This is a genomic window from Azospirillum fermentarium (genome assembly GCF_025961205.1).
Classification (GTDB): Bacteria; Pseudomonadota; Alphaproteobacteria; order Azospirillales; family Azospirillaceae; genus Azospirillum; species Azospirillum fermentarium.
Window position 1 is genome coordinate 520001 of the sequence record NZ_JAOQNH010000001.1, and the last position, 115343, is coordinate 635343.

97 protein-coding genes, 2 tRNA genes and 1 riboswitch (1 of these 100 cut by a window edge) are annotated in these 115343 nt (G+C 66.1%); of the genes, 49 read left to right on the forward strand and 50 right to left on the reverse strand.

All coding sequences use genetic code 11. The annotated features are described in order from the left end of the window. Positions 1 to 2: 2 nt before the first annotated feature. Together M2352_RS02565 and M2352_RS02570 are read right to left on the reverse strand one after the other, a co-directional pair. The gene (locus M2352_RS02565; protein ID WP_264662942.1) at positions 3 to 1676 is read right to left on the reverse strand and encodes a stimulus-sensing domain-containing protein; all 1674 of its coding nucleotides are present in this window, start codon (positions 1674 to 1676) and stop codon (positions 3 to 5) included. A gap of 25 nt (positions 1677 to 1701) precedes the next feature. Then, positions 1702 to 2454 carry a response regulator transcription factor gene (locus M2352_RS02570; protein WP_319802014.1) on the reverse strand — a complete coding sequence of 251 codons (753 nt, stop codon included), beginning with the start codon at positions 2452 to 2454 and terminating at the stop codon, positions 1702 to 1704. A 425-nt stretch (positions 2455 to 2879) separates the two neighbouring features. On the opposite strand from M2352_RS02570, the gene M2352_RS02575 reads away from it, so the two are divergent. The 6 genes from M2352_RS02575 (at position 2880) to M2352_RS02600 (ending at position 11363) form a co-directional block, all read left to right on the forward strand. Then, positions 2880 to 3581: a HugZ family pyridoxamine 5'-phosphate oxidase gene (locus M2352_RS02575; protein ID WP_264662943.1), complete on the forward strand. Its 702-nt coding sequence runs from the start codon at positions 2880 to 2882 to the stop codon at positions 3579 to 3581. A gap of 375 nt (positions 3582 to 3956) precedes the next feature. Then, positions 3957 to 5780 (forward strand): phosphoenolpyruvate carboxykinase (GTP), encoded by a 1824-nt coding sequence (locus M2352_RS02580; RefSeq protein ID WP_264662944.1) that lies wholly within the window; start codon positions 3957 to 3959, stop codon positions 5778 to 5780. 195 nt (positions 5781 to 5975) lie between these two features. Then, complete coding sequence (locus M2352_RS02585) at positions 5976 to 7952, forward strand: ABC transporter substrate-binding protein (protein ID WP_264662945.1); 1977 nt, start codon at positions 5976 to 5978, stop codon at positions 7950 to 7952. Positions 7953 to 8060: 108 nt separating this feature from the next. After that, positions 8061 to 8921, forward strand: a complete 861-nt coding sequence (gene motA / locus M2352_RS02590; protein WP_264662946.1) for a flagellar motor stator protein MotA — start codon at positions 8061 to 8063, stop codon at positions 8919 to 8921. Between the two features lie 7 nt (positions 8922 to 8928). Beyond that, positions 8929 to 9867 carry a lipid II:glycine glycyltransferase FemX gene (locus M2352_RS02595; protein WP_264662947.1) on the forward strand — a complete coding sequence of 313 codons (939 nt, stop codon included), beginning with the start codon at positions 8929 to 8931 and terminating at the stop codon, positions 9865 to 9867. 533 nt (positions 9868 to 10400) lie between these two features. Further along, positions 10401 to 11363: a GNAT family N-acetyltransferase gene (locus tag M2352_RS02600; protein WP_264662948.1), complete on the forward strand. Its 963-nt coding sequence runs from the start codon at positions 10401 to 10403 to the stop codon at positions 11361 to 11363. A 27-nt stretch (positions 11364 to 11390) separates the two neighbouring features. On the opposite strand, the gene M2352_RS02605 is transcribed toward M2352_RS02600, so the two are convergent. Beyond that, positions 11391 to 13397 (reverse strand): PAS domain-containing hybrid sensor histidine kinase/response regulator, encoded by a 2007-nt coding sequence (locus M2352_RS02605; RefSeq protein WP_264662949.1) that lies wholly within the window; start codon positions 13395 to 13397, stop codon positions 11391 to 11393. Positions 13398 to 13638: 241 nt separating this feature from the next. On the opposite strand from M2352_RS02605, the gene M2352_RS02610 reads away from it, so the two are divergent. Further along, on the forward strand, positions 13639 to 18483 hold the full coding sequence (locus M2352_RS02610) for an NAD-glutamate dehydrogenase (RefSeq protein ID WP_264662950.1): 4845 nt from the start codon (positions 13639 to 13641) through the stop codon (positions 18481 to 18483). 216 nt (positions 18484 to 18699) lie between these two features. Here M2352_RS02610 and M2352_RS02615 read toward each other — a convergent pair whose 3' ends face one another. Beyond that, on the reverse strand, positions 18700 to 18885 hold the full coding sequence (locus tag M2352_RS02615; RefSeq protein WP_264662951.1) for a hypothetical protein: 186 nt from the start codon (positions 18883 to 18885) through the stop codon (positions 18700 to 18702). A 143-nt stretch (positions 18886 to 19028) separates the two neighbouring features. Between M2352_RS02615 and M2352_RS02620 the strand changes: the two genes are divergently transcribed. From M2352_RS02620 to M2352_RS02650, 7 genes are all read left to right on the forward strand, one after another. Continuing rightward, a complete protein-coding gene (locus M2352_RS02620; protein WP_264662952.1) occupies positions 19029 to 20333 on the forward strand; it encodes an RsmB/NOP family class I SAM-dependent RNA methyltransferase in 1305 nt (434 codons plus the stop codon). Between the two features lie 470 nt (positions 20334 to 20803). Continuing rightward, positions 20804 to 21535 carry a hypothetical protein gene (locus M2352_RS02625; RefSeq protein WP_264662953.1) on the forward strand — a complete coding sequence of 244 codons (732 nt, stop codon included), beginning with the start codon at positions 20804 to 20806 and terminating at the stop codon, positions 21533 to 21535. A gap of 177 nt (positions 21536 to 21712) precedes the next feature. Then, complete coding sequence (locus tag M2352_RS02630) at positions 21713 to 23374, forward strand: heparinase II/III family protein (protein ID WP_264662954.1); 1662 nt, start codon at positions 21713 to 21715, stop codon at positions 23372 to 23374. A gap of 93 nt (positions 23375 to 23467) precedes the next feature. Next, positions 23468 to 25051: a bifunctional phosphoribosylaminoimidazolecarboxamide formyltransferase/IMP cyclohydrolase gene (gene purH, locus M2352_RS02635; protein ID WP_264662955.1), complete on the forward strand. Its 1584-nt coding sequence runs from the start codon at positions 23468 to 23470 to the stop codon at positions 25049 to 25051. 11 nt (positions 25052 to 25062) lie between these two features. After that, on the forward strand, positions 25063 to 25776 hold the full coding sequence (locus M2352_RS02640; RefSeq protein ID WP_264662956.1) for a helix-turn-helix transcriptional regulator: 714 nt from the start codon (positions 25063 to 25065) through the stop codon (positions 25774 to 25776). Positions 25777 to 25857: 81 nt separating this feature from the next. Further along, a complete protein-coding gene (locus M2352_RS02645) occupies positions 25858 to 26232 on the forward strand; it encodes a VOC family protein (protein ID WP_264662957.1) in 375 nt (124 codons plus the stop codon). A 127-nt stretch (positions 26233 to 26359) separates the two neighbouring features. After that, complete coding sequence (locus tag M2352_RS02650; protein ID WP_264662958.1) at positions 26360 to 27901, forward strand: S10 family peptidase; 1542 nt, start codon at positions 26360 to 26362, stop codon at positions 27899 to 27901. Positions 27902 to 28046: 145 nt separating this feature from the next. Here M2352_RS02650 and M2352_RS02655 read toward each other — a convergent pair whose 3' ends face one another. Beyond that, complete coding sequence (locus M2352_RS02655; protein ID WP_264662959.1) at positions 28047 to 29918, reverse strand: flagellin N-terminal helical domain-containing protein; 1872 nt, start codon at positions 29916 to 29918, stop codon at positions 28047 to 28049. 368 nt (positions 29919 to 30286) lie between these two features. Between M2352_RS02655 and M2352_RS02660 the strand changes: the two genes are divergently transcribed. The 3 genes from M2352_RS02660 to M2352_RS02670 all read left to right on the forward strand — a co-directional run bounded on the left by M2352_RS02660 (position 30287) and on the right by M2352_RS02670 (position 34228). Next, on the forward strand, positions 30287 to 30757 hold the full coding sequence (locus M2352_RS02660) for a RidA family protein (RefSeq protein WP_264662960.1): 471 nt from the start codon (positions 30287 to 30289) through the stop codon (positions 30755 to 30757). 76 nt (positions 30758 to 30833) lie between these two features. Next, positions 30834 to 32009: a GNAT family N-acetyltransferase gene (locus M2352_RS02665; RefSeq protein ID WP_264662961.1), complete on the forward strand. Its 1176-nt coding sequence runs from the start codon at positions 30834 to 30836 to the stop codon at positions 32007 to 32009. A 188-nt stretch (positions 32010 to 32197) separates the two neighbouring features. Further along, the gene (locus M2352_RS02670) at positions 32198 to 34228 is read left to right on the forward strand and encodes a methyl-accepting chemotaxis protein (RefSeq protein WP_264662962.1); all 2031 of its coding nucleotides are present in this window, start codon (positions 32198 to 32200) and stop codon (positions 34226 to 34228) included. 67 nt (positions 34229 to 34295) lie between these two features. On the opposite strand, the gene M2352_RS02675 is transcribed toward M2352_RS02670, so the two are convergent. From M2352_RS02675 to M2352_RS02685, 3 genes are all read right to left on the reverse strand, one after another. Further along, positions 34296 to 35252, reverse strand: a complete 957-nt coding sequence (locus tag M2352_RS02675) for an acetyl-CoA carboxylase carboxyltransferase subunit alpha (RefSeq protein WP_264662963.1) — start codon at positions 35250 to 35252, stop codon at positions 34296 to 34298. Positions 35253 to 35434: 182 nt separating this feature from the next. Beyond that, positions 35435 to 36751 (reverse strand): class I SAM-dependent RNA methyltransferase, encoded by a 1317-nt coding sequence (locus M2352_RS02680; RefSeq protein ID WP_264662964.1) that lies wholly within the window; start codon positions 36749 to 36751, stop codon positions 35435 to 35437. 16 nt (positions 36752 to 36767) lie between these two features. Next, positions 36768 to 37202 (reverse strand): acyl-CoA thioesterase, encoded by a 435-nt coding sequence (locus tag M2352_RS02685; RefSeq protein WP_264662965.1) that lies wholly within the window; start codon positions 37200 to 37202, stop codon positions 36768 to 36770. A gap of 161 nt (positions 37203 to 37363) precedes the next feature. On the opposite strand from M2352_RS02685, the gene M2352_RS02690 reads away from it, so the two are divergent. The 3 genes from M2352_RS02690 to M2352_RS02700 all read left to right on the forward strand — a co-directional run bounded on the left by M2352_RS02690 (position 37364) and on the right by M2352_RS02700 (position 39787). After that, positions 37364 to 37609, forward strand: a complete 246-nt coding sequence (locus M2352_RS02690; protein ID WP_264662966.1) for a hypothetical protein — start codon at positions 37364 to 37366, stop codon at positions 37607 to 37609. A 183-nt stretch (positions 37610 to 37792) separates the two neighbouring features. Further along, a riboswitch (SAM riboswitch) is annotated at positions 37793 to 37872 on the forward strand. Between the two features lie 74 nt (positions 37873 to 37946). Further along, positions 37947 to 39152: an O-succinylhomoserine sulfhydrylase gene (metZ, locus tag M2352_RS02695; protein ID WP_264662967.1), complete on the forward strand. Its 1206-nt coding sequence runs from the start codon at positions 37947 to 37949 to the stop codon at positions 39150 to 39152. Positions 39153 to 39253: 101 nt separating this feature from the next. Further along, complete coding sequence (locus tag M2352_RS02700; protein WP_264662968.1) at positions 39254 to 39787, forward strand: phasin family protein; 534 nt, start codon at positions 39254 to 39256, stop codon at positions 39785 to 39787. 134 nt (positions 39788 to 39921) lie between these two features. Here M2352_RS02700 and M2352_RS02705 read toward each other — a convergent pair whose 3' ends face one another. Next, positions 39922 to 41619, reverse strand: a complete 1698-nt coding sequence (locus M2352_RS02705; RefSeq protein WP_264662969.1) for a DHA2 family efflux MFS transporter permease subunit — start codon at positions 41617 to 41619, stop codon at positions 39922 to 39924. Positions 41620 to 41686: 67 nt separating this feature from the next. Beyond that, entirely contained in the window at positions 41687 to 42793 is a 1107-nt protein-coding gene (locus M2352_RS02710) for an HlyD family secretion protein (RefSeq protein WP_264662970.1), read from the reverse strand. A 142-nt stretch (positions 42794 to 42935) separates the two neighbouring features. Here M2352_RS02710 and M2352_RS02715 point away from each other — a divergent pair, with 142 nt between their 5' ends. Next, on the forward strand, positions 42936 to 43604 hold the full coding sequence (locus M2352_RS02715; protein ID WP_264662971.1) for a TetR/AcrR family transcriptional regulator: 669 nt from the start codon (positions 42936 to 42938) through the stop codon (positions 43602 to 43604). A gap of 146 nt (positions 43605 to 43750) precedes the next feature. Here the strand turns inward: M2352_RS02715 and M2352_RS02720 are convergent, their stop codons facing one another. The 7 genes from M2352_RS02720 to M2352_RS02750 all read right to left on the reverse strand — a co-directional run bounded on the left by M2352_RS02720 (position 43751) and on the right by M2352_RS02750 (position 50758). Then, positions 43751 to 46573: an eCIS core domain-containing protein gene (locus M2352_RS02720; protein ID WP_264662972.1), complete on the reverse strand. Its 2823-nt coding sequence runs from the start codon at positions 46571 to 46573 to the stop codon at positions 43751 to 43753. 269 nt (positions 46574 to 46842) lie between these two features. Then, positions 46843 to 47148 carry a hypothetical protein gene (locus M2352_RS02725; protein ID WP_264662973.1) on the reverse strand — a complete coding sequence of 102 codons (306 nt, stop codon included), beginning with the start codon at positions 47146 to 47148 and terminating at the stop codon, positions 46843 to 46845. Between the two features lie 225 nt (positions 47149 to 47373). After that, positions 47374 to 48201: a ModD protein gene (modD, locus tag M2352_RS02730; protein ID WP_264662974.1), complete on the reverse strand. Its 828-nt coding sequence runs from the start codon at positions 48199 to 48201 to the stop codon at positions 47374 to 47376. A 27-nt stretch (positions 48202 to 48228) separates the two neighbouring features. After that, positions 48229 to 49215: a magnesium transporter CorA family protein gene (locus tag M2352_RS02735; protein WP_264662975.1), complete on the reverse strand. Its 987-nt coding sequence runs from the start codon at positions 49213 to 49215 to the stop codon at positions 48229 to 48231. Continuing rightward, on the reverse strand, positions 49212 to 50114 hold the full coding sequence (folD, locus tag M2352_RS02740; protein WP_264662976.1) for a bifunctional methylenetetrahydrofolate dehydrogenase/methenyltetrahydrofolate cyclohydrolase FolD: 903 nt from the start codon (positions 50112 to 50114) through the stop codon (positions 49212 to 49214). Before folD ends, M2352_RS02735 begins: the two co-directional genes overlap by 4 nt. A 43-nt stretch (positions 50115 to 50157) precedes the next feature. Then, positions 50158 to 50466 (reverse strand): DUF167 domain-containing protein, encoded by a 309-nt coding sequence (locus M2352_RS02745; protein WP_264662977.1) that lies wholly within the window; start codon positions 50464 to 50466, stop codon positions 50158 to 50160. Between the two features lie 4 nt (positions 50467 to 50470). Next, positions 50471 to 50758 carry a YggT family protein gene (locus M2352_RS02750; RefSeq protein WP_264662978.1) on the reverse strand — a complete coding sequence of 96 codons (288 nt, stop codon included), beginning with the start codon at positions 50756 to 50758 and terminating at the stop codon, positions 50471 to 50473. A gap of 224 nt (positions 50759 to 50982) precedes the next feature. Between M2352_RS02750 and M2352_RS02755 the strand changes: the two genes are divergently transcribed. From M2352_RS02755 to M2352_RS02770, 4 genes are all read left to right on the forward strand, one after another. Further along, positions 50983 to 51058: transfer RNA gene (locus M2352_RS02755), tRNA-Ala, on the forward strand. A 393-nt stretch (positions 51059 to 51451) separates the two neighbouring features. Beyond that, complete coding sequence (locus M2352_RS02760; protein WP_264662979.1) at positions 51452 to 52441, forward strand: DctP family TRAP transporter solute-binding subunit; 990 nt, start codon at positions 51452 to 51454, stop codon at positions 52439 to 52441. A 103-nt stretch (positions 52442 to 52544) separates the two neighbouring features. After that, positions 52545 to 54578: a methyl-accepting chemotaxis protein gene (locus M2352_RS02765; protein WP_264662980.1), complete on the forward strand. Its 2034-nt coding sequence runs from the start codon at positions 52545 to 52547 to the stop codon at positions 54576 to 54578. A 101-nt stretch (positions 54579 to 54679) separates the two neighbouring features. Then, positions 54680 to 55021 carry a helix-turn-helix domain-containing protein gene (locus tag M2352_RS02770; protein WP_264662981.1) on the forward strand — a complete coding sequence of 114 codons (342 nt, stop codon included), beginning with the start codon at positions 54680 to 54682 and terminating at the stop codon, positions 55019 to 55021. A gap of 6 nt (positions 55022 to 55027) precedes the next feature. Here M2352_RS02770 and M2352_RS02775 read toward each other — a convergent pair whose 3' ends face one another. Further along, positions 55028 to 57871 carry a [protein-PII] uridylyltransferase gene (locus M2352_RS02775; protein WP_264662982.1) on the reverse strand — a complete coding sequence of 948 codons (2844 nt, stop codon included), beginning with the start codon at positions 57869 to 57871 and terminating at the stop codon, positions 55028 to 55030. Between the two features lie 145 nt (positions 57872 to 58016). Continuing rightward, complete coding sequence (gene ggt, locus M2352_RS02780) at positions 58017 to 59792, reverse strand: gamma-glutamyltransferase (RefSeq protein WP_264662983.1); 1776 nt, start codon at positions 59790 to 59792, stop codon at positions 58017 to 58019. Between the two features lie 121 nt (positions 59793 to 59913). Here ggt and M2352_RS02785 point away from each other — a divergent pair, with 121 nt between their 5' ends. From M2352_RS02785 to M2352_RS02795, 3 genes are all read left to right on the forward strand, one after another. Next, on the forward strand, positions 59914 to 60246 hold the full coding sequence (locus M2352_RS02785; protein ID WP_264662984.1) for a hypothetical protein: 333 nt from the start codon (positions 59914 to 59916) through the stop codon (positions 60244 to 60246). A 108-nt stretch (positions 60247 to 60354) separates the two neighbouring features. Further along, complete coding sequence (gene sugE, locus M2352_RS02790; RefSeq protein WP_264662985.1) at positions 60355 to 60669, forward strand: quaternary ammonium compound efflux SMR transporter SugE; 315 nt, start codon at positions 60355 to 60357, stop codon at positions 60667 to 60669. Positions 60670 to 60793: 124 nt separating this feature from the next. Beyond that, positions 60794 to 61540 carry a gamma-glutamyl-gamma-aminobutyrate hydrolase family protein gene (locus tag M2352_RS02795; RefSeq protein WP_264662986.1) on the forward strand — a complete coding sequence of 249 codons (747 nt, stop codon included), beginning with the start codon at positions 60794 to 60796 and terminating at the stop codon, positions 61538 to 61540. A 46-nt stretch (positions 61541 to 61586) separates the two neighbouring features. On the opposite strand, the gene M2352_RS02800 is transcribed toward M2352_RS02795, so the two are convergent. The 8 genes from M2352_RS02800 to M2352_RS02835 all read right to left on the reverse strand — a co-directional run bounded on the left by M2352_RS02800 (position 61587) and on the right by M2352_RS02835 (position 70073). Beyond that, entirely contained in the window at positions 61587 to 63038 is a 1452-nt protein-coding gene (locus tag M2352_RS02800; protein ID WP_264662987.1) for a methyl-accepting chemotaxis protein, read from the reverse strand. Further along, positions 63035 to 63367, reverse strand: a complete 333-nt coding sequence (locus M2352_RS02805) for a hypothetical protein (protein WP_264662988.1) — start codon at positions 63365 to 63367, stop codon at positions 63035 to 63037. The genes M2352_RS02800 and M2352_RS02805 overlap by 4 nt, the downstream gene beginning before the upstream one ends. 191 nt (positions 63368 to 63558) lie before the next feature. Next, positions 63559 to 64686, reverse strand: a complete 1128-nt coding sequence (locus M2352_RS02810; RefSeq protein WP_264662989.1) for a glycosyltransferase family protein — start codon at positions 64684 to 64686, stop codon at positions 63559 to 63561. Continuing rightward, positions 64683 to 65276, reverse strand: a complete 594-nt coding sequence (locus tag M2352_RS02815) for a histidine phosphatase family protein (protein ID WP_264662990.1) — start codon at positions 65274 to 65276, stop codon at positions 64683 to 64685. Before M2352_RS02815 ends, M2352_RS02810 begins: the two co-directional genes overlap by 4 nt. Continuing rightward, a complete protein-coding gene (locus M2352_RS02820; RefSeq protein WP_264662991.1) occupies positions 65273 to 66349 on the reverse strand; it encodes a glycosyltransferase family 4 protein in 1077 nt (358 codons plus the stop codon). The genes M2352_RS02815 and M2352_RS02820 overlap by 4 nt, the downstream gene beginning before the upstream one ends. A gap of 84 nt (positions 66350 to 66433) precedes the next feature. Further along, positions 66434 to 67423, reverse strand: coding sequence for a sensor domain-containing diguanylate cyclase (locus tag M2352_RS02825; RefSeq protein WP_264662992.1), 990 nt, complete (start codon positions 67421 to 67423; stop codon positions 66434 to 66436). 126 nt (positions 67424 to 67549) lie between these two features. Then, a complete protein-coding gene (locus tag M2352_RS02830; RefSeq protein WP_264662993.1) occupies positions 67550 to 68785 on the reverse strand; it encodes a glycosyltransferase family 4 protein in 1236 nt (411 codons plus the stop codon). 61 nt (positions 68786 to 68846) lie between these two features. Beyond that, complete coding sequence (locus M2352_RS02835; protein WP_264662994.1) at positions 68847 to 70073, reverse strand: glycosyltransferase family protein; 1227 nt, start codon at positions 70071 to 70073, stop codon at positions 68847 to 68849. A gap of 186 nt (positions 70074 to 70259) precedes the next feature. Here M2352_RS02835 and M2352_RS02840 point away from each other — a divergent pair, with 186 nt between their 5' ends. The 3 genes from M2352_RS02840 to M2352_RS02850 are packed head-to-tail and all read left to right on the forward strand — an operon-like array spanning position 70260 to position 74138. Further along, entirely contained in the window at positions 70260 to 72923 is a 2664-nt protein-coding gene (locus M2352_RS02840; RefSeq protein ID WP_264662995.1) for an ABC transporter transmembrane domain-containing protein, read from the forward strand. A 24-nt stretch (positions 72924 to 72947) separates the two neighbouring features. After that, positions 72948 to 73412, forward strand: a complete 465-nt coding sequence (locus M2352_RS02845) for a cyclic nucleotide-binding domain-containing protein (protein WP_264662996.1) — start codon at positions 72948 to 72950, stop codon at positions 73410 to 73412. Positions 73413 to 73448: 36 nt separating this feature from the next. Beyond that, entirely contained in the window at positions 73449 to 74138 is a 690-nt protein-coding gene (locus M2352_RS02850; protein ID WP_264662997.1) for a GNAT family N-acetyltransferase, read from the forward strand. A 57-nt stretch (positions 74139 to 74195) separates the two neighbouring features. Here M2352_RS02850 and trmB read toward each other — a convergent pair whose 3' ends face one another. The 4 genes from trmB to lnt all read right to left on the reverse strand — a co-directional run bounded on the left by trmB (position 74196) and on the right by lnt (position 78705). Further along, a complete protein-coding gene (trmB, locus tag M2352_RS02855; RefSeq protein WP_264662998.1) occupies positions 74196 to 74930 on the reverse strand; it encodes a tRNA (guanine(46)-N(7))-methyltransferase TrmB in 735 nt (244 codons plus the stop codon). Between the two features lie 91 nt (positions 74931 to 75021). Further along, positions 75022 to 76191 (reverse strand): methionine adenosyltransferase, encoded by a 1170-nt coding sequence (gene metK, locus M2352_RS02860; protein WP_264662999.1) that lies wholly within the window; start codon positions 76189 to 76191, stop codon positions 75022 to 75024. Between the two features lie 330 nt (positions 76192 to 76521). Further along, a complete protein-coding gene (locus tag M2352_RS02865; RefSeq protein ID WP_264663000.1) occupies positions 76522 to 77004 on the reverse strand; it encodes a helix-turn-helix domain-containing protein in 483 nt (160 codons plus the stop codon). Between the two features lie 114 nt (positions 77005 to 77118). Continuing rightward, positions 77119 to 78705, reverse strand: a complete 1587-nt coding sequence (gene lnt, locus M2352_RS02870) for an apolipoprotein N-acyltransferase (RefSeq protein ID WP_264663001.1) — start codon at positions 78703 to 78705, stop codon at positions 77119 to 77121. A gap of 153 nt (positions 78706 to 78858) precedes the next feature. Here lnt and M2352_RS02875 point away from each other — a divergent pair. Continuing rightward, positions 78859 to 78932 (forward strand) — tRNA-Gly (locus tag M2352_RS02875). A 98-nt stretch (positions 78933 to 79030) separates the two neighbouring features. Then, positions 79031 to 80020 carry an integrase gene (locus M2352_RS02880; RefSeq protein ID WP_264663002.1) on the forward strand — a complete coding sequence of 330 codons (990 nt, stop codon included), beginning with the start codon at positions 79031 to 79033 and terminating at the stop codon, positions 80018 to 80020. 40 nt (positions 80021 to 80060) lie between these two features. Here the strand turns inward: M2352_RS02880 and M2352_RS02885 are convergent, their stop codons facing one another. Together M2352_RS02885 and M2352_RS02890 are read right to left on the reverse strand one after the other, a co-directional pair. After that, a complete protein-coding gene (locus M2352_RS02885; RefSeq protein ID WP_264663003.1) occupies positions 80061 to 80327 on the reverse strand; it encodes a helix-turn-helix transcriptional regulator in 267 nt (88 codons plus the stop codon). A gap of 207 nt (positions 80328 to 80534) precedes the next feature. Continuing rightward, the gene (locus tag M2352_RS02890) at positions 80535 to 81575 is read right to left on the reverse strand and encodes a hypothetical protein (RefSeq protein WP_264663004.1); all 1041 of its coding nucleotides are present in this window, start codon (positions 81573 to 81575) and stop codon (positions 80535 to 80537) included. Between the two features lie 104 nt (positions 81576 to 81679). On the opposite strand from M2352_RS02890, the gene M2352_RS02895 reads away from it, so the two are divergent. Continuing rightward, positions 81680 to 82366 carry a hypothetical protein gene (locus M2352_RS02895; RefSeq protein ID WP_264663005.1) on the forward strand — a complete coding sequence of 229 codons (687 nt, stop codon included), beginning with the start codon at positions 81680 to 81682 and terminating at the stop codon, positions 82364 to 82366. A gap of 12 nt (positions 82367 to 82378) precedes the next feature. On the opposite strand, the gene M2352_RS02900 is transcribed toward M2352_RS02895, so the two are convergent. Beyond that, positions 82379 to 82738 (reverse strand): helix-turn-helix domain-containing protein, encoded by a 360-nt coding sequence (locus tag M2352_RS02900; protein WP_264663006.1) that lies wholly within the window; start codon positions 82736 to 82738, stop codon positions 82379 to 82381. Positions 82739 to 82956: 218 nt separating this feature from the next. Between M2352_RS02900 and M2352_RS02905 the strand changes: the two genes are divergently transcribed. Continuing rightward, positions 82957 to 83229 carry a hypothetical protein gene (locus M2352_RS02905; protein ID WP_264663007.1) on the forward strand — a complete coding sequence of 91 codons (273 nt, stop codon included), beginning with the start codon at positions 82957 to 82959 and terminating at the stop codon, positions 83227 to 83229. 18 nt (positions 83230 to 83247) lie between these two features. Continuing rightward, on the forward strand, positions 83248 to 84234 hold the full coding sequence (locus M2352_RS02910) for a hypothetical protein (RefSeq protein ID WP_264663008.1): 987 nt from the start codon (positions 83248 to 83250) through the stop codon (positions 84232 to 84234). Positions 84235 to 84344: 110 nt separating this feature from the next. On the opposite strand, the gene M2352_RS02915 is transcribed toward M2352_RS02910, so the two are convergent. The 4 genes from M2352_RS02915 to M2352_RS02930 form a co-directional block, all read right to left on the reverse strand. Continuing rightward, positions 84345 to 84677 carry a DUF3768 domain-containing protein gene (locus tag M2352_RS02915; protein ID WP_264663009.1) on the reverse strand — a complete coding sequence of 111 codons (333 nt, stop codon included), beginning with the start codon at positions 84675 to 84677 and terminating at the stop codon, positions 84345 to 84347. A 16-nt stretch (positions 84678 to 84693) separates the two neighbouring features. Next, entirely contained in the window at positions 84694 to 84933 is a 240-nt protein-coding gene (locus tag M2352_RS02920; protein ID WP_264663010.1) for a hypothetical protein, read from the reverse strand. 217 nt (positions 84934 to 85150) lie between these two features. Beyond that, complete coding sequence (locus tag M2352_RS02925; protein ID WP_264663011.1) at positions 85151 to 85879, reverse strand: serine/threonine-protein kinase; 729 nt, start codon at positions 85877 to 85879, stop codon at positions 85151 to 85153. A 768-nt stretch (positions 85880 to 86647) separates the two neighbouring features. Next, on the reverse strand, positions 86648 to 89671 hold the full coding sequence (locus M2352_RS02930) for an RNA-directed DNA polymerase (protein WP_264663012.1): 3024 nt from the start codon (positions 89669 to 89671) through the stop codon (positions 86648 to 86650). Positions 89672 to 90269: 598 nt separating this feature from the next. Here M2352_RS02930 and M2352_RS02935 point away from each other — a divergent pair. From M2352_RS02935 to M2352_RS02955, 5 genes are all read left to right on the forward strand, one after another. After that, on the forward strand, positions 90270 to 90857 hold the full coding sequence (locus M2352_RS02935; RefSeq protein ID WP_264663013.1) for a DUF6932 family protein: 588 nt from the start codon (positions 90270 to 90272) through the stop codon (positions 90855 to 90857). Then, the gene (locus M2352_RS02940) at positions 90854 to 91780 is read left to right on the forward strand and encodes a hypothetical protein (RefSeq protein ID WP_264663014.1); all 927 of its coding nucleotides are present in this window, start codon (positions 90854 to 90856) and stop codon (positions 91778 to 91780) included. The genes M2352_RS02935 and M2352_RS02940 overlap by 4 nt, the downstream gene beginning before the upstream one ends. Positions 91781 to 91858: 78 nt before the next feature. After that, positions 91859 to 92530: a recombinase family protein gene (locus tag M2352_RS02945; protein WP_264663015.1), complete on the forward strand. Its 672-nt coding sequence runs from the start codon at positions 91859 to 91861 to the stop codon at positions 92528 to 92530. 593 nt (positions 92531 to 93123) lie between these two features. Then, on the forward strand, positions 93124 to 94482 hold the full coding sequence (locus M2352_RS02950) for a hypothetical protein (RefSeq protein ID WP_264663016.1): 1359 nt from the start codon (positions 93124 to 93126) through the stop codon (positions 94480 to 94482). Between the two features lie 398 nt (positions 94483 to 94880). After that, positions 94881 to 95105 carry a hypothetical protein gene (locus tag M2352_RS02955; RefSeq protein ID WP_264663017.1) on the forward strand — a complete coding sequence of 75 codons (225 nt, stop codon included), beginning with the start codon at positions 94881 to 94883 and terminating at the stop codon, positions 95103 to 95105. 6 nt (positions 95106 to 95111) lie between these two features. On the opposite strand, the gene M2352_RS02960 is transcribed toward M2352_RS02955, so the two are convergent. Further along, complete coding sequence (locus tag M2352_RS02960; protein WP_264663018.1) at positions 95112 to 96266, reverse strand: ABC transporter permease; 1155 nt, start codon at positions 96264 to 96266, stop codon at positions 95112 to 95114. Beyond that, positions 96263 to 97261 carry an ABC transporter permease gene (locus tag M2352_RS02965; RefSeq protein WP_264663019.1) on the reverse strand — a complete coding sequence of 333 codons (999 nt, stop codon included), beginning with the start codon at positions 97259 to 97261 and terminating at the stop codon, positions 96263 to 96265. The genes M2352_RS02960 and M2352_RS02965 overlap by 4 nt, the downstream gene beginning before the upstream one ends. A 220-nt stretch (positions 97262 to 97481) precedes the next feature. Here M2352_RS02965 and M2352_RS02970 point away from each other — a divergent pair, with 220 nt between their 5' ends. Beyond that, complete coding sequence (locus M2352_RS02970) at positions 97482 to 98135, forward strand: LolA family protein (RefSeq protein ID WP_264663020.1); 654 nt, start codon at positions 97482 to 97484, stop codon at positions 98133 to 98135. Between the two features lie 155 nt (positions 98136 to 98290). On the opposite strand, the gene M2352_RS02975 is transcribed toward M2352_RS02970, so the two are convergent. The 3 genes from M2352_RS02975 to M2352_RS02985 all read right to left on the reverse strand — a co-directional run bounded on the left by M2352_RS02975 (position 98291) and on the right by M2352_RS02985 (position 100942). Further along, on the reverse strand, positions 98291 to 99076 hold the full coding sequence (locus tag M2352_RS02975; protein WP_264663021.1) for a YcbK family protein: 786 nt from the start codon (positions 99074 to 99076) through the stop codon (positions 98291 to 98293). 145 nt (positions 99077 to 99221) lie between these two features. Then, a complete protein-coding gene (locus M2352_RS02980; protein ID WP_264663022.1) occupies positions 99222 to 100079 on the reverse strand; it encodes a class I SAM-dependent methyltransferase in 858 nt (285 codons plus the stop codon). Then, the gene (locus M2352_RS02985) at positions 100076 to 100942 is read right to left on the reverse strand and encodes an MBL fold metallo-hydrolase (RefSeq protein WP_264663023.1); all 867 of its coding nucleotides are present in this window, start codon (positions 100940 to 100942) and stop codon (positions 100076 to 100078) included. Before M2352_RS02985 ends, M2352_RS02980 begins: the two co-directional genes overlap by 4 nt. A gap of 195 nt (positions 100943 to 101137) precedes the next feature. On the opposite strand from M2352_RS02985, the gene M2352_RS02990 reads away from it, so the two are divergent. Continuing rightward, entirely contained in the window at positions 101138 to 101881 is a 744-nt protein-coding gene (locus tag M2352_RS02990) for a hypothetical protein (RefSeq protein ID WP_264663024.1), read from the forward strand. Here M2352_RS02990 and M2352_RS02995 read toward each other — a convergent pair. After that, positions 101863 to 102597: a response regulator transcription factor gene (locus tag M2352_RS02995; protein ID WP_264663025.1), complete on the reverse strand. Its 735-nt coding sequence runs from the start codon at positions 102595 to 102597 to the stop codon at positions 101863 to 101865. The two genes, M2352_RS02990 and M2352_RS02995, sit on opposite strands and share 19 nt — an antisense overlap. Before the next feature lie 338 nt (positions 102598 to 102935). Between M2352_RS02995 and ribA the strand changes: the two genes are divergently transcribed. Continuing rightward, positions 102936 to 104081 (forward strand): GTP cyclohydrolase II, encoded by a 1146-nt coding sequence (gene ribA, locus M2352_RS03000; protein WP_264663026.1) that lies wholly within the window; start codon positions 102936 to 102938, stop codon positions 104079 to 104081. Between the two features lie 60 nt (positions 104082 to 104141). On the opposite strand, the gene M2352_RS03005 is transcribed toward ribA, so the two are convergent. Beyond that, a complete protein-coding gene (locus tag M2352_RS03005) occupies positions 104142 to 105626 on the reverse strand; it encodes a methyl-accepting chemotaxis protein (RefSeq protein ID WP_264663027.1) in 1485 nt (494 codons plus the stop codon). A 472-nt stretch (positions 105627 to 106098) separates the two neighbouring features. Between M2352_RS03005 and M2352_RS03010 the strand changes: the two genes are divergently transcribed. Next, positions 106099 to 106290 (forward strand): hypothetical protein, encoded by a 192-nt coding sequence (locus M2352_RS03010; protein ID WP_264663028.1) that lies wholly within the window; start codon positions 106099 to 106101, stop codon positions 106288 to 106290. A gap of 40 nt (positions 106291 to 106330) precedes the next feature. On the opposite strand, the gene M2352_RS03015 is transcribed toward M2352_RS03010, so the two are convergent. Both M2352_RS03015 and M2352_RS03020 read right to left on the reverse strand, forming a co-directional pair. After that, positions 106331 to 107815, reverse strand: coding sequence for a methyl-accepting chemotaxis protein (locus tag M2352_RS03015; RefSeq protein WP_264663029.1), 1485 nt, complete (start codon positions 107813 to 107815; stop codon positions 106331 to 106333). A 377-nt stretch (positions 107816 to 108192) separates the two neighbouring features. Next, entirely contained in the window at positions 108193 to 108384 is a 192-nt protein-coding gene (locus M2352_RS03020; RefSeq protein ID WP_264663030.1) for a YgaP family membrane protein, read from the reverse strand. A 196-nt stretch (positions 108385 to 108580) separates the two neighbouring features. Here M2352_RS03020 and M2352_RS03025 point away from each other — a divergent pair, with 196 nt between their 5' ends. Both M2352_RS03025 and M2352_RS03030 read left to right on the forward strand, forming a co-directional pair. After that, the gene (locus M2352_RS03025) at positions 108581 to 109129 is read left to right on the forward strand and encodes a hypothetical protein (protein WP_264663031.1); all 549 of its coding nucleotides are present in this window, start codon (positions 108581 to 108583) and stop codon (positions 109127 to 109129) included. Between the two features lie 133 nt (positions 109130 to 109262). Continuing rightward, positions 109263 to 110039 (forward strand): Hpt domain-containing protein, encoded by a 777-nt coding sequence (locus tag M2352_RS03030; RefSeq protein ID WP_264663032.1) that lies wholly within the window; start codon positions 109263 to 109265, stop codon positions 110037 to 110039. Between the two features lie 73 nt (positions 110040 to 110112). Here M2352_RS03030 and M2352_RS03035 read toward each other — a convergent pair whose 3' ends face one another. Further along, entirely contained in the window at positions 110113 to 110850 is a 738-nt protein-coding gene (locus tag M2352_RS03035; protein WP_264663033.1) for an SDR family NAD(P)-dependent oxidoreductase, read from the reverse strand. A 127-nt stretch (positions 110851 to 110977) separates the two neighbouring features. On the opposite strand from M2352_RS03035, the gene M2352_RS03040 reads away from it, so the two are divergent. Both M2352_RS03040 and M2352_RS03045 read left to right on the forward strand, forming a co-directional pair. Continuing rightward, positions 110978 to 111691, forward strand: coding sequence for a Crp/Fnr family transcriptional regulator (locus M2352_RS03040; RefSeq protein WP_264663034.1), 714 nt, complete (start codon positions 110978 to 110980; stop codon positions 111689 to 111691). A 108-nt stretch (positions 111692 to 111799) separates the two neighbouring features. Further along, on the forward strand, positions 111800 to 114823 hold the full coding sequence (locus tag M2352_RS03045) for a response regulator (protein ID WP_264663035.1): 3024 nt from the start codon (positions 111800 to 111802) through the stop codon (positions 114821 to 114823). Between the two features lie 59 nt (positions 114824 to 114882). Here M2352_RS03045 and M2352_RS03050 read toward each other — a convergent pair whose 3' ends face one another. Both M2352_RS03050 and M2352_RS03055 read right to left on the reverse strand, forming a co-directional pair. After that, a complete protein-coding gene (locus M2352_RS03050; protein ID WP_264663036.1) occupies positions 114883 to 115206 on the reverse strand; it encodes a branched-chain amino acid transporter permease in 324 nt (107 codons plus the stop codon). Position 115207: 1 nt separating this feature from the next. After that, positions 115208 to 115343 carry the 3' end of an AzlC family ABC transporter permease gene (locus M2352_RS03055; RefSeq protein WP_264663037.1) on the reverse strand. Its footprint extends 566 nt past the window's final position, so the window shows 136 of its 702 coding nt (coding positions 567–702); its start codon lies off the right edge, out of view — the gene reads right to left on this strand; its stop codon occupies positions 115208 to 115210.

Below are 115343 nucleotides of genomic sequence, written 5' to 3' on the forward strand. Positions count from 1 at the left end.
ATTTATGAAAAAGGCAACCGGACGGTGAACAAGGCTCCGGCAACGTTTTCATCGGCGCCGTGTCGGTTTGCCGCAGTGATGCGTCCGCCGTGGGCCTCCACGATCTGACGGGAAATGCTGAGGCCGAGGCCGGAGTGGGTGCCGAATTTCTCTCCCGCCGGACGTTCGGTGTAGAAGCGTTCGAAGATGGCCTCCTCCTTGCCCTGTGGGATGCCGGGGCCGTCGTCGGCAACGGTGATCTCCACCATGGCGCCGTCGCGCCGCGCCGTCACCCGCACCACCCCGCCGGGTGGGGAGAACGACAGGGCGTTGGCGATCAGGTTCTGGAACACCTGGGTCAGCCGCCCTTCCAGCCCCAGCACGGTCAGGGGGCCGCGGCCAGGGACCACCGACACCTCCACCCGCGGGGCGGCGCCGTCCCCGCCGTCATCGTCGCCGTGGGTGGTGGCGTAGAGATCCCCCAGCATCGCCAGCATGGCGGCGAGGTCCAGGTTTTCCCATTCCGCCCGGCTGAGTTCGGCGTCAAGCCGCGAGGCGTTGGAGATGTCGGTGATCAGCCGGTCCAGCCGCTGCACGTCGTCGGCGATCACCGCCATCAGCCGGGCGCGGCGGGTGGGATCGTCCACCCGTCCCACGGTTTCCACGGCACTGCGCAGGGAGGTCAGCGGGTTCTTGATCTCGTGCGCCACATCGGCGGCAAAGCGCTCGATGGCGTCCATGCGCGCCCACAGGGCGGCGGTCATGGCCCGCAGCGCCCCCGACAGCTCGCCGATCTCGTCACCGCGGGCGGTGAAGTCGGGAATGGCGTCGCCCCCTTCCCTCTGGCCCCGGTGCTTGCCGGGACGGTGGCCGGAGCGCACGCGCTCCGCCGCCACGGCCAGCTTGCGCACGGGCCGCGCGATGGTGCTGGCCAGATAGAAGGACAACAGCACCGTCACCGCCAGAGCCCCGGCGAACACCCGCAGGATGTCGAAACGGACGGAGCGCAGCGCCTCTTCGATCGGGCGCCCGTCGCGGGACAGCAGCACCGCCCCCAACACCTCCTTATAGCGCTGCACCGGCACGGCGACGGTCAGCATAAGGCCGGGGCGCGGCACGGTGCGTTCCACCCGCCAGACGGTGGCCGACACCTCCCCCGCCAGCGCCCGTTCCACATCGGGGTAATCGGCGCCGGTGGGATCGTCGGCCTCGCGGTAGAGGGGGAGTTCCTCGCGCTCCGGCATCACGTTGGTCAGCCAGGCGTACAGGCGTTCGGCCCAGCCGGGGGCGGCGCCGGGTTCGCGCGGCGGGGGCAGCACCTCGATCTGGATGGTGCCGGGGGAGCCGGTCAGCACGCGGCTGTCCGACAGCTCCTGCCCGTCGCCGGAAAACAGGCGGGTGCGGGTCTCGGTGGTTTCCACCAGGCGGCGGACCATCTGGCGCGCCAGTTCCGGCGACAGGACATAGGCTTCGCCCAGCGAGCCGTCCTCGGCCGGCTGCACCGCCCCCTCGCCCAGCGCAGAGGCGAAGATGCGCGCCTCGGTCCTGAGCGAGTCGAGTTCGGCCCCGATCAGCCGGTCCTGGTAACGGCCCAGATAGAGCAGCGCCCCCACCAGCAGCGCCAGCGCCAGCACGTTGACCGCCAGGATACGCAACGTCAGCGGCGACACCAGCCGCCGCGCCTTGTCCCCCGTCATGGGGACACGCTCACGGGGGCCGGGCTCATGATTCCCGGTAGCGGTATCCGACGCCGTAGAGGGTTTCGATCTGGGCGAAGCCGGGATCAACCGCCTTGAACTTCTTGCGCAGGCGCTTGATGTGGCTGTCGATGGTCCGGTCATCCACATAGACGTGCTCGCCATAGGCCGCGTCCATCAACTGGTCGCGGCTCTTCACATGCCCCGGACGCTGGGCCAGCGCCTTCACCAGCAGGAATTCGGTGACGGTCAGGTCGATGGGCTGGCCGTTCCAGGTGCAGGAATGGCGCGCCCCGTCCAGCACCAGCCCGCCGCGGGTCAGCACCTGCCCCGGATCGGCGGCGGCGGCGGTCTTGTCGCGGGCCAGCGCCTCCCGCCGCAGCAGGGCGCGGATGCGTTCGATCAGCAGGCGCTGGGAAAAGGGCTTCTTGATGTAGTCGTCGGCCCCCATGCGCAGGCCCATCAACTCGTCCACCTCGTCGTCCTTGCTGGTCAGGAAGATGGCCGGCATGGAGGTGGTCTGGCGCAGGCGGCCCAGAAGCTCCAGCCCGTCCATGCGCGGCATCTTGATGTCCAGCACGGCCAGATCGGCGGGCCGCTGGGTCAGGCCGCGCAGCGCCTCCGCCCCGTCGGAATAGGTTCGCACCTCGAACCCCTCGGCCTCCAGCGCCATGGCGACGGAGGTCAGGATGTTGCGGTCGTCGTCCACCAGCACGATGACCGGGATGCCGGACGATGGGGGAGCGGCGGATGAAGGGGCGGGCGGTGTCTGAGCCATGGGCACACATATGGGCAAAGAGGCCGGGACAGATCAAGCCGGGCCAAATCGAGGCTGTGCATTTGCAGCATGATTGAGGCGGAAAACGGGACACCCCCGCCGCGGCACAGCGCCGCGCCCGCCCGGTCATGCCTTTAGACGGTGCGACATCTTATGTCTTGTGGTCTTACCACTCATCCTTAAAGATGATTCCGCAGCGCCGATGTCAGTTTTTCCTTTCTTCGGGGCAGTCTCCGCGCCAATATGGCGGCCAAGCGGCACCCGAACGCGCACCAACCTCCGTTTGGACAGAGCGCAACGAATAAATGAGTTCGGACACATCGACTCGCGGCCCCGCAAGGGAAACCGTCATTGGGGGGGGAAAACCCTCCCCGCAAGCGGCTGAAACGCCCACCGATGGGAAACCGGAGAGCGGGCAGTCGGGTGTGGCCGCCCGCCGTGTCCTGCGCGCCGCCGGGCGCGCCACCCTGACCACCGTCCAGCGGCCCGCGGGCGGCGGCGGCGGGAACGCCGGCTTCCCCTATCCCTCGCTGGTGTTGTGCGCCTTCGACCACGACGGCACGCCGCTTCTGTGCCTGTCCACCCTGGCCGACCATACCCGCAATCTGGCCGCCGACGGCCGGGCGGGGCTGCTGTTCGACGGCACCGCGGGGCTGGACCAGCCGCTGTCCGGCCCGCACCTGTCGGTTCTGGGCCGCATCGCCCGCAGCGACGATCCGCGCCACCGGGCGCGCTTCCTGGCCCGTCACGCGGAAGCCGCCACGTACCTGGGCTTCGGCGATTTCGCCATCCACGCCATGACCGTGGAGCGGGCGCATCTGGTGGCCGGGTTCGGGCGGGTGCACTGGCTGGACGCCGCCGATCTTCTGGCCCCCGCCCCGCAACCCGCGTGGGAAACCGGCGAGGCCGCGGCCATCGCCGCCGCCGGCACGGCCGGCATCGCGGACGACGGCTGGACCGTCACCGGGGCCGACCCGGACGGTCTGGACCTCTGCCGCGGGGGGCAGCACCGGCGGCTCGATTTTCCCCACACCGCCGCCGGCCCCGGCGGCGTTCCGGCTTTCCTGCCCGTCCTTTCGACGAAAGGGGGCATCCTTCGGTCCGATGGTGATTCATCGGGCGGTTGACTACCTCCACCAAATCCGCAAGAAGCCGCGACAAAACAGCGGCCCGGCTCCGGCCCTCACGCTTCTGACACACCACCAGGAGATCGACGCAGTGGATCACATTGCCATCCAATCCCGCACCGGCCCTCTCAGACGGTCCGGCAGAGCGTGAGAGCAGGACGCCACACGGCGGCCCCCTTCCGCCGGCTGCACGGGGAATGGGCCGTTCCAAGGTGACGTAGGGGACAAACGGGGCCAACGGAACGCGCACGCCCGCCGGAATAATTCCCGGCGGCGGTGGTTCGTTTTCCCGGTACACACGGCTTTGCGGCCGCCATGGCTTTCCGGCAAACAATGCGAAAAGCGCCCAAAGAAAAGGCTGAGAGGTAAGGTAATATGACTGGACTGACGCGCACTCGGAACAAGAAGCTCCTGGACTGGGTCGAGGAGATCGCAGCGAAGTGCAAACCGGAGCGGGTTCACTGGTGCGACGGCTCGCAGGAGGAATACGACCGCCTGTGCGCCGAGATGGTGGCCGCCGGCACCTTCATCAAGCTGAACGAGGCCAAGCGCCCCAACTCGTACCTCTGCCGCTCCGACGCGGGCGACGTGGCGCGCGTCGAGGACCAGACCTTCATCTGCTCTCAGCGTAAGGAAGACGCCGGGCCCACCAACAACTGGATGGACCCGGCCGACATGAAGGCCAAGCTGGACGCCCTGTTCGACGGCTGCATGAAGGGCCGCACCATGTATGTGGTGCCGTTCAGCATGGGCCCGCTGGGCTCCCCCATCTCCCACATCGGCGTGCAGCTCTCCGACAGCCCCTATGTGGCCGTCAACATGCGCATCATGACCCGCATGGGCCAGGCGGTGCTGGACCAGCTGGGCGATGCCGATTTCGTGCCGTGCCTGCATTCGGTGGGCGCGCCGCTGGCCGAGGGCCAGGCCGACGTGGCGTGGCCGTGCAACGCCGACAACAAGTACATCGTCCATTTCCCCGAGGAGCATTCGATCGTCTCCTACGGCTCGGGCTACGGCGGCAACGCGCTGCTGGGCAAGAAGTGCTTCGCGCTGCGCATCGCCTCGGCCATGGGCCGCGAGCAGGGCTGGCTGGCCGAGCACATGCTGATCCTGGGCGTGGAAAGCCCCGAGGGCGAGAAGACCTACGTCTCCGCCGCGTTCCCGTCGGCCTGCGGCAAGACCAACTTCGCCATGCTGGTGCCCCCGGCGGAATTCGAAGGCTGGAAGGTCCGCACCATCGGTGACGACATCGCGTGGCTGAAGCCGCAGCCCGACGGCACGCTGCGCGCCATCAACCCGGAAGCGGGCTTCTTCGGCGTCGCCCCCGGCACCAACCTGAAGTCCAACCCCAACGCCATGCGGACGCTGGACGCCAACGTCATCTTCACCAACGTGGCGCTGACCGACGACGGCGACGTGTGGTGGGAAGGCATGACCGACGAGGAGCCGGCGCACCTCATCGACTGGCAGGGCAAGGACTGGACGCCGGGCTGCGGCCGCAAGGCGGCGCACCCGAACTCGCGCTTCACCGCGCCGGCCAGCCAGTGCCCGTCCATCGACCCGGCGTGGGAAGATCCCGCCGGCGTGCCGATCTCGGCGATGATCTTCGGCGGCCGCCTGTCGAAGACCTTCCCGCTGGTGTTCGAAGCCCGCGACTGGCGCCAGGGCGTGTACTGGGCCGCAACCATGGGGTCGGAAGCCACCGCCGCCGCGGTGGGCCAGGCCGCCATCCGCCGCGACCCGTTCGCCATGCTGCCGTTCTGCGGCTACCACATGGGCGATTACTGGAACCATTGGCTGACCATGGAAACCAAGGTGGAGGCGCTGCCGCGCATCTACCGCGTCAACTGGTTCCGCAAGGACGCCGACGGCAAGTTCGCGTGGCCGGGCTTCGGCGACAACATGCGGGTGCTGAAGTGGATCGTGGACCGCGTGCGCGACCGCGCTCCGGCCCCGCTGGAAGGTCCGTTCGGCTACATGCCGCACTACGAGGACATCAACTGGAAGGGGCTGAACTTCTCGGCCCAGCAGTACCACCAGATCATGGACATCTCGCGCGCGGAAGCGCTGGCGGAAGTGGCCGACCAGGGCGACTACTTCACCCGCTTCGGCAAGCACCTGCCCGCCGAAATCGAGCAGGAGCGTGAAAAGATGGCCCAGACGCTGGAAGCCATCCCCGAACTGTGGAAGGCGGCGTAAACGCCAACACTGTCCGGTGACGCAGACAGGGCCGCTCCCCCCGGGGAGCGGCCCTTTCGTTTGGAGTCTTCCTTTTTTCATACTTCCACCGATTGGCCCGCAGACACGGGTGTGATAAACCTGCGTGTACTCGAATATGACGATACAGCCCGAAGGACCGGGAACCACACGGCCACGGGGGGCGGGGAGACGGGGATGAAGGCTGCCTGGAAAGCGGCGTTGCCGCTGCTGGCCGCACTGGCGGGGTTCGCGGCGCCCACGCACGCCCAGCCACTCTACAAGGAAGCCCCCGTCCTGGCCGAGCGCGTGGCGCGTGGCGAGCTGCCGTCCGTGGCCCAGCGCCTGCCCCGCACGCCGCTGCTGCTCCAGCCGCTGGAGGAAATCGGGCGCTACGGCGGCACCTGGGGCATGGGCATGATCGGCAACGGCGACGGGCTGATGCTGTACCGCACCGTCGATTACGAACAGCTCGTGCGGTGGGATCCGCAATGGCGCCGGGTGGTGCCCAATCTGGCCCAGTCGTTCGAGGTCAGCGCCGATGCCCGTGAATTCACCTTCCGTCTGCGCCCGGGCCTGCGGTGGTCGGACGGGGAACCGTTCACCGCCGACGACATCATGTTCTGGTACGAGGACGTGCTGCTGAACCCCGACATCGCCCCGCGGCATACCCGCTGGATGATGACCGGCGGGCAGGTGGGCCGGGTGACCGCGCTGGGGCCGGAGGTGGTGAAATTCACCTTCGCCGCCCCCAACAGCCTGTTCCTCCAGCGTCTTGCGTCCGCCGCCGACACCAAGGGGCCGGCGGATTTCCCCAAGCACGTGCTGTCCCGCTACCACCCGCGCTACAACCCCGACGGCATCCAGCAGGAGATCGACAAGGCCGGGGTGAAGGACGCCGCCGAGCTGTTCCGGCTGAAATCACGCATCAACCACTACACCTCGTCCCCCGACACGCTGCTGCGCCGGCCCGCGGGCGCGCCCAAACCGGGCGAGGCCCCCGTCAAGGCCGAGGCGGTGCCCACCTTGTCGGCGTGGGTGCTCGACCGGATGGAACCGGGCGACCCGCCCCGTTACGTCTTCACCCGCAATCCCTATTACTGGAAGATCGACCCGGCGGGGCAGCAATTGCCCTACATCGACGCGCTGTCGGTCTACCGCGTGGAATCGGCCGACGAGCTGAAGCGGCTGGCGGAAGCGGGACAGGTGGACATGCAGGCCCGCCACGTGGGCACCACCCTGTCCCCCGACAGCATGGCGGCGCTGCAGGCCAAGGGGTTCCGCAGCTTCGGCACCCTGTCGTCGGAAAGCAACACGCTGGTGCTGGGCTTCAACCTGACCCACGCCGACCCGGCCAAGCGGGCGCTGTTCAACACCAAGGATTTCCGCATCGCCCTGTCGGAGGCCATCGACCGCAAGGCGCTGGTGGCCGAGATGTTCGGCCAGGGCGAGCCGTATCAGGCGGCACCCCGGCCCGAATCCCGCTATTTCCACGAACGGCTGGCGCGGCAGTACACCACCTATGACCCGGCGGCGGCCAACGCCCGGCTGGACGCGGCCGGTTTGGACAAGCGGGGGCCGGACGGCATCCGCCTGCGCCCCGACGGGCAGCCGGTGCGCTTCGACATCCTGGTGCGGCGCGACCGCGGCCATTACGTGCGCGCCATCACCCGCATCGCCGAATACTGGCGCGCCGTGGGCGTGGACGCGCAGGTGCAGGCGCTGGACCGCGGCATCATCAACGCCGTGCGCGACCGGGTGGATTTCGACATGACCACCGCCGCCCCCGACGGCGGCATCGACCCGGTGAACGAGCCGTTCCTGTTCATGGCGCTGACCGACGATTCCATCTTCGGCCTGGGCTGGGTCCATTGGATCGAGGAACGCGGCGACGCCATCGCCGAACGCCCGCCCCAGAGCGTGCTGGACCAGTTGCAACTGTACGACCGCATCCGCGAGACCAGCGACCCTGACGCCCAGGCCCGGCTGATGCGGGGGATCCTGGACATCGCCGCCGACCAGTTCTTCACCATCGGCGTGTCGCTGCCGCCGCCGGGGTTCGGCATCGTGCGGGCCGACATGCGCAACATCCCGCCGTTCATGGTGGACGCCTGGAGCTACCCCACCCCCGGCCCGACCAATCCGCCGCAGTATTTCTTCGTGACAGCGCGATAGCGTTTGCAAAACATTAATGCGTTGTGCCCCCAATGGTGACACCCGCGCGCCGGCCACCGGAACAGGTCACCGGGACCGGGGCGGGGCAGCCGTTGGGAGTTCGACCGCATGTTTGTGATCATCGGTTTCGCTGTGGTGCTGGGCTGCGTGATGGGCGGATACCTGCTCAACGGCGGACACCTGGGCGTGCTGTGGCAGCCGTACGAGTTCCTGATCATTCTGGGGGCCGCGGTCGGCGCATACTTCATCGGCAACCCAAAAAGCGTGGTGACACACACGGGCGGTGAGTTGGGCCACCTGTTCAAAGGGCCGAAATACAAGAAAGAGGATTTTCTCGAGCTTCTGACCCTGATGTATCAGGTGTTCAAGATCGCCAAGACCAAGGGTCTGCTGGCCCTGGAACAGCACATCGAAAAGCCCGAGGATTCGCCGCTTTTCCAGCAGTTCCCCAAGTTCTACAGCGACCATCACGCCATCGCGTTCCTGTGTACCTATCTGCGGCTCATGTCGCTGGGGGCGGACAACCCGCACGAGCTTGTGGATTTGATGGACGAGGACATCGAGACCATGCACCACGAGCACCAGCGGGTGTCCGACGCGATCCAGGGCATGGCCGACGGCGTGCCGGCGCTGGGCATCGTGGCGGCGGTGCTGGGCGTGATTCACACCATGGGCTCGATCACCGAACCGCCGGAGGTGCTGGGCAAGCTGATCGGCGCCGCCCTGGTGGGCACGTTCTCGGGCGTGCTGTTCGCGTATGGTTTCTTCGCCCCCATCGCGTCCGGCCTGAAGCACATCTACCACGCCGAGGGGAAGTATTATCAGGCGATGAAGACGGGGCTGGTGGCCCACCTGTGCGGTTACGCCCCCGCCATTTCCGTGGAATACGCCCGCAACGTGCTGGAACCGGAATACAAACCGACCTTCGCCCAGGTGGAAGAGGCGACGGCGGCCCTGCCGCCTGCCTGATCCCGTCATGACCGTCACCATCCAGTGGAACGAGGGCACGGTGGGCGATTGGGACGCCCTGTTCGCCCGCGTGCCGCAATCCACCCTGCCCCAGGCGTTCGGCTACGCCCAGGCCATGAGCAAGACCTATGGCTGGCTGCCGAAACTGGGCGTGATCCAGGTGGACGGCGCGCCCGCCGGCATGGTGCAGGTGCTGGAGCGCCGGCACCTGAAGCTGTTCACCCTGCGCCGCATCCACCGCGGGCCGCTGTGGTTCGGCGATCCACCGCCGGACGCGGTGGCCGGGGCGCTGCGGCTGCTGCGCGCCGCCTGCCCCGACAATCCCCTGGCGCGGCTGAGCTTCCTGCCCGAGCTTCCCGACACGCCGGACAACGCCGACCTGCTGGCCGGGGCCGGGTTCCGCCGTTTCGGCCCCGGATACCGCACGGTGTGGATCGACCTGTCCCAGCCCGACGCGGTGCTGCGCGCCGCCATGGCCCGCGACTGGCGCCAGCGGCTGAAGGGGGCGGAAAAGGCCGGCCTGACGATGGATCTGGACCCCGCCGCCCGGAACCTGCCGTGGCTGGCCAAGCAGGAGCACGAGCAGGCGCAGGTGAAGCATTACCGCGAGATGTCCGGCCCGCTCGCCGTGCGCCTGCGCAACGCGCTGCACGCCAAGGACGGGGTGCTGATGGCCGCCGCCCTGGACGGCACGGAGGCGGTGGCCGCCGGCCTGTTCCTCGGCCATGGCACGGCGGCGACCTATCAGCTCGGCTGGTCGAACGACAAGGGGCGCAAGACCAGCGCCATGCGTCTGGTGCTGTGGCAGGCCGTCGGCCACCTGCGCGAACGGGGGTTCCGCTGGCTGGATCTGGGCGGCATCAACCCCGACACCGCCCCCGGCGTCACCGAATTCAAGCTGGGCAGCGGCGGCACGGTGTTCGAGTCCGTGGGGCTGTATCACTAAACAATATTCTGATGACTCATGGATTCAACAGGGAAGATCCGCTCTCGGATAAGATCCCCCCTCTTGACACAAGTCTTACCCTATCCCACCTCCCTCTTGTACACACCCTATCAATTGGAGAGCGTTACGTGGCATAAGCCTTAATGCATTCAAATTTATGTGGATTCTCGCAACGCTCCCCATCCGGGGGAGGTTGCTGGTCTGTGCATTAATATATTGATTTTTTGTGCCTCACTCATTATTTATCGCTTCCCAGGGATTGAGCTTCAAATTGGCACATAACCTGAGGGACAAATGAATATCCTGCAATTTCGTGAGGCGCTTGCAAAGGACCAGAAGGCTCTTAACGACAAGCAGCCAACGCCGGGGGTGAAGGGATGCGGGACCTGTGGCGTGCCTTTGCAAGAAAGCATTACCGGTTGCCGTAAGTGCGGTGACAAGTATGTATGCAGCGATTGCTACTTTGAGGCTTTTGGAGAGGTTCTCGAAGCCCATCCCATCGGCGCGTTTCGAGTGCTGCGTGGAGCTTAATTGTGCATACGCATTTTTTAACCAAAGAGATTGTTAATGCCTATTTAATTGATTTGCGAGAGCGGCTTCTTAATTTAGGCCATAATTTTCCAAAAATCTGGGTGTCGCTTGGTTCATCAGGCGATAAAATTCTTGACGCTCTCGCAAGCGTTTTTGGAAATGAATTTTTGCTCGAAAACGACATAAAAATTGAGCGTCTTTCTGTGGAGCGTGGCAGCAATCAGGTCAGAAACCACACCCCGAAGTCCTGCTTTCCGTTACAAGAAAATCATGTAGTTTTTCTTGTTGACGGTCCGATTCATTCTGGATCGAGTATGCAACTTGCTACCGATTGGTTGATGAAAAATAATGCTACAAATCTTATAAGTTATGGTTTAGTTATCAAAAGAACGTCAGATTACATACCAACATATTTTGGTGTTATGATCGAAGAGCATGATAGAGCGTTCTTCCAGTTGGAGAAGATTGCAAACAATCGGATCATAAAAAAACATCCCCCCTTTGGCGTGTTGCGAGCTATTAAAAATTCTGACACAATACATGAGCAGCAAACTGTAGAAAGCGGTGTTGCCTCTATAGACAAAACAACCTTGGCTGATTTGTGGTATTATCACAAATCAAAGGGTGATCACGTTTTTCTTTATGAGATTGGCGAGGAAATAGCTGGATACATTCATTTTTTTAAGACTAAGAGGCAAGGCATATCCATCGACGTACTTGCGGTTGGCAAAAAATTTCATAAACAGGGCATTGCGAATATTCTCATGCGTTGGGCTGAGAATTGGGCGCGATGCCACAAGCTTATGGAAATTGAACTTCAAGCTATTGAAGGGAAAATACCTATGTACGAGGCATACGGCTACGAAGTGGAGCCTCGAGATGCTATAAATCTTGGAAATGGGGAAATTTATAAGTACATGCGAAAAAAGTTACTTTATAATATTAAGTGGGAATTTGAAAATTGAACAGTACCCATAGGTACTGTACATATTTCACGCACTCCCCATCGTCTCCGACAGGGCGTTCAGCAGCACGGGTGGGGTGATGGGTTTGTGCAGGACGCTGATGCCGCTGGCCTGGGCCTCGCGGATGCGTTCGGGGGCGGTGTCGCCGGTCAGGATGATGCTGGGAATCGCCCGGTGGTACATGCCGCACAGATCGCGGATGGCCTCGGTGCCCGTCCGCCCCTCCCGCAAACGGTAATCGGCCAGGATGATGGCGGGGGGCTGCGGCTGTTCCTGGAGCCGCTGCATCGCCTCTTCCGCCGAGGTGGCAGCCACCACGTCGAACCCCCAGCCCATCAGCAGGGCCTGAAGGCTGCTCAGCACCACCGGTTCGTCGTCGATCAGCACGATGGTGCCGCGCACCGCCGCCCCGATGGGGGTGTGCAGCGGACGGGCGATGGCGCGGCGGGCATGGGCGTCGGCGCGCTGGAACGGCACCTCCACCCGGAACACCGATCCGCAGCCGGGCTGGGAATCCACCGTCACCTTGTGGCCCAGCAGCCGGGCCAGCCGCCGCACGATGGCCAGACCCAGCCCAAGCCCCTGGTTGCGGTCCCGTTCGGCGTTGGCAAGCTGGGTGAATTCCTCGAAGATCTCGGTCAGGTGGGCGGCGGGGATGCCGATGCCGGTGTCCCACACCTCGATGGTCAGCGTCTCGCCGTGGTGGCGGCAACCCACCAGGATCTTGCCCCGCTCGGTGTAGCGCAGCGCGTTGTCCAGCAGGTTCTGCACCAGCCGGCCCAGCAGCGCCGGGTCGGAACGGACCAGCGCCGTTGACGGGATGATGGCAAGCTCGATGCCCTTGGCGTCGGCCAGCGGCTGGTAATTGGCGCGCATGGTCGCCAGCAGGGTGTCGAGCGGGAACAGCATGGGCTTGGCCGTCACCACGCCCGCGTCCAGCTTTGACACATCCAGCAGCGAATCCAGCAGCATCTTCAGCGCTTCCACCGCCATTTCCATGTCGCGGACCATAGCCTGCGCCGGGCCGGGGGGCACGCGGGCGGCCAGGGCGGCGGTGAAGAACACCAGCGACTGCACCGGCTGGCGCAAATCGTGGCTGGCCGCGGCCAGGAAGCGGGTCTTGCCCTGGTTGGCGCGCTCCGCCTCGTCCTTGGCTTCGCGCAGGGCGTTTTCCGCCGCCTTGCGTTCGGAGATGTCGCGCACGGTGCCGGCGAAGATGCGCCGCCCGTCCAGATACCCCTCGCCCACCGCCAGCTCCATGGGGAAGGTGGTGCCGTCCTTGCGCCGGCCCGTCACCTCCCGCCCGATGCCGATGATGCGGGCGTGCCCGGTGGTGATGTAGTTGCGCAGATAGCCGTCGTGCTTGCCGCGGTCGGGCTGGGGCATCAGCATGCTGACGTTGCGGCCCAGCACCTCCGCGGGCGTGTAGCCGAAGATGCGTTCGGCCGCGCGGTTGAAGCTTTCGATGATGCCGCGTTCGTTGATGGTGACGATGCCATCGACGGCGGCTTCCAGGATGGCGCGGTTCTTGGTCTCGCTGTAGCGCAGCCGCTCCTCGGTCTGTTTGCGGGCGGCGATGTCGCGCACGATGCCGGTGAACAGCCGTTCGCCGTCCACCACCGATTCCCCCACCGCCAGATCCATGGGGAAGGTGGTGCCGTCCTTGCGCAGGCCTTCGACCTCGCGGCCCATGCCGATGATGCGCGCCTCCCCGGTTTCCAGGTAATGGCGCAGATAGGCGTCATGGCGGCTGCGGTGGGGTTCGGGCATCAGCATGCTGACGTTGCGGCCGATCACCTCGGCGGCGGTGTAGCCGAAGATCTGTTCCGCCGACCGGCTGAAGGCGCGGATGTGCCCGTCGGCACCGATCATCACCATTCCGTCCACCGCGGCGTCCAGCACCGCCTGGACCATTCCGTCACGGGACAGGACCGGAGACGGGGCCGGGCTGGGGTGCCCCAGGCGCAGGCGCACAAACCACCCCGCCGCCCCGCCGCACAGAAGGGCCGCCGCCGTCACGAGCACCCACCCCATCTGTTCCATTCCACCATCTCCGGTAGCCGGAATTCCGCCAAACACAGGAATTCTTGGGCGGCACCCGAGCGTCGGCAAGCCACGCGATGGATATACGGCGTCTCCTCTGGGGTGGGAGGATCCCCAAACGAAAGGAGAAGATCCTACCGCCGATGGACAGAGGGAGGACGAAACCACATCTCTTAGCCAACAGCGCTCCAGCTTCATGAGAGCGGAACAAATGGCGGGGAAGGAAAGGATTATGGCGCTCAGGGCCGAACAGATGAAGGACGAGCTGACCGAAACCATCGTGCGTCAGGTGCACGGGCGGCTGGCTCAGGGCCGGGCGGAGGCGGCGGAACGGTTCGTGCGGCAGTTCTACGCCAACGTGCCCCCCGACGACATCGTGCAGACCCCGGCGGACCAGCTTTACGGGGCGGCCCTGTCCATCTGGCAATGGGGCCAGGACCGCGCGCCGGGACAGGCCAAGGTGCGCGTACTGTCGCCGCGGCTGGATTCCCACGGCTGGCAGTCGCCGCGCACGGTGGTGGAGATCGTCAACGACGACATGCCGTTCCTGGTCGATTCGGTGACGGCGGAACTGAACCGCCAGGGCCACACGGTGTCGCTGGTGATCCACCCGGTGGTGCGGGTGGTCCGCGACGGCGGTGCGCTGGCGGACATCGCCGCCCCCGACACCTGCCAGGACGGGGCGTGCGTCAAGGAATCGTGGATGCACATCCAGATCAGCGCCGTCAGCGACGCCGAGGCGCTGGCCCGCATGACCGCGGGCGTGGAGGCGGTGCTGCGCGACGTGCGCGCGGCGGTGACCGACTGGCCCGCCATGCGCGAGCGCGTGGCCGCCATGCTGGCCGAGGTGGCCGCACCGGCGCCCGTGGGCGAGCTGGCCGCCATCCCCGCCGACGAACGCGCCGAGGCGGAAGCCTTCCTGCGGTGGGTGGACGAGGACCATTTCACCTATCTGGGATACCGCGATTATCGTTTCGAAGCCGGAACCGATGGCGGAACCGGCCTGTATCTCGAAGAGGACAGCGGGCTCGGCATCCTGCGCGACAACGCGGTGACGGTGTTCGACGGGCTGCGCTACTACAGCACCCTGCCGCCCGACGTGCGCGATTTCCTGCGCCAGCCGCGGGTGCTGATGGTGACCAAGGCCAACCGGCAATCCACCGTTCACCGTGCCGCCCCCATGGACGCGCTGCTGGTCAAGCGCTTCGGCCCGGATGGGCAGGTGGTGGGGGAACGGCTGATCGTCGGGCTGTTCACCTCCTCGGCCTACAACCGCCGCCCCCGCGAGATCCCCTTCGTCCGACGCAAGGTGGCGGCGGTGCTGGAGCAGGCGGAATTCGACCCCGCCAGCCACGACGGCAAGGCGCTGCTGAACATCCTTGAGACCTACCCCCGCGACGAGCTGTTCCAGATCGGCGAGCGGGAGCTGTTCGACACGGCCCTGGGCATCCTGCACCTGCAGGATCGCCAGCGGCTGGCGCTGTTCGTGCGGCGTGACCCGTTCGAACGTTTCGTGTCGTGTCTGGTGTTCGTGCCGCGGGATCGTTACGATACCGATCTGAGACGGCGGATGCAGAGCATCCTGGAACAGGCGTTCAACGGCACCTGCTCCGCCTTCTACACCCAACTGGCCGAAAGCGTTCTGGCGCGCATCCACTTCATCATCCGCACCGACCCCGGCCACGTGCCGCCGGTGACGGTGGCCGACGTGGAAATCCGGCTGGCCCAGGCGGCGCGGGACTGGAACGACCATCTGCGCACCGCCCTGTCGGACGGATACGGCGACGAGCGGGGAACGGCCCTCTTCGCCCGCTACGCCGGGGCCTTTCCCGCCGGCTACCGCGAGGCGTTCACCGCCGACGCCGCCGTCCACGACATCGGGCGCATCGAATCGGCGGTGGGATCGGGCCGGCTGGGCATCAACCTCTACCGCCCGCTGGAGGCCGACCCGGCGGAGGTCAGCCTGAAGATCTATCACGAGGGGCGCCCGGTGCCGCTGTCCGACGTGCTGCCCATGCTGGAGCGCATGGACCTGCACGTCATCACCGAACAGCCCTATGAGATCACCCCGGCGGCCCGCGGCGACGCCCCGCCGTCGGTGGTGTGGATCCACGACTTCACCGCCCGCAGCCAGACCGGCGCCCCCATCGACTGCGTGCAGATCAAGGAGAAGTTCCAGGACACGCTGGCCGCCGTGTGGGACGGGCGGATGGAGAGCGACGGCTTCAACCGGCTGGTGCTGCGCGCCGGGCTGACGGCGGCGGAGGTGACCATCCTGCGGGCACTGGCCAAGTATCTGAAGCAGGCCCGCTTCGCCTATGGCCAGGACACCATCGAATCGACCCTGGCCGCCCACCCCCAGACGGCGCGGCTGATCGTGCGGCTGTTCCACGCCCGGTTCGACCCCGACCGCCGGGCCGACGAGGAACCGATCCTCGACGCCATCGCCCGCGCGCTGGACGACGTGACCAATCTGGACGAGGACCGCATCCTGCGCCGGCTGGTCAATCTGGTGCAGGCGGTGCTGCGCACCAACGCCTACCAGAACAAGGGCTACATTTCGTTCAAGCTGAACAGCGCGGCCGTGGAGGATCTGCCCCTGCCCCGCCCGTGGGTGGAGGTGTTCGTCTGTTCCCCGCGGATGGAGGGGGTGCACCTGCGCGGCGGCCCCGTTGCCCGCGGCGGCATCCGCTGGTCCGACCGGCGCGAGGATTTCCGCACCGAGATCCTGGGGCTGATGAAGGCGCAGATGGTGAAGAACACCGTCATCGTGCCGGTGGGATCCAAGGGCGGGTTCGTGGTCAAGCGCCCCCCGCCCCCGTCCGCCGGGCGCGACGCCCAGCAGGCCGAGGGGATCGAGTGCTACAAGACCCTGATGCGCGGCCTGCTGGACATCACCGACACTCTGGACGCCGCGGGGGGCGTGGTGCCGCCGGAGCGGGTGGTGCGCCGGGACGGCGACGATCCCTATCTGGTGGTGGCGGCGGACAAGGGTACGGCCACCTTCTCCGACATCGCCAACGGGGTGTCGCTGGAGTACGGCTTCTGGCTGGGCGATGCCTTCGCATCCGGCGGCTCGGCGGGCTATGACCACAAGAAGATGGGCATCACCGCGCGGGGCGCGTGGGAATCGGTGAAGCGCCATTTCCGCGAGATCGGCACCGACATCCAGGCCCAGGATTTCACCGTGGTCGGGGTGGGCGACATGTCGGGCGACGTGTTCGGCAACGGCATGCTGCTGTCGCGGCACATCCGGCTGGTGGGGGCGTTCGACCACCGGCACATCTTCTGCGACCCCAGCCCCGACGCCGGGGCAAGCTGGGCGGAGCGGCAGCGGCTGTTCACCCTGCCGCGCTCGTCGTGGGCCGATTACGACGCCGGGCTGCTGTCGCCGGGCGGGCGGATCTATGACCGCACGGCCAAGGCGGTGACCCTGACGCCGGAGATCCAGGCGTGCTTCGGCCTGACCCGCGCCAGCGTCACCCCGGCGGAACTGATGCAGGCCATGCTGACGGCGCCGGTGGACCTGCTGTGGTTCGGCGGCATCGGCACCTATGTGAAGGCGTCCACCGAAACCAGCGCCGACGCCGGCGACAAGGCCAACGACGCCCTGCGCATCGACGGGGCGCGCATCCGCGCCAAGGTGGTGGGCGAAGGGGCCAACCTGGGCATGACCCAGCGCGCCCGCATCGAAGCCGCCAACCACGGCGTGCGGCTCAACACCGACGCCATCGACAATTCGGCGGGCGTGGACACCTCCGACCACGAGGTGAACATCAAGATCCTGCTGAACGACGTGGTGGGCCGCGGCGACATGACCGTCAAGCAACGCGACCAGTTGCTGGCGGCCATGACCGACGAGGTGGCGGGGCTGGTGCTGGCCGACAACTACCGCCAGACCCAGGCGCTGACCGTGGCCCAGGCGCTGGGGGCCGAGCAACTGGATCCGCAGACCCGTTTCATCCGCGCGCTGGAAAAGGCCAAACGGCTTGACCGCCGGATCGAGTTCCTGCCCGACGACGAGGAACTGGCCGCCCGCATGGCCGACGGGCGCGGGCTGACCCGGCCCGAACTGGCGGTGCTGCTGGCCTATGGCAAGATCACGCTGTACGACGACCTGCTGGCCGGCGATCTGCCCGACGATCCGTTCATGGCCGAGGATCTGGTCCGCTATTTCCCCACACCTTTGCGCGAGCGCTTCGCCGACGCCATCGGGCGCCACCGGCTGCGGCGGGAAATCGTCGCCACCGCGGTGACCAATTCGCTGGTCAACCGGGTGGGGCCGGTGTTCGTCAAGGAGATGATGGAAAAGACCGGCATGGGGCCGTCGGACGTGACGCGGGCCTATGCCATCGTGCGCGACGCCTTCGGCCTGCGGCCCCTGTGGGCGGCGGTGGAGGATCTCGACAACCGCGTGCCCGCCGCGGTGCAGACGTCGATGGTGGTGGACACGGTGCGGCTGATGGAGCGGGCGGTGGCGTGGTTCCTGACCACCTGCCCGCAGCCGCTGGACATCGCCGCCCAGACCGACGCCTTCCGCCCCGGCATCGAGGAACTGACCGCCGGGCTGGACACTGTGCTGGACGCCGAGGAGGCCGACCGTCTGGCCCAGCGCACGGCAACCCTGACCGATCAGGGGGTGCCGGCGGATCTGGCGGCCCGCGTGGCGGCGTTGCCGGTGCTGGCGGCGGCCCCCGATCTGGTGCGGGTGGCCGGGCGCACGGGCCGCAGCGTGGCGGCGGTGGCGGCGGTCTATTTCCTGCTGGGCCGGCGGTTCGGGCTGGAATGGCTGCGCGACCGGGCGGTGACGGTGCGCACCGACACCCATTGGCAGAAACAGGCGGTGGCCGCCATCGTGGACGACCTGTTCGCCCACCAGATGAACCTGACCGTGCGGGTGCTGGAGGCGGCGGACGGGCTGCCGGCGGAAAACCCCGTGGAAGCCTGGTCCGAGCAGCGCCGCGCGGCGGTGGAGCGGGTGGAACAGCTTCTGGCCGAACTGCGCGCCCAGCCGGCGGCGGATCTGGCGATGCTGGCGGTGGCGAACCGTCAGTTGCGCGGGCTGACGGCAGGGTGACGGGCCGCTGGTCATATTCCCTCTCCCCACCGGGGAGAGGGGTAGGGTGAGGGCCGATTTTCACAGCACCAGCCCGAAAATCGAGCCGCAAGGCTCCCGAAACCTCGGGATTCGGGGTTGCTTCGCAACGGATGTCGGGCTGACGCGCGACATCCGCCCCTCACCCCCGCGCTTCGCGCGCCCCTCTCCCCGGTGGGGCGAGGGGGATCTTCATCATCACTCGTGCAGCATCCGGCGGATGGCGTTGACCATCAACTGCTGGCCTTGCTCATCAGACAGCATCTTCGCCAGCTTGTCGCGGAACAGGGCGACGGCGGGGGTCTTCTGGGCGGCCTTTTCGATGGCAAGCTGGGCCTGCTCGGGCGTCAGGTTGTCGTCGTCCTCGTCCTTCTTGGCGGCCATGATCGAAAACTCCTGGGGCGCGGCATCGCGTGTCCGTCATATAGTACGGAAAAGCCGCCGTTCCCAACAGTGCGGCATGGCAGCACCCATAAATCATCGACTCCCCCGCCCGTCCGCGCTACATCCCATCCATGACCCCATCCATGATCCCCTCCGCCGCCGACGCCACGCTCCAGGCCCGCGCCGCCGCCTTCGACATCGTGCGCGACGTGCTGCGGAAGTCCCTGCCCTTCGACGATTCCTTCGATGCCCATCCGGGCCTCGCCGGGCTGGAGCCGCGCGACCGCGGCTTCACCCGCATGCTGTGCGCCACCGTGCTGCGCCGGCTGGGGCAGATGGACGCCGTGATCCTGGCCGCCCTCGACAACCCCGGCCAGCCCAAGGCGCTGGTCCACGACCTGCTGCGGCTGGGGGCCGCCCAGCTTCTGTTCCTCGGCACGCCGGCCCATGCGGCGGTGGACACCACCGTGGCCCTGGCCGACCGGGTGGGCGCCGGCCCGTACAAGGGCCTCATCAACGCCGTGCTGCGCCGTCTGGCCCGCGAAGGGGCGGCCCAGGTGGAGCGGCAGGACGCCGGGCGGCTCAACACCCCCGACTGGCTGTGGCTGTCGTGGCGGCAGGCGTACGGCACCGCCCGCACCCGCGCCATCGTCAACGCCCATCTGGGCGAAGCGCCGCTGGACATCACCGTCAAGGGCGACCCCGCCCCCTGGGCCGAGCCGCTGGACGCCCGGCTGCTGCCCACCGGCACGCTGCGCCGCTGGACCGGCGGTGCGGTGACCGAGCTTCCCGGCTTCGCCGAGGGGGAATGGTGGGTGCAGGATCTGGCCGCGTCCCTGCCGGTCAAGGTGATGGGGGATCTGGCGGGCAGGCGGGTGTTCGACCTGTGCGCCGCGCCGGGCGGCAAGACCGCCCAACTGACCGCCCGCGGGGCGCAGGTGACGGCGCTGGACCGTTCGGCCAAGCGGCTGGAGCGGGTGACCGCCAACCTTACCCGCCTGTCCCTGACGGCGGAGGTGGTCACCGCCGACGCGGCATTGTGGACCCCGGACGCACCCGCCGACGCGGTGCTGCTGGACGCACCCTGCACCGCCACCGGCGCCATCCGCCGCCACCCCGACGTGGCCCGGCTGAAATCGCCCGAGGACGTGGCCAAGCTGTCCAAGGCCCAGGCCCGGCTGCTGGCCCACGCGGTGGATCTGGTGCGCCCCGGCGGGCTGCTGGTCTATTGCACCTGCTCCATCCAGCCGGAAGAGGGCGAGCAGCGCATCGACCATCTGCTGTCCCAGGACAGCCGGGTGGAACGGGCGCCCATCACCGCGGATGAGCTGGGCGGTCTGGCCGAGGTGGTCAACGAGCGCGGCGAGATCCGGGCGCTGCCCGGCATGCTGGCCGATCTGGGGGGAATCGACGGGTTCTTCGTGGCACGGCTGCGACGGGTGGGGTAATCCCTCTTAACCATCGCCGTGCTTTGTCCATTATAATGGTCAGCAAGACATTCCTATCGTAGGCTTACACTTTGGAATGTATTGCTGATCCTTCTTCTTTGGTATTTTCTTGACAAAAAGAAAATGAAATAGTAGAAAAAGCTTTCTCATTGATAGCAGCGGAGAGTGCCATGGCTGGAAAGCGCAAATTTCGCAGCCGCAAATTCGGTACCGATTCAAGACACCCTGAGGAAGCGCACGTAGCGCGAGTTGCCTCAGTGTTCCAACGCATAGGCCTAACAGGAACAGAACCCCCCAACCGCGGCGAAACCCCCGAACAAGCCTTTGAGCGCATATCTCGTTTAAGTGAAAGCAGAGTAAATTTAGTCGGTGTTTTTGACAACCGTTCGATTTACACAAGCAACGACAGTAAATAAAAAATATTTTTATTTATTAAAAATTTATTTTTAAATCGCCGACACCGAATTAAAATGAATGACGATCATTTAAAAGTTTATATCGCCCGTTGCGCCATTGATCTGCACAAACTCCTCAAAGATTTAACGAGGCAGCATTTCGAGACCCCCACCTATCGCATCATCTGTTTTCCGTCGATGCGTATTCTAGGGGACGTGGTTCAACAGTGGGATCTTGAACTCCGGCAGCTTGCCGTTTGGCAGAAGAATGGTATTCGCCCGACGAAATCCATGGCGAGTCTTTCGTTCTGGATCAAAAAGCTGAAGCCGGTTCGTGCTTTTACCGTTCTTCGGACCCAAGGGGGAAGCTCCCTGGGGGCATCCCATTGCCCCATTTGCGGAAATACCGCAGATAATGTCAGTTTGTCAAGTGAGGTGAGGGAAGAGCGAGAACGCATCGCTCGTGAGCACTTCGAAAATGAAATTGCCGATATCAACGAACGCCTCGCTCTTATATTGGCCATTCAACAACTTGTTGATTATTTGACCGGCAATGAATACTTGAGGCACCGCATTATTATAAATGAAGACACAAACCATTTCAACAAAGGTGATATTAGCAATTTTCTCGAAAGATATTTCAAGCAAAAACTCGGTAACGGCGAAAGCACAATTTACGATAATTTGCTATTCAATATGCGCTATCGCTCTTTTTCCACGCATCATCTTGTCCATATCTTGGACCAGTTGCTGTTTGCACTGACACATACCAACGGCGAAAAGAAGCAGGCCAGCCGAAAACGCTGACTCGGATTCCCCGGCCACTTCGCCTGCATCGCTCACAATCACCCGCCCGCTCCGGTGTCTCTCTTGCGGTGCGCCGTGGGAGTTGATACGAACCATTCATGCCGTTGTCTTCCGCCCCTGTGCCCATAGCGACCGTGTGCCATGGCGGCTCCCACCCCGACCGGCGGAGGAGTTGCCATGTCTGGATCGCGTGACAAACCCGGACGTTTCCGTCAGGGCATGGCGCAGCTCGCCTACGGCAATCCGCTCTATTCCATGATGCTGGGGGGCAAGGCGCCCACCACGCTGGCGGTCATCCCCTCCGACCCCTGGGCCGGCGATGCCGACGCGGGTCAGGCGATCCTGGCCGGCAGCTTCCGCTTCGGCGGCCAGACCGTCACCCTCGGCCCGTCGGGCGAGGTGGCGTGGAAGGCGCCGGGGGGCAACCCGGCCTGGGTTGCCGGCATGCACGGCTTCGACTGGCTGCGCGACCTGCGCGCCGTGGGGGGCGATGCCGCCCGGCGGCAGGCCCGCCGGCTGGTGATGGCGTGGATGCATGAGCATGCCGCCTGGAGCGCGCAGGCATGGAACCCGGCCATTCTGGGCACACGGGTGTCCAACTGGCTGGCGCTGCACGATTTCTTCTGCGCGTCCGCCGACGACGAGTTCCGCGCCCGCATCTTCGACAGCCTGGCCCGCCAGACCCGCCATCTGGCCCGGGTGCTGCCGGGCAAGCTGGACGGGGCCGCCCTGCTGTCGGCGCTGAAGGGGATGATCTACGGCGGCCTGTGCCTGCCCGGCGCAGAAAAGCTGGGGGCGGAGGGGCTGCGCCAGCTCGACCGCGAACTGGCCCGCCAGATCCTGCCCGACGGCGGCCATCTGGAACGCAACCCGTCGGTCCACCTGCGCATCCTGCGCGACCTGATCGACATCCGCACCCTGCTGCGCACCGCCCGGCTCGACCCGCCCGAAGGGCTGCAGCCGGCCATCGACCGCATGACGCCGGCGCTCCGCTTCTTCCGCCACGGCGACGGCGGGCTGGCGCTGTTCAACGGCAGCCACGAGGAAGACCCCGCCCTCATCGACTCCGTGCTGGCCCAGGCCGAGGCCCGCGGGCGCCCGCTGAAAAGCGCGCCCCATGTGGGGTACGAACGGCTGATGGCCGGGCGCACGCTGGTGCTGATGGACACCGGCACCCCGCCCGCCCCCGGCCTGGACACCGCCTCCCACGCCGGCACGCTGGCGCTGGAGGTGTCGGTGGGCAAGGAGCGGCTGATCGTCAATTGCGGCAGCCACGTGTCGGGCAGCGGGCCGTGGCGTTCGGCGCTGGCCGCCACCGCCGCCCATTCCACCGTCACGCTGGCCGAGACCAATTCCGCCGAGGTGCAGCCCGAGGGCGGCCTTGGCCGCCGTCCCAGCCACGTCAGTTGTGAACGCCAGGAGGCGGAAGGGGCGGTGCTGGTGGTCGCCAACCACAACGGCTATGCCCGCGCCTTCGGCTACCTCCACCGCCGCCGGGTCTATCTGGCGGAGAACGGGGAGGACGTGCGCGGCGAGGACACGCTGGAACCCGTGCTGGGCGCCACGCCCGAACCGCAGAACTTCCTGTGCCGCTTCCACCTGCACCCCAAGGTCCAGGCCGCCGTCGCCCAGAACGGCCTGTCGGCGCTGCTGACCCTGCCCAGCGGGGCGGTGTGGCGGCTGCAGGCGTCGGGCGGCGTGCTGGAGGCGACGGAGAGCGTCTATCTCGGCGGCGGCGACGAGCCGCAGCGCACATGGCAGATCGCCATCACCGGGCACACCGATTCCAAGGGTGCCACCGTCAAATGGGCCTTGCGCCGCGAACACAAGGGGGGGTAAACCCCCGCGCAAGAACTCCATTCCCGTTTTGCGCCCGGCCGGGCCACCCGGCGGGCGCCGCTCTTGCTGCAGCCTTGCCAGGGACAAAGCCCCATGACCGCCGATACCGTCCGCATCACCCGCGCGCTGATTTCCGTTTCCGATAAGACCGGCCTCGTGGCCCTGGGTCAGGCGCTGGCCGCCCGCGGGGTGGAGATCCTGTCCACCGGCGGCTCCGCCCAGCGGCTGGCCGAAGCCGGCGTGCCGGTGAAAGAGGTCTCGGACCACACCGGCTTCCCCGAGATCATGGACGGGCGGGTCAAGACCCTGCACCCGCGCATCCACGGCGGCATCCTGGCCCGCCGCGACGCCGCCAATCACGTGGAGGCCATGGCCACCCACGACATCCCGCCCATCGATCTGGTGGTGGTGAACCTCTACCCGTTCGAAGCGACGGTGGCCAAGGGTGCCGATTTCGACGACTGCATCGAGAACATCGACATCGGCGGCCCCGGCATGATCCGCGCCGCCGCCAAGAACCACGATTTCGTGGCCGTGGTCACCGACCCGTCCGATTACGAGGAACTGCTGGGTGAGCTGGACCGCCACGAGGGCGCCACCACCCTGACCCTGCGGCGGAAGCTGGCCCAGCGCGCCTATGCCCGCACCGCGGCCTATGACGCCGCCATCTCCACGTGGTTCGCCGGGCAGCTGGGCGAGACCTTCCCGCCGCGGGTGGCCTTCGCCGGCACGCTGGCCCAGACCCTGCGCTACGGCGAGAACCCGCACCAGCAGGCGGCGTTCTACACCACCGGCGACAACCGCCCGGGCGTTGCGACCGCCATCCAGCTTCAGGGCAAGGAGCTGTCGTACAACAACCTGAACGACACCGACGCCGCCTATGAGCTGGTCGCCGAGTTCGAGGAACCCGCCGTCGCCATCATCAAGCACGCCAACCCCTGCGGCGTGGCCCAGGGCGCCAGCATCCTCGACGCCTACAATCTGGCCCTGCGCTGCGACCCCGTGAGCGCCTTCGGCGGCATCATCGCCCTGAACCGTCCGCTGGACGGCGCCACCGCGGAAGAGATCGCCAAGCTGTTCGCCGAGGTCATCATCGCGCCGGACGCCGACGAACAGGCCCGCGCGGTGCTGGCGTCGAAGAAGAACCTGCGCGTGCTGCTGACCCGCGAGATGCCGGACCCGGCGGCGCCGGGCATGATGGTCAAGATGCTGTCGGGCGGCTTCCTGCTGCAGAACCGCGATTCGGGCCGGGTGTCGGCGGCGGACCTGAAGGTGGTCACCAAGCGCGCCCCCACCGAGCAGGAGCTGAAGGATCTGCTGTTCGCCTTCCGCATCGCCAAGCACGTGAAGTCGAACGCCATCGTCTATGCCAAGGACGGGGCCACCGCCGGCATCGGTGCGGGGCAGATGAGCCGCGTGGACAGCGCCCGCATCGCCGCCATCAAGGCCGCGGAAGCGTCGAAGGCCGCCGGCATCGCCCTGCCGCTGACCCAAGGCTCGGTGGTGGCGTCGGACGCCTTCTTCCCCTTCGCCGACGGCCTGCTGGCGGCGGCGGAAGCGGGAGTGACCGCGGTGATCCAGCCCGGCGGCTCGATCCGTGACAACGAGGTGATCGCCGCGGCGGACGAAAAGGGTCTGGCCATGGTGTTCACCGGCATGCGCCACTTCCGCCACTAAGCACGCCTCCCGTGTCGCGGGCCGAACGTCTGCTCGATCTGTTGCAGGTGCTGCGCCGCCACCGCCGTCCGGTGCGTGGTGCAGCATTGGCCGACGAGCTTGGCGTCAGCCTGCGCACGCTCTACCGCGACATCGCCACGCTCCAGGCGCAAGGGGCGCGGATCGAGGGGGAAGCCGGGGTGGGCTATGTCCTGCGCCCCGGCTTCCTGCTGCCGCCGCTGATGTTCACGGTGGAAGAGATCGAGGCGCTGGTGCTGGGGTCGCGCTGGGTGGCCGACCGCGCCGACGGGCCGCTGGGCGATGCCGCGCGGGCAGCACTGACCAAGATCGCCGCCGTTTTGCCCGACGAGGTGCGGGCCAGCCTGGACAGCGCCGGGCTGTTCGTGCCGCCCAGGACGGCGGAGGTGATCGACCGCATCGACGTGTCGGCCATCCGCCGCGCCATCCGCCAGGAACACGCGCTGACCATCGCCTACAGCGACAAGGGCGGGGCGGCGACCGAGCGGACCATCTGGCCCATGGGGCTGGCGTTTTTCGACAATGTGCGGGTGGTGATCGCGTGGTGCGTTCTGCGCCAGGGCTTCCGCCATTTCCGCACCGACCGCATCGCGCACCTGACCGACACCGGCACCCGCTATCCCCGCCGCCGCGCCACCTTGCTGAAGGAATGGAAGGCGGCGGAGGGGGCGGCCCTGCCGGCGCTCGATGGGCTGGAACGCTGCTGACGGAAACTGTCACCGGGGGCGGGTACAAAAGGGTCACCGAACGACGGCGACCCGCCGCAACACCCCACCGGAGACAGACCGATGACCACCCCCGCCAACGTTTTCCTGTACGTCAAAGACCCGCTGGCCAGCGCCGACTTCTATGCCAAGATCCTGGGCCGCGGCCCGCTGGAAGCCTCCCCCGGTTTCGCCCTGTTCGAGCTGGTACCGGGCATGATGCTGGGCCTGTGGGCGCGCGACGGGGTGGAACCGGCGCCCGAAGCCGCCCCCGGCGCCGCCGAACTGGGCTTCCCCGTCGCGGCCCGCGCCGCGGTGGATGATCTCCACGCCGAATGGACGGCCAAGGGGCTGACCATCCTGCAGGCCCCGGTGAAGATGGATTTCGGCTACACCTTCGCCGCCGCCGACCCCGACGGCCACCGGCTGCGCGTGTACGTGCTGGAAGACATGGGCTGAGAGAGACGGGCTGAGAGAGATGGGCTGACCCGGTGACGGCAGGGGCCTGGAACCCCATCTGGGGGACGGGGCGGGCAGGTTCTGCTACGCTCGCCCGCCGTTCCGCAAGCCAGGAGCCGACCAGCCCATGCCCCTCCCCCGCTTTTCCCGCGCCGCCGCCCTGACGGCGCTCGCCCTGGTTCTGTCCGCCCCCGCCGTGGCGCAGGAGGCGGACAAGGGAGCCGCGAAGCCCCCCGAAAAGACACAGGCGGAAAAGAAGCCGGTCTTCGACGCCCAGCGCGCCGTCACCCGCCACACCCTGCCGCTGGCCGCCGGGCCGTTGGCCTACACCGCCGTGGCCGAGTACCTGCCCCTGACCGAGGAGGGCAAGGACGAGCCGGCGGCGCGCGTCTTCACCGTCACCTACACCGCCGACGCACCCGCGGACAAAAACGCCCCGCCCCGCCCCGTGGCCTTCGTCTTCAACGGCGGCCCCGGTGCGGCGGCGGCGTATCTGCATCTGGGGGCGCTGGGGCCCAAGATCGTGCGCTTCGCCGACGACGGGGCGATCCTGCGCCCGCCGGCCCCGGTGACGGACAACCCCGATTCCTGGCTGGCCTTCACCGATCTGGTGTTCATCGACCCGGTGGGCACCGGCTATTCCCGCGGCCTGACCGGGGAGGAGGCGGAAAAGCGCACCTGGTCGCCCGACGGCGATGCCCGCGCCATGGCCGAGATCGTGCGCCTGTGGCTGGCGCGGAACGGGCGCTGGGATTCGCCCAAGCTGCTGGTGGGGGAAAGCTACGGCGGCTTCCGCATCGCCCGCATGGCCGCCGAACTGGCGGGCCAGCAGGGGGTGTTCCTCAACGGCCTGATCATGCTGTCGCCGGCGGTGGATTTCGCCACCATCAGCGAAGGGCCGTCGGGCCTGCTGGCCGCCGCCTTCAAGCTGCCGTCCTACGCCGCCAGCGCCGCCTTCCACCACAAGGCCGCCGGCACCCCGGAAGAGGCGGCCCGCAACGCCGAGCGCTTCGCCCTGACCGACTATGTGGCCGGTCTGGCGACCTTGGATCTGGGGCGCCTGGACGCGTCGTCTCCCCTGTTCACCGATCTGGCCCAGCGCATCGGCCTGCCGGTGGAGATGATCACCCGCCACCGGGGCCGGGTGCCGGCCCGCACCTTCATCCGCGAGATCGTGCGCGACAAGGGCCGGGTCGCCAGCCTCTACGACGGCACCTTCACCGGCCCCGACCCCGATCCGGCGTCGCCGCGGGTGGCCGACGATCCGTTCCTGGACGGAACCCTGCCGGTCTATGCCACCGCCTTCGCCGGTTATGTGCAGCGGGATCTGGAGTTCCGCACCGACACGCCCTTCACCCTGCTGAGCGGCCGGGTGAACCGCAATTGGGAATGGCCGCGCATGAGCGTGCCCAGCGCCACCGGCGAGCTGCAATCGGTGCTGTCGCTGACCCCCGGCCTGCGGGTGCTGATCGCCCATGGGCTGACCGACCTGATCACCCCCTACATGGCGTCGGCGTGGATCGCGCGGAATCTGGAACTGCCGGCGGGGGAGCGGGACCGGGTGTCGGTGCGCACATACCCCGGCGGGCACATGATGTACACCCTGGCGCCGTCGCGCGCCGCCCTGGCCCGTGATGCGCGGGCGCTGGTGGATGCGGCGGTCCGGTAAGAAACAGGCGCCCCGTCCCCGGAAACGAGAACCCCGGAAACGAGAAAGGGCACGCCCGCGTGTGGCGTGCCCGTTTCCCGACGCATCGCCGGTCGGCCACCGGGAGAGGCGGCTCCGGCCCTCCGTTGCCTTCTCAGGCGGAGGCTTAGAACAGACGCAGGATCGACTGCTGCGACTGGTTGGCGAGGCTGAGCGCGATGGTGCCGAGCTGCTGGCGGGTCTGCAACATCAGCAGGCTCGCACCTTCCTCGTTCTGGTCGGCCAGGGTCAGCTTGTTCGCACCCTCGACCAGCACGTCGCTGAACTCCTTGGTGAAGGTTTCGCGGGTGGTGATGATGCTGAGGTTGGTGGACAGGTTCTGCGACGCCGACCGCAGGTAATCCTTGGCGTAGTCCAGACCGGCCACCGCCTTGTCGATGTCCGAACGGTCCATCCAGTCGTTCTGGGCATAGTCGATGCGCAGGCCCTGGCCGCTGGACGACAGGTTCTGGCTGGTCACGGTGATCGAGTTGGTGTTGCGCTCGTTCAGCTGGACCGTCAGGTCGTTCTGGGTGTTGGCGTCGGTCACCTGCACCGTCACCAGGTTCGCGGCCTGGCTGGCGTTGGCGGCCTGCTGGATGGTCTTCTGATCGACGCCGAAACGCACGGTGCCGGTGTCGAAGGCGAAGGAGTTTTCACCGTCCTGGAGCTTGCCCTCACCGCGGGCGGCCATGCCGTCGCGGGTGATGACGTTGCCGTTCAGGTTGGTGGCGCTGATCTGCAGGTCCACCCGCTTTTCGATGGTGGAGGTGCCGTTACCGGAGTTGGACGCCTGTTCCAGCAGCTTGCGGTCAACGGTGAACGACACCACCGTGCCCGACGCGAAGCTTTCGGAGATCCGCTTGGTGGCCGCGTTCTCGGCCGATGCCGACACCGCCATGTCGCGGATGACCAGGGCGTCGGTCTTGCCGGTCAACTGGATGATGCCGTTGGCGTCCACCGACACGCTGGCGACGTCCATGCTGTTGGACACCAGACGGCCGTTGCCGGCCAGGGCCGCGCTGATCGACTGCATCAGCTTGGTGGCGACGTTCTTGCGGCCGTCCTGGCCCAGCGCCACGTCGTCGGCGGTGGCGGAATACTTGAAGGTCTGGCCTTCCAGCGTGATGGAGAAGGTGTCACCCTCTTCGATCGTGCCGCCGACGGCGACGTTGGTCACCTGGGCCACGCCGGTCTTGGCGGGGGTGACGGTGGTGGCCAACGCGGTCTGGCTGTTGTCGAAGTAGGAGATGGTGCGGGCTTCGGTCCCGTCCGACACGATGAAGGTGCGTTCCCGGCCCGTGGCGCCGCGCACTTCGATCGACACGTCGCTGAAGTTGCCCTTCTCCGTGTTCATCGTGCCGGTGACGTTCAGGTTCGTCAGGCCGTGGGCCAGTTCGGCGGAGTTGATGTCGCCCGACGCCCCCGTGATGGCACCGGTCCCCCGCACACGCACCGCATAGGTGTCGGTGGCGGTCACGTTGGTGACGCGCGAGTTGTCAACGCCGATGATCGAGTTGGTGGTGGACCGCGACGCGCTGGTGCTGTCCAGCCGCATGCCGTTGCCGGCCAGCAGGTTCTTGCCGGCGTAGCCGCTGTCGCCGGCCTGCTTGTCGATCTGTTCCTTCAGGGTGTTGAACTGCTTGGCCAGCGACTTGCGCGTGGCGATGGACGAGGCGTCGTTGCCCAGGGCGGCATAGGCGGCGGTCGTCAGACCGCGGGCCTGTTCCATGTAGCCCTCGATGGCGGTGATGCCCTTGTCCGCGGCCTTGATGGTGCTGATGCTCTGGCCCATCGCGTCCTTGAGCGATGACAGGTCACCGGCGCGCTGGTTCAGGTTCTTGGCGGCGAAGAACGCCGTCGGCCCGTCGAGCGCCGAATTGATCTTGTTGCCCGTGGACAGGATGTTCTGCTTCTCGCCGATCCTCTTCTCCGTGCTTTGCAGCTGGAGAAGGTTGGTGCGCATGGAAGCAGTGAGGGTCACGTCGTTGATGGCCATAGCTCCAGTCTCCTTCTGAGGCCGGCCTCGCGGCTGGCTTGGGCCGGGCGAGGCAACGTCGGTTGATGCGTCGCCCCCTTCCTTACAAAGACCGTGCCAACTGCTCGAATTCTTAAAAAATCATTCTGAATCATACGGTTATTTGATCAGCACTGCCAAATATCCGTTTTTGCCCCCTTTCTCTTCCAACCTGGTGTGGAAAACTTTGCCGGGGCGTGGGGGCAAGGGGATAAAATTTCCTACGTCCTGAAAAAATGATTCCTACCAGTGGCTTAGGAATCGCCGGCCCATTCCGCGCCCCCACTGGAGATGACGGGCCGCACCGGCTATCGTGGTTGCCGCCATAGCCAAGAAAGGGAGGGTCCGACATGGCAGGACGCATCGATGCCCGGCTGGCGGAACTGGGGCTGGAACTGCCCCAGGCCGCGGCCCCGGTTGCCGCCTATGTTCCGACGGTTCAGAGCGGGACCACGCTGTATGTCTCCGGCCAGTTGCCGGCATGGAACGGCGAGCGCCGTTTCGTCGGCAAGGTGGGGCAGGAGTTTTCCACCGCCGAGGGGAAGGAGGCCGCGAAGCTCTGCGCCCTCAACCTGTTGGCCCAGGCCAAGGCGGCGCTCGGGGGGGATCTGGACCGCATCACGCGGGTGGTGAAGCTGGGCGGCTTCGTCAACGCCGGCCCCGACTATCACGACCATCCGGCGGTCATCAACGGCGCGTCGGAGCTGATGCAGGCGGTGTTCGGCGCTGCCGGCACGCACGCCCGCTTCGCCGTCGGCGCCCCCTCCCTGCCGTTCAACGTGGCGGTGGAGGTGGATGCGGTGTTCGAGGTCGCCGGCTAAGGCAACCGCGTCTTGCCGCCGTCCGGGGTGCGGACTACCTCTGCTCATGCTGCACAGCAGGAACGGGGATGGAACCATGCCGGACGGTGGCGAGGCGATCACGCTCAGGATTCTCGACGGCATCGGCGCGGTGGCCGCCGCCGACTGGGACGCCTGCGCCGGGCCGGACAATCCCTTCGTCCGCCACGCCTTCCTGAAGGCGCTGGAGGACAGCGGGTCGGCGACGGCGGCCACGGGGTGGGAGCCGGTCCATCTGGGCGCCTTCGACGCCGGCGGACGGCTGGTGGGGGCGGTGCCCCTCTACGCCAAGAGCCATTCCTACGGCGAATACGTCTTCGACCATGCCTGGGCCAACGCCTATGAACGGGCGGGCGGGCGCTATTACCCCAAGCTTCAGGCCGCGGTGCCCTTCACCCCCGTCACCGGCCCGCGGCTGCTGTGCCGCCCCGATGCCGGGCCGGCGGTGGCCAAGACGCTGGTCGGCGGCATGGAAGAAGCCATGCGGGCCTATGGCCTGTCGTCGGCCCATGTCACCTTCCCCCACGAGCACGAGGCCGAACGGCTGGAACAGGCCGGGTGGCTGCGCCGCACCGGCGTGCAATACCACTGGGACAACCGCGGCTACGCCCGCTTCGACGATTTCCTGGACGCGCTGGCGTCGCGCAAGCGCAAGGCCATCCGCAAGGAGCGCAAGGAGGTGGCCGACAGCGGCGTCGAACTCCTCACCCTGACCGGAGACGATCTGAAGGCGGAGCACTGGGACGCCTTCCACCGCTTCTATATGGACACCACCGACCGCAAATGGGGCGGGGGGTATCTGAAACGGTCCTTCTTCCACCAGCTTGGCGACACCATGGCGGACGCGGTGGTGCTGGTCATGTGCCGCGACGGCGGCGAGTGGGTGGCGGGAGCGCTGAACCTGATGGGAGGCGGGGTTCTGTACGGCCGCAACTGGGGGTCCGACGGGCGTTACCGCATGCTGCATTTCGAGGCGTGTTACTACCGTGCCATCGACTTCGCCATCGAACGCGGGCTGGCGCGGGTGGAAGCGGGCGCCCAGGGCGAGCACAAGATCCAGCGCGGTTATCTGCCGGTGCGCACCCACAGCGCCCACCGGGTGCGCGACCCCGGCTTCGCCAAGGCGCTGGCCGCCCATCTGGACCAGGAACGCCGGATGATGGAGGAAGAAATCGCCGCCCTGGCCGCCGCGTCCCCCTATCGCCAGGAAAACGGCGGCGGCACGGAAAAATAGGCAGGACGGACCATCATTGTTACACACCCTTTCCTTTTGTTAATCTCTTGAAAGACAGTAAAGGTTGAAAAAAAATGAAATAACCTGAGAATACGGGCCTTCGTTTCCCCTACCTCCCCCTCTGACGAATGGCGGCCCCGATGCAGTTTTGGATGAAGGCCCGGTTGCGGACCAAAATCGTTATCGGAATGGTGGCCGTTCTGGCGGTGGGCGCCGCGGCCATCACCGGTTTGTCCCTGTGGCTTTCCCGTCAGGCAAGCCAGGCGGCGGCCATCGCGCTGACCGCCGAGCTGGCCGAACACCAGACCGCCCGCGTCTCCGCCGACATCGCCCAGGCGGTGGACAGCGCCCGCGCCATCGCCGACCTGATCGCCGCCGAGCGCAGCACCGGCGAGCCGCGCCGCACGGTGGTCAACCGCTTCCTCGCCCGTGTGGCCGGCGCCAACCCGTCCTATGCCGGGGTCTGGGTCGATATGGCCGACAACGGCTTCGACGGGCATGACGCCGCGTTCACCGCCCGCGACGGGGAAATCCTGGGTCTGCCCAACACCGGGCGCATGAGCCTGCTGTGGCTGCCCGGCGACAAGGAGCCCAAGGCCGACGACAGCGAGGGCGTGACCTATGAAGAGGTCCAGACCAAGACCTATTACCGCAGCGCCGCCACCGCCCGGAAGGAGGTGGTGACCGAACCCTATCTCGACGACCTGACCAAGGCGCTGATGACCAGTGCCGCCATGCCGGTGATGGACGGGGGCGCGGTGATCGGCGTGGCCGGCATCGACCTGTCGCTCGCCGGCCTGACCGAGGCGGTGGCGCAGGTGAAGCCCTATGGCGACGGCTTCGTCGCCGTGCTGTCGGCCTCGGGCCGCTATGTCGCCCATCCCACGGCGGGGCGCCTGTCGCAGACGGCGGACGACCTTCCCGCCGCGGCCCGCCAGGCCGTCGCCGAGGGCCGCGTGTTCGAAGGCGATGCGATGCTGAACGGCCGGGATTATTACCTGCGCGTCTCCCCCATCCGCTTCAGCCGCACCGACGGCGCCTGGGCCTTCATGGTGGCGGTGCCGCGGGCCAGCATCATGGCCGACGCCAACCGGCTGACGCTGCTGGTGGGGCTGGTCGGGCTGGGCTGCATCGCCGTGGGCACGCTGGTGGCCCTGGCGCTCGGCGGCGGGCTGGCCCGTCCGCTGGCGGCGATGACCGAGGCGATGAAGCGGCTGGCCGACGGCGACCTCACCACCTCCATCCCCGCACTCGACCGCGCCGACGAGGCCGGGACCATGGCCCGGGCGGTGGATGTGTTCAAGAACGGCCTGATCCGCGCCCACGAACTGGACCTTGCGCAAAAGGCCGAATGGCAGGCGCGCGAGGCGCGGGCCACCACGCTCGCCACGCTCCAGCGCGGGTTCGAGGGCAAGGCCGGCGGCCTGTCGGGCGAGTTGTCGGCGTCGGCCGTGCAGTTGAAGGCGACGGCGGAATCGCTGCTGGCCATCGCCGAGCGCACCAGCGGCCAGACCGCATCGGTCACCGTCGCCGCCCAGCAATCCTCGTCCAACGTCCAGACCGTCGCCGCCACCACCGAACAGCTTTCCGCCTCCATCCGCGGCATCGGGCGCCAGTTGGAGGAATCGGCCCGCATCACCGGCGAGGCGGTCAGCTCGGTGGAGCAGACCAACACCACCGTGGCGGCCCTGGCCCAGGGCGCCCAGCAGATCGGCGACGTGGTGACCCTGATCCAGTCCATCGCCGCGCAGACCAACCTGCTGGCGCTGAACGCCACCATCGAGGCGGCCCGCGCGGGCGAAGCCGGCAAGGGTTTCGCCGTCGTCGCGTCGGAGGTGAAGAACCTCGCTTCCCAGACCGCCAAGGCCACCGAGGACATCGTGGCCCAGGTGGACGAGATCCGCGCCGTCACCGGCCAGACCGTTCAGTCGATCCAGGGGATCGGCGACACCATCGCCCAGGTGAACCGCATCGCCGCCACCATCTCCGCCGCGGTGGAGGAACAGGGCGTTGCCACCGAAGAGATCGCCCGCAACATCCAGCAGGCGGCCCAGGGTGCGCGCGAGGTCAGCGACACCATGGACGACATCCGCCGCGCCGCCGCCCAGACCGGTGCGGCCGCATCGCAGGTGCTGGCCGCCGCCGGCACGGTGGCGGAGCGCTCAGGCTCCCTGACCGTCGAGGTGGACCACTTCTTTACCGCGGTTCATAAGGCGTAAGGTTTCAGCCAGGGGCTTTGCCCCTGGCGGGGAGCGCCGAGGGGAAGCCCCCCTCGGCAAACATGTTTCAGCTCAGACCCTTCTGGCCCATGGCCAGGAACTTGGCGCGGCGGGCGGCCTTCAGGGTGGCGGCGTCCAGGCCGTCCAGTTCGCTCAGAGCCTCTTCGATGGCATCGCCCAGCGCCTTGGCGATGTCGGCGGGGTCGCGGTGGGCGCCGCCGATGGGCTCCAGGATCACGCTGTCGATCACCCCCAGTTCCTTCAGATCCTGGCTGGTGACGCGCAGCGCGGTGGCGGCGTCGCTGGCGTTGTTGGGGTTGCGCCACAGGATGGAGGCACAGCCCTCGGGCGAGATCACCGAATAGATCGCGTGTTCCAGCATCAGCACCCGGTCGGCGGCGGCCAGCGCGATGGCGCCGCCCGAACCGCCTTCGCCGATCACGGCGGCAACCAGCGGAACGCCGATGCGCAGGCAGGTCTCGATGCTCTTGGCGATGGCTTCGGCCTGGCCGCGCTCCTCGGCATCGACGCCGGGGAAGGCCCCCGCCGTGTCCACCAGCGTCACCACCGGCAGGCGGAAGCGTTCGGCCAGAAACATCAGCCGCTGGGCCTTGCGGTAGCCCTCGGGCTTGGCCATGCCGAAGTTGTGGCGGACGCGGGTTTCGGTGTCGTGGCCCTTTTCCTGGGCGATCACCACCACCGAGCGGCCGCGGAAGCGGCCAAGGCCGCCGATGATGGCCTCATCCTCGGCGAAATGGCGGTCACCGGCCAGCGGCGTGAAATCCTCCACCAGCGCCTTGATGTAATCCAGGCCGTGGGGGCGGTTGGGGTGGCGGGCCACCTGCACCTTCTGCGCCGGGGTCAGCTTGGCGTAGGTCTGGCGCAGGAGCTTGTCCACCTTGGCCTGAAGCTTGCCCACCTCGTCGGCGATGTTGATGTCGCCGGCATTGGTCAGGTGCCGCAGCTCCTCGATCTTGCCTTCCAGCTCGGCGATGGGCTTTTCGAATTCCAGGAACGTGTGCATGGTGGGGCGTGTGCGTCAATGGGTCGGGGGATAAGCCGCCGGGCCGGCGAAGAACGGGTTTCGATAGCACGCTGCCGCAGCCCACGCCACCCCTAAACCCCGCACGGCGGCACCCGGCGCCTGTTGCCAAACCAGAAAATTCCCCCCTCTCCCGCCCGGGGAGAGGGCTTATGGGCCTGATTTCAGCGCACGAACACCCCGACCAGTTCCACATGGGCCGCCCACAGGAACTGATCCACCGGCACCACATGGGTCAGGCGGTAGCCGCCGTCGGTGAGCGTGCGGGCGTCGCGGGCAAAGGTCGCCGGGCTGCACGATACCCCCACCACCAGCGGCACCGCCGACGACGCCAGCGCGGACGCCTGGGCCGCGGCACCGGCCCGCGGCGGATCGAACACAACGGCTTCGAAACGATCCAGTTCCTTCACCGTCAGCGGGTCGGTGAACAGGTCGCGCCGCTCCCACGTGATGCGCCGGTTCGCCGCCCCGCGGGACAGGGATGCCAGGGCCGCCGCGTCCCCCTCCACCGCGTGGACGGTGCCGCGCTCGGCCAAGGGAAAGGTAAAGGTGCCCAGACCGGCGAAGAGATCCACGATCCGCTTCGGCCCCGGCCCCACCGCCTCCACCACCGCCGCGGTCAGGGCCGCCTGCCCCGCATCGCTGGCCTGCTGGAAGGCGCCCGGTGCCGGCTCGATGATTGCGGAACCGAAACGGATGGTGGCGCCGCCGCGGTGGGCCACCGGCTCCGAGTCTCCGCCGTCTTCGGCCTGCCATGCCACGCGGGCGAGTTTCTGGTCTTCGGCGAAGACGGCCAGCCGTTCCCGCGCCCGCCGGTCAAGCGCCGGCGGCCCCACCAGCAACAGGTCGAGTCCGCCGTCGGCCACGCTCACCATCAGGTCGCAGGCCCCGCCGTCGGGCAGGATCCCGGCCAGCAGCTCCCGCGCCGGGGCCAGCAGCCCCAGCAGGGCGGGGTGAATCACCGGACACTCGGCCAGATCGGCCACCCGATGGCTCTGCCGCCCGTTGAATCCCAGCCACACCCGCTTTCCCCGTTTCAAGGCGGCGAAGCGGGCACGGCGGCGGCCAAGGGGGGCCGTCCGCGCCAGCGGGTGCAGCGGCACGCCGGCCAGCCCCACCCGGTCCAGCACCGTGCGCACCTGCGCCACTTTCCAATCGGCGTAGGCGCCGTCGTCCATATGCTGGAGCGTACACCCGCCGCAGACACCGAAATGGCTGCAGGGCGGGGGAACGCGGTGGGGTGAAGGCTCAATAATTTCAAGGAGTTCGGCCCGTACGCCCTCCCCCTTTCCCTCCTTGGCGGCGCCGAGACCGGCGCGCACGCTCACCCGTTCCCCGGCGATGGTGAAGGGCACGTACAGGCGTACGCCCCCCTGTTGCGCCAGCCCATCGCCGCGGGCACCCACGGCGGTGATGGTGACGTCGATGGTCTGGGGGGCCGGGGCCGGGGCCGGGCGGCGGACGGGGCGGCGGGCGTTCACGGGATCGGGGCTTTCGTCAGACGAGCGAATGGGACGACAGGGCGGCGCGCAGGGAATCGGGGACCGGCGTGGGCCGGCGGGTGCCGGCGTCCAGCAGCACGCACACCGCTTCCTGGGTGCTGATGCAGGCATCGCCCTTGAACACCGCCCCGCCCAGCGTCAGGGAGGTGTTCCCCAGCCGCAGCACCCCCATGCCGATGCGGATGGACGCGGGGTAATGCAATTCGGCGCGGTAGTCGATGACGCTGCGGGCCAGCGCGATCAGCCACGGCTTGTCCGGCCCGAATCCATCCAGATGGCGCAGGAACTCCACCCGTCCATGCTCGAAGAACACGCCGAAGGCGTTGTTGTTGACGTGTCCCTGGACGTCGAGATCGGCGAACCGGACCTCTTCGGCCACCCAGAAACGGTAGCGGGCGGGATCGGTGGGGGCGGAGGGGACGGCGGACATGGCGTGCTTCACCTTTGGGGCAGAAGCGGCCACTCTGGCGCCTTGCGCGCGGCGGGGCAAGGGGGCCGCCCGCATGAGACGGGTGATGCGAATTCGCGGGCCAACCGCCCCCGCCCGGTGTTATAGGAATCAGCGTACCTTTCCACCGATCGGATCAACCGATGAGCAATGATACCCCCCAGACTGCCGAAGCCCTGTTCGACAAGGCTCTGGAGGTCGCTGAAAAGCACCTGGAAGCCGCGATCAAGGAAGGCGGGATGCTTGGCCCCTATGTGGCCGTGGCGATGATCGAAGCCGCGGTCAATGCCGCGGTGGACGAAACCAGCCACGAAGACGTCGCCGACATGCTGCGCGATCTGGCCGCCCAGATCGAAGCCGACGCCGACGGCGAAGACGAGGAAGACTGAGGCCGGCGGGGGGCGGCCCCACCGCCCCCGCCCGATCATCCCCGGCGCCTCCGTTTCGGCAGCGCAATAACACGCTGCCGCTGTGGATTTTTTGCGCGCCGGCAGGGGCCGCGGAAGCGCCAACATGGCAGCCATCCGCCCCCCCATCCACCCCTTGACGGCCCTGTGCCGCGGGGTCTAGAAATCCTTCCACGTGGTGATTTGGGCGACCGGCTTGCGGGCCACGGAAAACAATCCGCTAAAAAGGTCCGAGCCGCCTCGTCCGCGCCTCGACCCTCCCCGGTCGGGGCTTTTTTGTTTGGCCGGGTGGCCCCACCGGCCGACGAAGGAAGGCACCATGTCTCGGACCGACCACCGCAAACCCGATGTTTCCGCCCTGCGTCCCCGCTCGCAACTGATCCATGGCGGCACCAACCGTTCGGCCTTCGACGAAACGTCGGAAGCCATCTTCCAGACCTCCGGCTATGTCTATGCCGCGGCGGAAGAGGCGGAGGCTGCGTTCGCCAACGACGGGATGCGCCACGTCTATTCGCGCTTCCGCAACCCCACCTGCGCCATGTTCGAGGACCGGCTGGCCGCGTACGAGGGGGCGGAGTGGGCCTATGCCACCTCGTCGGGCATGGCGGCGGTGTTCGCGGCCCTGATGTGCCAGTTGAAGGCCGGCGACCGCATCGTCGCCCCCTACAACCTGTTCATTTCGTGTCTTGTGGTGATCCGCGATATCGCCACCCGTTTCGGTGTCGAAGCGGTCCTGGTGGACGGCACCGACCTGACGCAGTGGGAAGAGGCGCTGTCCAAGCCCACCACCGTGGTGTTCCTGGAAACCCCGTCGAATCCGACGCTGGACATCGTTGATCTGGGGGCCGTGTGCGAACTGGCGCACAAGGCCGGGGCCAAGGTGGTGGTGGACAACGCCTTCGCCACGCCCGTGCTGCAGCGCCCGTTCGAATTCGGCGCCGACGTGGTGATCTATTCCGCCACCAAGCACATCGACGGCCAGGGCCGTTGCCTGGGCGGAATCATCCTGTCCGACAAGGCGTTCGGCAACGACGTGATCCACCCGTTCCTGCGCCACACCGGCCCGACCATCAGCCCGTTCAACGCCTGGGTCCTGCTGAAAGGTCTGGAGACGCTGGATCTGCGGGTCAACGCCATGTGCGCGGGGGCCGATGCCGTCGCCCGGTTCCTGGAGGGTCACCCCAAGGTCGCCCGCGTCAACTATCCCGGTCTGGACAGCCATCCCCAGCGCGCGCTGATCCGCCGCCAGATGACGGCCGGCGGCACCATGATCACGTTCGAGGTCAAGGGCGGCAAGGACGCGGCCTTCGCCACGCTGAACGGGCTGGGGATGGTGATGATCTCCAACAACCTGGGCGATGCCAAGTGCCTGGCCACCCACCCGGCCACCACCACCCACTGCAAGCTGTCCGACGAGGACAAGGCCCGTGCCGGCATCACCCCCGGCCTGATCCGCCTGTCGATCGGACTGGAAGATCCGCAGGACATCATCGAGGATCTGGATCGCGCCCTGTCCAAGGCGTAACCTATCCGTCATAGTCCTTCGAGCGCGGCATGGGACGGAACGAAACCGCCCCATGCTGCGTTTGCGAAGGACAACCGGATTTCAGCCAAGGACACGACCGCATGGGCAAGCGCCGCCACACCGCATCGTTCGCTGACCTGATGAGCAGCGGGGCGCAGATCGCCAGCGTGTACAACCGATTGATGCGAACCGCGGTGCAGCAGAGTGATCTGGGCATCGTGTCGGCCCGCACCATCGGCTACCGCACCGCCATGATGGCGGGGGCTCTGACCGACCCCATCGAACTGACCAACCCCGAATTCGTCCGCATGGGCACGGAAAAGGTGGAAGCGGCGGCGGAATCCGCCGGCGCCCTGGCCCACGGGCTGGCCGACCTGCAAAAGGCGTGGATGGCGCTGTTCATCGCCCCGGCCCAGGCGGTCACCACGGCGCTGTGCGGCTTCGGCGCCTGCCGCTCCCCCACCGACGTGCTGACCGCCCAACGGCAACTGGTGGAGGGCAGCATCATGGCCGGCGTGAACGCCGGGCTGCATTTCGCCGAGTCGGCGGCGGTGCTGGCCGGTGCCGGCCTGCGCCCCATCCACCGCAAGGCCAGCGCCAACGCCCGCCGCCTGGCGCGGGTGAACGGCTGGTAACCGTGTGATTGGGCGGCCGCCCAAGCCCGTCTGGGACGATGCCCCACCCCCCTTTTCTTCTATGGATAAAAGGGGGGAGGTTTGGAGGCGTCAGCCTCCAAGCGGGGCCGGGGATGCTGCCCCGCTGATCGCCCTCAGTGGTCCGCCTTCACCGCGTGGGAGGGCTTGCGGACCCACGGCATGACCAGCAGGGCGCTGCCGAACACGCAGGCCATGACCAGGAAACAGTCGTTGAAGGTCATCACCAGCGCTTCCCGCTGCACCAGGGCGCCCATGATCTTGGCCGCGGCGGCGGTGGCGTCGGCCACGCTGCCGTCGAAGCCCGACGACAGGCTGTCCATCATGTCCTGCACCACCGGGCGGGCCGGGTTCAGGTAATCGCCGATGCGGTTCATGTGCAGCGCGTTGCGGTCGATCATCACCGTGTTGATGGCCGCCAGCCCGATGGCCCCGCCCAGATTGCGCATCAGGTTGTAGAGGCCCGACGCGTTCTTCAGCTTCTCCAGCGGCAGCGTGCCCAGCGCGATGGCGTTGATGGGGATGAAGCACATCATCAGCGACAGCCCGCGCACCATCTGCGGCAGGAACAGTTCCCAGAAATCCGACTGGGCGGTCAGGTGGCTGTTCAGCCACAGCCCCAGCCCGAACAGGCTGAGCCCCATGCCCAGCATGACGCGCAGGTCCAGCTTCTTGGACAAGGCCCCGGCGATGGGCGCCGACAGGAACTGGAACGCCCCCGTCACGATCATCACCATGCCGATCTGAAAGCTGTTCAAGCCCCGCACCCGCGCCAGGAACAGCGGCATCAGATAGACAGCGCCGTAGAGCCCGATGCCGATGATGAAGGAATAGAGCGACCCGATGGCGAAGTTGCGGTCGGCGAAGGCCCGCAGTTCCACGATGGGGTTGCGGTAATAGAGAACCCGCGCGAAGAACGCCACACCCGCCACCGCCGATACCACGGCAAAGATGGCGACCTCCTCGTCCTGCATCCAGTCGTTGCGGGGGCCTTCCTCCACCACGAATTCCAGGCTGCCGAGGAACAGGGCCATGAACAGCAGGCCCCAGACGTCGAAACCCTTCAGCAGCGAACGGTCGCCGCGGTCGATGTGGACGAAGTTCCACACCAGCGACGCCACCACGATGCCCGGCACCACGTTCATCAGGAACAGCCAGTGCCAGGAAAAGCTCTGGGTCAGCCACCCGCCCAGCGTCGGCCCCAGGGTGGGGGCCAGCGTGGCGACCAGACCGATCAGCACCGACACCCCCGCCTGTTTCGGGCCGGGGAACAGGGCGAAGCTGGTGGCGAACACGGTGGGGATCATCGCCCCGCCGATGAAGCCCTGCAGCGCCCGGTACAGGATCATCGTCTCGATGGACCCGGCAAAGGCGCACGCGATGCTCATCAGCGTGAACCCGATGGCCGAGGCGGTGAACAGCACCCGCGTGGACAGGATGCGCGACAGCATCCCCGACAGCGGGATCATCACCACCTCGGCGATCAGGTACGAGGTCTGGACCCACGAGATCTCGTCGGCGCTGGCCGACAGCCCGGCCTGAATCTCCGACAGCGACGAGGCGACGATCTGGATGTCCAGGATGGCCATGAACATGCCGACGATCATCGCCAGGAACCCGGCCCAGTCGCGGCCCGTCACCTGCCGTTCGCCGTGATGGACGGGTGCCGGCGCGGGGGAGGAAGAAGGGGAGCCGCCCGCCGCGTCGTCCCCGGCCAGGAGCGTCGGGGGGGCCGGGGGCAAAGCGGGGGCGGCGCCGTCCGACGGGGCCTGGGGGCGGGCACCGTCGGCGGTCGGGGAAAGCGAGGCGGCCATGGTCGAGCCTCAAGAAAAGCGAAGCAGGCGGGAAGAGAGGCCGCCGAAAGGGGCCGGTGCGGTGGGCTTAGCGCGCCGCCACCATCGACGGCGGCTCCACCGCGCCGAACACGGCGCCCGGCGGGTGCGGCGTATCCTCCGCCCCCTGGGTGTCCACCGCGGCCACCACCGACAGGCCGGGGCGCAGCAGCCCCGACAGCGGGTTGTCGCGCGGCACGGCGATGCGCACGGGCACCCGTTGCACGATCTTGGTGAAGTTGCCGGTGGCGTTTTCCGGGGGCAGCAGCGAGAACTGCGAGCCGGACGCGGGCGAGAAGCTTTCCACCCGCCCGGTCAGGGAATGGTGAGGAAAGGCGTCCACCTCCAGCGTCACCGTCTGGCCCGGCCGCATCCGCGACAGCTGGGTTTCCTTGAAATTGGCGACGATGTAGACGTCGGGCAGCGGCACCAGCGACAGCAGTTGCTGGCCGGTGCGGGCGAACTGCCCCACCTGGACGCCGCGGTTGCCGACCACCCCGTCCACGGCGGCGCGCAGGACCGTGTTGTCCAGGTCGTTGCGGGCGGCGGTCTGGGCGGCTTCGGCCTGCTGCAGACGGGCCATGATCTCGTTGCGGGATGCGTTGATGACGGCGGCCTGATCCTTGGTGGCGGCCAGGGCGGCGCGGGCCTTCAGCACCGCGGCGTCGGCCTTGTGCAGGGCGGCTTCCGCCTCCTCCAGCCGCTGGCGGGTGCCCCACTTGTCGGCGGCCAGGGAATGGGCGCGCTGGAATTCCAATGCTGCGCGCTGGCGTTCGGCATCGGCGCTGGTCAGTTCCGCGTCGGCCTGGGCGATCAGGGAGCGCTGAAGCTCGGCCGTGCGGCTGTTGCTTTCCAGCGCCGCCTTCTGCGCGGCGACGGCGGCGTCGGCCTGGGCCAACTGGGCGCGGTAGTCGCGGTCCTCCAGCACCACCAGGACGTCGCCGACGGCGATCTTCTGGTTGTCGGTGACCCGCACCTCGCGCACATAACCGGCGACCTTGGGCGCCACGATGGTGATGTCGCTGTGGACATAGGCGTTGTCGGTGCTTTCGATGAAGCGCCCATGAGTCCACCACGACCAGCCGAAAAAGGCTCCTCCCGTCAAGGCCGCCGCCGCAACACCCGACAAAATGACCTTACGCACCGCGAGTGCCATGGTAAGAACCCCTTCGGTAACCCTACGTGCCGCCGGCTGCATTCCGGCCCTGAAAACTGAACCGTCCAGTTCAGTGTTGCAGGGAAGGTGACCCATGCGCTAAGGTTTGTCAAGATTGAACTGAACGGTTTAGTCAGGTCCGATGGAAAAGCAGTCCTGCCCCCTCTCGTCCGGTGACGACACCGATCCGCTGGCCAAGCTGCCGTTCTGGCCGCCGGAGCCGGGGTCGAAGCCCGCGCTGATTCTGGAAGCGGCGGGCACGCTGTTTCTGGAAACCGGCTATGGTGCGGTCAGCATGGACGCGGTGGCGCGAACGGCCAACGTGTCCAAGGCCACGCTGTATGCGTATTTCCGCAGCAAGGAAGAGCTGTTCGCGGCGATGATCAACTGCGAATGCCGCCGGCATCTGGGTGATCTGGAGTGCGAGGGCTTCGCCCGCATGGACATCGCCGACGCGCTGCGCCATCTGGGGCGGCTGTTCATCCGCCTGCTGTTCTCGCCGCGGGCGCTGGCCGTCTACCGCGTGGCGGTGGGCGAGTCGCACCGGTTCCCCGAATTGGCCAAGGCGTTCTACAACGCCGGCCCCAGCCGCTGGGTGGACGGCATGACCGCCCTGATGGCCGAGGCGGACCGCAGCGGCAAGCTGCGCCTGGGCGATCCCAAGCTGGCGGCGGAACAGTTCCTGGGCATGGTGCGGTCCCACCGCCACATGCGCATCGTCACCGGGCTGGAGCCGGTCCCCACCGAGGAACAGATGGACGCCATCGTCGATTCGGCGGTGACGGTGTTCTGCCGGGGGTATGCCCCCTGAAAACGGGAGAAGCCCCGGCGTGACGGGGCTTCAGGGGTGCAGCCCCCCTCCCCACTGGGCCTGATATATTATTTCCCGTCACTCCACTGAACTCTCTCACGGAGAAGACCTCTCTTCCCCAATCACAGCTCCGTGCATCGCGCAACCTAGAACAGGGGGATCGGATACGCCTCCCTGACCATGGTTTTATGGATATCCCAAAGCTTGTTCTTGGCCTGCTCGCGCGAGGTCTTTATCAGCAGTTCGGTGCGCAGCAACGGGTTGATGCCCTCGTCCATCCCGTAGGTCTCCATCCCTGTTTCTTCATTGACGACATCCAGCTTCGACAACCCGTTTATATCGAAAGCGGCCTTTCTGGCGGCCTTGCGTGCCGTGCCGTCCGCAATGTTGAGAAGAATGCTGCGCGCATCCTGTTCGCCCCGGTTGTTGGTGTTGACCGCCGGCAGCGTCGCTCCAGGGATATTGTTCATAAAGACGAGAAGATGCACAATCATGGACTGAAGGCGCATCACCGAGTGGTTCGTGCTGCTCCGCGCAAGATCAAGTATGTTTTCCATATTTTCCTTGGCAGACTCCAAATTTACCTTGGAGTTGCTTTTGAATTTGTTCTCTTCAACCACCATGCCTCCAGCGCCGCTTTGGTGGTCGATATCTTCGGAAAAGACGAAATGCTTGGATAGGCTTTCAAGGTGCATCTTCGCCTTAGCCACCAGCTCTTCCGTCGCTTCCCATGCTTGAGGCAACGATTTGTTTTTGAGCGCGTGGCGCACCCAATCCTGCAGAACAAACCACGCCGTCGTGTGGGCTCCCATCCCGGTTCTGAGCGGCGATGGCGGGCGGCCCGCAAAGATGACGTTGCTGATGACGCCGTGCTCATCCAGATCAATCTGGACGGAAATCCCCTTGATGGTTTCCTTTATGACGACGCCGTTGGTCTTTGTTTCCTTTTCTTCCGATACGTCCTCGTGCTCACCATCATCATGGCCTTCGGAATCCGCATTCTTCTTGCTTTCCTGATCGCCATCACCGGCCATGATGGTGATGCCGTGCATGCCGGAATGAAGGTTCAGTTCGATGTTGGGGCCGGGGAGAATCGAGCCGATCGAGGAAACATGGAGCATGCTGTCCATCAGGGAGCCGTCATCGCTGTCCTCCGACTCCACCTTCTTGGCGGTCTTGACCTTTGAGGATTTCTTATTCAGCTTCGGCTTCTTGCTCGCCTGGTGTGGTTTTTCTTCATATTGCTTCGGGGCTTTCCGTATCCTTTTTTCCGTCACCATTTTGCTCATCATTTCCAGCCCGCTGAATGGCGGAAACGACAGCGCAGGAACGGGAACATCATCCAAGCCCAGTCCCCTCCTCATCTCCTGAAGGGACGTGAGCAATTTATCCTGCTCAAGGAAAAATTCCTTTTCACCGTCATAGGAAGCTCTATCGTTATTGCTTTCCTTCATATCTTCGAGCTTCTTCCCGGTGGACATCGCCCGCTTGACGATATCCTCACCGCGCAGAACGGAATTTCTCTTCTTACTCTGAATACCGTTAATCAAATCAGCGCTGTAAGTTTTTGATTGCTCAACGATATCATGACCCATGCTGTCATACAGGTATTTGTCTCCGATGGCGTCCATCACATGCGGAAACGCCATCCTCGTTGACATGACGTGATGGGTCAGGATCCGGTCAATATTACGCTCGATCGTGTCACTCTTTTTCAGGCCAGGGGCCACCTTATCCAGCAAGTCTTGATCGGGCTCGAACAGGGCCATCATGGCGGCGTGGGAATCGAATCCGCCCTTGATGGTGCCAATCACCACGTCCTTTTCGTTCTGCGGCATCTCCCCCGTCAGTAACGCGGCATAATTCTCAAAGCCTTCAAGGTCATTGGCGGTCTTGGCTTCGCCTTTGCCCTTGCCGGCCGCCGCGGCGTTCTTCGCCGCCACATTGATCGTCGAAAGCGGCAGGCGCTCCAGGGCTTCGAGCGCAGCGGTGACGAGCTTTTGAAACACCGACCATTGATAGGGAGTCGCGCCTGTATCCGGCTGCCAGCCGGCCTTCCCTTCGAACGGGAGCTTCTCACGAAGCTCATCCATCTCGTCAAAGGCCGCCCTGGTCTGCTCCCTCTTCTTCTCGGGCATCGAGTCGATCAGATTGTAGCCGGGCAGGTTCTTCAGGAACTGCATCCAGTTGGTCAGGCCCGCCAGAGCCTGCCAGAAATTACGGTTCTCAACGGACCGCCTCAGGCCGCGCTGCTGTATGGTGAACGCGGTCAGGTGATCCCCCATGCTGTTGCCGTGGGCTTTCGGCGGGCGTCCCACAATGTGCAACGCGCTCACCAGCTGTTGCTTGTCGTCCAGAACGACCTGAACCGCCATGCGCTGCACGATGGCGGGCATCATCTGGGCGGATGCCCCCGCGGTGCGGGCAGTGGCGGTGGACACCCCTGCCGCCAGCCCCCCAGCCCGGCTCAGGGAAAGGGCGTGGCTGCCCATCCGGTCCGCTTCCTCTTCCAGGGCGGGGTCGCTGTTGACGGGGATGGCCGCCGTGCCGCTTGCCGGGCGCAACTGCGCCGTCGGCCTGACACGGCCTTGCATCTGCTGCACCACATGCCACGCCTCGTGCGGCACGTGGCGCTCTTGCCCCGGCGCCACATGGATATCGGTCCCCTCGGTCATGGCGTGCGCCTGAAACTGGGCCGGGCGGGGGGAGTTCCGGTGCACCCGCACCCCCTCCAGGGACAGGCCCGACAGCGCCTCCACCCCCGCCTTCACATGGGCCGGCAGGCCGCTGTCCGCCGACGCTGCCCGCTGCAACGTCTCCAGCCGCGCCACCGCGGGGCTGGCGTTCAGATCCTCGGCCATCTGGACCAGATGCGCAGATGCCCCCGCCAGCGGCACCGCCACGCCCGTGTGATCCACGGTGGCCGGCGTAGTTGCTGCCGCGGCGGGTTTCTTCTGAGCATAATCCATGACGCGATCCCGGACGGTGTGAAGAAAGTTACTTTTCCAAATCAAACGGTATCATCGGAGAAAGAAGCCATCAACAGAGTATGGAATTTTATTTAAATTCTATTTTGCCAGACGATAATAATACCGCGAATACATACATGTGAAAGCATATAATATTTGGGATGGCCTGGCTTCCGAGCCGGATACAGGACCGGTTGCAAGGAAACGGCGAAACGCCCCATGGCGGCAGCCACAGGGCGCCCCCGCGCCAGGATGAAACGGACCCGCCCTTACTGCGGAGCGCCGATCTGGCCGATGAAGATGGCCACGTGATCCTCGGGGCCCATGCCATAGCCTTTGAAAGCCCCCTTCGGCACGGCGAATTCCCCCTTGCCGCTCAATTGGCCGCCGATCCTGTAATGGGCGCCTTCCACGAAGGCCGGGCGGTCCCGGTCCACGTTGACCTTTACCGTGACCGCACCGATATTGACGGTGATGACGACCGCGGTCGCACCCGACACAAGAACAAGGCCGTCTTCGGAGGCCACATGAACATCCGTCGCGTTCGGCAGAGCGACATCCACATTACCGGTCATAAATATATTCCTTTCCGATATTTATCAGGCATTTCCCTTTGCAGTAATGATCATAGCTTTCATAAAAATATAGTGTCAATTTATTTCCATAGAGAGCGAAGGGCGCGCCTCTTCACTCATATGTAACCTATTTATTGGCAGGAATACTGTGCTTTGGGAAAGAGGGGAGCGGTGCCGTGGCCCGGCCCGCAACGGGCCAGCGGCGTTTCCGGCCCGAAGCCGGCCTCACGCCCGCTCCAGCACCACCTTCACATCCATGGGCCGGGCGAAGAAGGGGGCGGAGGTCACCAGCACCCCGGCCCCGGCGGCGGCATAGGCGGCGGCGTTGTCTTCGGTAACGCCCCCGGCGGCGGCGATGACCGGCTTCCCGGCCAGCCCGGCCAGCGCCGCGGCCACCGCGCGCACCTGCTCGGGCGTGAATTTCTCAAGCTGCAGCACCCCGGCCCCGGCGCGGGCGAAGGTCACGGCGTCGTCCACCGACGCCACCTCCACCACCACCGTCTTTTCCGGCAGCCGGCGTTTCAGCTCCGCCATCCACGCCGCCGGGTCGCCGGACAGAAAGGCGCGGTGCTCGGGGAACACCAGCACGGTTTCCGACAGCCCCAGCCGGTGCATCACCGCCCCGCCGGCGGCCACCGCCCGCACGGCGATGTCCTTGGTGCCGGGGGCGTTCTTGCGGGTGCAGGCCACCGGCACCCCGGCGGCGGCGTCCACGATGGCCCGCGCCCGGGTGGCGATGCCGGCGGCGTGCTCCACCAGCGTCTGCCCCACCTTCCACGCATGGTGCAGCGCCTGCGCCGGGCCGCGGGCGGTCAGGAACACCTGTCCCGCCCCGGCCCGCGTGCCGCTGGGCTCCACCCGGTCCACCACCCCGCCGGCCAGCTCGATCATGCGGGCCGCCTCTTCGGTGCAGGCCAGCACCATGGGGGCGCGGGCGGCGAAGCTCATGCGCCCCGGCTCAGCGCCGATGCCCAGCGCCGCGGTGGTCAGGTCGCCATGGGGGGCGTCCTGCCCCAGCAAATCGTCAAGCCGCTGATCGGACAGGCGCCGCATGGATCATCCCCTCACGTCGTGAAAACCCTACAGCCAGCCCCGGCGGCGGAAGTACCAGAGCGGCAGAACCGCCGACAGCACCATCAGCACGATGGCCATGGGATAGCCCCATTCCCAGTGCAGTTCCGGCATGAACTCGAAGTTCATGCCATAGGCCGAGGCGATCAGCGTCGGCGGCATCAGCGCCACCGCCACCACCGAGAAGATCTTGATGATGGCGTTCTGTTCGATGTTGATGAGGCCCAGCGTGGCATCCAGCAAAAAGCTGGTTTCCTGGCTGAGGAACCCCGACTGCTCGTTCAGGGAGCGCAAGTCGCGGGACAGGATCTTCAGCACCGCCTTCTGCTCCTTGCTCAGCCGCCCGGCGGTGACCGAGGTGAGGAAGGCCACCAGCCGGTCCAGACCGGCCAGACAGTCGCGCACCTTGTGCGTCAGGTCGCCGGCCCGCCCGATGCCGCGCAGCACATCCTGAAGCTCGTCGGGCTTCTTGCTGCTGCCCGGCCCCCGGTCCAGGGAATCGGTGAAGACGCGGCTGGACAGGTTGTCGATGCGCGCGCCGATCAGTTCCAGCACGTCGGCCACCCGGTCCACCACCGCGTCCAGAATGCCCAGCAGCGCATCCTCGGCGCTGGCCAGCAGCTCCGGCTGCCGGCCCGTGCGCACGGCGAAGGTGGCGACCGAGCGCGGTTCGGTGAAGCGCACGGTGATCATGTAGCGCTGGGTCAGGACGAAGGTCAGTTCCGCCTGCACCGGGCTGGGGGTGTCGGCCCGGGCGATGACCGGGGTGGTCAGATAGATGGCGTCGTTTTCCACATAAAGCTGGCTCGACGCCTCGATCTCCTTCATCTCCTCGCGGGTGGGCAGGTCGCAGCCGGTGACGGCGCCGATGTGGCGCCGCTCCGCTTCGTCGGGACGCAGCAGGTCGATCCACACCGTGCCCTCGGGCAACGGTTCGCCACAGGCCAGCGGCTGTTCGATCACCCGCCCGCCGACGCGGGCGTGGACCGTAATCACGCGGTGGCCTCGGCCGGCTCCGGCGCGCCCACGGCGCGGCAGGCCAGCGTCAGCGTGTTCAGCATCAGGCACGCGATGGTCATCGGCCCCACCCCACCCGGAACCGGGGTGATGGCCCCGGCCACCGTGACCGCCTCGTCATAGGCGACGTCGCCCACCAGCTTGGTCTTGCCCGGCTCGGTGGCGGGCACGCGGTTGATGCCCACGTCGATCACCACCGCACCGGGTTTCACCCAGTCGCCGCGGATCATCTCGGGCCGGCCCACGGCGGCGACCAGGATGTCGGCGCGCCGGCATTCGTCCGCCAGATCGCGGGTGCGCGAATGGGCGATGGTCACCGTGCAGTCGGCGGCCAGCAGCAGGTGCGCCATGGGCTTGCCGACGATGTTCGACCGCCCGACCACCAGCGCCCGCTGCCCCTTGAGGTCACGGCCCAGCACGTCGCGGATCAGCAGCAGGCTGCCCAGCGGGGTGCAGGGCACGGTGGCCCCCGGCAGCCCCGCCGCCAGCCGCCCGGCGTTGACCACGTGGAAGCCGTCGGCGTCCTTGCCCGGGTCGATGGCGCCCAGAACCTTTTGCGTGTCGATGTGGGCCGGCAGCGGCAACTGCACCAGAATGCCGTGGACGGTGGGATCGGCGTTGAGCGCGGCGATGAGGGTCAGCAGCTCCGCTTCCGTCATCGAGGCCGGGTGGTGGTGGTCGAAGGACGCCATCCCCAGCTCCACCAGCGCCCGTTCCTTGGAACGGACATAGACCTGGCTGGCCGGGTCTTCGCCCACCAGCACCACCGCCAGACCGGGGGTGACGCCGTGGCTGGCCTTGAGATCCGCCACGCCCTGGGCCACGCGGGACCGCAGCCCCTGGGCGAACGCCTTGCCGTCGATGATCCGTGCGCTCATACCCTCGACACTCCCTATCCTGTTGGCCCCTGCCCCGTCGGGTTCAGTCCGGCACGGCGAGCCGGGAAAGCAGTTCCGCCGGGTCGCCCGCCACATGCACAATCTTGTTCCGGTCGGTGGCACCCGCCACCACGCGGATGCCGCTCTTGGGCACCCGCCACGCCTTGGACAACAGCTTGACCACGGCCTCGTTGGCCTTGCCGTCCTCGGGCACCGCGGTTACCGACACCTTCAGCACCCGCCCGCCGCCGGCGGTGTCGGCCAGACCGGCGATGGCGTTGCGCGACGCCTTGGGCGTCACCCGCAGATGCACCCGTACCCCGTCGGCCACCGCCTCGAACGGCCCGGCCACCGGATCAGAACCCGCGCGGCCAGTATTCGGCCAGCAGGTTGCGGACGAAGAAGATCAGCAGGATCAGAACCATCGGCGACAGGTCGATGCCGCCCATGTTGGGCATCACCCGGCGGATGGGGGCGATCGCCGGCTCCGTCACCCGGTACAGGAAATCGCCGATGGCATAGACCGCCCGGTTGCGGGTGTTGACCACGTTGAACGCGACCAGCCAGCTCAGCACCGCCGAGGCGATGAGCAGCCATACGAAAATCCCCAGCACCGTGTCGATCAGCAGATACAGCGCTATCATGGTGGTCGGTTCCCCCCTGGTTTTCCGAGAACGTGGCCGCGTTGCGCGGGCACCCTAAACGCTTGGGTCGAGGTGGGCAAGGGGCGGCGGTTATACAATAGGGGCGTTGCCCCCATACCCCCACCAAAGGCCGGCGGCCTTTGGCAACCATCGGATAAAAAGATGTTGACAGAGGGGCGCCCCATCCCCTATATCCCGGCCCACGCCGGAACGACGGTGTGTGTGGGGCCGTAGCTCAGCTGGGAGAGCGACGCGTTCGCAATGCGTAGGTCGGGAGTTCGATCCTCCTCGGCTCCACCAATTTTCCCGATGCTCGATTGATGGCAGGACCGGTTCACGGTTTCCTGCCTTTTTCGTTTTGGCCTCCCTGCGTTGGCCCCCTTCCCCACAGCGCCGCCGTTTTTTTGTTGTCGTGTGCTGCAAATATTATTTTTTATGAACGGCACAAAAACACAAACGCATTAAATAAATATTCGCAGCCACATTGTTTGTTACCATCAGTAAACCAAGAAAATTTATTGCGCATCGTCATGCGTATAGGTTTCATTAATTTTTCCATCTTACGATTTTGACTGTGAGGAAAAGCAGAATTCAAAAATCAGGACGCGTTGGCGGCAAAAGCCACAAGGATCAATTTTACCGCTCTCCCGCTCCTGAATTTCGGCCGCTCCGATTGTGCGGCATGGGGATATCATGAAAATCAGACATCTGCTCGCCGCCGCCGTTGCCGCCGTCTGCCTGCACGCGGCTGTTTCCGCCCCCGCCCAGGCCCAGGACGCCCGTCCCTTGAAGTTCGGCTATATCCTGGCCCCGGATTCCCAGCTTGGCGCCGGAGCCGCAGCCTTTGCCGCCGCCCTGGAAAAACAGGCGCCGGGCCGGTACAAGATCGACCAGTTCCCCAACTCCACCCTCGGCGGCGAGGTGGAGATGATCAAGGGCATCCAGATCGGTGCGGTCGATCTGGCCTTCATCACCGGGGCGCCCCTGCCCAACTTCGTTCCCGAAGCCGGCGTCATCAACATCCCCTTCCTGTTCCGCGACACCGCGCACGCCTATGCGGTGCTCGACGGCCCCATCGGCCAGGATCTGCTGACCAAGTTCGCCGCCAAGGACATCGTGGCCCTGGCGTGGGGCGAAAACGGCATGCGCCATCTGACCAACGCCAAGCGCCCGGTCACCACCCCCGCCGACGTGCAGGGGTTGAAGCTGCGCACGCCCCAGTCGGAGGTCATCATGGCCGGGTTCAAGGCGCTGAACGCCGACGCCAGCCCGTTGCCCTTCCCCCAGCTTTACGACGCGCTGAAGGCGGGCCAGTTCGACGGACAGGAAAACCCCATCGCCACCATCATCGCGTCGAAATTCGATCAGGTGCAAAAGCATCTGACCCTGACCGCCCATGTGTACGATCCGGCGGTGGTGGTGGTGTCGCCCGACCTGTGGGCCGAGCTGTCCGACACGGACAAGACCGCCTTCACCGCCGCGGCCAAGGCCGCCGCCGCCGCGTCCCGCACCTATGCCGCCGAGGCCGAGGCCAAGGGTGTCGCCCAGTTGGAAAAGGCCGGGATGCAGGTGGTCCGCACCGTGGACCGCGCCGCCTTCGCCAAGGCGGTCGAACCCGCCATGCCGGCGCTGGAGGCCAAGTTCGGCGCCGATCTCGTCCGTCAGATCCGCTCGGCCCAATAACGTCAGGCCCAATAACGTCAGGAAAGCCTGGGGGCCGCCGCCCGCGGCTCCCGTCCGGCACGGCCCCGCCCGCCCCACGGGCAGGGCCGGAAGGAGATACGCCATGGAAACCAGCCATCCCCGGCCCTGGGGCGTCGGCGCCCTGTCCATCCGCACGCGCATCCTGCTCAGCGCCTTCGCCACCGTCGGGCTGATCGTGGTGCTGAACGTCTCGACCTTGCGCGGCGTGGCCACCGTCGAAGCGACCGTCGAAACGGTCAAAACCGACACCGACGCCGTGGCCGCCGTGCAGGACACGGTGGCGGCGTTCAAGGGACTGGAACAGGCCATCGTCACCTATGCCCTGTTCGAGACCGAAACCACCCAGAAGACCGCCGAAACCGCGGCCAAGGCGCTGGGGGATGCGGTGGACCGGCTGGACCGCACCACCCAGGGTACCCGGCTGGCCCAAGGGGCCGCGGATCTCCGCCAGAACCACGCCCGCTTTTCCGCCGCCGGGGCCGCGGTGATCGACAGCGTGGGCCGCCGCCGCGCCGCCACCGCCGAACTGCACAAGGCGGCGACCGAGCTTCAGACGGTCCATTCGGCGCTGCAATCCCTGTTCGTGCGCGACAACAACGCCGCCTTGCTGTCCATCACCCTGCGTCTGGGCGATTCCCAGCGCACCGGGGCCACGGCGGCGCTGCGCTATCTGTCGTCCCGCAACCCCGCCGACAGCGGCACCGCGCTGAACGAGGTGGCGGCCTCGCGCCGGCTGACCGCCGACCTGCTGGCCGCGGGTCAGGCGCTGCCGCGGGTCCAGCGGCTGGGCAAGGCGTTCGACGCCGCCCTGACCGTCTATGAAAACGCCCTGCGCACCGCCACGCAGAGCACCGACGGCACCGACGCCGCCCTGGCCGACGTCACCGCCCTGGCGGCCCGTGTGGGAACCGCCGGCGAAGCCCTGGACGCCGACGCCGGGCACGGGCTGACCGGATCGCTGTCGGCCATGGCGGCGTCGGTGCGCAACACCCGTGACACCAACCTGTGGGTGTCGGGGCTGGCGGTGATTCTGGGCATCGGGCTGGCCGTGGGGGTCAGCCGGTCGATCAACGCCCAGATCCGCACCCTGTCGTCGCTGATGGCCCGGCTGGCCGCCAACGACCTGAACACGGCGGTGGTGATGACCGAGCGCCACGACCAGATCGGCGCCATGGCCCGCGCCGTGGCGGTGTTCAAGACCAACGCCGAGGCCAAGATCCGGCTGGAAGCCCAGCAGACCGAACTGGCCCAGCGGGCGGAGGAGGACAAGCGCCGGGCCATGACCCGGCTGGCCGACAGCTTCGAGCAGACCGTCGGCGGCGTGATCCGTGCCGTGGTGACCGAGGCGGAGGGGATCGAGGACCGCGCCCAGAAGATGACCCAGGCCGCCGGCCAGACCAGCCATCTGGCCACCGACGTGGTGGCGGCGACCGAACAGACCTTCGCCAGCGTGCAGACCGTGGCCTCGGCCACCAAGCAGCTCTCGGGGTCCATCAGCGGCATCGGCCAGCAGGTGAGCCAGTCGTCGCAGATCGCCCGCGAGGCGGTGACCGTCGCCGGCCGCGCCAACACCAAGGTGGAGGGGCTGGCCTCGGCGGTGGAGCACATCGGCACGGTGGTGGAACTCATCAACGCCATCGCCGCCCAGACCAACCTGCTGGCGCTGAACGCCACCATCGAAGCCGCGCGCGCCGGGGCCGCCGGCAAGGGGTTCGCCGTGGTGGCGAGCGAGGTGAAGCAGCTTGCCAACCAGACCGCCAAGGCCACCGGCGACATCGCCGCCCAGGTGACCACCATCCAGGCGATCACCGGCGAGGCGGTGCAGGAGATCAAGAACGTCGCCGGCATCATCGTGCGCATCGACGCGGTGTCCGCCGCCATCGCCCAGGCGGTGGAGGAACAGGGTGCGGCCACCGGCGAAATCGCCCAGAACGTGCTTCAGGCCACCCGCGGCACGGAAACGGTGACCAGCGACATCGTGCAGGTGAACCAGTCCGCCGAACTGACCGGCACGGCGGCCCATCAGGTGCTGGATTCGGCCCAGGAGCTGGCCCGCCAGTCCGACAACCTGCGCCAGGAGGTCAACCGCTTCCTCGCCGGCATCCGCGCAGCGTAGGGAGACTTTGCTCCCAGAGGAAGAGATTGAGGATATGTTATCGGCGGCATATCCTCATTTTTCCATGACGGTACCGGCTGAACACACCGACGGCTGATTCCATGAGCGGACGCCACGGCTTTTCCGCATTGCGCGACGGCATGACGCCGGAGCGGCAGGCGCGGATCGCCGCAAAGACCGATGCCTTGCGCCAGGAAATGGCGCTCGGCGAACGGCGGGAAGCCCGCCGGCGGACCCAGGCCAGCTTGGGCGAAACGCTCAACGTGGATCAATCGGCCATCGCGAAGATGGAGAAGCGCACCGACATGTACGTCAGCAACCTGCGCCGCTTCATTCAGGCCATGGGCGGGGAATTGCGCGTGGTGGCGCATTTCCCCAAAGGCGATGTCGTGATTACGAACTTTGCCGACGCCGGGGACGGGCCACCCCACCCCCGACCGTAACCCCTCTCACTCCCCGTCCGCCACCTTCACCGGCTTGGGCCGCTGGACGGCGGGGATGGCGGCGATGGGATCGCCGGCGGGGTCGGCCAGCGCGTGGAGCAGCCGTTCGCGGATCTGCGCCAGCTTGGCGTCGTGGGTCACCTTCAGCCCGAACACGTCCTTCACATAGAACACGTCCACCGCCTTTTCCCCGTACGTGGCGATCTTGGCCGAGGAGATCTGCAGCGACAGGTTGGTCACCGCACGGGTCAGGCTGTGCAGCAGCCCGGGGCGGTCGCGCCCGTTGACCTCGATCACCGTGTGGGTGGTGGAGGCGTTGTTGTCCACCAGAACGCGCGGGGCCACGTGGAACACGCGGGTGCGGGTGTTCAGCGTCGTGCGCCGGTTGGCCAGTTCGCGCAGCGGCTTCAGATCGCCGCCCAGCACCCGTTCGATGGTCACCGACAGCCGGGCCAGCTTGTCCCCGCCCTCGAACGCGCCGCCGTTCACCGCGTCTTGCACCGAGAACACGTCGAGCGCCATGCCGTTGGTCATGGTGAAGATCTTGGCGTCCACGATGTCCGCCCCCGACGCCGCCAGCGCCCCCGACAGGCGGGAGAACAGGCCGTGGTGGTCGGTGGTGTAAATGGTCACCTCGGTGATCGCGCGCGCGCGGTCCACGCGGGTTTCCACCGTCAGCGGGCGTCCGTCGCGTTCGGCATCGCGCACCACGCGGGCGTTGTGGGCCAGGGTTTCCGCGTCGAAGCTCAGCCAATAGGCGGGGTAGCCCAGCGTCAGGTGGTGGTCGATCTCCTCCGGCCTGAAATCGGCGGCCAGCAGGTCGCGCAGCAGACCTTGGGCGATGGTGATGCGGCGCTCGCGCCCCTCGACCGACAGGCCGCCGGCCATCACCTCTTCGGCGCGGTTGTAGAGTTCGCGCAGCAGCGTGGCCTTCCAATTGTTCCAGCGGCCCGGCCCCACGGCGCGGATGTCGGCCACCGTCAGCACCAGCAGCAGCCGCAGCCGTTCGGGCGACTGCACGATCTCCACGAAATCGCGCACCGTCTTGTCGTCTTCCAGGTCGCGCTTGAAGGCGGTGTAGGTCATGGCCAGATGCCAGCGCACCAGCCACGCCACGGTTTCCGTCTCTTCGGCACTCAGGCCCAGGCGCGGGCACAGCTTTTCCGCCACCCGCGCGCCCAGCACCGAATGGTCGCCGCCGCGGCCCTTGGCGACGTCGTGCAACAGCACCGCCACATAGAGCGCCCGGCGCGACACCAGCTTGTGGATCACCTCCGACGACAGGGGCAGCTCGTCCTTCAGCGCGCCGGTTTCGATCTTGTGCAGGATGCCCAGCGCGAACAGCGTGTGCTCGTCCACGGTGTAGACGTGGTACATGTCGTACTGCATCTGCGCCACCACCCGCCCGAAATCGGGCAGGAAACGGCCCAGAACCCCGGCCTCGTTCATGCGGCGCAGGGTGATTTCCGGGTCCTTCCTCCCGGTCATGATCTCCAGGAACAGGCGGTTGGCCTCGGGATCGTTGCGCAGCTTCGGGCCGATGGCGCTCAGCGAGCGGGTGATGGCCCGCAGCGCGTTGGGGTGGATGTCGAGGTCGTTGTCCTGGGCCACGTGGAACAGGCGGATCATGTCCAGCGGCTGTTCGCGAAACTGACGGTCGTGGCGCACGTTCAGCCGTTCGCCGTCGAGGATGAAGCCTTCGATGTCGCGGCGGCGGGCCAGGCTGGCCAGGCGCATGATGTTGAATTTGGGCGGGCGCTTCGATTCCGCCTCCAGCGCGGCGCAGAAGATGCGGGTCAGGTCGCCCACGTCCTTGGCCGTCAGGAAATAGTGCTTCATGAAGCGTTCCACGCCCTTGGTCCCGGCGTGTTCGGTGTAGCCCATGCGCCGCCCGATCTCCGCCTGCACGTCGAAGGTCAGGCGGTCCTCCATGCGGCCGGTCAGGTAGTGGATGTGGCAGCGCGCGGTCCACAGGAAGTTCTGCGCCTTGGCGAAGCGCTGCGCCTCTTCCGGCAGCAGCACGCGCTTTTCCACCAGCTCCGACACGTCATCGACGCGGTACAGGTACTTGGCGATCCAGAACAGCGTCTGCAGATCGCGCAGGCCGCCCTTGCCGTCCTTGAGGTTGGGTTCCAGCACATAGCGGCTGTCGCCCAGCTTCTGGTGGCGGTTGTCGCGTTCGGCCAGCTTGGCCTCGACGAATTCGGTGCCGCTGCCGGCCACCACGTCCTTCTGGAACCGCTTCTTCAGGTCGATGAACAGCTTGTGCGGCCCCCAGAGGTAGCGCGCCTCCAACACCGCGGTGCGGATGGTGATGTCGGCCTTGGACTGGCGGATGCAGTCATCGACGCTGCGCACCGCGTGGCCGACCTTCAGCCCCAGATCCCACAGCATGTAGAGCATGTATTCGACCACCTGCTCCACGCGCGCCGTGCGCTTGTAGGGCAGCAGGAACAACAGGTCGATGTCCGAGAACGGCGCCAGCTCGCCGCGGCCGTAGCCGCCGGTGGCGGCGATGTCGAACTGCTCCCCCATGGTGGGGTTGGCGGAGGGGAAGACGTGGGCCAGGGTGAAGGCCGCCAGGGTGCGGATCAGCCGGTCGGCCAGATAGCAGTTTTCCCGCACGCAGGCTTCGCCGCTGCCGTGCTCGTCGAAGCGGCGCTGCACCTCCTGCCGCCCGCGGGCCAGGGCGGCGCGGAAGACGGCGAGCGCCGGCGCGCGCAGCCCGTCGCCATTGCCGTGGACATCCACCAGCGCCACAAGCTCGCGGGCCAGCGCCTCCGACGAGATGATCGCCGCCTTGTTGGGGATCTGGGCGTGAAGGGGCGTTTCGCTGTGGGACGGCGGCATCGGCGGCGGACCTTGGCTTGGCGGGCGGAAAGAAAGGAGCGGGACAAAAGGTGGAGCGGACTATACCCCCATTCCACCCCATCCCGCACCGGTGCTGCGCCGATGGCTGCGTTTCGGCAACACCGTTGCTTCACGAAAGCGCGAATCAGAACCCCAGCGCCGCCCCGTCGGGGTTGCGCGGGTCGGCGGCGCCCAGAAACAGGCCGCCCTGGATCTGGATGGTTTCCGTCCGCCCCATGGCCGGCTTCACCGCCACCGTCTGCCCCATCTCCCGCAGCCGGCGCAGGGTGTCGGGGCTGAAGCCCCGCTCCACCCGCAACTCGTCGGGCACCCATTGGTGATGCATCCGGGGGGAGGCCGCGGATTCGGCGGGGTTCATGGCGAAATCGATGTGATCGACGATGGTCTGGACCACGGTGGTGATGATGCGGCTGCCGCCGGGGCTGCCGGTGACCAGCCAGGGCTTGCCGTCCTTCAGCACGATGGTGGGGGACATGGAGCTGAGCGGGCGCTTGGCCGGAGCCACGGCGTTGGCGTCCCCGCCGATCAGGCCGAAGGCGTTTGGCACGCCGGGTTTGGCGGCGAAATCGTCCATCTCGTTGTTCAGCAGGATGCCCGTGCCCTCCGCCACCATGCCGTTGCCGAACAGGAGGTTCAGGGTATAGGTGGTGCTGACCACCGTGCCGTGGCTGTCGGCCACCGAGAAATGGGTGGTCTGGTCGCTTTCATAGGGCTGCGGCCGCCCGGCGCGGATGCCGGCCGCCGGGGTGGCGTGGTCGATGTCGATGCCCTTGGCCAGCGCGTCGGCATAGGCACGGGACGTGAGGCCGCGCACCGGGACGGGGGTGAAGTCGGGGTCGCCCAGATATTCCGCCCGGTCGGCGTAGGCGCGCTTCATCGCCTCGGCCATCACATGGACGGTGCGGGCGCTGTCGCTGCCCCACTCGGCCAGGGGATAGCGTTCCAGCAGGTTGAGGATCTGCACCACGTGCGTGCCGCCGGAACTGGGCGGCGGCATGGACAGCACGCGGAACCCGCGGTAGGTGCCGGCCACCGGCTCCCGCTCCACCGCCTTGTAACCGGCAAGGTCGTCCCTGGTGATCAGCCCGCCGTGGCGTTCCATGGACGCGGCGATCCTGGCCGCGATGTCGCCGCGGTAGAAGGCGTCGGCCCCCTGTTCCGCGATCAGCCGGAGCGAGCGGGCAAGGTCCGCCTGCACCAGCCGGTCGCCGGCCTTCAGCGGCTGGCCGCCGGGCAGGAAGATGGCGCGCGTCGCCTCCCACCGCCCCAGGTGCTCGCGCTGGGATTCCAGGACGGCGGCGAAGGCCGGGCTGACGGCGAAGCCCTGTTCGGCAAGAGCTATGGCCGGGGCCATCACCGTGGACCGCGGCAGGGAGCCGTAACGCTCCAGCGCCAGCAGCAGCCCGGCCACCGATCCCGGCACCCCCACCGCCAGGGCGGTGAAGAGGGAGCGGCCCGGCACCACCTCCCCCTTGTCGTTCAGGTACATGCCGCGGGTGGCGCCCGCCGGGGCGGTCTCGCGGAAATCCAGGGCGGTGGACCGTCCGCTGGTGCCCTCGTGGATCATCATGAAGCCGCCGCCGCCCAGATTGCCGGCCTGGGGCAGAACCACCGCCAGGGCAAAGCCGACGGCCACCGCCGCATCGACGGCGTTGCCCCCCTGCTTGAGGATGTCCACCCCGGCGGCGGAGGCCAGCGCGTGCTCGCTGACCACCATGCCGCGGGCCGCCTGGACGGGGGTGAACACCGCATCGCCCGCGTCGTAACGCACGGCGGGCATATCCTGGGCCGCCAGGGGGGCCGCCAGGGGGGCCGCCAGGGGAGCGGGCAGGCTGAACGCCAGCCCCAGCCATGCCGCCGCCAGCACACGCCCCGCTCTGTTCAGGCCGGTTCTTGTCATGATGGTTTCTCCTCCCTGCACACCGGAACGCCAGGGTACGGGATGACGCCGGGGGGTGGGAACCGTCAAGCCGGCCGCGCTGTTGTTCTCACCCCCAATGATCCACGGAAAAGGGCGCATCATGACCCGAACAGCCCGCCTTCTCGGCCTCCCCGCCCTCACCATCCTGCTGGCGGGTGCCGCCGCCGCCGCGGACGAACCGCCCACCCTGTCGGAAACCCCGCCGATCCAGGGGGAATCCTGGCTGGGCGGCGCCCAGCAGATCGACCCCACCCTGGGCGAGCGGCGCACCGACAAGCAGCGCAACGCGGTGGAAACCAAGCGGGACGGCACCACCGGCCGCATTCCCGACGCCGGCAGCGGCGACAGCGGGCTGAAGGACGGCACCCCGCCCCCCGATGCCGGCACCAGCGGCGGCACGGACCGCGGCGCGCAGGATCAGCCACCCCCTTGACGGTGGCGCCGCGCGCCTTATGTGATAGGGCCAACCCGGCGGGGACGGCCCCGCCAACGCCACGGGATCACCAGGGACGACCCTGCCGATACAAGGGAGACCCTGCTCATGGCATGGGTGCTGCTGTTCCTCGCCGGCCTGGCCGAAATCGTCTGGGCGGTGGGTCTGAAACACACCGACGGATTCACCCGCCTGATGCCCACCGCCGTCACCGCGGGGGCGATGATCGTCAGCGTCGTGCTGCTGGGGCTGGCGGTGCGGTCGCTGCCCATGGGCACGGCGTACGCGGTGTGGACCGGCATCGGCACCGTGGGCACGGTGCTGGCCGGCATCCTGCTGTACGGGGAATCGGCCGATGCGTTGCGCCTGCTGTGGCTGGCGCTGATCGTCACCGGCATCGCCGGGCTGAAGCTGACCGCCTGATACCCCCCGGCCCCGCTGTCAAGCCGCCCCCGGCGCACGCCGGGGCTGCGGCCAAGACCCGTTCGCCAGCAACGGCGTATCCGGGCATACTGGCCGCATCGCTGACAAGAAAGGTCCGCCCGCCATGAAGCCCTTGATCGGTGTCACCGCCTGCGCCCGGATGATGGAGCATCACCCCTTCCATGTGGCCGGCGACAAGTACGTCCGCGCCGCCGGGGACGGGGCCGGGGGAACGCCGGTGCTGATTCCGGCGCTGGGCGTTGCCCTGGACCTGTCCCATTTGCTGGACCGGCTGGACGGGCTGCTGATCACCGGCAGCCCGTCGAACGTCCACCCGTCCCATTACGACGGCCCGCCCAGCGACGATCCCAGCCACCACGACCCCGACCGCGACGCCACCACCCTGCCGCTGATCCGCATGGCGGTGGAACGGGGGGTGCCGGTGCTGGGCATCTGCCGCGGGTTTCAGGAGCTGAACGTGGCGCTGGGCGGCACCCTGCACCCCAAGGTGCACGAGGTGCCCGGCCTGAACGACCACCGCGAGGATTCCTCGGCCCCGGTGGCGGTGCAGTACGGCCCCTCCCACCCGGTGGATCTGGTGCCCGGCGGGCTGCTGGCCGAACTGGCCGGCACCACGCGGGTGATGGTCAATTCCCTCCACGGCCAGGGGGTCAACCGTCTGGCCCCGGTGCTGACCGCCGAAGCCCACGCCCCCGACGGGCTGGTGGAGGCGGTGCGGGTGACCGATGCCCCGGCCTTTGCCGTGGCGGTGCAGTGGCACCCGGAATGGCACTATTGGGAAAACCCGCTGTCCACCGCCCTGCTGCGCCGCTTCGGCGCGGCGGCGGCGGAACGGGCGCGGCGCATCTGAGGGAACGGCGCGTTTAAACCCGTTTAAACGCGCCCCGCCTTCCGTCTCACGCCGTGCGGATGGCCACGGCCAGGGTTTCCACCTCGCTGCGCAGTTGGGCGGCGCTGTCGCACACGGCCCCCAGCCGGCGCTCCATCGCCTCCATCGCCGTGCCGGACCCGTCGGCGACGGTACACACGCCGGCCACCGTGTCGCTCAGCCCCCGCGCCTCGCGGGCGGTGTCCTGGATCTTGCCGATGATGTCCTGGGCGGCGGCGGCCTGTTCGTTCACCGCCCCGGCGATACCGGCGGTCACCTCGTTCATGCTGCCGATGGCGGTGACGATGCTGCTGATGGCATGCGCGGTGCGGCGGGAGGTTTCCTGCATGTCCGACACCTGATGCGCGATGTCCTCCGTCGCGCGGGACGTCTGGTTGGCCAGCGCCTTCACCTCGCTGGCCACGACGGCGAAGCCCTTGCCGGCCTCGCCCGCGCGGGCGGCCTCGATGGTGGCGTTGAGCGCCAGCAGGTTGGTTTGCGACGCGATGTCGCCGATCAGGCGGGTGACGTCCTCGATCTGCGACGCCGTGCTTTCCAGCGATGCGACGATGGCGCGGGTGTCGTCGGCCTGCCGGCTGGCGTCGGCGACGATGCCGGTGGCCCGGTCGAGCTGCTGCCGGATCACCCCGGTGGAGCCGGCAAGCTGGTCGGCGGCGGCGGTCATGTCCTTCACCCGGCCCATGGCCGCGTCCAGCGATCCCAGCGCCCGCGTCAGTTGGGTGCGGGTGTTGCCGATGTTGACGCCCACCGCGTGGGAATCGCCGCTCAGCGCATCCGACGCCGCCAGGATCTGCCCGGCGGTCTGGCCGATCACCGTCTGAAGCTTGGCGGCGGCATCCGCCAGGGCGTGGCGGCGCTCGTCGGCGGCACGGGATTCCATGGCCTTCTGCTCGTGCGACAGGGTTTCCGCCCGGCGGCGGGCCTCGTCGGCGGCGGCCAGCGCCTCTTCCTGGGCGGTCAGCAGCGCCCGCCCCTTCACGACCACGACGATCAGGGCGGCCACCTCCAGGATCACGGCCACGGCATGGAACAGCACGCGGAACAGGCTCGACCCCTCGGGCAGCAGGGCATAGGGCAGCGCGTAGAACAGCGCCAGATGATGGACGGCGATGGTGACGGTGGCCAGCACCAGAACGGCCCCGTCCATCACGGCGATCAGCATGGCGAGGTTGGCGAAGAACAGGAAATGCAGGTCCGTCTGCCATGGCTGGCCCTGCCCGCACGCCACCACCAGGGCGGTTTGCAGCATCAGCGCCACCGCCGCGACGCTGCGGCGCAGGGAACCGTCGCCGCTCAGCCGGGCCGCGGTGGCGATGCCCGCCACGGCCAGGGCCAGCAGGGGAATCGTCCACCCCCGCCCCATCACCACGGCGAAGACGGCCAGAATGGGAAGATACGCCCAGACATACAGCACAAGGGCGCGCTCGGCGGTCACGCGCAACTGGTCGAGAGTGTTCATGGAGCGCCTTTCGATGATCCCGCTGATGGGCGCCCGTCGCCGCAGCCCGCCAAAATCGGATCGAGCAACAGCCAGGCGCCTTGTTTTTGGAGGTTGTCGGCAAAATCGTCCCGGTCCGAGCGGGCGACCAGCACGTTTCCGAAGCGTCCCGCCCGCAGCGGCAGGCCCCCCGCGGCCATCACCCGGCCCAAGGCGTCATCCAAGGTGACGCCGGGCGCAAAGACGACGGCCACGGGCTGATCCGGCGCCGGCCTCCCCAGGGCCGCGAGAGGCAGGACGGCACCGCCGGCGACCGCCAGAAGAAGCGCGGCAAGGTGGGATTGCGTCATGAAGACCACAAAAATAAAAAGTCCATATCCAATCCTGAACAAGGATATTAGACCATATTCTCCAAGGCCGGAGAATTTTTAATTCGTGTGAAAAAGTGACGCACAGTATAGAGACGAACCAAAGCCCATCAAGGGCACGCCCCAATACTTTCAATGCAAGGTAATAAGAAAATACTATCGGGGCAACGTCGTTAAATATTCAGGGTAAGAATCCGCGCCGCCTGCGCCGCACCATCCAGCGCCATGGGCAGCGGCGCGGGTTCCGGGGCGGCCAGGGCGGCGTCGATGCCGGCGGCCAGCGTGGCTGGGGACAGGGTGGCCTCGTCCACCACCGTCAGCCGGCCCCGCCCGGCCAGCAGCCGGGCGCGGGTGGCCTGTTCGGTCTCGCCCCCCGTGGCGAACGGCACCACCACCGACCGGCACCCGGCCTGGAGCAGATCCATCACCGTGTTGTACCCGGCCTGCGACACCGACAGGCGGCAGCGGGCCAGGAGGGCGGGGAAGTCGCGCCGCGCCCGTTCCACCACCACCCCCGGCGGGGCCTCGGCCACCAAAGCGGCAAAGTCCGCATCGGGCACGTCGGGGCCGGCCAGCAGCCGCCACGTCCCGCCGCGGGCGGTGCTGAGCGGGCGGGCGCCCAGGGCGGCGCGCAGCAGCGGCACGCCCACCGCCCCACCGCCCACCGACACCACCACCTCGCCCCGCCCGTCGGCGCCGTCCGCCAGCGCGGGCGGCGGGGCGGCCACATAGCCCGTGTAGACGATGCGGTCGGCGATGCGGTCCGCCGCCGGGAAGGTGGCGCCGAAGGGGATCAGGTCCGGGTCGCCGTGGACCAGCACCCGATCGACGAAGCGGGTCACGGTGTCCACCACCTCCTCCAGCCGGGCGGGATCGGGCTTGGTCACCAGGATGTCGCGCACCGACACCGCCGTGCGCACGCCCCGCGCGCGGGCGGCCTGAAGCAGCGGGATCAGCTCGAAGCGGAAGGCGCGGCGGGCGAAGGGAAAGGATTCCACCAGCAGCACGTCGGGGGCCACCGACTCCAGGGCATCCAGCGCCGCCGCCCGCCGCCGCTCCCGCCACGCGTCGTCGATGGGGGCGCCGTGTTCGTCCAGCAGCACCTTGAACGATCCGTCCGCCGCCCGCACCGGCGGCAACTGGATCACCGCGGCGGGGCCGTAATCCACGCCCGGCACCGGGTGGCCGCCGCGGGCCAGCGTCACCGCCGCCCCCGCCGCCGCCAGGCCGCGGGCCACCAGGGCGGCGCGGCGGTCGTGGCCGATGCCCAACAGGTGCTGCACATGGAAAAGGATCTTCACGGGGCCGGCTCCAGTGGAATGTTGAGCTGCACCAGCGACGGCGTGCCGTCGTCGGCCAGGGCGAACAGGTGGGCGCAGGCGTCGCGGATCTTGTGCGGCGGCTTGTCCGCCATGTCCCACCCCACGGCCAGGGCGTAGAGGGCGCGGATCACCCCGGCATGGGCCACCGCCCCCGCCGGTTCCCCCCGCGCCGCCAGCACGGCCAGCCAGGGGCGCAGGCGCTCCTGCACGTCCCGCGGGCTTTCGCCGCCGGGGCCGGGGCGCCGCAGGTCGATGCCGCGGGATTCCAGCGTGGGCGTCAGGATGCCGGCGGCGGCCAGATCGGCCAGCCGCATCCCCTCCCATTCCCCCCAATGCATTTCCCGCAGCCGCGGCTCAGGCGCGGGGGACAGGCCCAGCAGGGCCGCGGTTTCCCATGCCCGCGCCAGGGGGCTGGCGTACCACACCCGCCCCGCCGCCGCGTCCGGCAGGCGCCAGCCGCGCACCACCGCCCGCCCGGCATCGGACAGGGGCTGGTCGATGTGGCCCTGGATGCGCCCCTCGGCGTTCCACACCGTGGGGCCGTGGCGCAGGATGAGAAGATCGGTCACCGGGTCACCTCCGTCAGCACGGCGTCCAGGCGGCGGGCGGCCTCGGCGATGCCGTGCTCCGCCGCCGTCACCGCCGCCGCGGCGCGGCCACATTCCACTCTTTTGCCGGCATCGTCCAGCAGGACCGCCACCGCCGCGGCAAAGGCCGCGTCGTCGCCCACCGGGGCCAGCCGCCCGGTCACGCCGTCGCGCACGATGTCGGGCACCCCGCCCGTACGCCCGGCCACCACCGGGCACCCGGCGGCCTGCGCCTCCAGCAGCGCCATGCCGTACGCCTCGTTCACCGCCGGCCAGACCATCAGGTCGGCGCACGCGTACACCCCCGCCAGATCCTCCGCGCCCAAGGCGCCGGCCCAGCGCACCCGCCCGCCGATCCTCGGCTCCAGATCGGCCCGCACCTCGGCCAGCGCCGGCCCGTCCCCCACCACCAGCAGCCGCCACGGGCGGTCCGCCAGCCGTTCCAGCGCGCGGGACAGCACGGCATAGGACGCCTGCTTGTCGCCCGCCCGCATCATCCCCACCGCCACCAGCCACGGCTCGTCCACAGGCAGCCCGAAACGCCGGGCGAGCACGGGACGCAGGGACGTACGGCCCGCCGCCGCCGACACGTACGGCCCGGTGTCGAGAAAGGGGCGCAGCCGCACCAGCCGGGCCGGGCCGTCCAGCAGCGGCACGACCCCGGCGGCGTCCTGGCTGGCGAGATTGACGATGGCCGCGGCCCGGCGGATGGCCGCCTCCGCCAGCCGGTGGCCGGCGGCGAAGGGGCCGGAGGCCCGCTTGGGTGCGAACGACGCCTCCGCCGCCACATAGGGGATGGACAGGGCGGCGGTGACCGCCGGACCGATCACGTCCGGGGCCTTGTGATAGAGGTGGTAGGTGAACCACACGTCGGGGCGCCAGGGCGCGCCGTCCCGGTCCCAGCGGCGCAGCAGCCCGGCGGCGCAACGCCGGCTCAACGCTTCCAAACGTTCGGCCCGGCCCGGTGTGGCACCGCTGTCCCACATGCGCAGACGGCAGGCCAGCCGGACGTCGTGCCCGGCCACGGCCAGCGCCTGCATCAGCAGGCGTGCCATGCGCCGGTCACCGGAGGGCACCGGGTGCGCCGGGCTTTTCAGGGGAGCGTAGAAGGCGACCCGCATGCGGTCACCGCACCGGCATCACGATGCCGGCGTTTCGCCGGCCCGCACCACGCGGTTGCGGCCCGCGGCCTTGGCCTGATACAGCGCCTCGTCGGCGCGGGACAGCAGGGTATCGACCGGCTGCTCCCCGTTGGCCGCGGCGGCCACGCCGACGCTGACGGTGAAACGCACCTCCCCGCCGCCATCCAGCGGCACGGCGATCTCCTCCACCGCGCCGCGGATGCGTTCGGCCACCAGGGCGGCGCCGTCGGCGTCGGTCTGGGGCAGGAACACCGCGAATTCCTCGCCCCCCAACCGGCCCAGGATGTCGTTGGTGCGCAACGCCTTCTGACAGGCGGCGGCAAAGGCCTTCAGCGCGTCGTCGCCGATGGTGTGGCCATAGGTGTCGTTGATGCGCTTGAAATGGTCGATGTCCAGCAGCAGCAGGCCGGACGGCAGGGCATAGCGGCGGGCGCGGGCGATTTCCCGCTCCGACTCCTCGATGAAATGGCGGCGGTTGAAGATGCCGGTCAGCGAGTCGGTGATGGACAGCAGCCGCAGCCGCTCCTCGCTGGCCTTCAGCACGCTGACGTCGTTCAACAGGATGTAGATGACCGGCAGCCCGTCCCACGGCAGCGGCGACATGCTGATCTGGACGGGGGTGCACGCACCTTCGGCCCCCAGCATCACGCAATCCTTGGTGCGGATCAGTTCACGTTCGGTGATGCAGCGGCGGAAATAGCCGCTCTGGCGGTCGAAACAGTCGGGCGGCAGGAAATCCAGGAAATGCCGGCCCACCAGCGAGTCGCCCGATTGCTCCAGGATGCGCGCCGCTTCGAAATTGGCGTAGACGATGCCCTGCTCCTGATGGATCAGGAGCCCCGCCGGCAGCAAGTCCAGAAGATCGCCCAGCTTCGAACGCGCGACGGCCAGTTCGGCGTTGGTCACCGACGCGCTGCCGTCGTCCCCCACCTCGAACAGGTCGAAGAGCGGGGGAACGGGAATGTTCTGGAGGGCAAAGGATGCCATGGCTAAACGCCAGTCATGGGAATTAATAAAATGCTACCGGATCTCTCGGCCATACGCAATAGATCCTGCATACCTCCGTCATAAAACATGCGCGCGATTATGCTCTGACCGGACAGGATTTACCATTCACCGCGAGAGATTCTTGCGGAACAAGGCAAACAAACGGTCGATGCCGGTGTCGCAGGAAAAATCCCGCCGCACCCGGTCGGCCCCCGCCGCCCCCAGCGCCAGCCGGCGGGCGGGATCCCGGATCAGGCTTTCCAGCGCCCCGGCCAGGGCGGCCGGGTTCTCCGGCGGAACCAAAAGGCCGGTGTCGCCGTGGGCGATCAGTTCCGGCACCCCGGCCATGTCGGTGCTGACGCAGGCCAGCGCCTGGGTCTGCGCCTCCATCAGCACGTTGGGCAGGCCGTCGCGGTCGCCGTCGCGGGCCTGCCGGCAGGGCAGGATGAACAGGTCGGCGATGCGGTAGGCGTCGATCACCCCATCCTGGGCCTGCGGCCCGCGCCAGAACACGCGGTCGGCCAGCCCCAGCTTGGCGGCCTGGGCCTTCAACGCCTTCAAACGCTCGCCCCCGCCCACATGCACCCAGCGCCAATGCAGGTCCGCCGGCAGCCGGGCCAGGGCTTGCAGCATGACGTCGAAGCCCTTCTTCTCCACCGCCCGGCCCACCGACAGCAGGATCACCGGATCGGACGAGTCGGACCCGTCGCGCCAGGGCCGCGCCACCGGCGGGGCGGGAAAACGGCGGAAATCCAGCCCGTGATAAAGCAGCTCCACCCGTCCCGGCGTGCGCGCCAGCGATTCCAGATAGGAATGCCCGTCGGCGGTGCAGGTGACGCCCCAGCGGGAATCGGCCAGCTTCTGCCGCAGCTCCCACCGCGGGCTGGTCCAGATGTCCTTGGCGTGGGCGGAAAAACTCCACGGCAGCCCGGTCAGCAGGGCGGCGTAGCGGGTCACGCTGGCGGGGGTGTGCAGGAAATGGGTGTGCAGCCATCCCACCCGGTCGCCCAGTTCGGCGGCCAGAACGCACGCCTGCCCGAACCGGCGCACGCGGTTGCGGGTGGGGTCGCGCAGCAGATCGGCCAGCCACGCCGCCGCCGTGCGCAGGAAGCGCCCCGGATGCCGGGCCAGCATCGTCTTGACCGCCGCCGTCACCCGGCCCGGTTCCTGATGCAGGTATTCGGGCAGATAGATCACCGGCGCCGTCACCCGCCGGTTCAGAGGGTGGACCGCCTTGTCGGTCGGGTGGCGCAGCGAGACGATGATCTGGTCCAGCCCCCGCTCCTCCAACCCCAGCACCTCCTGGGCGATGAAGGTTTCCGACAGGCGGGGCCAGCCCTTGACGATGACGGCGACTTTCACGGCGGGGTCGTTCGCTGCGGCAACGGAAGCGGGGGAAACGGAAACGGTGGGCAGACGGGGATCATGACGCCGCGGCGTCCAGGGCGACGGGGCCGCGCCAATGGCGGCGGCTGCGGTCCAGCAACTGCCCGGCCAGGCGGTGGACGTTGGGCAGCCCGTCCAGCAGCCCCGGCACCACCACCGCCGACGGCGGGGCCTGCTGCGGCAACTGGCGCAGCGCGGCGGCCATGCGCGCCGCCGGGCGCTGGCCGTCGTCCACCAGCATGGACACCAGCCCCAGTTCGGCGGCGCGGGAGGCGCGGATGTACTGTTCGCGGCGCGGCACTTCGCGCGGGACGATCAGCGCCTTCTTGTCAAAGGACAGGATCTCGCAGAACGTGTTGTACCCGCCCATGGCCACCACCCCCACCGCCGCCTGCATCAGCGTCTCCAGATGGGTCTCGAAGGTGGTGACCTCCACCCGCGGCAAGGCTGCGGCGCGCTCCAGAAAGCTGTTCTGCAGGTCGGGCTGCATGAAGGGGCCCAGCACCAGCAACGCCCGGTACGGGATGGCGGGGTCGGCTTCATAAGCGCGCAGCACCCAATCGATCAGCGCTTCCCCATCGCCGCCGCCGCCGGCGGTGACCAGGATGAAGGGATCGTCGGGAATGCCGTGGGGCGGCACCGGCAGGGCGGGCGCGCTGCGGTGAAGGTAACCGGTATAGACCATCTTGCGCCGCACCGACGGCGGCACCTCGATCCCTTCCAGCGGGTCGCAGACCTGGGGCAGGCCGTAGACCCAGAGGGAATCATAAAGCTCCTCCAGCGCCGGGATCACCTTCTTGCGCTCCCACTCGGGCGCCAGCAGGGCCGGCTCGTCCATCACGTCGCGCAGGCCCAGCACCAGCGGCACGCCGCAGCCCTTCAGGAACTCCAGCGTCTCCCGCACCTCCCCGCGCAGGCCCAGCGGCTCCTTGTCCACGATGAACAGGTCGGGCTGGAACACCTCCGCGGTGTGGCGGATGAGGGAGGCGCGCATGTGCAGGATCTCGTCGATCCCCATATGCAGGTTCAGCGCCGTGTACTCGCCGTTGCGCAGCTTGATGACGCCGGGAATGCGGACGAAATCGACGCGGGTGCGAAAATCGAAACTGCCGATGATCGGCGATCCTGATAGGATCAGGACCGACAGCTCCCGCTCCCGTTCCACCAGGGCATGGGCAATGGCGCGGCACCGGCGCAGGTGGCCCAGACCGAAGGAATCATGGCTGTAGATCAGCACCCGGCTGGCCGGCGGGCGGTGAGTCATCGGCGTCCTCCTTCCCATTCCGGAGCCTTGCACGCCATGCGGCCACGGGGATATGAGAGCACGCATGCCGGACGGTTCTAGCAGATGCAACCTTGTCCGGCCACGCCTTTGCCGCACCACGGCAATACCATGACGCTGCCCGGTCCCGCACCCGCCTCTGCGGCCCGGCACTCACTCAGGATCGCCATGGAAACGAGCGTTTATCGTTTCATTTTCCGCCACAGCCTGCGCCAGCAGATTCTTCTGCTTATTCTGACCCTGCTGTCCTTTCCGTTTCTGTACGCATCCCTGGACCTGCCCAAACGGATCGTCAACAACGCCATCGGCGGAAAGAACATCCCCCCCGATATCCTGGGTTATCCGGTGGATCAGGTGGCGTACCTGATGCTGCTGTCGGGGGCGTTCCTGGTGCTGGTGCTGGTCAACGGCTGGTTCAAGTACAAGATCAACACGTATAAGGGCCGACTCGGCGAACGGATGCTGCGGCGCCTGCGCTACGAGCTGTACGCCCGCATCCTGCGCTTTCCCCTGCCCCGTTTCCGCCGCGTCTCCTCGGGCGAACTCATTCCCATGATCACGGCGGAGGTGGAGCCGCTGGGCGGTTTCATCGGCGATGCCCTGGCGGTGCCGGTGTTCCAGGGCGGGACGCTGGTGGTCTACATCGCCTTCATCTTCATGCAGGATCCCATTCTGGGCGGGGCGGCGGTGGCCCTCTATCCCTTTCAGGGGTGGCTGATCCCGCGGCTGCAGCGCACGGTCAACCAGCTTGGCAAGCAGCGGGTGCGGGCCATGCGGCAGATTTCCGACCGCATCGGCGAAACCGTGTCGGGGGCGCAGGAAATCCACGCCCACGGCACCGCGCCCTGGCATCTGGCCGACATCTCCAGCCGGCTGGGCGACGTCTACGATATCCGGTTCGAGATCTACCAGCGCAAGTTCTTCATCAAATTCCTGAACAACTTCATCAACCAGCTCACCCCCTTCTTCTTCTACGCCATCGGCGGTTATCTGGTGATCCGCGGCAGCCTGTCGTTCGGGGCGCTGGTGGCGGTGCTGGCCGCCTACAAGGATCTGGCCGCCCCGTGGAAGGAGCTTCTGGACTGGTACCAGCAGAAGGAGGACAACCGGATCAAGTACGAACAGGTGGTCGAACAGTTCCACCTGCCCGATCTGCTGGACGAGACGCTGGTGGCCGCCCCGCCGGAACCGGGCGCACCCCCGGCCGGCGAACCAGCGCCGCGGCTGGACGGCACCCTGACGTTCAGCGGCGTCACCCTGGCCGACGACGGCGCCACGCCCGTGCTGGAGGGGGTGAACGCCACCATCGCCCTGGACGGCCACACCGCCATCACCGGTTCCGGCACCGGGCGGGACGAGATGGCCCAGCTCATCGCCCGGCTGCTGCTGCCCAGCGGCGGCCAGATCCGCTGGAACGGCCAGGATTACACCCGTCTGCCCGAAAGCGTCACCGGGCGGCGCATCGCCTATGTGGGGCCGCAGCCGCACCTGTTCGCCGCGTCCTTGTATGAAAACCTGATCTACGGCCTGCGCCGCCCGCCGGCGGTCCCGGCGGAGGAACCGGACGATCCGCGCGCGCGCCGCCGCCGGTTCGAATCGCTGGCCGCCGGCAACACGGTGCTGGAGCCGGCGGGCGACTGGATCGACTTCGCCGCCGCCGGCTGCGACGGGCCGCAGATGCTGGAGGAACGGGTGACCGGCCTGCTGGCGGCGGTGCATCTGGACGATGACGTCTATGGCATGGGGCTGAACCACACCATCGACCCCGATCTGCGCCCGGACATCGCCGCCCGCGTGCTGGCCGCCCGCGAGGCGGCGGAAGGGCTGCTGTCGGAGAACCCGAAGCTGGGACGGCTGGTGGAGCGGTTCGATCCCGAGCGTTTCAACACCAACGCCAGCGTGGCGGAGAACCTGCTGTTCGGCACGCCGGTCGGCCCGACCTTCGCCATCGACGCGCTGGCGGCCAACGATTACGTGCTCCATGTGCTGGAAAAGGCCGGCCTGACCCAGGGGTTCCTGGAAGCCGGGCACCGGGTGGCGGAAACCATGGTGGAGCTGTTCTCCGGCCTGCCGCCGGGGCACGAGTTCTTCGAGCGCTTCTCCTTCATCAGCTTCGCCGACCTGCCGGCGTTCCAGGCCATCCTGGGCCAGGTGGGCAAGGACGGGCTGGGCAGCCTGAGCGGGGAATCGCGCACCCGCCTGATGGCCCTGCCCTTCCGCCTGGTCCAGGCGCGCCACCGCCTGGGCCTGCTGACCCCGGAGAAGGAGGCGCGGCTCCTGGAGGCCCGCCGGCTGTTTGCCCGCGACCTGCCCGCCGACCTGCGCCCGGCGGTGGAGTTCTTCGATCCCCGCCGCTACAACGCCGCCGCCTCGATCCAGGACAACATCCTGTTCGGCAAGCTGGTCTACGGCCAGCCCCAGGCCCAGGCCAAGGTGTCGGCCATGATGGCGGAGGTGGTGGAACGGCTGGACCTGCGCGGCAGCATCATCGCCGTCGGGCTGAACCACCCGGTGGGCATCGCCGGGTCACGCCTGAGCGGTGCCCAGCGCCAGAAGGTGGCGATTGCCCGCGCCCTGCTGAAGAATCCCGACCTTCTGGTGCTGAGCGAGGCCACCGCCGGCCTGGACCCCCGCACCCAGGCCCGCATCCATGCCACCATCCGCGAGGAACGCCGGGGCCGCGGTCTGGTGTGGGTGCTCCATCAGCCCGCCTTGGCACAGAGCTTCGATCATGTTCTGGTGATGAAGAGTGGACGGATTGTCGAACACGGAACTTATGATACTCTCAATAATGACGGGACGCTGTTCCATGAGCTGATGCGGGCGGACTGAATCCGCCGGCGAAGGAGGGCAACGTTGAGCATCATCGACGAAGTGGAATGCCTGCGCAGAATACCCCTGTTCGCCAACATCGAGGTGCCGAAGCTCAAGCTTCTGGCGTTTACCAGCGAACGCATGTGTTTTCCTGCCGGTGAAGTCCTGTTCCGGCAGAACGAAATGGGTGGTTCCGCCTATATCATCTTGGACGGCGAGGCGCGCGTGCTGGTCGATACGCCGGGCGGCCCGCTGGCCGTGGCAACCTTGCGGCGCAGCGACATCGTGGGCGAGATCGCCATCCTGTGCGACGTGCCCCGCACCGCCAGCGTCATCGCCGAAACCGACCTGACGGTCCTGTGCATTTCCAAGGACACCTTCTTCCGCATGGTGATGGAATTCCCGCAGATGGGGGTGGAGGTGATGCGCGTCCTGGCCCAGCGGCTGGAGCACACCACCCGTCAGGTCCGCCATCTGGCGGCCGCCGCCGTTCCCGCTCACGCCTGACCCCGTTTTCCCCGTCCCCCCTGCCCGGCCCCCGTCATGCCCACCGATCAGCCCACCGGCGTCCCGCTTCCCGGCTGGACGCCGCGCCCCCGCCCGCCCCGCACCGCTGCCGAAGGCCGCTTCTGCCGGCTGGAGCCGCTGGACCCCGCCCGCCACGGGCCGGCCCTGTCCGCCGCCAACGCCACCGACACAGCGGGGCGCATGTGGACCTATCTCGGTTACGGCCCCTTTGCCGATGACGGCGCCTATACCGCGTGGCTGGAAGCGCAGGCGGCTCTGGACGATCCCCTGTTCCACGCCATCGTGACGCCGGAGCACGGGGCCGCCGGGCTGGCGTCCTATCTGCGCATCGAACCGGCGGTGGGGGTGATCGAGATCGGCCATCTGGCCTTCTCCCCCCGGCTCCAGCGCACGCCGGCGGCGACGGAGGCGCTGTTCCTGCTGCTGCGCCGGGCCTTCGACGAACTGGGTTACCGCCGGGTGGAATGGAAGTGCGATTCCCTCAACGCCCCTTCCGCCCGCGCCGCCGCGCGGCTGGGCTTCACCTATGAGGGGCTGTTCCGGCAGGCCACGATCACCAAGGGCCGCAACCGCGACACCGCATGGTATTCCATCATCGACGGCGAATGGCCCGCCATCCGGGCGGGCTTCGAAGCATGGCTGGCCCCGGATAATTTCGACGGAACCGGGGCGCAGCGGCGGTCGTTGCAGGAAATGCGGGGATAAGCGGGGCCGCCGGCCCCGCACCCCGCTTGGGAGACCGGGGGCCTCCCAAACCCGCCGTCAGCGGGGCTTGCGGACGAAGCGCAGGAAGACGGGCTTGCGGCCGGCCACGATGGCCTTTTCCTCGTACCGGGTGGGGGGCCAGTCGGCGGGGCGGATGCGCCAGTCGGACGGAACCCGCGCCGTCCATTCGAAATCCGGCGATTTCACCGTGTGTTCCAGCATCCAGCGCAGCAGGCTCATGTCGTCGCTGGCCAGCCGCAGTTCCGCCCCGTCCTTCAGCACGCGGGCCAGCTTGGGCAGGTTGTCGGGGCCGATGAAGCGGCGGTCCCAATGGCGCTTCTTCGGCCACGGGTCGGCGAACAGCACGAACGCCCGCCCGATGGACGCGTCGGGCAGCGCATCCAGCAGCGGACGCGCGTCGTCGGGCAGGATGCGCACGGTGTCTTCCAGACCGTCGCGGTCCACCATGGCCAAAAGCCCGGCCACCCCGTTCACGAACGGCTCGCACCCGATCACGCCCACGGTGGGGTTGTGCTTGGCCTGCCACGCCAGATGATGGCCGCTGCCGAATCCCACCTCCAGCCACACGTCGTCCACCGGGCGGGGGAACACGCTGTGCGGGTCTACCCGCTCACCCGGCTGCGGCACCGGCAGCGACAGCGCCGGCAGCAGCGTTTCCAGCAGGCCGGATTTGTGCTTGCGCAGCGGGCGCCCCTTGCGCCGGCCATAGAGCCGCCGGGCCTGAGCCTCCTGCTCCGGGTCCGGCACGTCGTGGATGCTGTCGTCGGTCATCGCTCAAGCCCTGAAAACGGCAGCAGGGGCCGGAACCGGCCCCTGCTGTTAGAACGGGTGCACGCACGGGGCACCGATGCCCCGCCGGCTTTTAGAAGAACGCGGTGCGCAGGTCGTTGACCAGATCGGTCTTTTCCCACGAGAAGCCGCCGTCCGCCTCCGGCTCGCGCCCGAAGTGGCCATAGGCCGCGGTGCGGGCGTAGATCGGCTTGTTCAGCCCCAGATGGGTGCGGATGCCGCGGGGCGACAGGTTGACAAGCTGCTGGAGCACGTCCGACAGCCGCGCCTCGTCCACCGTGCCGGTGCCGGCGGTGTCGATGTAGACCGACAGCGGCCTGGACACGCCGATGGCGTAGCTGAGCTGGATCGTGCACTTCTCCGCCAGACCGGCGGCGACGACGTTCTTGGCCAGATAGCGGGCGGCATAGGCCGCCGAGCGGTCCACCTTGGTCGGATCCTTGCCCGAGAAGGCGCCGCCGCCGTGGGGGGCCGCACCGCCGTAGGTGTCCACGATGATCTTGCGGCCGGTCAGGCCGGCGTCACCGTCCGGGCCGCCGATGACGAAACGGCCGGTCGGGTTGACGTAGAAATTGGCCTCGTCGCACATCCAGCCGTTGGGCAGGCAGTTGACGACGTGCGGGCGCACGATCTCGCGCACATCCGCCGCCGACAGCCCCTCGGCATGCTGGGTGGACACCACGATGGAGGTGGCGCGCACCGGCTTGCCGTTTTCGTATTGCAGCGTCACCTGGCTCTTGGCGTCGGGGCCGAGCTGCGGGGCCGCACCCGAATGACGCGCCTCGGCCAGCGACTTCAGGATCGCGTGGGAATAATAGATCGGAGCCGGCATCAGCGCCGGGGTTTCGTTGCAGGCGAAACCGAACATGATGCCCTGGTCGCCCGCCCCTTCGTCCTTCTCACCGGCGGCATCGACGCCGACCGCGATGTCGGCGGACTGGGAATGGACCAGGCACTTGACGTCCATCTTCTCCCAATGGAAGCCGTCCTGCTCGTAGCCGATGTCCTTCACCGCATGGCGGGCCACCTGGACCAGCAGGTCGGGCGTGATCGCCTCGGGCCCACGGACCTCGCCCGCCAGGACCACCTGATTGGTGGTGGCCAGCGTCTCCACCGCCACGCGGGCATAGGGATCGTGCGACAGATACAGATCGACGATCGCGTCGGAAATCCGGTCGCACACCTTGTCGGGATGCCCTTCGGACACCGACTCGCTGGTGAAGACATAGGAGCGCTTGGTCACGGCCTACCTCGGCTATCTCACAGGAGAAAGATGGAAAAAACCGGCGATTCTACTTTGAGCCACATGAGCTTTTGACAACATTCCGGCTCAGGGTCAAGCAGACTCCCGTCCCACCGCCGTGAGAAACGCAGAAAGGTCATAAACCGCGCTGTCAAGCCACAGCCTCAGATCCCTAAATCATACGGGAGTAAGGTTGCCGGACGGAAAACATCGGGCGTCACAAACAATGATGCCGTCCCACACCACGCCCGGACCGCGGCAAAGGACCGGCGGAGTCCCCCCCACCCGCGGACTCCGCACGGCACCTGGCGTGAACGGCCGATGGCCGCGTCAGTCGGCGGCTTCCAGCGTCCCGGCGTTGGCCACGGCCTTGGTCAGCTCGAACAGCCGCTTGCGCACCGACGGATCGGTGATCCGGTAATAGGCGCGGACCAGTTCCAGCGTTTCCCGCTTGGCCATCGGGTCCGGCTCATAGCCGGAGCCGGGCTTGTCGTCGTCCAGGCCGCCGTTCATGGCGGTGATCACCACGCCCGGCTCTTCCGGCATGTCGTCGAAGAAGAACGACACCGGCACGTCGAGAACGCGGCTGAGGTCGAAAAGGCGCGACGCGCCGATGCGGTTCGCCCCCCGTTCGTATTTCTGCACCTGCTGGAAGGTCAGGCCGATGGCCTCCCCCAGCTTTTCCTGGCTCATGCCCAGAAGCGTGCGGCGTAACCGCACACGCGATCCCACATGCACGTCGATGGGATTCGGCTTTCCGGTTTTCGGCCGTCCGGTGACACCCCGTCGGCCGCGCGTCGCTGTCGTCTGCATACCCTGTTCCCTGAATACGTGTGAAATCATACTGTGGACATATCCACGTATGCAGTCAAGCACGCCCTTCGAAAACGAGGCATGCGTCAGTTGCAAAAGTGAAGATGGGAGCGCCTAACGGCGTTGTCCACATACAAATGCCACCCCAACCGCGCTCAAAAGAAGGAGGAGAATCACGCCGTCACCGTAGAGGGCATAAAGTGTGGGAGCGGACAGCGGTTGCGGCAAAGCCGCATCCACGATCCCCCGTTGCCCCAGCGCAAGCACGGCGGTGACGCGGCCCACCGGATCGATCACGCCGGAAATGCCGGTGTTGGCGCTGCGCACCAGGGGCACCCCCTCCTCCACCGCGCGCACACGGGCGATGGCGAAATGCTGGTGCGGGCCCGCGGTGTTTCCATACCACGCATCATTGGTCAGATTCAGCATCCAGCCGGGGCGGTCGGCGGGATCGGTGACGGCGGCGGGAAAGATGACCTCGTAGCAGATCAACGGGCTGACGGGCGGCAGCCCCGGCAGGTGCAGGGTGCGCGGCCCCGGCCCGGCGGAGAACTCCGCCCCGTTGCCGGCGATGGCCCCCACCGGCAGCCAGCGGCGCAGCGGCATGTATTCGCCGAACGGCACCAGATGGGCCTTGTCATAGGTGGCGCGCACGCTGCCGGCCCCGTCCACGGCGATCATGCTGTTGAAATAGCGCACGGACCCGTCGGCTTCGCCCTCGGCCCGGGGGGCGCCGGTGATGACCAGGCCGCCGGGCGGGGTGACCGCCGCCAGCGCCATGCGCCGCTGCACATCGCGGTCCACGAAGAAGGGCACGGCGGTTTCCGGCCAGATCACATGGGTGGGCGGCGGCCCGCCCGCCGGGGGCTGGGCCGACAGGTCCAGGTGCTGGATCACATTGTTCTCGCGCTCGCCGGGCGCCCATTTCAGCCGCTGGTCGATGGCGGCCTGCACCAGCCGCAGCCGCACATCGGGCACGAAGGCAGTGGGGTTGCCGGCCATCCGCCACGCCCCCCACCCGGCCACCCCGGCCAGCACCGCCGCCCCCAACGCCGCGGCCACCGCCACCCGCCGCACGCTTTCGCGCGGATCGGGCAGCGCCGCGGGCACGGCGGCCAGCAGCACCGTCAGCAGGCTCAACCCGTAGATGCCGGTGACGGAGACAATCTGCAGCACCGGTCCCACATCGACCCAGCCATAGCCGATGGCGTTCCAGGGAAAGCCGGTGAACAGATGCCCGCGCAGCCATTCGCACACGGTCCACAGCACGGCGAACAGCACCACCCGCGCCAATCCCCCCCGGCGCCCCAGCACCCAGGTTCCCAGCGTGGCGGCCCCGCCGAAGAAGGCCAGCACGATGGGCAGCCCCGCGGCCGACAGCGGCAATGCCCACCAGAAGCGCCCGATGTCGGTGAACAGCGCGAACGAGATCCAGTAGAGCCCGAGCAGATGATGGCCGAAGGCGAAGGCCCACCCGACGGCATAGGCTGCGCGTTTGCTGCGGCATCCGTCCAGCAGCCACAGCAGCCCCGGAAAGGCCGCCAGCAGCACCGGCACGGCCCCCGCCGGCGGCAGGGCGAGCGCGGCCAGTCCTCCCAGCAGCACGGCGACGGCGAACCGCCGCCCCCCGGACAGGCGGGACAACCATCCGGCGACGGCCGCCAGCGGCCGCGGGGCGATGGTGGGAGAGGGGGCATGCATGGCTAAGGGGCCTTCCGACGGTGGACCGGACGCCCGATAGATAAGCCGCCGGCCTTTTCCCGGCACCCGTTTTCGCACGGTGTTTTTTTCCGATGCCGATGCGCATGCACGCTCTTGCAACGCGCCGCGGCACGCCCTATAAACAGGGGCGCCGCGGGTGTAGCTCAATGGTAGAGCAGAAGCTTCCCAAGCTTACGACGAGGGTTCGATTCCCTTCACCCGCTCCAACGATTTCAAGGGTTTGGCCCGGTTCAGCGCTTCAGGTTTGCTGTTTTGGGACAAATTTGGGACACTGACCCATTGCGAAACAGCGTGGGACAGTGAGATGGCGGCCATCACAAAGCGCGGTGATCGTCAGTGGCAGGCCAAGGTTCGCCGCCACGGCATCAATACCAGCGCAACTTTCGAGACAAAAGCAAGAGCCGAAGCCTGGGCGCGGCAAACCGAGTCGGAGATTGACGCCGGGCGCTTTCAGCTGGGCCGGGTCGAAGCTGACCGGACCATCCTGCACGAGGCGCTGGAACGCTATCTGGCAGAGATCGTTCCCCGTAAGAAGGGGATCAAGCAGAACACCGGCATCGTTCGGGCATGGCAGCGCAGCGCGCTGGCGAAACGCCCGCTCAGTTCGATTCGGGGAGCGGACATCGCCGCATGGCGGGATGAAAAGCTGAAGGAAGCCGGCCCGCAAACAGTGATCCACCACCTTAATCTGCTGTCGCATCTCTATAACACCGCCGCCAACGAATGGGGGCTGGAGAGCCTGCAAAATCCGGTGAGCCGTGTGAAGAAACCCGCCATGCCGAAAGGCCGGGAGCGGCGTCTGACAGGTGACGAGGAAAGCCGGTTGCTTGCGGCTTGCGATGCCTCGGAAAGCCCGTGGCTTGGCCCCATGGTGCGGTTGGCGTTGGCGACCGCCATGCGGCAGGGCGAGTTGCTCAAGCTCACCTGGGGCGACATCAGCACCGAACGGTCGTCGGCGATTCTGCGGGAAACCAAAAACGGCCGCACCCGGACTGTTCCCCTGTCCACGGTCGCTCAGGCTGTCCTGAGCATCATGAAACGGGCACCGCACGGGCCGCTCTTCCCTGTGCTGACGGGCCGGGCTGTTTCCCATGCCTTCGCCAAGGCGTGCACGCGGGCCGGGATCGGCGACCTGCATTTCCACGACCTGCGGCACGAGGCGACCAGCCGTCTGTTCGAGAACACCGACCTGCGGGATATCGAGATCGCCTCGATCACCGGACATACGTCGATGGAAATGCTGAAGCGTTACGCCCACCTCCGTGCCGGCAACCTCGCCGAACGGTTGGGATAAAAAAGCCCGCCAATCTCTTGGCGGGCTTATGTCGGCCAGTTCAGCAGCTTGAAAGCCGCTTCGCCGATGCCTCGTACTGGAGAATGTCGCTCAGCGCATAGCGAACCGACGAGCCGAACTTGTGGAAGGCTGGCCCCTTTCCAGCCGAACGCAGGTTACGGAGCGTCTTCGGACGGTGCTTCCAGCGATCGGCGAGTTCGTCTTCGGTCAGGAAGATCTCCGACGCGCCGCGCTGGAGTTGATCCGGGGTAATGGGTTGGGAAGATTGCTGACGGTTGCCACGCCGACGAGGAGAGGATGCGGTCATGTCGTGTGTCCCACGAAATTGAAACCGCACCTCCCTTTACCGATATGCCCGCCGAACTTGTCACGAGGCCGAATGAGTGCGAGCGCGTGTTTCAGCCAATACGGATAAGTGCTTTTTTATCAGTGGATTACACTTGGACCTGCTGTCATTCGAGCCGCTGTAGTTATAGCAATCGATAGGGGCACCAAAAAAATGATGAGCACCACATCACCGCCTACGACGATCATCATGTGTCGGTGTGGAGAGGCCATCATTTCGCCCAAGACCCAGGTCGAATTTGAATGTGCCGCCAAGCCCCCCGTGATGCTCATGAAGGCGCGCGTGATATAATAGATCGGCATCGTCAAAGGGCCGGTCATATCGGCCCCTCCCACGGGGAGCCTTGTCGGATGGAAGCGTCGCCTCCTGATACACGGGATGGCACTTCGACATATACGCTGCCAACCGTTGAACGTTTGCCTCCTTGGACTTCTTCGGATCGAGCGGTTTGACTTCAACACGCCACGATCCAGGGAAAAGCTGCTTCTGGAACCTCTTTAACTCCTCGCCCTTCACACCGTTGAGCGCCACAAGCAGGTGAAAATGAACGAGTTGAAGCGGCTGACAGCTATCTGCATCAAACCCTTCGACCTCAGCCAGGGTCTTGCCCTTTCGGCTGCGGAGGTCGATGTCGCTCGACCGATAAAAGTCGATCTCAAAATATCCGATCCACTGTATTTTCAGGAAAGCCGGCTTGTCTTTTGCCGCCCTTCGGATCGCGTCCCGAACCATCTTCTTGATGGTGGCTATCGCCTCTTCAATCTCATGAACACCGCCGTAGACGGCACGGGCCAGGACTGTGACATGGCATAGCTGGTCCTGGGGAATCGCCTGGAAATCGGCCCAAGCTTGGCGTTGACGACAGCGCGCATAACGGTGTTTGCAGAGCCAACACAGCGCACTACGACATGGCAGTTCAGGACGGCACAGCGCCAGACTGAGCGCGGTCTCCTGATCGTAGCGGAACTGGCTGGCGGCCAGCAGGCGAACAGCCCGGTCATGGGCGGCCTTTTCTTGCTTTCGGTAAGGGCGGCCCTCGATTCCGCGTTGGCAGGGATGATGGTGCTCAACGGCGGCATCCTTGGGAAATTGGAAGCGCCCGAGCGCAATCAGCTCCAGCTTCTTGCGCTCGGCATCCGTGAAAACGCGGCTGGACGTGTCGTCGATCCGGTATGCCCGTCGCGAGCGGCCAAACGGCGTGGTGGACATCGTAAACTCCTGTGAGGGATTGGTTCACGAGCCACTTCACCGAAAAGGCGAAGGCGGTTACGTTGTCAGGAATCCTGACAACCACCCTTCGACCGGAGTCGCTAATGCCGTTTCCCACGCGTCCACGTGGATGGAAAACCACGAGCGCCACAGTAAAGTCAGAGGTCGATAACCCGAGCGGAGCATCAGTTGGTGGGGCGCGCAGGAATGCCTCCATCAAGGAGGATGTTGAGTCAATGCGAAGCACCCTGGAAGAATTCGAGGCAGCCACGCTACTTACAGATTCGCTCCGTCACGCGTTTCTTGCTTCCGTGTATATTGCCTACGTTTCTGCAAGAGATAACAATGCTGTTAATGAGTTAATTGCCGCTTGTTGCCCCGACAAAATGAAAGGGGTCACTAAAAGAACTCATGATGTAGCAAAGATCTTGAAGGGTATTTTAGGCGAAAAAGGTCAGGAAAAAGAGAGAAGGCAAACTATATATGAATGGAAGAACTGTATCTGTGGAATGATTGAGCATGGCGTAGATAAAAATGATGCCAGGAAAATGCTGTTAGAGCATGGTGCTTCATTCTTTTGCGAAAAATATAAGGTTGCAAGGGATATCAAGAATTCAAAGTATAAAGAAAATAATATAAAAGATAGGAAAATTCCAAAAATAAAACTTACAGAAAATGCCACAGAAAAACTTAGTAAAGCACTGATAGTAGGCGGAAAAATAAAAGCAATAATAGATATCCAAAAAGACGGCACACTCATTATTACTGATGTTAGTGTGGTAAAGAATTAAATTGCAGGTATATTACTCTTTCTTCCAATCCACGTCTAGGATTATACGGAAAATCTTAGCAGCCGCCTGAATTGCATCGGATTCTTGATTGCTAAGCATATCAATAATCTGCTCGACCGCCTTGCGGCGTTCGCGATCCCCATTGCCAGGATGTTCCTCGAACTCGAACAGTTCGGCCAGCGTCACGCCCACCGTCTGGGCGATGGCCTGGGCCGTCTCGATGCGGGTGCTGCTGAAGCCCCGCTCGATGTTCGAGATGGTATCGACGCTCTTTCCAATCGCTTCGGCAAGCTCCTCTTGCGTCAGGCCGCGCCGTCGGCGCAGAGCCTGAACCCGCATGCCGAAAAGCCGTTTCAGTTCATCGCTGGTCATGGCCTGAGTCTCGCTCGGGGAAGGCGCCGCAACCACCGACTGAAACTCAGGTTTTTGTTCTTGTATTATCTATAACTACGAGTTAAAATCGGTTATACCGCGACGTATGCCGCGAAACTTTGCGTTAGCTTCGGTCCCGATGGCGACAAAGGGGGCGGGCAGCGAGGGAGCGTGCCCGCGCGGCGTGTCGGCTCAAGGGGAATCACCAAGGGGGATGCATGATCAGGCTGAAGAACCCGCAGACCAACGAAACCCGCACCTTCCGCTTTCGCTGGTGGATGCTGGGCTTTCCGTTCTTCGCGGCACACCTGCTGCTTCAAGGCGCCATCATTACCGGGCTGCTGTCGTTCATCCCGCTGTTCGCCTTCATCTTCATGCCCTTCTACACCACGATCATCCGCCGCCGTTACCGGCGGAAGGGCTGGATCGAGATCAACGACTTCGGTCAGGACGTCGGTCCGGCCGCCGTACCGGCAGCACCCGCCGGCTGACCGGAAAGGATGGCGACCATGAACAGCTATCGGCTTGTCCGCCCCCTGCTTGCGGCGACGGCGCTCTGTGCGCTCATCGGCACCGGGAGCACGGCACGCGCCTTCGACTGCGCGAAAGCATCTCCCGGTGTCGATTTTGTGACACGGGACGCCGAGTGCTTCGAGTGGATGCATGGATACGCGCAGGGAATCATCGAGGCAGGCATTCGCAACACGAGCGGCAGCACCTTCAGCATCTCCTGCCCGTTCGGCCAGCCGGAGACGGTACCCATGATGTCGTTCACGGCGAACAACCAGCATGACGGGCACCGGCTTCCAGGCAAGCAAACCTTTACGCTCGTGGTGAACGGCGGCACACCGGTACTGACGTTGAACACGGAGGGCGATCCGCAGGCGTTCGCCTGGAAACCTGCCAATGACCGCGAATTCGCGGTGATGGAAACGGTGGTCGAGCGCATCCGCACCGCCGACCGGTTCGCCGTGGAAAGGCTGAACGCGGGGCAGCGCGAGGAGTTCTCGACACGCGGTGCTGCGGAAGCGCTGAAAGGCGTTCTGAACGGGTGTGGGGCGGCGGAGCCGCAAGCCATAGCAGCGGAAGCCGCTTCCCCTGCGGCGTCGCCGAATTCGCCGGACGTGGCGGCAACCCTTCCATCCTGCACCAGCCCCGAGCTTCGCGGGATGGCCGAGCGCGCCGTCTTCAAGGATCTGGCCTCCCTGCGTTTGCCCGTCACGGTCAGCACACGACAGACAATCCTGGCCGAGATCAGCCGGCTGTCCCCGGACGACTCATTGACCAGCCGGAACGCGCGGGAGGACATGGGGCGACTCATGGCGATACCGGTGCAGCACATTCTCATATGTGCGCAAGCGGCGAACCCGACGGGCGTTCGCGCCATCATCATTCAGAACCCTGACAGGGTGGGTCAATGGGGAGTGATGGTTCTCAACTATGGTGTGCCAAACCGCGCCGCCTTGGAAAACCTGGATTTCATCGAGCATCGATGATGAGGCGCGTCAGTTCGGGGCATCCGACCTTCATCTGAGCGGTGAAAGAACGTCAAACCGGGCTGTTTAAGCTCTCTACGGGCCGTTTTGAGCCGTCAAACCGGGTGTTTTCAGTATTCTTCGATCAACATCACCGTCATGACGCGGGTGGTCCTGTCGTCGTCGGCTGGATCGGGCGAGCCGCCGGTCATGGTAGAGTCGTAGTAGTCGATTTTCCAGGCGATGCGGTGGCCTTCGAAGAAGAAGCTGCCGTAATCGTGCAGGCCGTGGGGATCGCTGTCGGGGGTGAAGCCGTCGTAGGTGGCGACCCGGTGCAGGACGCGCCGCACCGTGACGATCCCCAGCGCCTTCACCCCGGCGGAGATCATCACCACGCCGCGGCGGTGGCGGATGCGCAGCAGGTCGTTCCTCGCCTTGATACGGGCGCGGGCGTTCGGGTCCATGGCCGGCCCTCCCGCATCACGGCTGCTGCCGGCGGTGGGGCAACCACCACCACGGCGATGCCAAGCCGGTGATGGTGCCCGACAGCAGCCAAGCCACCGGGGCGGCCTCTGCCCCCGGCAATCCCAGGCTTTTGGGTGTAACCACGCCGGCCACGCCCATCTCCACCGGCGCCAATCCCGGCAGGGCGACGGCAAGCCGGATCTCGGTTGCGGCGTGACGCCCCTCCAGCAGACCCATCAGGTCTTCATTGTTCATGTGAAAATCTCCGCAAAGGGTTCGAAAAAGTTCGAGCCGAACCATTCCTTATTGGTGATTATATCACATAAAATACATCTTATAATTGTATTTCTGGGCGTGCCATTCTCATCAAGGCAGTTTTCCTCTGACAATGAGGGGACGATGATCGGCTTGTGGGTATAGGCTGCTCCCCCTGAAGGTGTTCAGCAGGCCGCCTGTGGACGGCAAGGAGGGATTAACCACCGGGCGGTTCGAGCAACAGCGACAAGCGCTCAACGATTTCGCTCATGGTGCCGGCCCGAAAACGGCGGCTGCGGATACGCCCGAGCCGACGAACCGCCTGTGCGATCAGCGGCGAGACCGGCTCGTGTTTGGCCATGGCGTCGAGGATGGTGAACCACTGCTCCAGATCGTTCGCCTGGTCCTGGTTGGGTTCATCGGGCGAACCGGGGTCCAGGTCACACCACACGGGATCACGCCGGTCCTGAACGATCACGTTGTTCCCATCGGCGAAGTCCCCCACCGCCAACCCCAGCGCATGGACCGCCGCCAGTTTGCCGGCCATGGCGCTCAGCAGCCGCAACCCGGTCATCTCGTTCCATCCCCGCCGCCAGCGGCCCGGCTTCAACAGTCGGACCAGCGGCTCGCCGTCGATGAAGCCGAAGGCGAGGAACGGTACCGATTCGCGGGCGTTACGCCGCCAGATGCCCATGTGGTGATAGGTTGGCACTGCGCCCGTACCGTGCAGGCGCTCGAAGGTGGCGGCAGCATGCCCGATAGCGGCGATATCGCCCGGATCATACAGCCGGTAAAGCTTCAGCCGCCGCATGGCACCGCTCAAGTGTTCGGCGGCAAGGTAGCTGGTGCTTTCCCAGCCACGGCCAACAGGGTGCAGCAGCGTGTACCCTGCCACCTCACACCCCTGTCTGAGCCTGAATGCTGGCACTGGCTTGACCTCGTCCATACTGGTTTTCCCGAATTAATTGTTAAATTAGAAATGCATTATAAATCAAATATACATATTATCATTAATATAATTCAAAAACATTATCTTCATGCATCTATTTATTAAATATACTTATCATGCAATAAAATTGTTTATTTATAATAATAATTTTGTTTCTTATTGATAAATAATAAAAAATTAGACTGAATTTATGTTGTAAAAGGAGACGTATACTTTGGTAGCTGGGCAGAAATTTGTCCAGACTGCTATACTAAGGCGAGTTCTCGGGCACTTTGATTGCTGGACGTCAAACGACCGATTGGCGAACAGGGTGGAGATCTACTCTGCACCGATAGTGTTGAAAAACCCTCTGGCGAGTTCTCCGCAGCCATTTTTGCGCAATAATGAGTCGCTTCAGCCAACCCATAAAAGTATATCGCTCCGTGATATAGTTACAGATAGACAGAAAATTTCTCTTTCCATCAGGTAGGAGATTTTTTCAACACTATCCACCAGAAGCGGACGTCTGCATCGTCGAGGTTGAATGATTACTTTTGACCGTTTGCGGTTAGTCATACTTTACATACAAAAAATGTTGAATATACATTTATACAAATATTTCTAGATAATTTCTGCCATCACTGCTAATAAATCTAAAGGGTTCTCTCATTTCCATTAGTTGCCATAAGCTTTCACACCACTGCGGGCGAAAACCAAGGGCCTTGCCGGCCAACCATTTCAGTTCGAGCAGACGTATGGCCGACTCTAGATTGAGTATCACTCATTCTACTCTGCTGTTGGCAGGGCCTTGCGGTTATAATTAATTTCAAATCCATCGGGCACAGGCTTGAATGGTTTGCCGGGCGAACGATGGCTACTCTGAAACTGGCGCAGGGCGTGAACATCGATCTGACCAATCACGCAGTAATCTGTAATGCCACCCTTGACACGCAGCACATCACGCTTCCAGCTGTCTTTGAACGGCGCGCGAATACGACTGTCGCCATACTGCCGATCATTACACTGGATGACGTAGGCATGTATGTCTAGCGCAGCAGACTCTACTAGTGCGTTGAAGGTTTCAGTGTCTTGGTTCCATTCCGGCACAAACAGCGCATCGACCTGACCACGCAAGGCAGCGCGGTAGCTTATGTTGGTCAGTTCACTGCACACCAATAGGGCAAATCGAAAGTCCCCATGCTGGATGATGGGCGGGATTTTCCAGACTTTATCCGGTTTCATTTCCATCCCAGCCACGCGTTGTAGCTCTAATTCTTCATGTAAGGCTGGATGTTGCTTATCTTGGCGATAGATCATAAACGATGGAAAGCCCAAGCCAACATGTGATAAGGACGCCCAAACCTGATTACGCACTCGTGACTTGCCTGCATGCAGATATTCGATACCAGTGATCAGAGAAATCCCCCGCCCTTGCAGCTTGCGGGCAATGCGGATAAACCAGTGCGCTGGCAGCGCCAGTTCCGGCAGAATGAAATAGCGGCTATGCTGAGGGTGGGCAATCACGCCATCCAACAATCGGTTTAGCCGAGCATACCGATCGATATCCGGATCAGGTGAGCTGGTAACGGCTGCAGCCCAGCTATCAAGGTGCGTCTTCCAGCTGGATACTGCAATACTGTATTGAGGTGTTTTGCCGTCTGGGATTTGCAAAACACCATGTTTATCGAAGCACGGCATCTTCTCGTTGAGTTTGAAGCCGCGCAAAGCCAGCACCACAGCGCGCATGGAGGCCAGACCGTGCTCGGTATAGCTTTCTTTGTTCACAATGAACAACTCGGCTATATTGAAAGGGCGCGTAGCAAAAAGCAGCCCATGCGGCAACCCCTTGAGCCTAAGCCATTGAGTAAGTTGCCGAATACCCTCCAGTACGGTGTCCGGCAGTAGGTCAACTGCTTCGCCGCATATGGCGACAGTCTTTTTTGCTGGAATACCGCGTTGAGCTACCATCTCAGTTGGCAGACCGACAAAACGGAATGGCATGTGTGCCAGATCGAATGAAAACCACTGTGCCTGATCTCTTTGAAGATCTTTGGCTGACAAAGGCCAAGATTGAATATTATTTGATCCGAATGCAGGACTGTATCTTTCCATGTGCTCCTGCCAAGATTGCGCTCCTATCTTGGACAGGCGAGGAGGAAACGCGGCAGTGATACTTTCCCGGACAGTGGTAAAAAGCTGCCGTTGCCAACAATCAATTATCTCCGCGTCAGGTGGCGTATTGTTCGCCAAGCAGGCTTTAATGCTGACAGTGCAATGTTCTTTGATTTGCTTATGGAGATAGCCAAGTGCATCGATAATTTTCCGCAGATCACAGAAGTCTTCGCAGGCGGTTGCCAAGCGGATCACGCGCGACAGGTAAACAGCCAGATCGAAAAATTGCGGCAATACCAAAACATGTTGAGTGAAAGCGCGAAAGAAGGCTCGACGATGATCCCTCCATGCATCAGGCAGCAAGTCGCGTTCATATGCTTCAAGGTCGCGTAACCTGATAGCGAAACCCGCCCGGCGCATGGTTAGCGCGTCGGCTTTGCGTAGGTTGTCGGCAGCTTCCCCATCGCTTTGTGTAGCAGCAAGCAGATCCGTGCCAACATAGCTTGCAGATCGCGGCAATTGGGGCATGGCTCGCCACTCGCTAGCGCGCTCATAGATCTGATGGTCAATGGCATCCACCAACGCCTTACCCGGCTCGCCGGCCAACATGAACACCTTATTCTTAGTATTAGAAAAATGGATCTGGCTCTCGCTCGCACCTTGTTGGAAATAAACGGGTTGGAAGGCGATTTCCTTCTTCTCTTCTGGATTGGCCCAGGCAAGTTTTCCATCTGAGCGGCTAAACAGCCATTCCCACGGCTCGGCTGTGGAACGGAAGCTGGCACCGTTCTCCATGACCAGTAGAATGTCATCTACGTAGCGGCCATAATACAATGGTACCACTTGCCGCTCGACGACACGATCCAGTTCGAGCAGCGCCACGTTCGCGACTATAGCAGAGGCTGGAAGTCCCACCGGAAGTCCTCTCTTCAGGGGGGTACCCGCCGCCCATACCTGAAGTGCCCGCACAAAGAGACGATTGAGCTTAACTTGCTCATCGGTGAGTTCTAGGTCTAGAATATTCTTTACAAAGCTTTGATCAAGCATGAATCCTGGGTTAAGTTCATGATAAAATGAGCAGACGTCGGCTGTAATCGCAATAATTTTTTTCCCTGCATCCAACGCAGTGCGCATGGACTTAATGCCGTTGTCACGCCAATCACGAAATGGCTTTAGGTAAGGAGTAAAAGAGCCCAGTGATAGCGGATTAATGTGTTTGCCATCCTGCGTACGGCGTAACCTGTTACCATAGGCACAGTCCGTTAGCTTGGCATCGAACAGGTGGCCGACTTCCATCATCCACAGCGTGGATAAAACATGAAAATCGAGACTACACTCGGCCATTACTCTAAACTCAGCGTTAGGTTTTGAAGGCTTTTTCTGCTCGGCAAGCAAAGAGCAGGTATGTTTCCATTTCTCTGCAGGAGACGAGAAGATTAACCCATTTCCATGTAGCTCTTGAGGGTACTTTTTGCCGGACACATCCACGGATTTTGGGGACAGTGTCCACGTGCCGATGAATTCTGGAGACTCAATCCAGGATTCATCACTTCCGTTGATCATGTCCAGCAACCTAAAGATGTTTTCACGAATATTTTTCTCGTATTCCCAGATCTTATGCAAGGAAGGATTGGAAGAATAGTAAAGGTCAGCTTTAGCTTTCCTATATGACAGGCCCATATTATTTATGGTAATCATTGAATCCAATCGCTTTCTTAGTAAAAATTGTGTATTAGATGCGTTATATTAGCCATTTCGGGAAGTTGCGATTCCGAATTGGCATCAAATATGCGATAGTTCCCCACCTTAATCAATCATGATGATATATGTGTAGCTGTTCAGCATTCCAGCCTAATAGCTTCGTGCCCGGATTGTTATGGTCCGCGACGGCGAGTCGGTTCATACCGGTCTCAGCGGAGTGTCCGCTTACAGATGTTCAAAGGGGACAATCGAATGACCAGTTTGGGTCACCAACCGCCCTTTGGGTCGGCGCATCTTGTCGCAAAGTTAGCTCTAATGCATCATATGCTCTATAGTACAATCAGTGGCTCTCATGATGAGTCGTGGTCGGTGTACCGAAAACCCCTCCGCGTTTGCCGACGTCGAACCCAGCAAAACCGCCGTTTTCAGCACTCCACCCGCCCTGTTCGGTAAACACTTGATTGCCGTACTGGGCGGGTGAGGCTTCCGGGTTCCGGTTGATGCACCAGAGCGCGCCGGGGTATCTTCCATTCACGTTATTGGGGGAGGCTACTTCCCAACAGCCGGAAGCGGCCCGCCCCTCCACGGAACTTGGATGCCGAACACCGCCATGAGTTTTGCCACCATCCCCGCTTGGACCGCCCAGGGTGTCTTGCCGCCGATCAACCCGGCGAATCCGGTCAGCAGCGTGGATCGGTCGCCCTATGTCGTCTCGCTGCCCGACATCGTGTTGCGCTTCAACACATCGCCCGAGAGGCGGGCAATCGTGGATGGGTTCCTGCGCTACCGGGCGGCCCTGCACACCGTGGGGCTGATCATGGGGTTCCAGTGGCTCGACGGCAGTTTTATGGAGGATGTGGAGACCCTTGAGGGGCGGCCCCCTCGGGACATTGATGTCGTGACCTTCTACCAGCTTCCGACCGGCACCAGCCAAGTCGATGTCCTGAAGCGGAATCCGGTGCTGTTCGACCATGACAGCGTGAAGTCCACGTACCATGTCGATGGATACAGCGTGAGCCTCGGAACGCCACCCAGCCGGCTGGTGCGGCAGAGTGCCTATTGGTACGGAGTGTGGTCGCACCGCCGGAACGACCGCTGGAAAGGCTTCCTCGAAATCGGGCTGGCCCCCGACCAGGACGCCGAAGCGTTGGCGAACCTGAATGCGTCTGGAGAACCGTCATGATCGGTCAGGAAAGCCGGTTGCACCATGCCGCGGAATTGTCTGCTCTACGGAAGATGCTGGCCGAAATCCCTGAAGAGGATGTCATTGACCGACTGAGCCTTGAGGCCCGGCTGAAGTCGCTGGAGGGTCAAGCAGGGGCTTTCGCCATCGCCGATGGTATGCCGATGCCTGCCAAAGCCCGCCTGACGTTCCGGGGCAAGCCCGTGATCGGCAGTCACGGCATCCTTGCCGACTTCGGCTCGACCGCCGTCAGCCGTTTTACCGATGCCGTTGCCGCTGTCGCCGCGTCGTTCTCCGGCCCCCTGTCGTCGATGGGACCGATCCCCAATCGCGGGCAGCACCAACTTCTCATCACCAGCACCGCCGTCGGATCGTTCGGGTTCGAGCTTGAGGAGCATCGAACCGGCCTTCCCCTGGAGGAAAGCTCCCCCATCGAAAACGCCCTGGAGCAGACCCAGGCCCTTCTGCAAGGCACGCTCGGCAGCGACGATGATCTGGCCGATACCGTGGTCGGGGCCGACCCCCGCGCGCTCGGCTGCGTCCGGTCGTTTCTGCAAGCCATGGCGGATGCCGAAGCGACCTGCACGTTCGAGTTCAAGGATCGCGCGTTCCGGTTCACCGACGTGGGACAGGTGCGGCGGAGCCTCGACCGGCTCAGCCAGGACAACTTGCATGAATCCGACGAATGGTTGACCGGGGAATTGCAGGGGGTTCTGCCAACACGCCGGACCTTCGAATTCCAAGTGTCCGGGCGCTCGGATGTCATCGCCGGCAAGATCGCCTCGTCGATTACCGATACAAAGGCACTCCAGGGATACGTTGACAGGGCGAGCCGTATCCATGTCGCGGTGACGCGGGTCGGCTCGGGGCGCCCGCGTTACGTGCTGTTGGCCGAACCGGAGCCTTTGGAGGTAGACGGCTGATCTCATAGGTGGCACAGCTCTAGGAAAAATCAATCATTTATTGTATAATATGGCGTGTTCACCCTTCGGAGCATCGCCATGACCAGCGCCAAGCGGCGCGCGGGAGAGCCGCCGCGCGCCCGATTCGCCCGCCCCGCCGCCGGCCGCCGGGCCGCGTTATACCTGCGGGTGAGCACCTGCAGCCAGACCACCGATAACCAGCGCCTCGAACTGATCACCATTGCCGAGCGCTGTGGCTGGGCCATCGTCGCCGTGTACGAGGACACCGGCGTCAGCGGTGCCAAGGGCCGCGACAAGCGCCCCCAGTTCGACGCCCTGTGCCGCGACGCGACCCGTCGCCGTTTCGATGTCGTCATGGCTTGGTCGGTGGACCGGCTAGGCCGCAGCCTGCAAGACCTCGTAGCTTTCCTCGGCGACCTGCACGGCTGCGGTGTCGATCTCTACCTGCATCAGCAGGGGATCGACACCACCACTCCAAGCGGCAAGGCAATGTTCCAGATGCTGGGGGTGTTCGCCGAGTTCGAACGGGCAATGATCCGAGAGCGGGTGCACGCCGGACTGTCGCGGGCGCGACAGCAAGGTAAGCGGCTCGGGCGCCCTCAAACCGCTGGCCGGACCGAAGCCGCCATCCTCGCCGACTTGCAGGCGGGTACCATCGGCATACGCAAGATCGCCGCCAAGCACGGTGTCGGGGTGAGCGTCGTTCAGCGGATTAAGGCAGGAAGTCAGGAAGTTTCCGAGGGGCAATGAATCGCTTGACACCCCATGTTCAAACGACATCAGCTTGGGACAAATTTGGGACAGCAGGGCAGGGAAAACCGGGGACATCAGGGGACGTGACGGGATGCCCTGAAGCTCGTTACTAACTTGATATTAATATTAAAACTGAAGTCCATCAACATCTTGCCAAACAGCCATCCCTCAGCTTCCCAAGCTTACGACGAGGGTTCGATTCCCTTCACCCGCTCCAAGCGCGCTTTCCGCTGCATGTTCGTCCTTATATTCCGCAGCGTTGATCCCAGCCTGTCTCGATTATTCAACCGCACCGTTTCGGATCACCGGACGGCATGGATGTCCATGCCAAGCGTGGCCCCCTTCTCTTGGATAGCCGCAACGCTCAGTATTCAGAAAATTATTATCTGAAATAAAATGGTAACGCCATACGTTTATAGGAAATTTCTATTGTATGGCCCAAATCAATACATACATTTGGGTGAACAATGCTGATACCAACGCCTTTAAAAAGAGCTTTGGCCATTGTTGCTTTTGCTCTTCCATGCAACACCCTTCCCAGCATCGCGCAAGATACGGCAGCACTGCCGTCGAATCTGCCAAAGTACTGCATGACGGGGGCAAACGAACCCTGTCCTGTCTTACCAACGACCTTTCAAATTCCCGGCCTCGACTACACAGGTCTGGATGCCAACCAGACCCAGTTCGACAATTTTTCCTGGCAGCTTTTCGTTGCGCTGAACTGGCCGGCAGACAAGAACGGACAGCCCGTCGGCACGCTGGCCCAAGGCAGCAGCGCCAAGCGCGTGTGGGAGTACTTCCCAACCACCGATGAGGTCTTTGGGAGCAACAACGGCGGCGGGTGTACCAGCCATGATCTGCCGACCTTCTCCAGCATCGCCAAAAGCGGCTCCCTGACCCAGGCCGCCAGCCAATCGCCCGGCACCGAGGCGATGCTGACCGCCTTGGGCACCCAGACCGGCAAGATCCTGCAGGCGACCGGCCAGCCCCTGATCGACCGCAACGGCAACTATGTCCTGTACGACATCCGCGTGTCGGTGGACGAAAAGACCTATATTCAGAACAACGGCCTGACCACCCAGGCCGGCCAGGAGAAATACGGCAAGGACATCGTTTTCCCCGCCGCGGACGAAAAGAAGATCGGGGCGCTTGAAATCAAGACCTCGTGGCGCATCCTGCCGGAACCGGACAGCGGCTATTACACCATCAAGGCCCAGATCAGCCTGGGCGCCAATGAAACGGAAAACGGCAAGCCGGCCTGCCTGCCCGTGACTCTGGGGCTGGTGGGCATGCACATCATGGCCAAACCGTCGGCGGGGTACGACGTCAACAGCTGGACCTGGAGCACCATCGAGCACAGGAGCAACGCCCCGCTCGCCACCGGCGCACCCCAGCCGGTGGACGGGAATCATCCGGTGCCGTCCGTGCCCTGTTCGGCGGTTGCCCCCACCTCCACGGCCTTTTCCTTCTACAACCCCTCCTGCACCAGCGGCGGCAAGGCCTGCCCGCTCAACACCCCGCCGGCGAAGCCCGCGGGCGGGTACAAATGGAACACGTCCGGCCCGCCCTATGCCCCCGCCAGCCTGCTTTACGACGGCAAGTACGGCACGCAGGCGGCGCGCTGCTGGGCGGTTTTCCAGCCGACCGACGCCCTGAACACGCTGTGGGCAGCCAAGCTGGAGGCGGTCGATCCCGCCGGTCCATGGAAGAACTATTTCGTGGTGTCCACCCAATGGGTGTCCACCCAGGTTCACGGCAATCATCTGACCTTTGATCAGCGCATGGTGCCGCGCTACCTGTCCAACGTCACCATGGAGACCTACATCCAGCCGGACGGGTCGTGCATGTCCTGCCACAAGGGGGCACCGGACCTGGCGAAGAAGGACGCCAATTTCAGCTTCTTCCTGCTGAACGGCGCTCCGGGCACGGGGGCACCGGCCAAACCCTGATCCGGGGCCGCGCATTCCACGCAAACGCGCCGGGGCCGCCCCCCGGCGCGTCCCGGAGGGAAGCCGCCGCGGGGATCACAGACCCGCACGGGGGGCGGGATCATCCGGCCGCGCCAGCCGTCAACGGTGTCGGCGGGGATGCCGCCCTGGGTGATCCGAAACGACGTCAGGTTGGGATGGGTCAGCACTGGGAGGGGGCATCGTTTCCGGCCGATGTTGAGCCGCTTTGAACAGGCTTCTGACGCCCCGGAACGGTGGGGAGCATTGCTCAAAATACATCGACATGTATGGACGGACCAGCCATCAAGGCTGTTCATGCGAAGCAATGGGAAAAGAACCTGTGATGTTTGTGCAGAAGTGGAGCTACGACGCAGAACAACCTGGGCAATGCTCTGCGGGTGCTTGCGAAGAAAAAGCGTGATGCGGCGGCGGCGCAGGATGCCGTCAATGCCTGTGAACAAGCACTTGCGGTGTTCACCGAGGCTAAGGCCTCCTATTACATCAGCGTGGCCACCCAAGACCTCACTCGCGCCCGCGCACTTCTTGCCCCCCTCACTGCGGAAAAAGATGGGATGCAAGGGCCGCTGGCCCTTGCTGGGGGTGTCGGGGGCGAACGCCCCTGACAAATCCTACCGATACGGGTCCGCCGCGTCCCGCAGCCCGTCGCCCAGGAAATTAAACGCCAGCACCGTCACGATCACCGGGATCACCGGCAGCATCAGCCACGGATAGAGCGCCACCACATTGATGTTCTGGGCCTCGGTCAGCAGCACGCCCCAGCTGGTGATGGGCGGGCGCAGGCCCAAGCCCAGGAACGACAGCGCCGTTTCGCCCAAAATCATCCCCGGAATCGACAGGGTCGCCGAGGCGATCAGGTGGCTCATGAAGCTGGGCAGCAGGTGGCGGCGGATGATGCGGGCGGGTCTGGCCCCCATCAGTTGGGCGGCGGTGCAGAAATCCTCCTCCCGCAAGGCCAGCAGCTTGGAACGGACAGCACGGGCCAGCCCGGTCCAATCCAGCAGACCCAGGATCACCGTGATGCCGAAATAGACGAAGATCGGGTTCCAGTTGGCCGGCAGCGCCGCCGACAGCGCCATCCACAGCGGCAGTTCGGGGAACGAGCGGATGATCTCGATCAGGCGCTGGATCACCGTGTCGGTCCAGCCGCCGTAATAGCCGGCGATGCCGCCGATGGTGATGCCCAGCAGAAAGCTGATGGCAATCCCGAACAGCCCCACCGTCAGGGAAATGCGCGTGCCGTAGAGGATGCGCGACAGCATGTCCCGCCCCAGCCGGTCGGTGCCCAGCAGGAACAGCGTGCCCCCCGGTGCGGCACAGGCCAGATGCACATCGGTGTCCACCAGCCCCCAGAAGGAATAGGCATCGCCGCGGCAGAGGAAGCGGATGGGCTGCACCGCCGTGGTGTCCGGCTCGTACTCCCGCTTCAGCGTGTCCATGTTGAGCTGGTAGCGGTGGCCGTAGACGAAGGGACCGACGAACCGCCCCTCGTGGAACAGGTGCACGGCCTGCGGCGGCGCGTGGATGAAACGGGTGTGGCGGGTATCGACGGCGTAGGGGGCCAGGAATTCCGCAATCAGGATGGAGGCGTAGAGCGCCAGCAGGATCACGCCCGAGGCCACCGCCAGACGGTGGCGCTTCAGCTTGCGCCACACCATCCGCCACTGGGACGCCATGTAATAGCGTTCCTGCTCGGGCGTCAGGCGGTCGGCAGCGTCGGGGGACCAGGGTGCCTCGGAAACGGTGTGAGCCAGACGCTCAGTCATTTCGCCGCCCCTCCGGTCAGGCGGATGCGCGGGTCCAGCGCGGCCAGCGCCAGATCGGACAAAAACACCCCCACCACCGTCAGCACCGCCAGGAACATCAGGAACGACCCGGCAAGGTACATGTCCTGGCTTTTCAGCGCGTCCAGCAGCATCGGGCCGGTGGTGGGCAGCGACATCACCACCGACACCACCGCCGCCCCCGACACCACCTGCGGCAGCAGGTTGCCGATGTCGGAGATGAAGGGGTTCAGCGCCATGCGCAGCGGGTATTTCAGCAGGGCGCGGCCCGGCGGCAGCCCCTTGGCCCGCGCGGTGACCACATAAGGCTTGTGCAACTCGTCCAGCAGGTTGGCGCGCAGGCGGCGGATCATGGCGGCGGTGCCGGCGGTGCCGATCACGATCACCGGTATCCACAGGTGCGCCAGCACGCTGCCCAGCTTGGCCCACGACCACGGCGCGTCCATGTATTGCGGGTCCATAAGCCCGCCGATGGAGGTGCCGAACCACACGTTGGCCAGATACAGCAACACCAGCGCCAGCAGGAAATTGGGTGTCGCCAGCCCCAGAAAACCCAGCAGGGTCAACGTGTAATCCCCGGCGCTGTACTGGTGGGTGGCGGAATAGATGCCGATGGGGAACGACACGCCCCAGATGAAGATGATGGTCGCCACCGACACGATGATGGTCAGCCACAGCCGGTCGCCCACCACGTCGCGCACGGGCAGTTCGTATTCGAACGAGTACCCGAAATCCCCCCGCAGCATCCCGGCCACCCAGTACAGGTATTGCTGGTACATGGGGCGGTCGAGGCCATAGGTCTCCCGCAGCATGGCCAGCCGGCCCTGGTCCACCGATTCGCCCCGGCTCTGCATTTCCATGACCAGGGTGGACAGGTAATCGCCGGGGGGAAGCTGGATGATAATGAAGGTGATCAGGCTGATCGCCAGCAAGGTGGGGATCATGATGAGAAGGCGGCGGATCACATACCCCAGCATCACCGGCTCTCTTTCATCGAACGTCCATCCGAGAGGCCCTCTCCCCCGGGGAGAGGGGATTGCCCGCCGTTTCAAACCCACCCGGTTACCCTGACCCCTGCACGGGGGCCTGTCAACGCTGCCTCGCGCGATTATCCTTGTGAAAGCGGTTGCATCGGCGCGGCGGATGCCCCACTTCCACAGGCGCGCGCTTCCCTGCCCTCCCCAAGGATCAACGACCGTGCCAGCCCGTTCGACCGCCGCCGCCCTTGCCCTGCTCGGGGTTCTTCTTGCCGCCGGCCCGGCGCCCGCGGCCCCCCGCGCGCCTGCCGCCGCCACGCTCAGCCAGGAAGACCACGCCGACATCGGGCGGGTGGAGCAATACCTGAACGGCATCCACACCATGCAGTCCAAGTTCATCCAGGTGAACCCCAACGGACAGCAGATCTTCGGCACCTTCTCGCTGTCGCGGCCGGGCAAGATGCGGCTGGATTACGATCCGCCCATCAAGGACTTCATCGTCGCCGACGGGCTGTTCCTGTTCTATTGGGACGGCGAGATGCGCCAGCAGTCCAGCACCCCCATCGGCGCCTCGCTGGCCGATTTCATCCTGCGGCCCGACATCCGGCTGTCGGGGGATGTGACCGTCACCGACGTGACCCGCGGGTCCGGGGTGATGGAAATCACGGTGGTGGAAACCAAGGAGCCGGCCAAGGGCTCGCTGACCCTGGTGTTCGAGGACAAGCCGCTCCAGCTTCGCAAGTGGCGTGTGCTGGATGCCCAGGGGCAGGTGACCGAGGTCGGGCTGCTCAACCCGCGGGTCGGGCTGTCGCTGGACCGGGACATGTTCTATTTCAAGGAGCCGCAGCGGGAGCGGTTCGGGCACCAGAATTAGAGTGTGATCGGTTCAAACGGAATCGTTTGAAGCGTGAATCACACGGGAAAACCAAAAGCTTAGAGTCCTTCAGGTGCTTCAATAAGCACCTGAAGGACTCTAAAGGGGCGGCGCCCCTTTAACCCCGCCAAAGGCCGGGGGCCTTTGGGAACCCTCTATTTGGGCGCCTTGCCGCCGTTCATCTGCATCAGGACGAAGCGGACGTTCGCCATGTCCTCCGGCGAGAGGCCGTCCACCGTGTCGGGCTTTTTCTTGACGGGGGCGGAGACGCGGACCACCGGAGCAGCGGCGGCGGGAGGCGACGGGATGCGGGCCACCGCCGGGGGCGTGGTGCGCGGCGGGGACGGGGCGCGGGCCTCCACGATCGGGGCGTCCTCGTCGGGAGCGCGGAAGCCGGGGGGCACCTTCACCGCCCAGGTGCGGTAGGGGCCGGTGTCCACATGCACGTGCCCGGTGTGGGGATAGGCGGCGTACCCGCCCAGGCGCAGATTCTTCGCCGCATCGCCCACCTGCCGGGCGGAATAGCCGGCGATCATGAAATCCGCCGCCTGGCCGCGGATGTGATAGCTGTTGTCGGCCACATTGGCGTTGGTGCGGGCCAGCGTGGCGTTGGTGGACGGCGAGCGGTAGCCCGAGGTCAGCTTGATTTCCGTGTCGTCGGGCGCGCCCAGCGTCCGGCGCACCGCCACCAGATAGTCGATCAGCGCCGGATCGACCGCCGTTTCCTCGCCGCTGCGGCGGTCGCGGAACAGCCCGGCCAGCCGGCCCATCACGTCGGCGTCATAGCGGCCGTCGTGCCAATAGGTGCCGGCCACCCGCTCGCCGCTGCCGTAATGGCTGATGGCGATGAAGCGGGGGCCGCCGTCCATCACCGATGGGCCGGATGCACAGCCGCTGACGCCACAGCCCAGCAGAAGTGCCCACGCGGAGGCACGCACCATGTTCCGCATTCCGCCCCCCCGATTCCCCGGCCGGTTGCAGGTCATTTTCCATAGCACAGGAGACCATAGGACCGGCAGGAGGTTACAGGGCGTCCTTGAAGCGGCGTGTCAGAATTCCGCCCGCTGTGACGCTTGTGTCACGGAGCTAGACCAGGGCGGGTGCCGTCTTGCGCAGCCACAGGCTGGATTCCCTGGCCCCCGCCGGCAGCGGCAGGGTGCCGGCCACCCCGGCGGCGACCTCCGCCCCCAGGCGGGTGGCGGCATAGGCGCTGGCCCACAGCACCTCGAACCCGCCCGCCAGCAGCAGCGCCATCACCGCCTGCTGCTCGTTGTAGCCGCGCCAGGTCCAGGCGTCGGGATAGGGATCGGGCAGGAAGATATCATGGATGTGCACCAGCACCCCCGCCGGCAGCCGCGGCAGGATGCGGCCGATCACCACGTCCACGTCGGTGCCGGGCATCAGGATGTGGCTGGAATCCACGAACAGCACGTCGCCCGCGTCCAGGCCGGCAAAGGGCTCCTCGCCGGCCTCGTGCAGGGTGGCGGCGATGTGGCGGACCGGCAGGCCGTCCAGCCGGGCGCGGGGGAACGGGTCGATGCAGGTCAAGGTGCCCTGCCCGCCCCCATCACGCAGCCCCCGTGCCAGGAAACGGGTGGAATGGCCGCAGCCGATCTCCACGATGCGTTTCGGCGCCAGCCGGCGCACCAGGGCATAGGCCGCCGCCCCGTCCAGCCGGGGGAACCAGTCCTGCTGCCAGCGCGGGTCCGGCGGCTCGGCCCCGTCGAAGGCCCGCAGATCGGCGCCAAGCGCGGTCATGTCGTCCAGCAGGGCGGCAAAGCGCGGGCGGCAGCGCTCGAACAGCGCCTCGAACGCCGGATAGGGCGGCAGGGCGCCGGGCTCGGGCAGCGTGTCGGCGTAGCCGTAGGGGATGAAGAACCCCTGCCGCGCCGTTCCGTTGAGGGTGGCGAGGCCCTGGGCCAGGGCACGGGGGGGCAGGGTCACAGGCACAGTTCCATCCCTTCGGCGGCCACCAGGGTGCCGGGGCGCAGGGCGTGCGCCGCCGCCTGGATGGCGTCCAGCTCGTCGTCGGTGCGGGCGGGATCGTGGTGGAAGACCACCGCCCGCCCCACCCCGGCGGCGGCGGCGATGCGCAGGCATTCCTCCCACGTGGAATGGCCCCAGCCGATGCGGGCGGGAAATTCCGCGTCGGTGTAGGTGGCGTCGTACACCATCGCGTCGGCCCCGTGCACCAAGGCGGCCACGGCGCCGTCGGGCTGCCCCGGCGTGTGTTCGGTGTCGGTGACGATGCACAGGCTGCGTCCGGCGAACTCCACCCGGTAGCCCACCGCCCCGCCGGGATGGGCCAGGGGACCGGTGCGCACCGTCACCCCGGCGCACGGGTGCAGGACGTCCCCGGCGGCGAACGGGCGGAACACGCACCCCGCGCCGAACGCATCCGCGGGGCGGGGATAGACCGGTGCCGTCATCATGGCCCGCAGCACCCCCTCCGGGCTTTCGCCCGGCTCCAGATGCCCGGCCCACAGCCGGATGCGGCACCCCGCATCGAAAGCGGGCGCGAAGAACGGCAGACCGCACACGTGGTCCATGTGCGTGTGGGTCAGGAACAGGTCGAGATCCGCCGGCCCCGCCCCCGCCTGCCGCTCCGCCCGCAGCACGGCGTCCAGCCCGCGCAGGCCGGTGCCGGCGTCGAACACCAGACGCGCGGCCCCGCAGCGCACCTCGATGCACGCGGTGTTGCCGCCGTAACGGCAGGTGTCGGGTCCGGGAGACGCGATGCTGCCCCGCACCCCCCAGAAGCGGACGGTGAAAGGGGCGCCGGCGCCGGGGTCGGGACGGGCTGTCATGGGGCGGCATGTTGACCGCGGCACCGCTTCAAGTCGAGTGAAAATCAAATGAGAGGCAATTGCCCGCAACCCAAACGTTTCTTCGGCAAAAGACAACTTGTGCGGCTGTTCTGGACGGCGATATGTGATACCGTCCCGCACGCTTTCCAGAACCCCCTCCCTCAGACGCCCCGCCGCGCAGGAACCCACCCACGGATGGACCCCGACAAGCTTGCCAAAGTGCTCGCCATGGCCGAGTCGGAGCATCAGGGCGAGGCCATGTCCGCCCTCAGGGCCGCCCGGATCATGCTGTCACGGGCCGGCCTGACCTTCCGCGATCTCGCCCTTGCCGCGGCCCGGCCGCCCGGTGACGCCGCCCCCCAGGCCCCCATCACCACCCCGCCGCCGTCCGCTCCCCCGGCCAAGCCGCCGCCCGCCGAACAGATGCTGCTGGGCCTGCGCCGGCAGGTCAGCGACCTGGAACGGGAAGTGGCGGTGCTGTCGCGCCAGTTGGACAAGGCGGTGACCGAGGCGGAAAAGCAGCGGGAAGAGGCCGACCGCTGGCGCAACCTGGCCCGCGAGACCGCGGAAAAGCTGTGGGATCTGGGCAAGGCGCTGGAACGGCGCAACATCCGCTACACCGCCGTCCAGAAACGCCGGGCGGTGCTGGAGCTGCTGCAGGATCCCGGCAGCGCCCTGCTGTCGGATCATGAAATCGCACGGCGGGTGGGAAGCTCGCCGCAGATGGTGTCGCACTGGCGCCGCCGGCTGGCCATCGTGGCGCGCAAGCTGCGGCTTCTGCCGGTCCAGCAGCGCGGGCGCGGCCTGTGGCAGCCGGGCGGGCTGCTGCAGCGGCGCACCCCCGACGACGGGCGCCAGCGCTGGATCGGCTATACCCCCACCCTGACCATCGCCGGACGGGGGCAGAAGGCGGTGCGGGATCAGGGAATCAGGCGGTAGCCGCCCGGTTCGGTCACCAGAATGGCGGCGTTGGCCGGGTCCGTCTCGATCTTCTGGCGCAGACGGTAGATGTGGGTTTCCAGGGTGTGGGTGGTGACCCCGGCGCTGTAGCCCCACACCTCCCCCAGCAATTCCTCCCGCCCCACCACGCCGGGGCCGGCATTCGGGCCCGGGCCGGTATTGGGTATGGAGCCGGTGGCGGCCCGGTGCAGATAGTCCAGGATCGCCGCTTCCTTTTCGGTCAGACGCACCCGCCGCCCGTCGTCCGCCGCCTCCAGCAGCTTGGCCGCCGGGCTGAAACGGTAGGGGCCGATGGTCACCGCCGCCTCCCCCTGGCGCCGGGCCGCCGCCTGTTGCAGCGTGCGCAGGCGGGTGACCAGGGTGCCCAGACGGAACGGGCGGACCAGGGTTTCGCTGGCCCCGGCCTCCAGCCCGGCCATGGCCCCGGCCTCGTCGCCGGCACGGACCAGCAGGATCACCGGCCCGTCCATGCCGGCGTCGCGCAGGCGGCGGCACAGGCCCGGCCCGTCCATGTCCGGCAGGGACGATCCCACCACCGCCGCCGCCGGCATGCGCACGGCCACCGCCGCCAGAGCCTCGGCCCCCGTTCCCGCCTCCACCGTCTCCACGGCGTCGAGAAGGGGGAGCTGCTCGGCCACCGACTGGCGCAGGGCCACGTCGTCATCGGCCAGAAGAATGCAGGGCAGAGCTGTCATGAGAGGAACATCGGTCATCGCAAAGCGGCGCACCCTAGCACGGGCAACCGGCTCTTGTCCTTCGCGGCGGTGGGCGCCCGCCCGCTCTGCCATCCGCGAAGAATCCAGGCACCACCCTTATCATTCCGCATGCGGAACATGATACCATCACACACCGCGCCCAAAGAACCGGCACCGGAACGACCACGGCGGCCGATCGTTGCGCCCACGGCAACGGTGCGGAGCGGGAAACGGCATGCTTGCGGTTTTGCATTTCCGCGCCGGGGGGGCTAGGGTTTCGGCTTGGTTTGTTCTGACCCCGCACCATCGCCCCGCCCTTCTCCTGCGCCCAAGCTGCCATGCCCGCCGAACCCCTGACTTCCGCTGCCCTTCCCCTTGACGATGCCGTTCTCCGGGCGGTGGACCGGGCGCTTGCCGCGCTGCGCCGGGGGGAGCCGGTGGCGATTCTGTCCGACGACGGCAAGCCCGCCGTGGCGCTCGGCATGGAATCCGTCACCCCCGACTCGGTCGCGGCGCTGACGGCGCTGGCCGGCGGCGGGGTGCCGGTGCTGGCGGTCACGCGGCGCCGGGCGCTGGTGCTGGGGCTGCCGGCGGCGGACAGCGGTGCGGTGGTTCTGTCCCAGAACGGCGGCATCGCCGTCGATACGGCCCTGGCCCTGGCCGACCCGGAAATGCTGAACGGCCCCGGCCTGCCCCCCGGCCTGTCGGCCACGCCGGCCCCGGTCGGCTGTGCCGCGGCAGCGGCGGTGGATCTGGCCAAGCTGGCACGGCTGCTGCCGGCGGCGGTTCTGGTGCCGGTGGCTCTGACCGGCGGGACGGCGGCGGAGTGGAGCGCGCGGCACGACGTGCTGACCGTCACCGCCCGCGACGTGGAGGATTACCGCGTCCATGTGGTGCGCAGCCTGCGGCGGGTGGCCGACGCGCGGGTGCCGCTCGACGGGGCGGAGGAAACGCGGGTGGTGGCCTTCCGCCCCGCCGACGGCGGGCCGGAGTATCTGGCCATCGTGATCGGTGAGCCGGACCCGGACCAGCCGGTGCTGGCGCGGCTGCATTCGGAATGCTTCACCGGCGATCTGCTGGGCAGCCTGCGCTGCGACTGCGGCGAGCAGTTGCGCGGCGCCATCCGCGAGATCTCCAACGTCGGCAGCGGCGTGCTGCTCTATCTGGCGCAGGAGGGGCGCGGGATCGGGCTGGTGAACAAGCTGCGCGCCTACCGCCTGCAGGACAGCGGTTTCGACACGGTGGACGCCAACGAACTCCTGGGCTTCGAAGCGGACGAGCGGGTCTATCTGCCGGCGGCGGAGATGCTGCGCCAACTGGGATACGGGCGGGTGCGGCTGATGACCAACAACCCGGAAAAGCTGCGCCAACTGGCCCGCTGCGGCATCGAGGTGGTGGAGCGCGTGCCGCACATCTTCGCGTCCAACGGCCACAACGCCGCCTATCTGCGCACCAAGGCCGAACGCAGCGGCCACATGTTCTGAAGCGGGCCGGGGGGCGCGTACGGCTCCCCACCCCCTTCCTTATCTCAGCGCGCCAGCATCTCAGCGCGCCAGCACCTGGGCCGCTTCCTTGGTCTTGGCGACGGCGCCGTTGGCCTGTTCCACCGCGGCGGAGATCTCGGCGATCCCGTGGGAGATGGTCTCGACCGCCCGCGAGGCGCTCTGCATGGAATGCGACATGGACAGGGTGACGGCGCTCTGCTCCTCCATGGCGCTGGCGGTGTCGGTGACGTAATCCTTCACCGTGTCGATGGAGGTGCGGATGCCGTCCAGGGCGCCGACCACGTTGCCGGCGATGGACTGCACCGCTTCGATCTCGCGGGAGATCTGTTCGGTGGCGGTGGCCGCCTGATTGGCGAGGTTCTTGACCTCGTTGGCGACGACGGCGAAGCCGCGGCCCGCCTCGCCCGCGCGGGCCGACTCGATGGTGGCGTTGAGCGCCAGCAGGTTGATCTGCCCGGCGATGCTCTGGATCAGCCCGACGATGCCGCCCATGGACTGGGCGGCATCGGCCAGCCGGCGGGTGGCCTCGCCCGCGGCTTCCGCCTGGGTAAAGGCGCTGTCGGAGGCTTCGCGCGACCGGTTCATGCTTTCGGTGATGGCGGCGACGGACGCGGCCAGTTCCTCCGCCGCGGTCGCCACCGACTGCACGTCGCCCGTGGTGTCCTGGGCCGCCGCGGCGGCGGCCCCCGCCTGCCGGCCGGATTGGGTGATGGCGGCGTCGATGTCGGCGAAGTTGACGTCGATCAGACGCTTCAGGTTGGCCAGCAGTTCGATGTTGCGGGTGATGTCGGTGGCGTACTTCACCACCTTGTACGGCGTGCCGTTCAGGTCGAGGATGGGGTTGTACGATCCCTCGATCCAGATTTCCCGCCCGCCCTTGGCGATCCGCTTGAACTGGCCCGCCTGATAGTCGCCGCGCCGCAGCGCATCCCAGAAATCCCGGTAGTCCCGGCTGTTGCGGGTGGCGTCATCAACGAACAGGCTGTGGTTCCGGCCCTGGATCTCGTCCAGCCGGTAACCGACCGCGTTCAGGAAATTGGCGTTGGCGGTCAGGATGGTGCCGTCCAGATCGAATTCGATCACCGCCTGCGACTTGTTGATGGCCGCCACCTGCCCCAGCAGGTCGGCGTATTCCTGTTTGCTCTTGGTCACGTCGGTGGCGTACTTCACCACCTTGTATGGCCTCCCGGCGGTGTCGAGGATGGGGTTGTACGAGGCTTCGAACCACATTTCCCGCCCGCCCTTGGCCAGCCGCTTGAACTGGCCCGTCTGGTAATCCCCGCGCCGCAAGGCCGCCCAGAAATCCCGGTATTCCGCAGACGCGGCAACAGCAGGCTCGACGAACATGGCATGCTTCTGGCGAACCACCTCGTCCAGACGGTAGCCCATCGCGTCGAGAAAGTTCTGGTTGGCGGTCAGGATGGTGCCATCCAGATCGAATTCGATCACAGCCTGGGATTTCTCCAGGGCGGCGAGCTTGGCGGCAAGATCAAGCCGATTCATCGGCGTGCGGAAAGGCCACATGGCGGATTCTTCCCTCCAATCAAATGGAAGACTTCGGGAGACCTTCCTGACGCGCGCCCGTATTCTAAATTGCTTACAAACCACCAAACACCAGACTTGTGCGCGCACAGACGTAACCAATAACAAATAATTTTGTTATCATCAATGGGATATTTATGAATTATCTTACGAAATTTATCTTACCTAGGTATCGCAGGCGCCATCCTGCAAGGAAACAAAAATACATCAATATTTTTGCATATTCACAAAACGATTATTGGCATGAAAAACAAAAACTTAAGATGCCATATTGTCTGGTTATATTTTTAATCATCCAAACGTTGTTTTAGGTAGCATTACTTCGTTTATTTGCTGATCTCGACACGATAAGCGATATCGTTTATTACCGAAACAACCGATTGCGCTATCGTTTTTAAAGAAAAAACCCCATCACCGATTGCACTGCCGGGGCGGGGCGGGGTAAGACCGCGGAATGCCGAAACCTCGCCTCTATGATGAAGACCTGTTCGTCCGCGCCCCAAAGGGGACGAAGGAGCGTATCGACCGCCTCCGTGGTGACGAGCGGCAGGGGGATTTCGTACGCCGCGTCCTGCTGGATGCCCTGGCCGACATCGAGGCCGGGCGCTGGGAACCGGCCACCGGGCCGAAGAAACCCATGAAATGACCGTCGAGACCACGGCATCACGCCGGAAAGACGCCGGGGCTTACCACGCCAGCACCTGCGCCGCTTGCTTGGTCTTATCCACAGCCCCATGGGCCTGCCCCACCGCGGCGGAGATGCCGGCGATCCCGCGGGAGATGGTGCCCACCGCCTGTGAGGCGTTCTGCATGGACAACGACATGGTGCGGGTGACCGCGCTTTGCTGTTCCATGGCGCTGGCGGTGTCGGTGACGTAATCCTTCACCGTGTCGATGGAGGTGCGGATGCCGTCCAGAGCACCGACCACGTTGCCGGCGATGGACTGCACCGCTTCGATCTGGCGGTCGATCTGTTCGGTGGCAGTGGCCGCCTGATTGGCGAGGTTCTTGACCTCGTTGGCGACGACGGCGAAGCCGCGGCCCGCTTCGCCCGCGCGGGCCGACTCGATGGTGGCGTTGAGCGCCAGCAGATTGATCTGCCCGGCGATGCTCTGGATCAGCCCGACGATGCCACCCATGGACTGGGTGGCATCGGCCAGCCGGCGGGTGGCCTCGCCCGCGGCTTCCGCCTGGGTGAAGGCGCTGTCGGAGGCTTCGCGCGACCGGTTCATGCTTTCGGTGATGGCGGCGATGGACGCGGCCAGTTCCTTCGCCGCGGCCGCCACCGACTGCACGTCGCCCGTGGTGTCCTGGGCCGCCACCGCCGCCGCCCCGGCTTGCCGGTTCGACAGGCCGATGGCGGCATCGATGGCGGCAAAGTTGACGTCGATCAGCCGTTTCAGGTTGGTCAGCAACGCAATGTTGTGGGTGATGTCGGTGGCATATTTCACCACCTTGTACGGCGTGCCGTTCAGGTCGAGGATGGGGTTGTAGGATCCCTCGATCCAGATGGTCCGTCCGCCCTTGGCGATCCGCTTGAACTGGCCCGCCTGATAGTCCCCGCGCCGCAACGCATCCCAGAAATCCCGGTAGTCCCGGCTGTTGCGGGTGGCGTCATCGACGAACAGGCTGTGGTTCCGGCCCTGGATCTCGTCCAGCCGGTAACCGACGGCGTTGAGGAAATTGGCGTTGGCGGTCAGGATGGTGCCGTCCAGCGCGAATTCGATCACCGCCTGCGACTTGTTGATGGCCGCCACCTGCCCCAGCAGGTCGGCGTGCTCCTGCTTGCTCCGGGTGATATCGGTGGCGAACTTCACCACCTTGTACGGCCGCCCGGCGGCGTCGAGGATGGGGTTGTACGAGGCCTGAAGCCACACCTCCCGCCCGCCTTTGGCCAGCCGCTTGAATTGATGGGACTGGTAATCCCCGCGCCGCAAGGCCGCCCAGAAATCCCGGTACGGCTGGGATTCCACCAGTTCGGGCGGGACGAACAGCGTGTGCCGGCGCCCCACGATCTCGTCCAGGGCATAGCCCATGACATCGAGAAAATTCTGGTTGGCCGTCAGGATCGTACCATCCAGATCGAACTCGATGATCGCCTGCGACGTGTCGAGGGCGGCGAGCTTGGCGGAGCGTTCACGCTGATGCGCGGAGGTACCGAATGGCCACATGATGAACCAAGACTCCAGACTGAACTAAACACCAAACAACTATATGAATTTTTATTTCAAAATTCAATGCCTCGTTCATATAAAAAAATATTGTTCGCTAGAATTACATAATAGAATGCTCTTTGTCATATTAAAATCTTGATGCGTTTAAATGTTACCCATGGAAGAAAGAAAATTCTGTAATTTTTTCTTAACAACTCCCATCAAGGACAAGTCAGTGCCCCAAAAAAGAAAGCCCCTTTCCGCAACAGCGGAAAGGGGCAGCCAGGTTTGATCGGCTGAAACGTCCAGGATCACACACGCGCCTTTGTACGCAGCCGCGGGCCCCCTGGATCACCGGCACCGAAAAAAATTCCGTACCGGCGTTTTGAACCGAATCAATCCCGCTTGACGGGGCAGGTCTTCAGTCCGAACGGCAGATAGGCCGGGCAGAACCCGATCACCGCCGTCAGCAGCGGCACCAGCCCGATCCACCCCCACGGGGTTTGGGGGCCGACGAAGACCAGGGCGATGAGAACCAGACCGACCACCGCGCGCAACGCACGGTCAACGCCACCGACATTCTGCATGGAAACGATTCCTTCCTGATCCTGATGGTCCGATGACGCCGGTATAGGGCTGTGGGCGGGGGCTGTCTGTGATCAGGTCACAGACGGGGGCACCCCGCTGCCCGGCGGGACGGAATGACGCAGGGTTGGGCTGGACACCCGGCTTCTCAACGATTACCTTAGAGGCTGTCACAGTCCGTTCTTTCCGAGGGGCGCCATGTACCGCGACAATTCGCTGATGCCGAAGGAGGCTGTGCGCCTTGCCGTGCTGGGCACGCTGTTTCACGGCGGCCCGCTGCGCTACGCCGACCTCGCCTCGTCGGTCCGCCATTTCCTCGACCGCATCATGGGTCCGTCGCTCGATCTGATGGGCACCTCGCTGGAAATGCTGCGCTACGAGGGGCTGATCGAGGCCCTGGACGGAACGGGGATGGAGGACAACGCGCTTCTGGGCGTGACCGCCGCCGGCCGGGTGGAGTTCGACACGCTGATGCGCGCCAACGTGCGGCTGCCCTCCACCGACGGGCTGAACAAGCTGGTGGTGGCGCTGAAGATGCGCTTCCTGCACCTGATGGACGATCCCGAGGTGCGCCGGGAGCAGGTGGACCAGCTCGTCATGCTGCACGAAACCGAACTGGCCCGGCTGGCCGACCTGAAGCGGCACCACGCCGGCGACGGCGGCCATCTGTCGGCGTGGCTCGATCACGACGTGGCCCAGGCCGAAGCCCGGCTGGCGTGGTTCTCGGACCTGCTGGACCGGCTCTGAGCACCCGGATAACGGGTGATTCCCGGTTCTTTTGCTTTTTTTGCCGCTGCGGCATGGCGTCGTTTGTTTCGCTTCCGGTATCTGGTGTAACGTGCTGACCCGTTGCGTTCACCTGTAACCGGAAAAGGCGTCCATGACCCGCTCTGCCTCCACCGAAGATCTTGAAGACCGCCTGCGCGTCGAATTCGTCGATGACGCCCGCGACCGCCTGCAGGTGATGTACGACGCCCTGGACGGGCTGGCCAAGGGAGAACGCAGCGAGGTCAGCGTCATCGGCGTCATCCGGCTGGAAACCCACAATTTCAAGGGCATGGGCACGTCCTTCGGCTTTCCCACGGTCAGCCTGATCGCCCACCGGCTCGAAGACTACCTGAACGGCCTGACCCGTCTGGGCGAGCGGGAAATCAGCGACATCCAGACCTTCCTCGACCGTACGTCGCAGGTGGTGGACCGCGCCGAACAGCCGGCCCTGGCCGAAACCAACCAGATCATCCGCGCGCTGCCCGTCCGCTACCGGTTCGAAGTGACCGACGTGGACATCCGCGACGTGGAAATCATGCTGGTCACCCCGTCCAAGGTGGTGGCGAAGAAGGTGGGGGGCGAACTGGCGGCCTGCGGCTTCCGCACGGTGACGGTCAGCGACCCCATCGAATCCATCAGCATCGCCGTGCGGGTGCCGCCCGACATGCTGATCGCGTCGCTGGTGATGGACGGGCTGTCGGGGCTGGACCTGATCCGCGGCCTGCGCGCCATGAGCATCACCAAGGACGTGCCCATGGCGCTGCTGACCTCCATGAGCCTGGACAACCCGGCCCTGAAGGAAATCCCGCAAGGGGTGGCAGTGATCCGCGTGGGCGAGCATTTCGGCGAGGACTTCGCCGGCGCCGTCACCCGCTTCAACCTGGGGTAAGCAACGCAACCCGGCTCACCAGCCCTCTCCCCCCGGCGGGGAGAGGGAGAACGCTCCGGTTTCCAGCACCCCCTCAGAACAGGTGCTGGCCGCCGGTGATGAACACCTCGGTGCCGGTGACATAGCCGGTGTCGGGGCCGCAGAAGGTGTAGATCACCGCCGCCACCTCTTCCGGCGTGCCCATGCGCTTCAGCGGGATGCGGGGGATCAGCACGTCGTATTCCGGGCCGGTCATGGCGGTTTCGATCTCGCCCGGCGCCACCGCGTTGACGCGCACGCCGATTTCCGCGAATTCCACCGCCATTTCCCGCGTCAGCGCCGACAGCGCCGCCTTGGACGTGGAATAGGCCGAGCCGGCGAAGGCGTGGACCGAATGGCCGGCGATGGAGGTCACGTTGACGATGGCCCCCTTGCCGCGGGCCAGCGGGGCGGCGAAACCGCGGGCCAGCACCAGCGGTGCGAAGAAATTCAGCTCGAACACCCGGTACCAGCCGGCGATGTCGCCGTTCAGGCAGCCCAGCCGCTCCTTGATCGGGGTCTTGGGCGAGACGCCGGCGTTGTTGATCAGCGCGTGCAGCGGGTTGCCGTCCAGCACCCGGTTCGCCTCCTCGATGAAGGCGGTGCGGCTGGCCGGGTCCGACAGGTCGGCGGTGATGTGGTGGGTCCAGTTGGGATCGCGGCGGCAGTGGGCCGGCACGTCCTCGCGCGAGCAGGAGATCACCCGCCAGCCCTCGGCGCTGAACCGCGCGACGGTGGCGTGTCCGATACCCCGGCTGGCGCCGGTCAGGATGACGGTCTTGCGATGCGGCATGGTGGGTTCATGCTAACCCGGACGTGACGCATACGCCAGCAGGCTCTTTGCATTTCCCCCCGCCCCCGGCCTATTCTGGCCCGCAGCCCCCGAAGCCCCCGGCCCGAAGCGATGGGAGAACAAGCCGATGACGCCCCCCATTCCCGGATTGCGGCCCCAGGACGCCGCCCTGCTGCGCGACAACGCGCTGTTCCAGCGGCTGAGCGACCGCGCGCTGGCCACGCTGGTGGCCACCGCCCAGGGGCGCACCGTCCCCCGCGGCACCACCCTGTTCGTGCAGGACGAGGCGGCGGACCGCTTCTTCGTGCTGCTGGACGGGTGGGTGAAGCTGTACCGGCTGACCCATGACGGGGGGGAAGCCGTGGTCAACATCGTCGCCCCCGGCGAGACCTTTGCCGAGGCGGCCATGTTCGCCAGCGGCCAGTTTCCCGTCTGCGCCGAGGCGGTGGCCGAATCCCGCGTGCTGACCATCACCGCCGAGGGCTTCGCCCGCTGCCTGCGCGAGGACGACGGCATCGCCTTTGCCATGCTGGGGTCGCTGTCGGTGCGGCTGCGCCATCTGGTGCAGCAGATCGAACAGCTTCAGGTGCAGCCCACCGCCCAGCGCGTCGGCTCGTTCCTGCTGCGCTTCTGCCCGCCGGGCGGCGGATCGGCCATGTTCGCCCTGCCCTTCGACAAGGCGCTGGTCGCCCGGCGTCTGGGGATGCAGCCGGAAACCTTTTCCCGCGCCCTGTCGAAACTGCGGGGCATCGGGGTGGAAACCCAGGGCGGCACCGTATCGGTGGCCGACCTGGACGAGCTGCGCCGTTTCTGCCAGGGCGACGGCGGCGAGCGGGGGTGACGGAAACGGCAGGAAGCGAAGGAGCCCTGCTGTTCAGCGTACGCGGGGTTGTGGTACTGTTGCGCGTTCCGATTCAATCATGCCGTATGGACCCGGCCGGAGGGGCGCGTGAGCGACGAGTTTCTGTTCGCCGATGAAGATCCGGGGCCGGAGACCGCCCCGGTCCCGGCGTCAGACACACCGCCCGACACCGCCGATCCCTGGCTGATCCTGATCGTCGATGACGATCCCGCCATCCACGCCACCACCAAGATGGTGCTGCGGGGATTCTCGTTCGAAGGGCGCCCGGCCCAGTTCCTGTCCGCCGCCACCGCGGCGGAGGCGCGCACCATCCTGGCCCAGCATCCCGGCATCGCCGTGGTGCTGCTGGACGTGGTGATGGAATCCGACGACGCCGGCCTGCGGCTGGTCCGCCACATCCGCAACGACATGCACAACCGGCGGGTCCGCATCATCCTGCGCACCGGCCAGCCGGGGCAGGCGCCCGAGCGGGACGTCATCCTCAACTACGACATCAACGACTACAAATCCAAGACCGAGCTGACGGCGCAGAAGCTGTTCACCTCCGTCGTCGCCGCCCTGCGCGGCTATCAGGACATCTCGGCCATCGAACAGCACCGCCAGGGGCTGGAGCGCATCCTGAACGCCTCCTCCGCCCTGCTCGACAAGCGCACGGTGGCGGCCTACATCGCCGGGGCGGCGGAACGGATCGAGGCGGTGTTCCCCGCCCTGACCGGCGCGCTCTTGTGCCTGCGCCCCCTGCCCGGCCCGGACGAGGACGGGATCGACCCCGACGATCCGCCCGTGCTGGCGCTCGGCGGCTGCGGCGCCTTCACCGGGCTGGACGGGCAGGTGGTGGGCCACGGCACCGAACCGGCGGTGCCCGCCGATCTGGCCGAACAGGTGACGGCGGCCCTGGCCGCGGTGCGCCACCGGTACGAGCGCGGCCACAGCATCCTGGCGTTCCGCTCCACCTCCAGCCGCCACGACGTGGCGTTCCTGCTCACCCACGCCCATCCCCCCAGCGAGGACGAGCGGCGGCTGCTGGAGGTGTTCTGCTCCAAGGTGGCGGTCGGCTTCGACAACGTGCACCTGTACGAGGAACTGGCCTCCCTCAACCGCACCCTGGAAAATCAGGTGGCGGAGCGCACCCGCGCCCTGGTGGACGCCACCCACGCGGCCGAGGCCGCGCGTGCCGAGGCGGAAGCGGCCAACCAGGCCAAATCCCTGTTCCTCGCCACCATGAGCCACGAGATCCGCACCCCCATGAACGGCGTTCAGGGGATGCTGGAGCTGCTGGAATACACCCCCCTCAGCGCCGAGCAGCGCGAACTGGTGACGGTGGTGCGCGATTCCGCCGGGTCGCTGCTGACCATCATCAACGACATCCTGGATTTCTCGAAGATCGAGGCCGGGCGGCTGGATCTGGAACGGGTGCCGGTGTCGCTGGCCCAGGTGGTGGAGGGAGTGGCCGACACCCTGGCGCCGGAAGCGCGCAAGAAGGATCTGGCCCTCATCACCTACATCGACCCCGACCTGCCGGCGGCGGTGATGGGCGACCCGGTGCGGCTGCGGCAGGTGCTGTTCAACATTGCCGGCAACGCGGTGAAGTTCACCGACGCCGGGGCGGTCAAGATCCGCGCGGAACTGATTGCCGCCGCCGGCGGGCGGGCGACGGTGGGGATCTCGGTGATCGACACCGGCATCGGCATCCCCCGCGACGTGCAGGCACGCCTGTTCCGCCCCTTCTCCCAGGCCGAAGCCTCCACCACCCGCCGGTTCGGCGGCACCGGGCTGGGGCTGTCCATCTGCCGCCGCATCGCCGAACTGCTGGGCGGCGAGATCGGGGTGGAGAGCGAACCGGGGCGCGGGTCCAGCTTCTGGTTCACCTTCACCGCCGATCTTGCGGACACCGCAGCCCCGGAGGCCGAGGCCGGGCTGCGGGGCCTGCGCCTGCTGGTGGTCGATCCCGAACCCGACGAGCGCCGCTTCCTCGCCCGCTACGCCGCGGCGGAAGGGGCCGCGGTGGAAGAGGTGGCCGACGCCCTGGACGCCGCCCGCCTGCTGGCGAACGGCCATCCCCCCGACGCGGTGATCGTGGCCGAAGAGGCCGACGTGGACGGGCTGCGCTGCGAACGCGCGCTGCTGGACGCCGGGCTGGTGATGGTGACGCCCCAGGTGGTTCCGTCGGACGTGGGCGGGGCGGCGGTGGTCACCCGCCCCGTGCGCCGCACCCAGCTTGTCCGCGCGGTGCAGGAAGCCACCGGCCGCCGCCAGCCGGAACCCCACGCCCCCTCCACCCCGCCCCGCACCAGCGCCGTCACCGCCGGCAGCCGCGCCCCCACCGTGGCGGAGGCCGAGGCCGCCGGGCGGCTGATCCTGGTGGCCGAGGACCATCCCACCAACCGTCAGGTGATCCTGCGCCAGCTGGCCCTGCTGGGCTTCGCCGCCGAGGTGGGCAACGACGGGCGCGAGGCGCTGGAGATGTGGCGCACCGGGCGCTATGCCCTGCTGCTCACCGATTGCCAGATGCCGGAACTGGACGGCTTCGCCCTGACCGCCGCCATCCGCGCGGAAGAGGCGGCCCCCGGCCCCCATACCCCCAGCGCCCATATCCCCATCATCGCCATCACCGCCAACGCCATGGAGGGCGAGGCGCAGAAGTGCCTGGCCGCCGGCATGGACGACAGCGTGTCCAAACCGGTGGAGATCAACCACCTCCGCCGCATCCTCGACCGCTACCTGCCGCCGCGCGGCTGCGCCCCGGCCCCGGTGGTGGTGCCGTCCCCGCCGCCCACCCCGGCGGACCCTCTCGACCTGGGGGCGCTGGCCGCGCTTTTCGACGGCGACGACGGGTTCATCGTCACGCTGGTGGGCGAATTCCTCACCTCCAACCGCGCCACCCAGACCCGGCTGGAAGCCGCCTTCGCCGCCCGCGACTGGGACGGCGTGCGGCAGGCGGGGCACAAGCTCGCCGGTTCATCCCGCACCATCGGCGCCCACGCCCTGGCCGAGGTGGGCGACGCCATCGAGCGGGCGGCGCTGGAGGGTGGGGACGAGGGGGTCGGGACGCTGGTGCTCCGGGCCGCGGAGGAGTTGCGGCGGATCGCGGCGTTTGTGGAAGAGGCGTGAGCGAAGGGCTGCCGGCCCTTCGCACATCCCGGCCAAGGGCCGACGGCCCTTGGAGCCCGTTACAGCAGGTTCTGGATCAGCATGCACACCGCCGTGCCGCCGCCGACGGAAACCAGAAGGTTTCTCACGGTCAGGTGGGCGGCAACCGTGACGGCGACGCCGGCAAGCTGGGCCAACTGCTCCACCAGGGGGGCCTGGGCGGCACCCCAGCCCAGATAGACGATCAGCACCGCCAGCACCGCCGGGGGAAACAGGTCGGCGAACATGCGGCGCAGGGTCGGATCGTTCAGGCGGTGGCCGATCAGGAAGGGCAGGAACCGGGCCGGTGCGGTCACCAGCGCCATCAGCAGGGCCGTGACGATGATCGTGCTGTCGATGGTCATGTCAGCCCGCCTTCCGGTTCAGCAACGCCACCGCCACAAGGGCCGCGGCCATGATCGGCAGCAGCGTGTTGGCGGTGCCGAACAGCGCCGCCCCCGCCGCCGCCGCCAGCCCGCCCACCAGCGCCGCCCGCCGGGTG

Excerpts from the sequence above, each read along its gene's own strand:
- M2352_RS02800 (WP_264662987.1), bottom strand. The coding sequence starts at position 63,038 with ATGAACACTCTCGACCAGTTGCGCGTGACCGCCGAGCGCGCCCTTGTG.
- M2352_RS02625 (WP_264662953.1), top strand. The coding sequence starts at position 20,804 with ATGAATGACGATCATTTAAAAGTTTATATCGCCCGTTGCGCCATTGAT.
- ggt (WP_264662983.1), bottom strand. The coding sequence starts at position 59,792 with ATGACAAGAACCGGCCTGAACAGAGCGGGGCGTGTGCTGGCGGCGGCA.
- M2352_RS03025 (WP_264663031.1), top strand. The coding sequence starts at position 108,581 with ATGTACCGCGACAATTCGCTGATGCCGAAGGAGGCTGTGCGCCTTGCC.
- M2352_RS03020 (WP_264663030.1), bottom strand. The coding sequence starts at position 108,384 with ATGCAGAATGTCGGTGGCGTTGACCGTGCGTTGCGCGCGGTGGTCGGT.
- M2352_RS02630 (WP_264662954.1), top strand. The coding sequence starts at position 21,713 with ATGTCTGGATCGCGTGACAAACCCGGACGTTTCCGTCAGGGCATGGCG.
- M2352_RS02675 (WP_264662963.1), bottom strand. The coding sequence starts at position 35,252 with ATGCACACGTTCCTGGAATTCGAAAAGCCCATCGCCGAGCTGGAAGGC.
- M2352_RS02825 (WP_264662992.1), bottom strand. The coding sequence starts at position 67,423 with ATGGCATCCTTTGCCCTCCAGAACATTCCCGTTCCCCCGCTCTTCGAC.
- M2352_RS03015 (WP_264663029.1), bottom strand. The coding sequence starts at position 107,815 with ATGTGGCCATTCGGTACCTCCGCGCATCAGCGTGAACGCTCCGCCAAG.
- M2352_RS02940 (WP_264663014.1), top strand. The coding sequence starts at position 90,854 with ATGATCGGTCAGGAAAGCCGGTTGCACCATGCCGCGGAATTGTCTGCT.
- M2352_RS02985 (WP_264663023.1), bottom strand. The coding sequence starts at position 100,942 with ATGACAGCCCGTCCCGACCCCGGCGCCGGCGCCCCTTTCACCGTCCGC.
- M2352_RS03035 (WP_264663033.1), bottom strand. The coding sequence starts at position 110,850 with ATGCCGCATCGCAAGACCGTCATCCTGACCGGCGCCAGCCGGGGTATC.
- M2352_RS02960 (WP_264663018.1), bottom strand. The coding sequence starts at position 96,266 with ATGACTGAGCGTCTGGCTCACACCGTTTCCGAGGCACCCTGGTCCCCC.
- M2352_RS02615 (WP_264662951.1), bottom strand. The coding sequence starts at position 18,885 with ATGGCCGCCAAGAAGGACGAGGACGACGACAACCTGACGCCCGAGCAG.
- M2352_RS02770 (WP_264662981.1), top strand. The coding sequence starts at position 54,680 with ATGAGCGGACGCCACGGCTTTTCCGCATTGCGCGACGGCATGACGCCG.
- M2352_RS02775 (WP_264662982.1), bottom strand. The coding sequence starts at position 57,871 with ATGCCGCCGTCCCACAGCGAAACGCCCCTTCACGCCCAGATCCCCAAC.
- M2352_RS02945 (WP_264663015.1), top strand. The coding sequence starts at position 91,859 with ATGACCAGCGCCAAGCGGCGCGCGGGAGAGCCGCCGCGCGCCCGATTC.
- M2352_RS02720 (WP_264662972.1), bottom strand. The coding sequence starts at position 46,573 with ATGGATTATGCTCAGAAGAAACCCGCCGCGGCAGCAACTACGCCGGCC.
- M2352_RS02900 (WP_264663006.1), bottom strand. The coding sequence starts at position 82,738 with ATGACCAGCGATGAACTGAAACGGCTTTTCGGCATGCGGGTTCAGGCT.
- sugE (WP_264662985.1), top strand. The coding sequence starts at position 60,355 with ATGGCATGGGTGCTGCTGTTCCTCGCCGGCCTGGCCGAAATCGTCTGG.
- M2352_RS02605 (WP_264662949.1), bottom strand. The coding sequence starts at position 13,397 with ATGGGGTGGGTGCTCGTGACGGCGGCGGCCCTTCTGTGCGGCGGGGCG.
- M2352_RS02570 (WP_319802014.1), bottom strand. The coding sequence starts at position 2,454 with ATGGCTCAGACACCGCCCGCCCCTTCATCCGCCGCTCCCCCATCGTCC.
- M2352_RS02805 (WP_264662988.1), bottom strand. The coding sequence starts at position 63,367 with ATGACGCAATCCCACCTTGCCGCGCTTCTTCTGGCGGTCGCCGGCGGT.
- M2352_RS02665 (WP_264662961.1), top strand. The coding sequence starts at position 30,834 with ATGCCGGACGGTGGCGAGGCGATCACGCTCAGGATTCTCGACGGCATC.
- purH (WP_264662955.1), top strand. The coding sequence starts at position 23,468 with ATGACCGCCGATACCGTCCGCATCACCCGCGCGCTGATTTCCGTTTCC.
- M2352_RS02765 (WP_264662980.1), top strand. The coding sequence starts at position 52,545 with ATGGAAACCAGCCATCCCCGGCCCTGGGGCGTCGGCGCCCTGTCCATC.
- M2352_RS02585 (WP_264662945.1), top strand. The coding sequence starts at position 5,976 with ATGAAGGCTGCCTGGAAAGCGGCGTTGCCGCTGCTGGCCGCACTGGCG.
- M2352_RS02565 (WP_264662942.1), bottom strand. The coding sequence starts at position 1,676 with ATGACGGGGGACAAGGCGCGGCGGCTGGTGTCGCCGCTGACGTTGCGT.
- M2352_RS02895 (WP_264663005.1), top strand. The coding sequence starts at position 81,680 with ATGCCGTTTCCCACGCGTCCACGTGGATGGAAAACCACGAGCGCCACA.
- M2352_RS02865 (WP_264663000.1), bottom strand. The coding sequence starts at position 77,004 with ATGCAGACGACAGCGACGCGCGGCCGACGGGGTGTCACCGGACGGCCG.
- lnt (WP_264663001.1), bottom strand. The coding sequence starts at position 78,705 with ATGCATGCCCCCTCTCCCACCATCGCCCCGCGGCCGCTGGCGGCCGTC.
- M2352_RS02580 (WP_264662944.1), top strand. The coding sequence starts at position 3,957 with ATGACTGGACTGACGCGCACTCGGAACAAGAAGCTCCTGGACTGGGTC.
- M2352_RS02705 (WP_264662969.1), bottom strand. The coding sequence starts at position 41,619 with ATGGCCGCCTCGCTTTCCCCGACCGCCGACGGTGCCCGCCCCCAGGCC.
- M2352_RS02690 (WP_264662966.1), top strand. The coding sequence starts at position 37,364 with ATGAGCAATGATACCCCCCAGACTGCCGAAGCCCTGTTCGACAAGGCT.
- M2352_RS02710 (WP_264662970.1), bottom strand. The coding sequence starts at position 42,793 with ATGGCACTCGCGGTGCGTAAGGTCATTTTGTCGGGTGTTGCGGCGGCG.
- M2352_RS02670 (WP_264662962.1), top strand. The coding sequence starts at position 32,198 with ATGGTGGCCGTTCTGGCGGTGGGCGCCGCGGCCATCACCGGTTTGTCC.
- M2352_RS02620 (WP_264662952.1), top strand. The coding sequence starts at position 19,029 with ATGATCCCCTCCGCCGCCGACGCCACGCTCCAGGCCCGCGCCGCCGCC.
- M2352_RS02750 (WP_264662978.1), bottom strand. The coding sequence starts at position 50,758 with ATGATAGCGCTGTATCTGCTGATCGACACGGTGCTGGGGATTTTCGTA.
- trmB (WP_264662998.1), bottom strand. The coding sequence starts at position 74,930 with ATGACCGACGACAGCATCCACGACGTGCCGGACCCGGAGCAGGAGGCT.
- M2352_RS02950 (WP_264663016.1), top strand. The coding sequence starts at position 93,124 with ATGACGGGGGCAAACGAACCCTGTCCTGTCTTACCAACGACCTTTCAA.
- M2352_RS02785 (WP_264662984.1), top strand. The coding sequence starts at position 59,914 with ATGACCCGAACAGCCCGCCTTCTCGGCCTCCCCGCCCTCACCATCCTG.
- M2352_RS02715 (WP_264662971.1), top strand. The coding sequence starts at position 42,936 with ATGGAAAAGCAGTCCTGCCCCCTCTCGTCCGGTGACGACACCGATCCG.
- folD (WP_264662976.1), bottom strand. The coding sequence starts at position 50,114 with ATGAGCGCACGGATCATCGACGGCAAGGCGTTCGCCCAGGGGCTGCGG.
- M2352_RS02835 (WP_264662994.1), bottom strand. The coding sequence starts at position 70,073 with ATGACTCACCGCCCGCCGGCCAGCCGGGTGCTGATCTACAGCCATGAT.
- metZ (WP_264662967.1), top strand. The coding sequence starts at position 37,947 with ATGTCTCGGACCGACCACCGCAAACCCGATGTTTCCGCCCTGCGTCCC.
- M2352_RS02905 (WP_264663007.1), top strand. The coding sequence starts at position 82,957 with ATGATCAGGCTGAAGAACCCGCAGACCAACGAAACCCGCACCTTCCGC.
- M2352_RS02650 (WP_264662958.1), top strand. The coding sequence starts at position 26,360 with ATGCCCCTCCCCCGCTTTTCCCGCGCCGCCGCCCTGACGGCGCTCGCC.
- M2352_RS02820 (WP_264662991.1), bottom strand. The coding sequence starts at position 66,349 with ATGGCACGCCTGCTGATGCAGGCGCTGGCCGTGGCCGGGCACGACGTC.
- M2352_RS03040 (WP_264663034.1), top strand. The coding sequence starts at position 110,978 with ATGACGCCCCCCATTCCCGGATTGCGGCCCCAGGACGCCGCCCTGCTG.
- M2352_RS02935 (WP_264663013.1), top strand. The coding sequence starts at position 90,270 with ATGCCGAACACCGCCATGAGTTTTGCCACCATCCCCGCTTGGACCGCC.
- M2352_RS02995 (WP_264663025.1), bottom strand. The coding sequence starts at position 102,597 with ATGACAGCTCTGCCCTGCATTCTTCTGGCCGATGACGACGTGGCCCTG.
- M2352_RS02660 (WP_264662960.1), top strand. The coding sequence starts at position 30,287 with ATGGCAGGACGCATCGATGCCCGGCTGGCGGAACTGGGGCTGGAACTG.
- M2352_RS02645 (WP_264662957.1), top strand. The coding sequence starts at position 25,858 with ATGACCACCCCCGCCAACGTTTTCCTGTACGTCAAAGACCCGCTGGCC.
- M2352_RS02685 (WP_264662965.1), bottom strand. The coding sequence starts at position 37,202 with ATGTCCGCCGTCCCCTCCGCCCCCACCGATCCCGCCCGCTACCGTTTC.
- M2352_RS02610 (WP_264662950.1), top strand. The coding sequence starts at position 13,639 with ATGGCGCTCAGGGCCGAACAGATGAAGGACGAGCTGACCGAAACCATC.
- M2352_RS02915 (WP_264663009.1), bottom strand. The coding sequence starts at position 84,677 with ATGGACCCGAACGCCCGCGCCCGTATCAAGGCGAGGAACGACCTGCTG.
- M2352_RS02925 (WP_264663011.1), bottom strand. The coding sequence starts at position 85,879 with ATGGACGAGGTCAAGCCAGTGCCAGCATTCAGGCTCAGACAGGGGTGT.
- M2352_RS02700 (WP_264662968.1), top strand. The coding sequence starts at position 39,254 with ATGGGCAAGCGCCGCCACACCGCATCGTTCGCTGACCTGATGAGCAGC.
- M2352_RS02795 (WP_264662986.1), top strand. The coding sequence starts at position 60,794 with ATGAAGCCCTTGATCGGTGTCACCGCCTGCGCCCGGATGATGGAGCAT.
- ribA (WP_264663026.1), top strand. The coding sequence starts at position 102,936 with ATGCCCGCCGAACCCCTGACTTCCGCTGCCCTTCCCCTTGACGATGCC.
- M2352_RS02885 (WP_264663003.1), bottom strand. The coding sequence starts at position 80,327 with ATGACCGCATCCTCTCCTCGTCGGCGTGGCAACCGTCAGCAATCTTCC.
- M2352_RS02920 (WP_264663010.1), bottom strand. The coding sequence starts at position 84,933 with ATGAACAATGAAGACCTGATGGGTCTGCTGGAGGGGCGTCACGCCGCA.
- M2352_RS02880 (WP_264663002.1), top strand. The coding sequence starts at position 79,031 with ATGGCGGCCATCACAAAGCGCGGTGATCGTCAGTGGCAGGCCAAGGTT.
- M2352_RS02655 (WP_264662959.1), bottom strand. The coding sequence starts at position 29,918 with ATGGCCATCAACGACGTGACCCTCACTGCTTCCATGCGCACCAACCTT.
- M2352_RS03005 (WP_264663027.1), bottom strand. The coding sequence starts at position 105,626 with ATGTGGCCTTTCCGCACGCCGATGAATCGGCTTGATCTTGCCGCCAAG.
- modD (WP_264662974.1), bottom strand. The coding sequence starts at position 48,201 with ATGCGGCGCCTGTCCGATCAGCGGCTTGACGATTTGCTGGGGCAGGAC.
- M2352_RS02965 (WP_264663019.1), bottom strand. The coding sequence starts at position 97,261 with ATGCTGGGGTATGTGATCCGCCGCCTTCTCATCATGATCCCCACCTTG.
- motA (WP_264662946.1), top strand. The coding sequence starts at position 8,061 with ATGTTTGTGATCATCGGTTTCGCTGTGGTGCTGGGCTGCGTGATGGGC.
- M2352_RS02595 (WP_264662947.1), top strand. The coding sequence starts at position 8,929 with ATGACCGTCACCATCCAGTGGAACGAGGGCACGGTGGGCGATTGGGAC.
- M2352_RS02975 (WP_264663021.1), bottom strand. The coding sequence starts at position 99,076 with ATGGTGCGTGCCTCCGCGTGGGCACTTCTGCTGGGCTGTGGCGTCAGC.
- M2352_RS03030 (WP_264663032.1), top strand. The coding sequence starts at position 109,263 with ATGACCCGCTCTGCCTCCACCGAAGATCTTGAAGACCGCCTGCGCGTC.
- M2352_RS02760 (WP_264662979.1), top strand. The coding sequence starts at position 51,452 with ATGAAAATCAGACATCTGCTCGCCGCCGCCGTTGCCGCCGTCTGCCTG.
- M2352_RS02910 (WP_264663008.1), top strand. The coding sequence starts at position 83,248 with ATGAACAGCTATCGGCTTGTCCGCCCCCTGCTTGCGGCGACGGCGCTC.
- M2352_RS03050 (WP_264663036.1), bottom strand. The coding sequence starts at position 115,206 with ATGACCATCGACAGCACGATCATCGTCACGGCCCTGCTGATGGCGCTG.
- M2352_RS02930 (WP_264663012.1), bottom strand. The coding sequence starts at position 89,671 with ATGATTACCATAAATAATATGGGCCTGTCATATAGGAAAGCTAAAGCT.
- M2352_RS02890 (WP_264663004.1), bottom strand. The coding sequence starts at position 81,575 with ATGTCCACCACGCCGTTTGGCCGCTCGCGACGGGCATACCGGATCGAC.
- M2352_RS03010 (WP_264663028.1), top strand. The coding sequence starts at position 106,099 with ATGCCGAAACCTCGCCTCTATGATGAAGACCTGTTCGTCCGCGCCCCA.
- M2352_RS02850 (WP_264662997.1), top strand. The coding sequence starts at position 73,449 with ATGCCCACCGATCAGCCCACCGGCGTCCCGCTTCCCGGCTGGACGCCG.
- M2352_RS02840 (WP_264662995.1), top strand. The coding sequence starts at position 70,260 with ATGGAAACGAGCGTTTATCGTTTCATTTTCCGCCACAGCCTGCGCCAG.
- M2352_RS02725 (WP_264662973.1), bottom strand. The coding sequence starts at position 47,148 with ATGACCGGTAATGTGGATGTCGCTCTGCCGAACGCGACGGATGTTCAT.
- M2352_RS02990 (WP_264663024.1), top strand. The coding sequence starts at position 101,138 with ATGGACCCCGACAAGCTTGCCAAAGTGCTCGCCATGGCCGAGTCGGAG.